Source organism: Massilia pseudoviolaceinigra, assembly GCF_030846505.1.
Classification (GTDB): Bacteria; Pseudomonadota; Gammaproteobacteria; order Burkholderiales; family Burkholderiaceae_D; genus Telluria_A; species Telluria_A violaceinigra.
The window spans coordinates 1-114156 of sequence record NZ_JAVCWL010000006.1; the positions used below are offsets into that span (position 1 = coordinate 1).

Annotated in this window: 104 protein-coding genes and 2 tRNA genes (1 of these 106 only partly in view); 41 read left to right on the forward strand and 65 right to left on the reverse strand. The window is 62.5% G+C overall.

All coding sequences use genetic code 11. The features are described 5' to 3' along the window. The coding region (locus RBA40_RS07265) for a DUF2326 domain-containing protein (protein WP_306647147.1) at nucleotides 1–963 on the forward strand (963 nt) is incomplete at its 5' end. Between the two features lie 116 nt (nucleotides 964–1079). Next, the gene (locus RBA40_RS07270; protein ID WP_306647149.1) at nucleotides 1080–2084 is read left to right on the forward strand and encodes a restriction endonuclease; all 1005 of its coding nucleotides are present in this window, start codon (nucleotides 1080–1082) and stop codon (nucleotides 2082–2084) included. A gap of 192 nt (nucleotides 2085–2276) precedes the next feature. Here the strand turns inward: RBA40_RS07270 and RBA40_RS07275 are convergent, their stop codons facing one another. Then, nucleotides 2277–3125 (reverse strand): hypothetical protein, encoded by an 849-nt coding sequence (locus RBA40_RS07275; protein WP_306647151.1) that lies wholly within the window; start codon nucleotides 3123–3125, stop codon nucleotides 2277–2279. Nucleotides 3126–3176: 51 nt separating this feature from the next. On the opposite strand from RBA40_RS07275, the gene RBA40_RS07280 reads away from it, so the two are divergent. From RBA40_RS07280 to RBA40_RS07290, 3 genes are all read left to right on the forward strand, one after another. Then, the gene (locus tag RBA40_RS07280; RefSeq protein ID WP_306647153.1) at nucleotides 3177–4145 is read left to right on the forward strand and encodes a TonB-dependent receptor domain-containing protein; all 969 of its coding nucleotides are present in this window, start codon (nucleotides 3177–3179) and stop codon (nucleotides 4143–4145) included. 161 nt (nucleotides 4146–4306) lie between these two features. Beyond that, complete coding sequence (locus tag RBA40_RS07285; RefSeq protein ID WP_306647155.1) at nucleotides 4307–4765, forward strand: hypothetical protein; 459 nt, start codon at nucleotides 4307–4309, stop codon at nucleotides 4763–4765. A gap of 66 nt (nucleotides 4766–4831) precedes the next feature. Next, a complete protein-coding gene (locus RBA40_RS07290) occupies nucleotides 4832–6328 on the forward strand; it encodes a Dyp-type peroxidase (protein ID WP_306647157.1) in 1497 nt (498 codons plus the stop codon). Between the two features lie 20 nt (nucleotides 6329–6348). Here the strand turns inward: RBA40_RS07290 and RBA40_RS07295 are convergent, their stop codons facing one another. From RBA40_RS07295 to RBA40_RS07330, 8 genes are all read right to left on the reverse strand, one after another. Beyond that, nucleotides 6349–8820: a TonB-dependent siderophore receptor gene (locus tag RBA40_RS07295; protein ID WP_306647159.1), complete on the reverse strand. Its 2472-nt coding sequence runs from the start codon at nucleotides 8818–8820 to the stop codon at nucleotides 6349–6351. A gap of 112 nt (nucleotides 8821–8932) precedes the next feature. Beyond that, complete coding sequence (locus RBA40_RS07300; protein WP_306647461.1) at nucleotides 8933–9871, reverse strand: FecR domain-containing protein; 939 nt, start codon at nucleotides 9869–9871, stop codon at nucleotides 8933–8935. A 57-nt stretch (nucleotides 9872–9928) separates the two neighbouring features. Next, nucleotides 9929–10441 (reverse strand): sigma-70 family RNA polymerase sigma factor, encoded by a 513-nt coding sequence (locus RBA40_RS07305; RefSeq protein WP_306647161.1) that lies wholly within the window; start codon nucleotides 10439–10441, stop codon nucleotides 9929–9931. A 94-nt stretch (nucleotides 10442–10535) separates the two neighbouring features. After that, nucleotides 10536–11273 carry a M949_RS01915 family surface polysaccharide biosynthesis protein gene (locus tag RBA40_RS07310; RefSeq protein WP_306647163.1) on the reverse strand — a complete coding sequence of 246 codons (738 nt, stop codon included), beginning with the start codon at nucleotides 11271–11273 and terminating at the stop codon, nucleotides 10536–10538. Beyond that, nucleotides 11266–12177: a PAS domain-containing protein gene (locus RBA40_RS07315; RefSeq protein WP_306647164.1), complete on the reverse strand. Its 912-nt coding sequence runs from the start codon at nucleotides 12175–12177 to the stop codon at nucleotides 11266–11268. The genes RBA40_RS07310 and RBA40_RS07315 overlap by 8 nt, the downstream gene beginning before the upstream one ends. Then, a complete protein-coding gene (locus RBA40_RS07320; RefSeq protein WP_306647166.1) occupies nucleotides 12174–15686 on the reverse strand; it encodes a chemotaxis protein CheB in 3513 nt (1170 codons plus the stop codon). The genes RBA40_RS07315 and RBA40_RS07320 overlap by 4 nt, the downstream gene beginning before the upstream one ends. 160 nt (nucleotides 15687–15846) lie before the next feature. Further along, nucleotides 15847–16503 carry a M949_RS01915 family surface polysaccharide biosynthesis protein gene (locus RBA40_RS07325; protein WP_374710464.1) on the reverse strand — a complete coding sequence of 219 codons (657 nt, stop codon included), beginning with the start codon at nucleotides 16501–16503 and terminating at the stop codon, nucleotides 15847–15849. An 81-nt stretch (nucleotides 16504–16584) separates the two neighbouring features. Beyond that, nucleotides 16585–17511, reverse strand: a complete 927-nt coding sequence (locus RBA40_RS07330) for a LysR family transcriptional regulator (RefSeq protein WP_306647170.1) — start codon at nucleotides 17509–17511, stop codon at nucleotides 16585–16587. A 300-nt stretch (nucleotides 17512–17811) separates the two neighbouring features. Between RBA40_RS07330 and RBA40_RS07335 the strand changes: the two genes are divergently transcribed. Beyond that, the gene (locus RBA40_RS07335; RefSeq protein ID WP_306647463.1) at nucleotides 17812–18336 is read left to right on the forward strand and encodes an oxidoreductase; all 525 of its coding nucleotides are present in this window, start codon (nucleotides 17812–17814) and stop codon (nucleotides 18334–18336) included. Here the strand turns inward: RBA40_RS07335 and RBA40_RS07340 are convergent. The 4 genes from RBA40_RS07340 to RBA40_RS07355 all read right to left on the reverse strand — a co-directional run bounded on the left by RBA40_RS07340 (nucleotide 18324) and on the right by RBA40_RS07355 (nucleotide 21570). Then, nucleotides 18324–19142, reverse strand: coding sequence for a hypothetical protein (locus tag RBA40_RS07340; RefSeq protein WP_306647172.1), 819 nt, complete (start codon nucleotides 19140–19142; stop codon nucleotides 18324–18326). The two genes, RBA40_RS07335 and RBA40_RS07340, sit on opposite strands and share 13 nt — an antisense overlap. Before the next feature lie 365 nt (nucleotides 19143–19507). Beyond that, nucleotides 19508–20689: a serine hydrolase domain-containing protein gene (locus RBA40_RS07345; protein ID WP_306647174.1), complete on the reverse strand. Its 1182-nt coding sequence runs from the start codon at nucleotides 20687–20689 to the stop codon at nucleotides 19508–19510. Continuing rightward, entirely contained in the window at nucleotides 20682–21110 is a 429-nt protein-coding gene (locus RBA40_RS07350) for a hypothetical protein (protein ID WP_306647176.1), read from the reverse strand. Before RBA40_RS07350 ends, RBA40_RS07345 begins: the two co-directional genes overlap by 8 nt. 58 nt (nucleotides 21111–21168) lie before the next feature. Then, the gene (locus RBA40_RS07355) at nucleotides 21169–21570 is read right to left on the reverse strand and encodes a hypothetical protein (RefSeq protein ID WP_306647178.1); all 402 of its coding nucleotides are present in this window, start codon (nucleotides 21568–21570) and stop codon (nucleotides 21169–21171) included. 305 nt (nucleotides 21571–21875) lie between these two features. On the opposite strand from RBA40_RS07355, the gene RBA40_RS07360 reads away from it, so the two are divergent. Further along, nucleotides 21876–22727, forward strand: a complete 852-nt coding sequence (locus tag RBA40_RS07360; protein WP_306647180.1) for a metallophosphoesterase — start codon at nucleotides 21876–21878, stop codon at nucleotides 22725–22727. Between the two features lie 230 nt (nucleotides 22728–22957). Here the strand turns inward: RBA40_RS07360 and RBA40_RS07365 are convergent. The 6 genes from RBA40_RS07365 to RBA40_RS07390 all read right to left on the reverse strand — a co-directional run bounded on the left by RBA40_RS07365 (nucleotide 22958) and on the right by RBA40_RS07390 (nucleotide 28403). Beyond that, nucleotides 22958–23034, reverse strand: a tRNA-Arg gene (locus RBA40_RS07365). A gap of 70 nt (nucleotides 23035–23104) precedes the next feature. Next, nucleotides 23105–23181, reverse strand: a tRNA-Pro gene (locus tag RBA40_RS07370). A gap of 159 nt (nucleotides 23182–23340) precedes the next feature. Beyond that, the gene (glmM, locus tag RBA40_RS07375; protein ID WP_306647181.1) at nucleotides 23341–24678 is read right to left on the reverse strand and encodes a phosphoglucosamine mutase; all 1338 of its coding nucleotides are present in this window, start codon (nucleotides 24676–24678) and stop codon (nucleotides 23341–23343) included. A gap of 22 nt (nucleotides 24679–24700) precedes the next feature. Further along, nucleotides 24701–25537, reverse strand: a complete 837-nt coding sequence (folP, locus tag RBA40_RS07380) for a dihydropteroate synthase (protein WP_306647183.1) — start codon at nucleotides 25535–25537, stop codon at nucleotides 24701–24703. Nucleotides 25538–25634: 97 nt separating this feature from the next. Next, a complete protein-coding gene (ftsH, locus tag RBA40_RS07385) occupies nucleotides 25635–27524 on the reverse strand; it encodes an ATP-dependent zinc metalloprotease FtsH (RefSeq protein WP_306647185.1) in 1890 nt (629 codons plus the stop codon). Nucleotides 27525–27716: 192 nt separating this feature from the next. Beyond that, nucleotides 27717–28403 carry an RlmE family RNA methyltransferase gene (locus tag RBA40_RS07390; protein WP_099880503.1) on the reverse strand — a complete coding sequence of 229 codons (687 nt, stop codon included), beginning with the start codon at nucleotides 28401–28403 and terminating at the stop codon, nucleotides 27717–27719. 41 nt (nucleotides 28404–28444) lie between these two features. Between RBA40_RS07390 and RBA40_RS07395 the strand changes: the two genes are divergently transcribed. Beyond that, a complete protein-coding gene (locus RBA40_RS07395) occupies nucleotides 28445–28915 on the forward strand; it encodes a YhbY family RNA-binding protein (protein ID WP_306628352.1) in 471 nt (156 codons plus the stop codon). A gap of 67 nt (nucleotides 28916–28982) precedes the next feature. Here RBA40_RS07395 and RBA40_RS07400 read toward each other — a convergent pair whose 3' ends face one another. The 4 genes from RBA40_RS07400 to carA form a co-directional block, all read right to left on the reverse strand. Continuing rightward, entirely contained in the window at nucleotides 28983–29432 is a 450-nt protein-coding gene (locus RBA40_RS07400) for a DUF4149 domain-containing protein (protein ID WP_306647187.1), read from the reverse strand. Continuing rightward, a complete protein-coding gene (gene greA, locus RBA40_RS07405; protein ID WP_099880509.1) occupies nucleotides 29432–29911 on the reverse strand; it encodes a transcription elongation factor GreA in 480 nt (159 codons plus the stop codon). Before greA ends, RBA40_RS07400 begins: the two co-directional genes overlap by 1 nt. A 98-nt stretch (nucleotides 29912–30009) precedes the next feature. Beyond that, on the reverse strand, nucleotides 30010–33240 hold the full coding sequence (carB, locus tag RBA40_RS07410) for a carbamoyl-phosphate synthase large subunit (RefSeq protein ID WP_306647189.1): 3231 nt from the start codon (nucleotides 33238–33240) through the stop codon (nucleotides 30010–30012). A 10-nt stretch (nucleotides 33241–33250) separates the two neighbouring features. Continuing rightward, the gene (gene carA, locus RBA40_RS07415) at nucleotides 33251–34420 is read right to left on the reverse strand and encodes a glutamine-hydrolyzing carbamoyl-phosphate synthase small subunit (RefSeq protein WP_306647190.1); all 1170 of its coding nucleotides are present in this window, start codon (nucleotides 34418–34420) and stop codon (nucleotides 33251–33253) included. A 319-nt stretch (nucleotides 34421–34739) separates the two neighbouring features. Between carA and RBA40_RS07420 the strand changes: the two genes are divergently transcribed. After that, nucleotides 34740–35126, forward strand: a complete 387-nt coding sequence (locus RBA40_RS07420) for a hypothetical protein (RefSeq protein WP_306647192.1) — start codon at nucleotides 34740–34742, stop codon at nucleotides 35124–35126. A 36-nt stretch (nucleotides 35127–35162) separates the two neighbouring features. Here RBA40_RS07420 and RBA40_RS07425 read toward each other — a convergent pair whose 3' ends face one another. Continuing rightward, entirely contained in the window at nucleotides 35163–35639 is a 477-nt protein-coding gene (locus RBA40_RS07425; protein WP_306647194.1) for a nuclear transport factor 2 family protein, read from the reverse strand. Between the two features lie 320 nt (nucleotides 35640–35959). On the opposite strand from RBA40_RS07425, the gene RBA40_RS07430 reads away from it, so the two are divergent. Both RBA40_RS07430 and RBA40_RS07435 read left to right on the forward strand, forming a co-directional pair. Next, nucleotides 35960–36652, forward strand: a complete 693-nt coding sequence (locus RBA40_RS07430) for a hypothetical protein (RefSeq protein ID WP_306647196.1) — start codon at nucleotides 35960–35962, stop codon at nucleotides 36650–36652. A gap of 30 nt (nucleotides 36653–36682) precedes the next feature. Continuing rightward, on the forward strand, nucleotides 36683–37624 hold the full coding sequence (locus RBA40_RS07435; RefSeq protein WP_306647198.1) for a hypothetical protein: 942 nt from the start codon (nucleotides 36683–36685) through the stop codon (nucleotides 37622–37624). Between the two features lie 50 nt (nucleotides 37625–37674). On the opposite strand, the gene RBA40_RS07440 is transcribed toward RBA40_RS07435, so the two are convergent. The 10 genes from RBA40_RS07440 to pstS all read right to left on the reverse strand — a co-directional run bounded on the left by RBA40_RS07440 (nucleotide 37675) and on the right by pstS (nucleotide 47322). Continuing rightward, nucleotides 37675–38079, reverse strand: a complete 405-nt coding sequence (locus RBA40_RS07440) for a heme-binding protein (protein WP_306647199.1) — start codon at nucleotides 38077–38079, stop codon at nucleotides 37675–37677. Between the two features lie 77 nt (nucleotides 38080–38156). Continuing rightward, nucleotides 38157–39071 (reverse strand): patatin-like phospholipase family protein, encoded by a 915-nt coding sequence (locus tag RBA40_RS07445; protein ID WP_099880520.1) that lies wholly within the window; start codon nucleotides 39069–39071, stop codon nucleotides 38157–38159. Between the two features lie 390 nt (nucleotides 39072–39461). Then, nucleotides 39462–40238: a hypothetical protein gene (locus RBA40_RS07450; RefSeq protein ID WP_306647201.1), complete on the reverse strand. Its 777-nt coding sequence runs from the start codon at nucleotides 40236–40238 to the stop codon at nucleotides 39462–39464. Between the two features lie 230 nt (nucleotides 40239–40468). Further along, nucleotides 40469–41749 carry a phosphate regulon sensor histidine kinase PhoR gene (phoR, locus tag RBA40_RS07455; protein WP_306647203.1) on the reverse strand — a complete coding sequence of 427 codons (1281 nt, stop codon included), beginning with the start codon at nucleotides 41747–41749 and terminating at the stop codon, nucleotides 40469–40471. Nucleotides 41750–42015: 266 nt separating this feature from the next. Next, nucleotides 42016–42705 (reverse strand): response regulator, encoded by a 690-nt coding sequence (locus RBA40_RS07460; protein ID WP_099880526.1) that lies wholly within the window; start codon nucleotides 42703–42705, stop codon nucleotides 42016–42018. Between the two features lie 5 nt (nucleotides 42706–42710). Continuing rightward, the gene (phoU, locus tag RBA40_RS07465) at nucleotides 42711–43418 is read right to left on the reverse strand and encodes a phosphate signaling complex protein PhoU (RefSeq protein ID WP_054267437.1); all 708 of its coding nucleotides are present in this window, start codon (nucleotides 43416–43418) and stop codon (nucleotides 42711–42713) included. A gap of 31 nt (nucleotides 43419–43449) precedes the next feature. Beyond that, nucleotides 43450–44235: a phosphate ABC transporter ATP-binding protein PstB gene (gene pstB / locus RBA40_RS07470; RefSeq protein WP_099880528.1), complete on the reverse strand. Its 786-nt coding sequence runs from the start codon at nucleotides 44233–44235 to the stop codon at nucleotides 43450–43452. Nucleotides 44236–44260: 25 nt separating this feature from the next. Then, entirely contained in the window at nucleotides 44261–45121 is an 861-nt protein-coding gene (gene pstA, locus RBA40_RS07475; RefSeq protein ID WP_099880530.1) for a phosphate ABC transporter permease PstA, read from the reverse strand. Continuing rightward, nucleotides 45118–46107: a phosphate ABC transporter permease subunit PstC gene (pstC, locus tag RBA40_RS07480; protein ID WP_306647465.1), complete on the reverse strand. Its 990-nt coding sequence runs from the start codon at nucleotides 46105–46107 to the stop codon at nucleotides 45118–45120. The genes pstA and pstC overlap by 4 nt, the downstream gene beginning before the upstream one ends. Nucleotides 46108–46278: 171 nt before the next feature. Beyond that, nucleotides 46279–47322: a phosphate ABC transporter substrate-binding protein PstS gene (gene pstS, locus RBA40_RS07485; RefSeq protein WP_306647205.1), complete on the reverse strand. Its 1044-nt coding sequence runs from the start codon at nucleotides 47320–47322 to the stop codon at nucleotides 46279–46281. Between the two features lie 231 nt (nucleotides 47323–47553). On the opposite strand from pstS, the gene ppk1 reads away from it, so the two are divergent. The 3 genes from ppk1 to RBA40_RS07500 all read left to right on the forward strand — a co-directional run bounded on the left by ppk1 (nucleotide 47554) and on the right by RBA40_RS07500 (nucleotide 50342). Then, nucleotides 47554–49656 carry a polyphosphate kinase 1 gene (gene ppk1 / locus RBA40_RS07490; RefSeq protein WP_306647207.1) on the forward strand — a complete coding sequence of 701 codons (2103 nt, stop codon included), beginning with the start codon at nucleotides 47554–47556 and terminating at the stop codon, nucleotides 49654–49656. A 12-nt stretch (nucleotides 49657–49668) separates the two neighbouring features. Next, nucleotides 49669–50136, forward strand: coding sequence for a phosphohistidine phosphatase SixA (sixA, locus tag RBA40_RS07495; RefSeq protein ID WP_306647209.1), 468 nt, complete (start codon nucleotides 49669–49671; stop codon nucleotides 50134–50136). 83 nt (nucleotides 50137–50219) lie between these two features. Further along, nucleotides 50220–50342: a hypothetical protein gene (locus RBA40_RS07500; protein WP_306647211.1), complete on the forward strand. Its 123-nt coding sequence runs from the start codon at nucleotides 50220–50222 to the stop codon at nucleotides 50340–50342. 345 nt (nucleotides 50343–50687) lie between these two features. Here the strand turns inward: RBA40_RS07500 and RBA40_RS07505 are convergent, their stop codons facing one another. After that, the gene (locus tag RBA40_RS07505) at nucleotides 50688–51827 is read right to left on the reverse strand and encodes a polyamine ABC transporter substrate-binding protein (RefSeq protein WP_306647213.1); all 1140 of its coding nucleotides are present in this window, start codon (nucleotides 51825–51827) and stop codon (nucleotides 50688–50690) included. Nucleotides 51828–51993: 166 nt separating this feature from the next. Here RBA40_RS07505 and RBA40_RS07510 point away from each other — a divergent pair, with 166 nt between their 5' ends. Further along, complete coding sequence (locus RBA40_RS07510; RefSeq protein ID WP_306647215.1) at nucleotides 51994–52692, forward strand: FadR/GntR family transcriptional regulator; 699 nt, start codon at nucleotides 51994–51996, stop codon at nucleotides 52690–52692. A gap of 7 nt (nucleotides 52693–52699) precedes the next feature. After that, nucleotides 52700–53200 carry a type II secretion system protein gene (locus RBA40_RS07515; RefSeq protein ID WP_306647217.1) on the forward strand — a complete coding sequence of 167 codons (501 nt, stop codon included), beginning with the start codon at nucleotides 52700–52702 and terminating at the stop codon, nucleotides 53198–53200. A 90-nt stretch (nucleotides 53201–53290) separates the two neighbouring features. On the opposite strand, the gene RBA40_RS07520 is transcribed toward RBA40_RS07515, so the two are convergent. From RBA40_RS07520 to RBA40_RS07570, 11 genes are all read right to left on the reverse strand, one after another. Beyond that, a complete protein-coding gene (locus RBA40_RS07520) occupies nucleotides 53291–54103 on the reverse strand; it encodes a pectate lyase (RefSeq protein WP_306647219.1) in 813 nt (270 codons plus the stop codon). A 63-nt stretch (nucleotides 54104–54166) separates the two neighbouring features. Next, complete coding sequence (locus RBA40_RS07525; RefSeq protein WP_306647221.1) at nucleotides 54167–55222, reverse strand: pectate lyase family protein; 1056 nt, start codon at nucleotides 55220–55222, stop codon at nucleotides 54167–54169. A gap of 607 nt (nucleotides 55223–55829) precedes the next feature. Next, the gene (locus tag RBA40_RS07530; protein WP_306647222.1) at nucleotides 55830–56213 is read right to left on the reverse strand and encodes a prepilin-type N-terminal cleavage/methylation domain-containing protein; all 384 of its coding nucleotides are present in this window, start codon (nucleotides 56211–56213) and stop codon (nucleotides 55830–55832) included. Next, nucleotides 56188–56652 carry a type II secretion system protein gene (locus tag RBA40_RS07535; RefSeq protein WP_306647224.1) on the reverse strand — a complete coding sequence of 155 codons (465 nt, stop codon included), beginning with the start codon at nucleotides 56650–56652 and terminating at the stop codon, nucleotides 56188–56190. The genes RBA40_RS07530 and RBA40_RS07535 overlap by 26 nt, the downstream gene beginning before the upstream one ends. A gap of 7 nt (nucleotides 56653–56659) precedes the next feature. After that, entirely contained in the window at nucleotides 56660–58534 is a 1875-nt protein-coding gene (locus RBA40_RS07540) for a secretin GspD/PilQ domain-containing protein (RefSeq protein ID WP_306647226.1), read from the reverse strand. Continuing rightward, nucleotides 58531–59013, reverse strand: coding sequence for a hypothetical protein (locus tag RBA40_RS07545; RefSeq protein ID WP_306647228.1), 483 nt, complete (start codon nucleotides 59011–59013; stop codon nucleotides 58531–58533). The genes RBA40_RS07540 and RBA40_RS07545 overlap by 4 nt, the downstream gene beginning before the upstream one ends. Continuing rightward, nucleotides 59013–59558 (reverse strand): type II secretion system protein GspM, encoded by a 546-nt coding sequence (locus tag RBA40_RS07550; protein WP_306647230.1) that lies wholly within the window; start codon nucleotides 59556–59558, stop codon nucleotides 59013–59015. The genes RBA40_RS07545 and RBA40_RS07550 overlap by 1 nt, the downstream gene beginning before the upstream one ends. Beyond that, nucleotides 59555–60124, reverse strand: a complete 570-nt coding sequence (locus tag RBA40_RS07555; RefSeq protein WP_306647232.1) for a PilN family protein — start codon at nucleotides 60122–60124, stop codon at nucleotides 59555–59557. The genes RBA40_RS07550 and RBA40_RS07555 overlap by 4 nt, the downstream gene beginning before the upstream one ends. Next, nucleotides 60121–60777 (reverse strand): hypothetical protein, encoded by a 657-nt coding sequence (locus tag RBA40_RS07560; RefSeq protein ID WP_306647233.1) that lies wholly within the window; start codon nucleotides 60775–60777, stop codon nucleotides 60121–60123. The genes RBA40_RS07555 and RBA40_RS07560 overlap by 4 nt, the downstream gene beginning before the upstream one ends. Continuing rightward, nucleotides 60758–62410 (reverse strand): GspE/PulE family protein, encoded by a 1653-nt coding sequence (locus tag RBA40_RS07565; RefSeq protein ID WP_374710465.1) that lies wholly within the window; start codon nucleotides 62408–62410, stop codon nucleotides 60758–60760. The genes RBA40_RS07560 and RBA40_RS07565 overlap by 20 nt, the downstream gene beginning before the upstream one ends. A 20-nt stretch (nucleotides 62411–62430) precedes the next feature. Then, nucleotides 62431–63612, reverse strand: coding sequence for a type II secretion system F family protein (locus RBA40_RS07570; RefSeq protein WP_306647235.1), 1182 nt, complete (start codon nucleotides 63610–63612; stop codon nucleotides 62431–62433). 390 nt (nucleotides 63613–64002) lie between these two features. Here RBA40_RS07570 and RBA40_RS07575 point away from each other — a divergent pair, with 390 nt between their 5' ends. The 3 genes from RBA40_RS07575 to RBA40_RS07585 are packed head-to-tail and all read left to right on the forward strand — an operon-like array spanning nucleotide 64003 to nucleotide 65366. Further along, a complete protein-coding gene (locus RBA40_RS07575) occupies nucleotides 64003–64329 on the forward strand; it encodes an ArsR/SmtB family transcription factor (protein WP_306647237.1) in 327 nt (108 codons plus the stop codon). Beyond that, entirely contained in the window at nucleotides 64326–64736 is a 411-nt protein-coding gene (locus RBA40_RS07580) for an SRPBCC family protein (protein ID WP_306647239.1), read from the forward strand. The genes RBA40_RS07575 and RBA40_RS07580 overlap by 4 nt, the downstream gene beginning before the upstream one ends. A 30-nt stretch (nucleotides 64737–64766) precedes the next feature. Continuing rightward, the gene (locus RBA40_RS07585) at nucleotides 64767–65366 is read left to right on the forward strand and encodes a YdeI/OmpD-associated family protein (RefSeq protein ID WP_306647241.1); all 600 of its coding nucleotides are present in this window, start codon (nucleotides 64767–64769) and stop codon (nucleotides 65364–65366) included. Nucleotides 65367–65580: 214 nt separating this feature from the next. On the opposite strand, the gene RBA40_RS07590 is transcribed toward RBA40_RS07585, so the two are convergent. The 5 genes from RBA40_RS07590 to alr all read right to left on the reverse strand — a co-directional run bounded on the left by RBA40_RS07590 (nucleotide 65581) and on the right by alr (nucleotide 71320). Further along, nucleotides 65581–66951 carry a glutamine synthetase family protein gene (locus RBA40_RS07590; protein ID WP_306647243.1) on the reverse strand — a complete coding sequence of 457 codons (1371 nt, stop codon included), beginning with the start codon at nucleotides 66949–66951 and terminating at the stop codon, nucleotides 65581–65583. 11 nt (nucleotides 66952–66962) lie between these two features. Beyond that, a complete protein-coding gene (fliD, locus tag RBA40_RS07595) occupies nucleotides 66963–68330 on the reverse strand; it encodes a flagellar filament capping protein FliD (protein WP_306647244.1) in 1368 nt (455 codons plus the stop codon). Nucleotides 68331–68463: 133 nt separating this feature from the next. Then, nucleotides 68464–68784 (reverse strand): PilZ domain-containing protein, encoded by a 321-nt coding sequence (locus RBA40_RS07600; protein ID WP_306647246.1) that lies wholly within the window; start codon nucleotides 68782–68784, stop codon nucleotides 68464–68466. A 60-nt stretch (nucleotides 68785–68844) separates the two neighbouring features. Further along, nucleotides 68845–70221 carry a DNA repair protein RadA gene (gene radA, locus RBA40_RS07605; protein WP_306647248.1) on the reverse strand — a complete coding sequence of 459 codons (1377 nt, stop codon included), beginning with the start codon at nucleotides 70219–70221 and terminating at the stop codon, nucleotides 68845–68847. Then, nucleotides 70214–71320, reverse strand: a complete 1107-nt coding sequence (gene alr / locus RBA40_RS07610; RefSeq protein ID WP_306647468.1) for an alanine racemase — start codon at nucleotides 71318–71320, stop codon at nucleotides 70214–70216. Before alr ends, radA begins: the two co-directional genes overlap by 8 nt. 127 nt (nucleotides 71321–71447) lie before the next feature. Between alr and lplT the strand changes: the two genes are divergently transcribed. Further along, nucleotides 71448–72710 carry a lysophospholipid transporter LplT gene (lplT, locus tag RBA40_RS07615; protein WP_099880581.1) on the forward strand — a complete coding sequence of 421 codons (1263 nt, stop codon included), beginning with the start codon at nucleotides 71448–71450 and terminating at the stop codon, nucleotides 72708–72710. On the opposite strand, the gene RBA40_RS07620 is transcribed toward lplT, so the two are convergent. Genes RBA40_RS07620 through tsaB form a run of 4 tightly spaced genes read right to left on the reverse strand, consistent with a single transcriptional unit; the run spans nucleotide 72711 to nucleotide 75760 of the window. Continuing rightward, nucleotides 72711–73670 (reverse strand): DUF1853 family protein, encoded by a 960-nt coding sequence (locus RBA40_RS07620; protein WP_306647250.1) that lies wholly within the window; start codon nucleotides 73668–73670, stop codon nucleotides 72711–72713. Continuing rightward, nucleotides 73654–74580 carry a uracil-DNA glycosylase gene (locus RBA40_RS07625; protein WP_306647252.1) on the reverse strand — a complete coding sequence of 309 codons (927 nt, stop codon included), beginning with the start codon at nucleotides 74578–74580 and terminating at the stop codon, nucleotides 73654–73656. Before RBA40_RS07625 ends, RBA40_RS07620 begins: the two co-directional genes overlap by 17 nt. Further along, on the reverse strand, nucleotides 74577–75047 hold the full coding sequence (gene rimI, locus RBA40_RS07630) for a ribosomal protein S18-alanine N-acetyltransferase (protein ID WP_306647254.1): 471 nt from the start codon (nucleotides 75045–75047) through the stop codon (nucleotides 74577–74579). The genes RBA40_RS07625 and rimI overlap by 4 nt, the downstream gene beginning before the upstream one ends. Continuing rightward, nucleotides 75044–75760: a tRNA (adenosine(37)-N6)-threonylcarbamoyltransferase complex dimerization subunit type 1 TsaB gene (tsaB, locus tag RBA40_RS07635; RefSeq protein ID WP_306647256.1), complete on the reverse strand. Its 717-nt coding sequence runs from the start codon at nucleotides 75758–75760 to the stop codon at nucleotides 75044–75046. Before tsaB ends, rimI begins: the two co-directional genes overlap by 4 nt. 78 nt (nucleotides 75761–75838) lie before the next feature. Here tsaB and RBA40_RS07640 point away from each other — a divergent pair, with 78 nt between their 5' ends. The 10 genes from RBA40_RS07640 (at nucleotide 75839) to RBA40_RS07685 (ending at nucleotide 85156) form a co-directional block, all read left to right on the forward strand. After that, a complete protein-coding gene (locus tag RBA40_RS07640; protein WP_306647258.1) occupies nucleotides 75839–76261 on the forward strand; it encodes a thioredoxin family protein in 423 nt (140 codons plus the stop codon). A 117-nt stretch (nucleotides 76262–76378) separates the two neighbouring features. Then, a complete protein-coding gene (locus tag RBA40_RS07645; protein WP_306647260.1) occupies nucleotides 76379–76630 on the forward strand; it encodes a hypothetical protein in 252 nt (83 codons plus the stop codon). Between the two features lie 253 nt (nucleotides 76631–76883). After that, nucleotides 76884–77660 carry a hypothetical protein gene (locus RBA40_RS07650; RefSeq protein WP_306647262.1) on the forward strand — a complete coding sequence of 259 codons (777 nt, stop codon included), beginning with the start codon at nucleotides 76884–76886 and terminating at the stop codon, nucleotides 77658–77660. Nucleotides 77661–77690: 30 nt separating this feature from the next. Continuing rightward, nucleotides 77691–78755, forward strand: a complete 1065-nt coding sequence (locus RBA40_RS07655; RefSeq protein WP_306647264.1) for a tetratricopeptide repeat protein — start codon at nucleotides 77691–77693, stop codon at nucleotides 78753–78755. A 40-nt stretch (nucleotides 78756–78795) separates the two neighbouring features. Continuing rightward, complete coding sequence (locus RBA40_RS07660) at nucleotides 78796–79950, forward strand: tetratricopeptide repeat protein (protein ID WP_306647266.1); 1155 nt, start codon at nucleotides 78796–78798, stop codon at nucleotides 79948–79950. A gap of 168 nt (nucleotides 79951–80118) precedes the next feature. Further along, nucleotides 80119–81180, forward strand: a complete 1062-nt coding sequence (locus RBA40_RS07665; protein ID WP_306647268.1) for a magnesium transporter CorA family protein — start codon at nucleotides 80119–80121, stop codon at nucleotides 81178–81180. 26 nt (nucleotides 81181–81206) lie between these two features. Beyond that, nucleotides 81207–82064: a DUF2059 domain-containing protein gene (locus RBA40_RS07670; protein ID WP_306647270.1), complete on the forward strand. Its 858-nt coding sequence runs from the start codon at nucleotides 81207–81209 to the stop codon at nucleotides 82062–82064. 71 nt (nucleotides 82065–82135) lie between these two features. Next, entirely contained in the window at nucleotides 82136–83095 is a 960-nt protein-coding gene (locus RBA40_RS07675; protein WP_306647272.1) for a DUF2059 domain-containing protein, read from the forward strand. Nucleotides 83096–83138: 43 nt separating this feature from the next. Continuing rightward, nucleotides 83139–84164, forward strand: coding sequence for a DUF2059 domain-containing protein (locus RBA40_RS07680; RefSeq protein WP_306647273.1), 1026 nt, complete (start codon nucleotides 83139–83141; stop codon nucleotides 84162–84164). Then, a complete protein-coding gene (locus tag RBA40_RS07685) occupies nucleotides 84161–85156 on the forward strand; it encodes a DUF2059 domain-containing protein (protein WP_306647274.1) in 996 nt (331 codons plus the stop codon). The genes RBA40_RS07680 and RBA40_RS07685 overlap by 4 nt, the downstream gene beginning before the upstream one ends. A gap of 24 nt (nucleotides 85157–85180) precedes the next feature. Here the strand turns inward: RBA40_RS07685 and RBA40_RS07690 are convergent, their stop codons facing one another. Then, complete coding sequence (locus RBA40_RS07690; protein ID WP_306647276.1) at nucleotides 85181–87463, reverse strand: xanthine dehydrogenase family protein molybdopterin-binding subunit; 2283 nt, start codon at nucleotides 87461–87463, stop codon at nucleotides 85181–85183. A gap of 68 nt (nucleotides 87464–87531) precedes the next feature. Then, nucleotides 87532–90660, reverse strand: a complete 3129-nt coding sequence (locus tag RBA40_RS07695) for a bifunctional diguanylate cyclase/phosphodiesterase (RefSeq protein ID WP_306647277.1) — start codon at nucleotides 90658–90660, stop codon at nucleotides 87532–87534. Nucleotides 90661–90977: 317 nt separating this feature from the next. On the opposite strand from RBA40_RS07695, the gene RBA40_RS07700 reads away from it, so the two are divergent. Next, a complete protein-coding gene (locus tag RBA40_RS07700) occupies nucleotides 90978–91484 on the forward strand; it encodes a DUF1993 domain-containing protein (protein WP_306647279.1) in 507 nt (168 codons plus the stop codon). Between the two features lie 70 nt (nucleotides 91485–91554). Here RBA40_RS07700 and RBA40_RS07705 read toward each other — a convergent pair whose 3' ends face one another. From RBA40_RS07705 to RBA40_RS07720, 4 genes are all read right to left on the reverse strand, one after another. Then, nucleotides 91555–92703, reverse strand: coding sequence for a sensor histidine kinase (locus RBA40_RS07705; protein WP_306647281.1), 1149 nt, complete (start codon nucleotides 92701–92703; stop codon nucleotides 91555–91557). Nucleotides 92704–92709: 6 nt separating this feature from the next. Beyond that, nucleotides 92710–93093: a response regulator gene (locus RBA40_RS07710; RefSeq protein ID WP_306647283.1), complete on the reverse strand. Its 384-nt coding sequence runs from the start codon at nucleotides 93091–93093 to the stop codon at nucleotides 92710–92712. Between the two features lie 183 nt (nucleotides 93094–93276). Next, complete coding sequence (locus tag RBA40_RS07715) at nucleotides 93277–93462, reverse strand: DUF1289 domain-containing protein (RefSeq protein ID WP_229423505.1); 186 nt, start codon at nucleotides 93460–93462, stop codon at nucleotides 93277–93279. Between the two features lie 7 nt (nucleotides 93463–93469). Further along, entirely contained in the window at nucleotides 93470–94039 is a 570-nt protein-coding gene (locus tag RBA40_RS07720; RefSeq protein ID WP_306647284.1) for a DUF1415 domain-containing protein, read from the reverse strand. Nucleotides 94040–94522: 483 nt separating this feature from the next. On the opposite strand from RBA40_RS07720, the gene RBA40_RS07725 reads away from it, so the two are divergent. The 6 genes from RBA40_RS07725 (at nucleotide 94523) to RBA40_RS07750 (ending at nucleotide 105217) form a co-directional block, all read left to right on the forward strand. Further along, nucleotides 94523–95890: a transglycosylase SLT domain-containing protein gene (locus RBA40_RS07725; RefSeq protein WP_306647285.1), complete on the forward strand. Its 1368-nt coding sequence runs from the start codon at nucleotides 94523–94525 to the stop codon at nucleotides 95888–95890. Between the two features lie 415 nt (nucleotides 95891–96305). Continuing rightward, nucleotides 96306–97712 (forward strand): DEAD/DEAH box helicase, encoded by a 1407-nt coding sequence (locus RBA40_RS07730; RefSeq protein ID WP_099880628.1) that lies wholly within the window; start codon nucleotides 96306–96308, stop codon nucleotides 97710–97712. Nucleotides 97713–98226: 514 nt separating this feature from the next. Continuing rightward, nucleotides 98227–101568 (forward strand): hybrid sensor histidine kinase/response regulator, encoded by a 3342-nt coding sequence (locus tag RBA40_RS07735; RefSeq protein WP_306647287.1) that lies wholly within the window; start codon nucleotides 98227–98229, stop codon nucleotides 101566–101568. 12 nt (nucleotides 101569–101580) lie between these two features. Then, on the forward strand, nucleotides 101581–101958 hold the full coding sequence (locus RBA40_RS07740) for a response regulator (protein WP_306647288.1): 378 nt from the start codon (nucleotides 101581–101583) through the stop codon (nucleotides 101956–101958). Beyond that, a complete protein-coding gene (locus tag RBA40_RS07745; protein WP_306647290.1) occupies nucleotides 101955–104465 on the forward strand; it encodes an EAL domain-containing protein in 2511 nt (836 codons plus the stop codon). The genes RBA40_RS07740 and RBA40_RS07745 overlap by 4 nt, the downstream gene beginning before the upstream one ends. Before the next feature lie 203 nt (nucleotides 104466–104668). Continuing rightward, nucleotides 104669–105217, forward strand: coding sequence for a DUF2867 domain-containing protein (locus RBA40_RS07750; protein ID WP_306647292.1), 549 nt, complete (start codon nucleotides 104669–104671; stop codon nucleotides 105215–105217). On the opposite strand, the gene senA is transcribed toward RBA40_RS07750, so the two are convergent. Next, nucleotides 105211–106407 (reverse strand): selenoneine synthase SenA, encoded by a 1197-nt coding sequence (senA, locus tag RBA40_RS07755; protein ID WP_306647293.1) that lies wholly within the window; start codon nucleotides 106405–106407, stop codon nucleotides 105211–105213. The genes RBA40_RS07750 and senA overlap by 7 nt on opposite strands. Before the next feature lie 36 nt (nucleotides 106408–106443). Here senA and senB point away from each other — a divergent pair, with 36 nt between their 5' ends. Both senB and selD read left to right on the forward strand, forming a co-directional pair. Continuing rightward, the gene (gene senB, locus RBA40_RS07760; RefSeq protein WP_306647295.1) at nucleotides 106444–107406 is read left to right on the forward strand and encodes a selenoneine biosynthesis selenosugar synthase SenB; all 963 of its coding nucleotides are present in this window, start codon (nucleotides 106444–106446) and stop codon (nucleotides 107404–107406) included. A 29-nt stretch (nucleotides 107407–107435) separates the two neighbouring features. Further along, nucleotides 107436–108494, forward strand: a complete 1059-nt coding sequence (gene selD / locus RBA40_RS07765) for a selenide, water dikinase SelD (protein WP_306647296.1) — start codon at nucleotides 107436–107438, stop codon at nucleotides 108492–108494. A gap of 48 nt (nucleotides 108495–108542) precedes the next feature. Here the strand turns inward: selD and RBA40_RS07770 are convergent, their stop codons facing one another. Beyond that, entirely contained in the window at nucleotides 108543–109250 is a 708-nt protein-coding gene (locus RBA40_RS07770) for a PEP-CTERM sorting domain-containing protein (protein WP_306647297.1), read from the reverse strand. A gap of 327 nt (nucleotides 109251–109577) precedes the next feature. Between RBA40_RS07770 and RBA40_RS07775 the strand changes: the two genes are divergently transcribed. Further along, nucleotides 109578–109940: a DUF1428 domain-containing protein gene (locus tag RBA40_RS07775; protein WP_306627880.1), complete on the forward strand. Its 363-nt coding sequence runs from the start codon at nucleotides 109578–109580 to the stop codon at nucleotides 109938–109940. Between the two features lie 386 nt (nucleotides 109941–110326). Next, nucleotides 110327–112018, forward strand: coding sequence for a 2-isopropylmalate synthase (gene leuA, locus RBA40_RS07780; RefSeq protein ID WP_306647299.1), 1692 nt, complete (start codon nucleotides 110327–110329; stop codon nucleotides 112016–112018). An 81-nt stretch (nucleotides 112019–112099) separates the two neighbouring features. Here the strand turns inward: leuA and RBA40_RS07785 are convergent, their stop codons facing one another. Then, entirely contained in the window at nucleotides 112100–113326 is a 1227-nt protein-coding gene (locus RBA40_RS07785; protein ID WP_306647301.1) for an ATP-binding protein, read from the reverse strand. Nucleotides 113327–113331: 5 nt separating this feature from the next. Then, nucleotides 113332–114156, reverse strand: the 3' portion of a protein-coding gene (locus tag RBA40_RS07790) for a tetratricopeptide repeat protein (protein ID WP_306647303.1). The gene runs 69 nt beyond the window's last position; the window shows 825 of its 894 coding nt (coding positions 70–894); its start codon lies off the right edge, out of view — the gene reads right to left on this strand; it ends in the stop codon at nucleotides 113332–113334.

Sequence of the window (114156 nt, forward strand, 5' to 3'; positions counted from 1 at the left end):
ATTAAGAGCGATTTGGCAAAATATGCGCTGAACATTAGAGCGCTGGTCGATAAAAATTTGCTCGAGTTGAAGCAAAGTAAAGATATGCTTTTGGACGAGCGGTTGAGAGTGGACGAAAGGCTTGCACGGGTTCATCGAAATCTGGCTCTAAATAGACATATCCGAAGTGAGCAGTTGGACTCTTTAGTTGAATTTTTCCCCAACGTAAATGTTGACCGTATTGCCGAAATTGAGGAATTTCATAGCGAGGTAGCTGCTTTTTTGAAGAAAGAATTGGTTGAGTCTGAGAGTTCTCTCAAGAGTCAACGGCAACAAATTGAAATTGCGCTACAAGAGATCGATGCGCAGATAACCTGTCAGCTTTCAGATTATGATAATCCGACCGTACTGGTTGATAGAGTCTACGGACTTTCACAACAATGGAATAAACTAAAAAAAGAAAATTCCGTCTATTTGATGCAGGAAAGAATTGAGGTTGAGTATAAAAATTCAAAGGAGAATTTGACTTCAATAAAGCTAGCGCTAGTTAAAGAAATTGAGAAAATTGTAAATCAAGAGATATTAGAGATAGTTTCTAAAGTGTATGGAAGTAATTCGCGAGCGCCTAGCCTAGTATTAACCGAAAATTCCTATAAGTACGAGGTTTTCGAGGATACAGGTACGGGAAAGGCATTTGCCGGATTGGTTATTTTCGACCTAGCGATTTTCTCGCTAACTGACCTTCCAATTTTGATTCACGATTCGCCACTTTACAAGAATGTTGAAAATCAGGCGGTGGCCAAATTTGTAAAAGAATACTCGGCTTATCAGAAACAATCATTTGTAGCACTTGATGAAATAGATAAGTACGGATCTGAAGCGGTCACCACGCTTCGCTCTAATTGTGTTGTCGAACTGTCCGATGCGAAGGTGCTCTACATCGTCGACTGGCGGCAAAAAAGCGGCGACCGACCTGTGTCCTAAGAAACCTCATGCGCCTGCAACTCTGGCAGCGCGCCGAGCGCAGCCTTCCGATCATTCAGCTTTGTAGGCGGATTGTTGGGTGCCGAGTTTGTCCGTAGTTTTATGGAAGTCATGAAATGGAAGCACTCGACGAAGGACAGCATATGCCAGCAGATGGTGCAAGACTCATTCAGGAAGCGCTGGCAAAGCTGGGTTGGCCTTCTAACCCGACGGAAGTGGCCGATGAGGTTCGCCGTCTGGATATTGGCCTACCTCTGGAGGACGAGTTTTCAGTGATATGTGCTTGGCTCGGGAAATGTCACCTTCTGCATAAGCTCGACCAGCAACAAGTCCCAATCTCGTCGCGACAAGAGTTCCAAGTGCCGGACCTCCTCGCCAAGTTCTCGACCCAGAATACGAAGTCGCCTCTGTTGATCGAGGTAAAGTCAAAAAAAGACAAGCGCCTGTCGTTCACGCCTGACTACATGCGCCGCCTCCAAAATTACGCGGATCTCGTGGGAATGCCCTTGCTGATTGCCTGGAAATTCCACAGTTTTTGGACGCTGTTTGAAGCCAAACACATGAAGAAGGCTACCAAGAACTTTAATATCACCTTGGATACTGCTGCTCAAGAGAACCTTTTGGGCATGCTAGCAGGCGACGTTGGCTACATGATCGGCCCGACTGCTGGGGTCCATCTGCGATTTCGCAAAGATAAGTTGGTCGAAACGGACGAGACAGAGGGCGGCCGCACTGAACAATGGAGTGGAGTCATCGATACCGTAACTTTCACGGACTATGAGGGTAACCATCGGACGGATCTAACGAGCGAGGTCCAGTCGCTGTTCACCGCATGGGACTTGGAGACTAAGGAGGTGCATACTGACACCCATATCCAATTACGCTTCGTCGCTGGCAATGAGGGGATGCAATTTGCCCACAGTTCGCTTGTCCGCCTACTTAACTGGGAATCGCCTAATGACACGCGACCGCATTGGCGCGGTTTGCTTCGAAAGGATCAAGTTACCGCGAGTATCTCCAATTTCTCTGCCGCTCTACAACTCGCCTACCGTCAGAAGGTTGTCTCCCATATCTTCTATCTGGAACCACACACTAGGCCCGCTTTTCTGCCGACACGCTGACCCAGAAAAACGGATGGGTAACTTTTTTCGTCGCCCGCTGCTGGTCCACAATTACCCATCCGATCTGCACAAGCTGCAGCCTGCACGTGCACTCATTCGCCAAGCATGAGGGATCGTTTGTCGTTTTGATAGCGGCGGCCACGTTCGATGTAAGTTATTCTGACCGAACACATCGACCAAAGCTTACGTCACCTATTTAAAGGCCCGTTCGGCAGCAATCCTCAGTATTGCCCAAACCAAAGGAATCAATTCGTTATCGATCCGTAGCAAGAACTGGTGCACTTCAAGGCTTGAGGGCAGCCATTTACCGTCGAGCTTGGCGAACACTGCCCGACCTTCATGGAAAAAAATGGGAATTAAATGCTTATGCTTAGCGCAATTGACGAGGTCTTGAAGCTTGATGAACAAGTCATTTTTAGAAAACTCCTTTAACCGAGTCGATAGATTTTCTTCGCCGGTCTCTCTTGCAGCGTCCTCTAAAAGGTTCAACGTGATCTTGTTCCAACCTATTTTCCGGTAGGAGAAATCGTGAACCCGGAAATACAAGTTTAGTATGTAGGGAAGCGAGTCGCACAAAGCATGAACATTTTGTAGAAATGCTATGACCTCGGCGTTATAGGCGGGGGTGTTCACATATCCGTCACCGCCGAGCTTACTCACAATCCTTGCCGCGGTCAGCCCAGTCTTTTCCACTGCCATCCAGTTGTTGTAATGGTAGTGCACCATTGCTAGGCGGCGATTTAGACTAGGTGCAATAGGGCCGAGCAGCGAAATTGCTTCAGCTATGAGCTTGATTTTACGATCACGGTCCCTAGCTTCCTTACGCAAACGTGCGCTTTCCAAACCTGCGGCACGCCTAGCGCAAATATCTCCCTTTTCTCTCAGGATGCAAAATGAGGATGCGCGCTCAAGTAACAAGTCGCGCTCCGCACTTAACTTCGTTTTCTCAACAAGCAAACGAGGGGTCAGGACGATTTCAATATTTGATGTATCTGTCATCAGGCAAGTGTACGGAAAGTCGAGGCTGAAGCGCGGCATCATCCTACCATGCAACCTGACTTGAACAGCATAGAGTCGTAGGATATCCGCTCGTTGGCGCTGTACGCGCAGGATGAATGGACCGTGTCGCTGCAATGGTCGGTGTATCTCGGCGCGCGCTGGGAAGGCATCGGCACGCGCAGCGGCGGCAGCGGCCTGGCCAACGTGCGCAACGACAGCAGCGTAGTCAGTCCGATCCTGCACACGCTGTACAAACTGCCCGGCGGCAGTGGCGACCAGGTGCGCATGGCGTTGACGCGGACCTTCAAGACGCCCGATGCGGCCAGGCTGATTGCGCGCCCTACCCTGACCATCAATAACAGCGCCTCCAATCCGGACAGCACCGGCAATCCGAACCTGCGCCCGGAACTGGCGCTCGGGATCGATGCCGCGTACGAGCATCACTGGGCCAAGGGCGCGCTGTTGTCGGTGTCCGCCGCGGCGCGCCGCATCGAGGACTGCACCGTGCAGGCGCTGAACCAGACGGACGGGCGCTGGGTGCTACGCCCGGAAAATGGCGGGCAATGCGACGTGCGCACGCTGGAAGTGGAAACGCGCTTCCCGCTGCAATCGGTCGCACCAGGCGCGCCGCCGCTCGATCTGCGCCTGTCGGTCAGCCGCAACTGGTCTGCCGTGGACCAGGTACCGGGCCCGGACAACCGGCTGGCCGAGCAAGTGCCCTTGTCGGCCACGGCGGGGATCGATTACAAGCTTGGCGCGCTGACCACCGGAGCCTCGTTTGTGTACAGCAGCGGTGGCCACGCGCGGCTCTCGCAGGATCAATTTACATTTGCTTCTGCGCGGCGCGATCTGGAAATGTATGGCTTGTGGAAACTGGACAGCAAGCTTCAGTTGAGAGTGAGCATCGCCAATGCGCTCCGGCATGACTGGATCAGCGACCGCAGCTATGCGGGTGCAGCTGGCACCTATGGCACGCGCTCCCACGCAGCCGGGCAAGACCTGGGTGCGCGCGATGCTGGAGGCGGGGTTCTGAGACAGTTGCCGCGTCGATCCGGCCATTGACGTGTGCCTGGCGCAAGGTCCTGTTGATTTAAGCTGAATCAAGCTGCCCCCCCGCCCTGCCGGGCTTGCCAGCGCAGGGATTCTCTTATCATTTGCTGACACAGGGCGCGGCTGCCAACCTGCCGGCCGCGCATCCTGGGTTTTCATGAAAGAGGCTTATCATGACCCGTCCCCTTACTTTACTGTCGCCGGTACTTCCGGGCACAAGCGCCGCCACCGTCGTTGCCAAGCTGGCCCTCCTGCTGCCGCAAATCAATGCTGCGCTGGAATCGATAGGCACTGTCCACTTTGCCCGTCTCATCCTGCTCGACCGGTCGCAACCGAACCTGCAGCCAGACCTGCTTTCGATTCTGCCTTCGGACAACTTGGTAATTGGAATAATCACCTCCTTTGATGGGGATTTTCAGAAGTATATCCATGACTTCGTGGCCCAATTAAGCACCGAGTTCGACGCGCTGCTGTCGCTGACCGTTGGCGGCGCAGCGTTGACGCCGGTCGTCGATCATGTGGCGGAGTTTGAAGCCTTTATCGCGGAAAACAATGTCTCGGAACATATTCCGAACACCTATTTCTACGCCGCCTACCAGCACACCGTGCAGGACATTCTCGCCGCGATCTGATTAGCCGCGCGCACCGGGCTGGCGTCCCGGTGCGCGCCTTGAACGCCTGAGCGACGGGAGAGCCTGATGAGTGATGCCGCCATTGATCTGGACGACGTGCAGGGCACGATTCTGCGCGGCTATCGCGTGAATCTGGCGCGGCATTTCGTGCTCACGATTACGGACGCTGCCGCGACGGGCAAACTGATCGCGGCGCTGGTGCATGGCGACAACGGCCTGCCCGCCATCACGACGGCCACGCGCATCGTTCCCAAACCGGCCGTCTTCATCAACATGTGCTTCAGCGCCTACGGATTGGCAGCGCTCGGGATCAGCGCACAACAGCTGGCCAGCTTCGACGCGGCGTTCCAGCGCGGCGCGACCGATCCGGCCAGCGCCGCGACGGTGGGCGACGTGGGACCGAGCGCGCCGCAGCACTGGATTGGCGGCTTGCACCACGGCGCCCAGGTGCATATCCTGCTCAGCGTGTGGGCGACCGAGTCCAGCGCGGCGCTGGAGAGCGTCTCTGCCCGGCTACGCGCGGCGTTCGTGGGCAGCGTGACGCAGTTGTACACGCAGGATGGGGCGGAATTGCCGGACAGCACCGTGCACTTTGGCTATCGCCACGGCATCGCCCAGCCGACAATCATCGGAGCGCCGCCGCGCAAACGCGATGCGCCCGATGCCCAGGCACCCGTGCCGGCCGGTGAATTTCTGCTGGGCTACCGGAATGCAGCGGGCGGCACCTACCGTGTGCTGCCGGCGGAACTGTCGACCAACAGCAGCTATGCCGTTTTCCGCATCCTGGAACAGGATGTTGCCGGGTTCGAGGCCATGCTGGCGCGTTATGCGGCCGAGACGGGCATCGATACCGAGTTGCTGGCCGCAAAAATTCTCGGGCGCTGGCGCAACGGCAACCCGCTGACGCTGGCGCCGACGGCGCAGGGCACGCGGCTGCCGGACGCGGAACTGAACAACTTCGACTTCGTCAGCCCGGACGCGGCCACGGACGACACGCTGGGTTTGAAGTGTCCGATCGGCGCTCATATCCGGCGCAACAATCCGCGCGATGCCGCCGTGATCGGCACCGACAGCACGCATCACCGCATACTGCGGCGCTCGATGCCTTACGGTCCGCAGTATGATCCGGCCCGGCCAGACAGCCACGCACGCGGGCTGATCGGCTACTTCATCAATGCGAGCATCCGCAACCAGTTCGAGTTCCTGAGCAGCGAATGGAACCTGGCGCCGGACTTTGTGAAATCCGCCACGGGTCCGGAAGGGTCGGCCGCCGGCAATGCCGTGTACAACATCAGCGGCGAGGATGTTCTTGTGGGCGTGAACGATCCGGCGTCAAGCTCGTTCACCCTGGCCGGCAAGGGGCCGAAAGGCAGCGCCAACCGGACCCTGCGTGGGTTTTCGCGGCTGGTGACCACGCGCGGCGGGGTGTACTGCTTTTTCCCGAGCATCAAGGGCTTGCTGTATCTGGCGCAATTGGCGGCAGCCGGCGGTGCGCAAAATGCCGCCGGCGACGCCGCATCCGGCCCGGCGCCAGTGGCGTCCAGCGACCGGTCACCGGAGTAGCACCGCGCCGGCCCGATGCCTTACCAGCGGTAGCTTGCCGTGACGATGATCTTGCGCGCTTCGCCATAGAAACAGCCGTAGGTGCAACTGCCAATATAGGTCTTGTCCGCCAGGTTAGTGACGTTGAGCGCGAGTTTCCAGGGCCCCGTGCTGTAGCTGGCCATGGCGTCGATCAGCGTGACGGACGGCACGATCACCGGCGTGCCATGCGCCGCTCCGCGCGTGCTGCCCACGTAGCGTGCTCCCGTGCCGATCCGCAAACCGGGTAAGCCGGCGGCGGCGAAGCCCTCGTCGCCCCAGAGGGAGAGCTGGTTGTACGGCACGCTGTCGACGCGCTGGCCTTCGCGGTCGGGATACAGGGCGCTGGCTTTGGTCGTGCGGGCGTCGGTATAGGCGCAGGCGGCGATCAGCTTAGCCGTGCGGCCAATACGGGTGCGCACTTCCAGTTCCAGTCCGCGCGAACGCACTTCGCCTGCCTGCACGGCAAAGTTGGCATCCTGCGGGTCTTCCACCTGCACGTTCTGCCGCGTCAGCTGGTAGAGCGCGGCCGACAGCAGCACGTCGGCGCCCTTGGGCTGGTAGCGCAGCCCGGCTTCGAACTGCTTGCCCTCGGAGGGCTTGAAGCGCGCGCCGGTCCGGTCGATGCCGCTGGTCGGCTCGAACGATTCGCTGTAGCTCGCAAACGGTGCCAGGCCGTTATCGGCGAGGTAGACCAGCCCTGCCCTGCCGGTGAAGGCATGGCTTTTTTCGTTGTCCGCCCGCACACCACCGAAATATCCGGCTTCGCTGTAACGCAGCATGTCGTAACGGCCACCCAGCGAGGCAACCCATTTGTCGCCCACCTTGAGCTGGTCCTGCGCGTAGACGCCCAAGCGCTTGCCATCGGCCCTGTAGGCGAAGGTATTCGGGACCCGCTCCGTGCCGACGCGGCTGCCGTACGCCGGTGCGAACAGGTCGAGATTGGCCAGCGAGCGCGTGTAGCGTTCGGTTTCTTCGTGTCCGCGCGAGTAGTCGATGCCTGCCAGAATGGTATGCCTGACGGCCCCCTCGCCCAGCTGGTATTGCAGCGATGTGTCGGAAACCAGCGACGAGGAACGGTCGGCGCGGTCGCTTGCCCATCGCCAAGCCGTTGCGCGCTGGGTGGCATCGACGCCGCCCCACACCTCGACATAGTCGAAGGCGTTGCTCGCATGTGCATAACGCAGACTGTTTTTGAGCTTGAGCCGATCGCTGAACGCGTGCTCGAACAGGTATCCGGCAGAATACCGTTCCAGCGCGAACTGGTCGAAGCCCGGCTCGCCCACAAAGCGGTGGCGCGCAATCTGGCCGTTGACGTTGGGCAGAACCGTGCCTTCGGCGGGCAAGCCATAGACATTCACTGTGCGGTCTTGTTGATAGTCTCCCAGAAAAGTGAGCGAGGTCGCCGCGCCCGGTTTCCATGTGAATGCGGGCGCCACGAAGCGGCGATTGTCCGGTACGTAATCGATGAAGGTGTCGCTGTCGCGCCAGAGCGCGGTAAGGCGGTACGACCAGACGCCGTCGTCCGTGAGCGGGCCACCAATATCTGCCGATACCTGTTTGCGGCTCAATGAGCCTCCTTCCACATTGATCTCGTGCACCGGCTCTGCCGTGGGACGCTTGCTGACCGTGTTGATGATGCCGCCAGGGCCGCCCGCCCCGAACAGGACCGAGGCCGCACCCTTCACTACTTCGACCCGCTCCAGGCCATAGAGTTCCTGACGGCCGTCATAGCGGGTGACGCCGTAGCGGGTGCCGTCGCGATAGTGGTTGCCAAGGTCCGAGGTGGCCTGGAAGCCGCGCAGGAAGAACTGGTCGGTGGTGCGGTCGGCCGCTTCGTTACGGGCCACGCCGGCCACGTACGCGAGCACATCTTGCAGGCTTTGCGACTTGAGGGTGTCGATCTCTTCCGCTCCGACCACGCTGAGGGACTGTGGCGTTTCCACGATGGGCGTGTCGGTTTTGGTGGCCGTGGCGCTGCGCCTGGCGACGTAGCCGCGGATGGGACCGGCCGCATTCTCGGGCTCGACGCTGTCGACAACGGTGATCATCGGCAGCACGGCTGCTTCGGGACGGGCGGCCGGGCGCTCGGCCAGCTTGCCCAGGGTGTAGCTGCCGTTGGCCTGGCGCAGCGCTTGCAGGCCATGTCCGCGCAGCACTTCGTCGAAGCCGGCCTGCACGGTGGTGGTGGCGTTCAGGCCGGCGCTGGTCTTGCCGTTCAGTAGCGTTGCGTCGACGGAAAGTTCGATACCGGCGGCGCTGGCGAAGCTGTTCAGGGTGCGGTTTAGCGGGCCGGGGGCGATCTGGTAGCTGCGCGCCGCGGCGTCCAGCGCCTGCGCCTGGGCCGGCGTCGCCAGGCCCAGCGCCAGCCCGGCCAGCAAAACCGTGCGCACGGCGGCCGCCCCGCAGCTGAGGGTGAAGGCCGGTTCACGCGGCGAAGGTGCGAGGGAGGAATGTGGGTGCTGATGAGTCATGGTCTGGTCCTGAAGTTCGGAAGATTGCGGGAGTGCTTACTTGTATTCCGAACGAGAACCAGAAACCCTCAAGGAGATAAGACGATTTCCGCAAAAAAATGCCAAGTGGCGTTCAGCGCGCGCGCACGGTGACCCAGTAGCGGGTGCGGTACGACACGGCGACCGGCAGGGCCAGCGCCAGATTGCGCAGCGCGCGGTCGGTGTCGCGCAGCGAAAACACGCCGGTGACGCGCATCCCGGCAATATCGGGGTCACAACGCAGCAGGCCGGGCCGGTAACGTGCGAGTTCGGCGACAAAGTCGGCCACGCGCATGTCCTCGGCCACCAGCAAGCCGCCCGGCCATGCGGCGGCGCTGGCCTGTACCGGCCCGGCCTGTTCGATCCGTTCCTGGGAGAGTGCCGCGCTCTGGCCGGCGCCGATCCGGACGGCATCTTGAACATGGTTGCGCGTGCGCAGCTCGACAGCACCTTCCAGCACGCCAACGCGCGTAACGCCAGCATGCTGGCGCACAAGAAAGCGGGTGCCGAGGGCGTGAACCGTGCCATCGCGCGTCTGGACCCTGAACGGGCGCTGCACGGCCATCGGATCGGGCGCGGTGCCGACCAGGATTTCACCGGCGCGCACGATGACAAGGCGCTCGTGGCTGTCAAAGCGCAGGTCGATCGCCGAGGCGCTTGCCAGCACCACCTGGGTACCGTCCGGCAAGGTGACATCCCGCGTTTCGCCGGTACCGGTGCTGTGATCGGATGCGATGCTGTCCCAGACTTGAGTGCCGCGCATCGACCAGGCGGCGCTTGCCGTCACGCCCAGGCCCAGCAGCTGCAGCGCACGGCGGCGCGTGACGTAGGCGGCGGCAGCGGGCTCGCGCAAGGTGTGCTGGGCAATCTCGCGCGGAACGCTCATCAGCTTGTCTTCGACGGCTTGCAGGCGGTTCCAGGCGCGTTCATGGTCCGGTTGGGCCGCGCGCCATGCGGCGCAGGCAGCCTGGTCGGCGGCGCTGGCCTCGCCCGACCACAGGCGCGCCATCCAGGCGGCGGCCTGGCTGACGATGGCGGGATCGAGCGGATCCGGGAAAGTGGCGCCGGCGGGCCTGGCTGGGCGCGCCGCTTACGGCGCCGGGGCGTGCAGTGCGCTGGCGCAGACCTGCAGCGCCGTGGCGATGTACTTTTCCACCGACGAGACCGACACATGGAGGCGCTCGGGGATGTCGCGGTAACTCATTCCTTCCAGCTTGCACAGCAATAGCGCCGAACGGGCCTTGGCCGACACGCAGTGCAGCAGCGCATCGATCTCGACCAGGGCTTCGAGCGTGATGGCACGCGTTTCTTCGGACGGAACGTGCGCTGCCGGCAGCAGCGCAATGGCCTCAAGGTAGGCGAGCTCGATCTGGCGGCGCCGGTACAGGTCGACCACGAGGCCGTTGGCGATCCGGGTCAAATGGCGCCGCGACTGGTCGGGCGGCGGCACGCGGCCGCTGGTGATGATGCGCAGATAGGTGTCATGCGCCAGGTCGGCCGCATCGCAAGCGTTGCCCAGCCGTTTGCGCAGCCAGCCGCGCAACCAGCCGTGATGGTCGGTGTACAGCGTTTCAAGCGCGAGCGGAGTATGGGAACTGCACATGCAAACGGCCACTTAAGAATGAGAATTATTCTCAATTGTAATGCTTGCAGGGTGAGCGGGCAATTTAATTGCGCGAACCATGGCGCCGGGGCACTTAGTCTTCCACGTAGACCTTGTCCCGGACCAGCTTCAGATGGGCCTTGAAGGCAGCGTTTTCCTTGAGCGACAGGGCCGGGTCGAACCTCATCTCGCCGCCGTAGGCCGCACTGACCCTGGTGTTCCTGAGGGTGGTGCCGCGCAGCGCCAGCTTTTGCTCGCCCTGGCGCAGGATGACCTTCAGCTCGTTCGCGTCCACCCCGCCCCCGCAGGACATTGTGTACGGGACGGTGACTTCAGCCATCCCGTTCTTGTCCAGGTCGGTGACCGTGATGTAATCGGGGAAAAATTTCGCGCTTGAATCGAGGCCCGGGCAATCGACGTGATCCTCGATGATCCAGGTCTGCGGCCAGGCCTTGTCCTTGCGGGTATAGAGCACGGCAAACAGCTCGAACCGCTCTGCCGCGCCGGGGGTTGCCTTGGCCGCGGTCGACGGTCCGGAATCGAGCGTGACGACGAGCAGATGTTCGCCGGCACGGTCGACGATCCGTTCAGCCTTGACCAGCGTTCCTCTCGGCGGGATCTGCCCGGATGCCAGAAAGCCGGACGCGACCGGGAAGCTTTGCACCGGCCCGGCTGCGCGCGCGGCTTGCGGCGCGGCAGCGCCGGCCAGCGACAGGCACAGCGCAAGGCACAAGGATCCGGTCGTTGCCGGTCGCTTGATTGCGCTCTGGCCCGTCCCCGCCTTGCGCCCTGCCGGGCTGGATGACAATGTCAGTCGCGGCCGTTCAATCATGGCGCGCGAAGCGCGTAACGCAGGTCTGCGCCCCGCTGCTGTCGGGCAAAGTGCTGATGTGCGCCATTGTCCTGTACACGTTGCCGTCGCGGTGCCGATGCCATATCTCGCCGCTCCAGCTGCCATGGATGGCGAGGGAGTGCGAGATGTCCTCGTCCAGCCCGGGCGCCCGGCTCTCGCAGCGCAGGGTGCGTTGATGCTGGCCCACCACCTGGTCAAGCGCAAACCCGGTAAGCGCGGTCAACGCGTGGTTAATGTCGGCGATGACGCCATTGTGGTCGCTAATGAACATAGCTTCGGGCGCCAGGGCGAATGCATCGGCCAGGCGCTGCGTCTGGCGCTCCCGCGCGCTGCGTTCGCTCACGTCAACCAGGACGGCGCGGCAGCTTTCCCCATCGTTGGCCAGCGTGGTGCGCATCTCCACCGTGCGGCGGGTGCCGTCCCTGGCGACGAGCGTCACTTCGCACTGGGCGTCGCACTGGGTGGCATACAGCGACTTCAGGCATGCCGCCACCCGGGACCGATCGGACTCGGCCACGAAGGTGCCGATCCGCTTGTCGATCACGCGGGCCCGCTCGCTACCCAGCAGGCGCGCGCCTGCCAGATTGATCTCGGTAATCGTACCGGTGCGCTTGAGCGTCAAGTAAGGCACGGGAGCAAAATCGTACAGTTCGGTGTAGCTGGCCAGGGCCGCCTCGATCCACGCACGGGCCGCTTCCAGCTGCTCGTTCTGCAGCTCCAGTTCGACCTGATACACCTGCAGTTCGTGCAGCAACCGCTGCGGATTGTCGACGTGCTGCATCGGCTGCGGCCCTCGCCCCTGTTCGTTCTGGCGTTCGCGTTCCCGCATGCGCAGTTCGGCGTCTTCCCGCAATTCGTTCTGGAACGGTTGTTCACGACTCATGATTGTTTTTCCTGATTGTTGCCGGCATCTGAAATCGCCTTGCCCGGCCGGCTGGTGTGCTTTGCCATACCACTTTCCAGCAACACATGCGCATCCTGCAATACCTTTTCCAACGCCGTGGCCGCGTCGGCTTGCGAGGGCGCGATCGCGGTGCGGCGCTGCAGCACGGATAGGGTCTGGCGCAGCGTTTCCTCCATCCGCTTGCGCTCGGTGATATCTTCCTTGACCGAGACGAAGAACCCGGGCTCGGGCGAATACAGCGCGCAACTGATCCATTGCGCGCCGTCCCTGGCCGATACTTCCAGCTGCTCCGGCTTGCCCGTGGTGGCCACCCGCGCGCAGGCGGAAAACAGATCCGCATTGAAGGGATGGATGCTGCTGGCCAGTTCCGACTGGCGCTTGCCCTCGACGTCATGCAGTCCGGTCAGTTCCTTGAACCTGGGATTGACTTCAAGAACAAGAAAATCGCGCGGGACGCCGTCGTCCAGGATCACCTGATGGCAGGCGACCGCGTTCAGCGAATGCTCCAGCAACTGCCGGAAACGCGACTCGGAGCGCTTTTGCTCCGTGATTTCCCACGCCATGCCGGAGACGCCGACAACGGTGCCGGTATGGTCGCGCGCCGGTTCGGCAAAAAAATCGTAGTAATGCATGGTGCCGTGCAGGTGCGCCGTGATTTCGCTGTGCACGCTGATGCCTTGTTCGAGCGCCTGGCGTTTGAGCTGGGTCAGGCGCGCGGCATCCTCGGGCGGCAACAGGTCGGCGTCGGTCTTGCCGATGGCGTCGCCCGAGCGCAGTTGCGGCTGCAGATTGTGCACCCAGGTGTAGCGCAGTTCATGATCCTGGCTGAACACCGTCAGCGGCGCGTGTTCGATGGCGATCCGGAAGCGCTCGTCGCTCAGGCGCAAGGCGCGTTCCAGCGTTTTCGAGGAACTGACGTCGATAAAGGTGATCACCACCCCATCGATGCGGTTGTCCTGGGTGCGGTACGGCATGATGCGCACGGTGAACCAGCGCCCGTCGAGCGCGCTGACCTGGACCTCGCGAAACACCAGCGAGCGCAGCACTTCGCGGGCATCCTCGGCCAGCGACGGATAGTTCAGCGTGCTGACCAGATCGGTGATCGGACGGCCGGCGTCCCCGGGGATGAGCTTGATGATGCCGGTGATCCGATTGGTGAAACGCCGGATGCACATCTGTTCATCGAGAAAAAGCGTGGCGATGTCGGTGCTGTTGAGCAGGTTTTTCATGTCGTCGCTGGCCAGCGACAATTCGTCGAGCTTGATCGATAGCTCATGATTGACCGTCTGCAACTCCTCGTTCATCGATTGCATTTCCTCCTTGGAGGTCGTCAATTCCTCGTTGGTGCTTTGCAATTCCTCATTCGTGCTTTGCAGCTCTTCATTGGCCGATTTCAATTCTTCCTGCGAGGTCTGCATCTCTTCGCGGGCACGCTGCAACTCTTCGCGCGATTGCTGCATTTCCTGCACCATCGCGTCCATGCGCTCGGCCTCGGCGCCGGCCAGCTGGCCCTTGCGCGGCGCTTTAGCGCGCGCCGCCGGCTGGTCGGAAAACACGATCAGGATCATGCCGCGCAGCGGTGCCGGCTCTTGCAGGCTGTGCACCTCGACATTGACCAGCAGCGCGCCGCCATCGCCACCCACACGCAGATCCTTGAGCACGTGGCTGCCCTGCTCGCGCACGACCTTGGCGAACACTTCGTTCAGGGCCCCGGCCAGCCCCTCGCGCGCCATGGCGAAGATATTCAGGTTGGCCTTGCCCACGGCCGGTTCCAGGTATTTCCCGGTCTTGCCGCTGATATAGATGATGTCGCCCTTGTCGGTCGTGAGCACCGCGGCCGGCGAAAAACGTTGCTGCAGCAAGGAATCGATCAAGGTTTGCACGTTGGAGCTCCCTGTCGGGGCCGCGCTGGCGGCGGGAATCGGCACGGCCAGTCCTCTGCGGGACCGGCCATAAATGGATGCAGGAAAATCGACCGGCTCCGTGCGCGGGCTGCTTTCGCGGCGCTGGTAAATGCGTGTCTTGCCTGGCCAGGCGGAAAACAGGTCGCTGGCCGCGCCGACCGTTTCGGCGCTTCCGAGCACCAGGATACCGCCCGGCCGCAGACTGTAGTGAAACAGGGGCAGCAATTTTTTCTGCAGGTCCGCTTCGAGGTAGATCAGCAGGTTGCGGCAGGTGAGCAAGTCGAGCTTGGTAAAAGGCGGGTCCATCACCAGGTTTTGCGGCGCGAAGGTGACCATTTCGCGAATTTCCTTGGACACGCGAAAGCCCCCGTTGTGCTGGACAAAATAGCGGCGCAGGCGTGCCTCGTTCACATCGCTAGCGATCGTGCCGGGAAACTCGCCGGTGCGGGCGCGGACAATCGCGTCGCTGTCGAGATCGGTGGCGAAGATTTGCAGGGTGTAGCGGGCCTCCGGCCGGAGGCGCTCGAGCGTGTCGCGAAAAGCCATGGCCAGCGAATAGGCTTCTTCGCCGGTCGAACAGGCTGGCGTCCAGGCGCGCAGGATGGCGCCTTGCGGATGGGCCGCCAGCAGGGCTGGAAAGACGTCAGCCTCGATCTGGTCCCACACCGGCTGGTCGCGGAAGAAGCTGGTAACGCCGATCAGCAATTCCTTGAACAGCAGCTGCGCTTCGTGCGTGTTGTCGCGCACATAGCGCACGTAGTCGGCGATGCTGGCCAGATGGTGCAGACCCATGCGCCGCTCGATGCGACGGTAGATGGTGCTTTTCTTGTAGAACGAAAAATCGTGCCCGCTCTGGGCGCGCAGGATGACGACGATTTTTTCGAGTGCGCTACCGTCGGCATCGGACAAGCTCAGGTCGGACGGGGTGACCAGCAATGGCGCATGGCCCCGGTAGCCGAGAATGCGGCTGACCAGCTCGTTGGCGGGCGCAATCACGTCGGCCAGACCGGCGTCGATGGCGCTGCGCGGCATGCCGTCGAACTTGGCCGATTCCGGGTCCTGGACAAACACTGCGCCTGCGCTTTCCTTGATCGCCCGTAAACCCAGCGAGCCATCCGAACCCATGCCCGAGAGAATCACGGCGACGCTGTTGGCTTGCTGGTCGACGGCCAGCGAGCGCAGGAAATAATCGATCGGCAAGCGCAGCCCGCGCGGCGCGGCCGGTTCCAGCAGGTGCAAGACGCCATGCAGGATCGACAAATCGCGGTTGGGCGGAATGACATACATATGGTTCGGCGCGACCCGCAGGCGGTCGCTGATTTGCAGCACGGGCATGCTGGTGCAGCGCTGCAATAGCTCGACCATGATGTCCTTGTGCAGGGGATCGAGGTGCTGCACGACGACAAACGCCAGGCCGCTGTCGGCGGGAATACCCGACAAGAACTGTTCAAGCGCTTCCAGGCCGCCAGCGGAGGCGCCGATGCCCACAATGGCGAACGGCGCTGGCTGCGTTGCGAACGCGTGGGCAGGCGCCGTGGCGGACTGGCTGGCCTGCTTGCGCGGTGTCGTGCTGGTTTTTTTCATGGCAGGTCGAAGGTGCTTCGTAGGGAGTTGAACCGCATCGCAAGCGGCGGCAAGCGCAGGGCCGTACTATAACATTGGGGCGCTCGGGGCCAGGTCGGCGCATGCGCCGTCGGCGGCGCGCGCTTTGCTGGCCCCCGCATGGCCTTGTTCGCGCAGCGTATCAATTTTCGATGTAGACCTTGTCGCGGATGAATTTCAAATGCGCTTTGAAGACGGCGTTTTCTTTCAGCGACAGCGATTTATCGAACACCATTTCTCCACCGTATGGAGAACCGCCCTCGGTACCGGTCAGCGTGCGTCCGCGCATGGCGAATTTTTGGACGCCCTGCCGCATGATGACCTTCAAATCGCTGGAATCGACGCCGCCGCTGCAAAACATCGTGTACGGGACGGTCACTTCGGCGACGCCGTTGTTGTCGAGATCGGTGATGGTGATGTACTTGGGGAAAAAACTGGCCGATGAATCGATGACGGGGCAGTCGTTGGCGTCTTCGATCAGCCATGTGCGGGCCCAGCGATTGGCCTTGCGGGTGTAGAGGGATGAGAACAGTTCGTACAGCTCGTCGCGGCCGGGCTCTGCGTTGAAGGCGCTCGATGGTCCGGTCCGCATGCTGACGACGAGAATGTGCTCGCCCGCGCTGTCGACAAGGCGCGCGGCCTTGACCAGCTTTCCGGGCACGGTGATGTGTTCGGATTTCAGGACGGCGCTTGTGAGCGGGGTGTGCGCCACCTCGGCGGCAAATGCGGACGGGGATGCTGCCGAGGTGAGCGTCAAAAGGAACATTACGATTGCGGGAACTGCGGATTTTATCGACATTCTTCTACGCCTTCACTATTTTGTAATTTCCGCAAGATCAACGGTGCCATAGGAGCGTCATTGCTCAGATACGCTGGTAATTCAAGACGTTGTCGTTCTATTTGCAGCGCGCATGAAATCAACGAATGCGCGCAGCTTTCCTGGCATGTGCTTGCGATGCGGATAGTAGAGATGAAAAGCGTCGTCCCATCCGCTATGCTGCCTCAGGATCCGGCGCAGCATGCCGGTTGCCAACTCTTGTTTCGCAAAATCTTCCAGGATGAAAGCGATGCCGTGGCCTTGTATTGCAGCATCAAGGACAGATCGCATTTCGTCAAAAATAACGCGCCCATGAACATCGATTTGAACCAGTTGGCCCCGATCTTCGAACTTCCAGTCGTACAATCTGCCGCCAACGCAATAGCGCTGGCGAATGCAGTTGTGCTTGAGCAGTTCATCAATCGTTTCTGGTTCGTCCCGCTCGAGGAAATAATCCGGGGCTGCCACCACGATTCTTTTTTGGACCGCCCCTAACTGCACTGCGACCATGTCGTTCTGTACATTTTTTCCCATCCGTATGCCGATATCAAAACCGGCGTTGACGATATCGCCAAGCTGATTATCCAGCGATATCTCGACATTTATCATCGGGAAGTTCTCAAAGAACGAAGCCAGATGCGGTTCAATCAGGATACGGTATGCGACGTAGGAAGAATTGACGCGCACTGTGCCCGAAGGTTGATCAGTCGCGAGCAATGCCTGCGACAAGGAGTCCTTGATCAGGGCAAGCGCAGGTGTCAATGCTGCGTTCAATGAGGCGCCAGCCTCGGTCAAACTGACACTACGTGTCGTGCGGTTGAAGAGTCGGACATTCAGTTGGGCTTCTACATTTTTGATCGTGCGTGATACGGCAGTTGGCGTGACGCCCATTTCTGCGGCAGCGCGAGCGAAGTTCAAATGCCTGGCGGCAGCCTCGAATGTGAAAAGACCGGGAAGATGCACCGGTGGCGGAGGGGGTACGCCTTCCATGGCTTCAGCGCGATTCGGGCCTTCTATTATGACGTTTGCTCATACTGTATCTCGCCTTGTGACTATTTACGTCATTATCGCCGATCTCCATCCTGGTTACTTCCAGTGACGTGATCATGATCACGACAGCGAAACATTGTTTCTTCAATCCGTCTACCAGAACCCTCTTTCAAGAACCGAACCATGAGCAAAATTTTTGAACCCCCGACCCTGCGCGGCGTCACGCTGCGCAACCGCTTCGCCCTTGGTCCGATGTGCCAGTACACGGCAACAGATGGTCATGCCAGCGATTAGCACGCCATCCACTATGGACGTTTCGCTCTCGGCGGATTCGGCCCGCTGATGGTCGAGGCTACGGCGGTCTCGCCCGAAGGATGGATCTCGCATGGCGATCTGGGCCTGTGGGATGACGCCCATATACAGGGCCTGTCGCGCATCGCTGCTTTTGCCAATGCCTATGGTGCAACGCCCGGAATCCAGATTGCTCATGCCGGGCCTAAGGCCAGCATCCGGAGAGCCTTTGAAGGGAACGGTCCTCTGGACGAAGGCGATGCAGCACGCGGCGAACACCGTTGGGCAGTGGTGTCACCGAGTGCGCGCCCGGTCGCACAGGGCTGGCTGGTACCTGGCGCCCGTGGTCAGCAAGATTTATCACACCCACGTCGCGCCCTGACCTATCGATCGAGGCAGACTTGCAGCCGAACCGCCGTCGCCCGTGGATGGCACGCTGCGCAGCGCCGGTGGCGGGCGCTTTTGATGCGGCACAGATGCGCCCCCGCGTGCCGCTTTCCGGGCGCGCGGGAGCGCGGTGACTACGGCTTCTGAATCGTGTAGCGCACATTTTCTTTCAGAATAGCCAGCTGCGCGCCGGGTGTGCGCACCCAGACATGATCGCTCTCTTCCTTGATCAGCGAGCCCCACTGTGATGTTTCAAAGCGTGGCGTGACAAAAGGCGAGACCAGGTGAATCGTATCTTCGCTTGCGCGTTGCTCCGCACTGTCTGCCTTCACGCGTGCGATCAGTTGGGCATAAGCACTCTCCATGGAAGCCCGGATCTGGCTGGTCTGGGCGTCGTCGAGCGCGGCCAGCTGGTCTACCGTATATTTGCCCGGAAGCTGGTAGAGATACTTGCCCCGCCACACCGACGGCGCCTCACCGTGATCAATCAACATGCCGGCCGCCAGGGTCAGTACTTTGTCGTCGATTTTGGTGATCAGCAAGTAGGGATTAACACGGCCCGGGCTGCCCTTTCCCGGCTCGACCAGCACGAACGCCGTCTCCCTGGCCGCCTGTGCGAACAGATCACGGGGCTTGATGTTGATTTTGTTACCCATTTTTCCGGCATCGGATTTGGTCGTCTCCGTGACCATGGCTGCGTTCGCCAGTGCGCCTATCGGGCCAAGCAACACGCCAACAGCGACACCGCCACCGCCGAAATTTTGCGTGTACAGCTGAGTTTTCGCATCGTCCAGGAAGGCTGTGTTGCCGTCCGTCGTGGTAAAGACCGAGGTGGGGAGAATGGTATGGGTCTGCGCCGCCGTGCGTGCCTGCATGGGCGGGGCAAGCTGTGGGCCAGCACACCCGGTAAGGAAGACGGCCAGCAGCACAAGTGATTTTTTGAAAGGTGACATCGGATTCCCGGTTGGTGATGATCGACTGCGACTATACGTACACAAGGCGGGATTGTGGTCCCGGCGATTCGCGATTGCAACTTTAGTTTTTTGATAAGCACTCTGACCGCTCAGCCACCACGCGTGCGAGAGCGACAGCGCCGCGCGATTGCCTTGGCAGGCTATGCCCCCCTCCACAGGTGCGTTTGGCAACGCGCTTGGCTCTAGCATGACAGACGCGATGCAAGACAACGCTTCCGCTACTGCGCGGAAAAACATGGAGGATCCTTTCGATCCCCCCCGAGGGACGCGCCATTCTGGCTCGTACTGCAAGTCAACGTGCCGACGCCCCAATGAGTGTCAAGGCGCTTACCCACGTGCGACTACTAGAGCGTTTGGCCGAACATGGGCGCGACCGCGCGCACGATGTTGCGGGCGTTCGCATGCTGCTCACTCAGGTTGGTAAACACGATGATGGTCAGCTTCTGATCCGGGTAGCGCATGAAGTCGGTGACGTATCCGGGCATGCCGCCGGAGTGGTACACCCAGCGCTTCCCGTTCTGGGTGCGCAGCTGCCAGCCCAACCCGTAGTAGATGCCGGTATTGTCGGCATTTGCCGCCTGCACCAGCACGTTATTGGTCCACATCAGGGCCAGGGTCGATTGCTTGAGGATCTTGTCGGTGTACAGCGCAGCATCCCACTTCGCCATGTCCATGGCACTGAGCTCGATCCCGCTCGCTGCCATGCCCAGGTAGACCGACATCGCGTCGGTAGTGACAAACGGGACATGTTTCCCGTCTTTGAGCTCGTACCCGATGGCGCTGTCCGCGCGCGCCGGTTTTGGCGCGACCAGACGCGCGCTGTGCATGCCCAGCGGCGTGAACACCCGCTCTTTCAAGAAATCGAAATAGCCCTTGCCGGTGACCCTGCGCACGACGATACCGAGAATATCGTAGCCGACATTGCAGTACCGGTACTTGGTGCCCGGCTCCCAGCTCAGGGAATACGCCCTGAACCTGGCCAGCATGTCGTCTTCTCCCAGGATCTTGTTGGCGAAAATGTCCGCAAAGGTCGGATCGTCCGGGTATTCGGGCAGGCCGGAAGAGTGGTTCAGCAGGTGCCGAATGGTGATGCCGCTCCATTGCGGCGGCACCGCCCCGATGAATTTGTCGAGCTTGTCGTCGAGCGATATTTTGCCCTCCTCTACCAGCAGCATGATGGCGGTGGCGGCGAACGACTTGCTGATCGAGCCGATTTCGAAGCGGTCCTCCGGTTTCACCGGGCGCGCCGTCTCCCGGTCCGCGTAGCCATAGCCCTTGCTGTAGACAACGGTGCCGTCCCGGACCACCACCAGCGTCATGCCGGGAATGCGCTGCTCGATCAGTTGCCCCTGCATGTACTGGTCCACTTCGGGCTGCGCCGTTTGCGTGACGCCCGCGGCCAGCGTGGTCACCGGCGCCAGCACGACATCGCCGGCTGGCGGCGCAGCACCGCCCCCACCGCCGCCCCCGCAGGCGGCCAACAGGGTCGTGGCCAGCGCCGCGATGAACAGGGCGCGCCTATTCATACATGGTTCCGATCGCGACCGGATTCACGGGCGTAAGCACGACGCCGTCGTGTGGCCAATCGGCAAAACGGTAGATGACAACCTTGTAGATACCCAAAGTCTGGTCCTCGAATGCGTGTCCGTCGGTGACGGGGATGGTGAGTGGAGCGGCGCCGGCCATGTCGCGAAACATGACACCGGGCGCCTGCATGGAAGCGTCGTACACAAACTTGATGGCCGTGCAGTTCTTGCGCAACAGGCGCAAGCGCGCCTCAGCGTCGCGCTGCACGCTGATCAACTGCTCGCAGGCGGCGCGCAACTGGTCGGCTGCATACACGCCGTCGTCGCGCCCGCGGATGGAAAAGCGTCCACTGAAGCAGTACAGCACCTTGCCGCGATGGAGGCGCAGCACCGCATCGTCCTTGTACAACTGGTCGGACACTTTCCCGGTTCTAATTCGTTGTCCATGCTTTTCTATTCGTGAGTGCGATGTCAAACCATCATAGCATCTGCAAAAACACGCCGAAGCCTTTCTTTCGAGATTTCAAGATAAGGATCGAGGCATTCGTTTGTGCGGCTGCTGTCAGCTGCGGCATGCGGTGTTTGAAACGGTTCGGCGTGCGCTGGAAGGCGTCACCATGCGATCCCGGAATATCGTTTCCTATTCCGTGCTGATCCTGGTCTGCAGCGTGCTCTATCCATTGCTGGCATTGACAGGGATGACGGACCGCTTCTGCCGTTTGCTTGCCCGGATAAATGATCAGTTTCCGCGTTCCCGCCTCGACTGCGTCGGTAATGGCGTCGGACTCTTCACCCTTTGCGGGCGTGAAACTGATCGCCAGATGAAGACCGTGCTCGCCACGCCGCAGCGCTGGCGTTACGGTCGGAGAGACTTGACTCACGAACGTATTGCAAGCGTCGCGAACGGGAACTGACCGGGGTGGTGCAGGTTGCAATAAAAGAAGCGCTGCACCGATGCCTGCCAATGCGCAGGATTAAACCTGCGCGACGCACCAAGGAAAAGGAATTCAAGGCATCTCATCTGGTTGTCGGGGGATCACTCACGCTACAAGCGAGAAGCATGATATCAAAATTAGTCGCTCTTTAAACCAGTAGATATCGCGCCCGCCGGCCACATTCTTTGGCTGGACGCACAGCGTAAAGCCGCCATGTAGTACAGTGCCCGGTCCAGCATTCGGAATCCCATATGTCAGATTTTCCCCAGAAGCGCCATCGCCCTATTCGCAACATCGTCGAACGGATATTCAGCGTCATGCTCCTGGGCGGCAAGGTGGCAGCGTGGAGTTATCGTTGCGGCCTACATGGCAAACTCACAGTCGTGCGTTATGAGATGAACGTGAACAGGGAAAAACCATTGCCTGCTCCGCTGCGGGTTGGGTTTGTCTCGGACCTGCACGCCGGACCGACAACGCATGCGGGTCTGTTCGATCTATTACGCGATCAGTTGCTGTTGCTGCGCCCGGACGTGTTACTGCTCGGCGGCGATTATGTCTCGTTTGATGCCCGGTACGTCGACCGGTTGCGCGATGTTCTGACAGCGTACACACCCGCGCTAGGAACCTATGCGGTGATCGGCAATCACGACATCCGTAACGGGCGCGAATCGATCGAAACGGCATTGCGGAATATGGGGGCGCAGGTCCTAGTCAATCGCAACATGGCTTTGCCAGCGCCATTCGACATGGTCAGCGTCTGCGGCATTGACGATCCCTGGACCGGTAACGCGGACGCGGCCCGAACGTTCTCGGAATCCCGACAGGTCAAGCTATTCCTGACGCATTCTCCGGATGGGCTCATGCATCTGGACAAAGAAGTCTTTGACGTTGCCTTTGCTGGACACACACACGGCGGGCAGGTCGCGCGCCGTAACGGGGCGCCCGTGTTGCAGCCGACTGGGCCGCTGTCGCGTCAATACTGCTACGGCGAATTTGCGGTGCCCGGCAACGGGACGATGATCGTCAGCCGCGGGTTTGGATGCACGTTGATACCGTTGCGTATCAATGCGGATCCGGAACTGGCGATCTGCACCTTGCGTTAGCGGCGAGTTCGAGCCGCTGGGCCAGCAGTGTCAATTCGGCATGCACCCTGTCGATGAAGACATCAGGCGTCTTCCCAGATATCTCATACCGAATCGCACAAACTGTAAGCGTTCGACCGAGTATTCGCGATATGGTTCGCGCAAACAAGCAGAATCAGATTTTGTGGAGCATCACGTACTTTTGTGGAGCAAAGTGCGGAAGCAAAAAGCCCTGAAACCCGCATGAATTCTGGCCTGCCCAACAGGAATCGAACCTGTGACCCTCAGCTTAGAAGGCTGATGCTCTATCCAACTGAGCTATGGGCAGTCTGTCGCGGGGAGGAAACCTCGCGGAAATGAAAACGGGCCGTCAAATGAATGACAGCCCGTCTTTAACTTGGTCGGAGTACAAGGATTCGAACCTTGGACCCCCTGGTCCCAAACCAGGTGCGCTACCGGACTGCGCCACACTCCGAAGACGTTATTATACGTCGGGGGACTCGCAAACGTCAACGGCACATCGTGAAGTTTTCTGTGAAATGTTGAAACCCAGAAAACTCTATCTTCATGCCATCAACTTGCCTGCCTGCGCGCCGTCCACACGGCCGCGCCCTCCCCCTTCGCTGCTGCCTGCTTACGCCGGAACCTTGTTGGCAATCCGGCGCGCGGTCGATTCCGCGACCTGCGCACTCTTCGCTTCCACCATCACGCGGATCAGCGGCTCGGTACCGGATGCACGGATCAGCACGCGGCCCGTATCGCCCAGTTCCGCTTCCACGGCTTCCTTCTCGGCCACCATGTCCGGATGCTTGGTCCAGTCGAAGCCGGCCGGCACGCGCACGTTGATCAGCGTTTGTGGATACAAGGTCAGTTCCTTGCAGCACTTGTCCAGACTCTTGCCGCTGCGCTTGAGCGCCGACAGCACCTGCAGCGCGGACACGATGCCGTCGCCGGTGGTGTGCTTGTCCAGTGCCAGCAAGTGGCCCGAACCTTCGCCGCCGAACAGCCAGCCGTTTTCCTTCATCACTTCCAGCACGTAGCGGTCGCCCACCTTGGCGCGCGCAAAACCAATGCCGAGTTCCTTGAACGCCACTTCCAGCGCCATGTTCGTCATCAGGGTACCCACCGCGCCGGCCACCGGGCCGGTCATCATGCGGTCGCGCACCATCACATACAGCAGTTCGTCGCCGTTGTAGATGCGGCCAGCGCCGTCGCACATGACCAGGCGGTCGGCGTCGCCGTCGAGCGCGATGCCCAGGTCGGCGCGGTGTTCGAGCACGGCCGCGGCCATGGCTTTCGGTGCGGTCGCGCCGAAGCCGTCGTTGATGTTAAAGCCGTTCGGCTTGTTGCCGATGGCGATGACTTCCGCGCCCAGTTCGTGGAACACGTGCGGTGCGATGTGGTACGCCGCACCGTGCGCGCAGTCGAGCACGATGCGCAGGCCGCGCAGGTCGAGCTCGTTCGGGAAGGTACTCTTGCAAAACTCGATGTAGCGGCCCTTGGCATCTTCCAGGCGCTTGGCACGGCCCAGCTTTTCGGCCGACACGCATTCCATCGGCTGGTCGATCATGGTTTCGATTTCGTGCTCGACCGCATCCGGCAGCTTGGTGCCGTGTTCGGAGAAGAACTTGATGCCATTGTCCTGGAACGGGTTGTGCGACGCCGAAATGACCACACCGGCCGACAGGCGCAGCGCGCGCGTCAGGTAGGCCACGGCCGGGGTCGGCATCGGGCCGGCCAGCATCACGTCCACGCCGGCGGCATTGAAGCCCGCTTCCAGCGCCGATTCAAGCATGTAACCGGAAATACGGGTGTCCTTGCCGATCAGGACCGTCGGGCGGCCGGAAGCGGCGTTGGTTTTCGCCAGGACTTTACCCGCGGCATAGCCGAGGCGCATCACGAAATCAGGGGTGATTGGCGCCACGCCAACCAGCCCGCGCACACCGTCCGTACCGAAATATTTACGTGCCATGTTTTCTCTTTTATTGAATAAATTAATGAATGGTGGCAGCTTGCCACACTGTGAGTGCATCTACCGTTTCAATTACATCATGGACGCGCACGATGCGCGCGCCCTGGGCCACCGCAGCCAGTGCGCCCGCAAGGCTGCCGGCCAGGCGCTGCTCGACCGGTTTGCCGGTCACGGCGCCGATCATCGATTTGCGCGACACGCCCGCCAGCGCGGGCAGCCCCAGTTCCCGCTGCATGTTGCCGATATTGCGCAACAAGGCATAGTTGTGTTCCACCGTCTTGCCGAATCCAAAACCCGGATCGATGCAGATGCGCTGGCGTTCGATGCCGATGGCCAGCATGGCCTCGACCCGTTCGCGCAGAAAATCCGTGACCTCGCGCACCACGTCGCCGTAGACGGGTTCCTGCTGCATGGTTTGCGGCGTACTTTGCATGTGCATCACGCACAGCGCGCAGTCGCTGCCCGCCACCGCTTCCAGCGCACCGGGCGCCCGAAACGCATTGATGTCGTTGATCATGTCGACCCCGGCCAGGATCGCCTCGCGCATCACCTCCGGCTTGTAGGTATCGATCGACAAAGGCTTGCCAAGGTCGCGCAGCGCGTACAGCACCGGCATCACCCGGCGCAGTTCTTCGTCGAGCGCCAGGCCGGGCGCGCCCGGACGGCTCGATTCACCGCCGATATCGATCAGGTCGACACCTTCGCTCACCATTTCTTCGGCGCGCGAGAGCGCAAACTCAAGCGATTGGAAACGTCCGCCATCGGAAAACGAGTCAGGCGTGACGTTGAGGATGCCCATGACCAGCGGTTTGGCCGCCAGGTCGAAGCCAAAGCGGCCGCATTGAAAATATTGTCGCATTCCGTCTACATCGTGTTGTTAATTGATCGACCATAAAAAATGCCGTTCAGTCTTGTCTGAACGGCATTATATACAACCTTGCAAGAACCGGAGAGATTTACGCCGGTGCTGTCGCGTTCGGTGACACCCCGCCCGAACCGCTGTCGCCCGGAGGCGGCGTGCGCTTGGTCAGGACTCCCGACTTCGGCTCGCGCGGCTCGTGCCCGGCCATGATGTCGTTGATCTGGTCGGCGTCGATGGTTTCCCAGTCGAGCAGCGCGCGGGTCATTTTTTCGACCTTGTCGCGGTTCTCTTCCAGCAGGCGGCGTGACAGCGCGTACTGCGTGTCGAGAATCGAACGGATTTCCGCATCGACCTTTTGCTGGGTCGCCTCGGAAATGGTCTTGGTGGCGCCGCCGAAGAAACCTTCGTTCTCGCTATCCTCGTAGACCATCACGCCCATGCTGTCGCTCATGCCGAAACGCGTCACCATCGAGCGCGCCAGTTTGGTGGCACGCGAGAAGTCGTTCGACGCGCCGGTCGACATCTGACCGACGAACAGTTCTTCGGCGATACGGCCACCGAACAGGATCGAGATTTCTTCCAGCATCTTGTCCTTGTAGCCGGACAGGACATCGTGTTCAGGCAGCTGCCAGGTCAGGCCCAGGGCATAACCGCGCGGCATGATCGTGACCTTGTGCACCGGATCGGCCTTCGGCAGCAGCTTGGCGATGACGGCGTGGCCGGACTCGTGGTACGCGGTGTTGCGGCGTTCTTCTTCGCGCATGACCATCGATTTACGCTCGGGACCCATGTAGATCTTGTCCTTGGCATCTTCGAAGTCGCTCATTTCCACCAGGCGCTTGCTGCGGCGCGCGGCGAACAGGGCTGCTTCATTGACCAGGTTGGCCAGGTCGGCGCCCGAGAAGCCAGGCGTACCGCGTGCCAGGATGTCGGCCTTGACGTCGGCGCCGATAGGCACCTTGCGCATGTGCACATTGAGAATCTGTTCGCGGCCGCGGATGTCCGGCAGGCCAACCATGACCTGGCGGTCGAAACGGCCCGGACGCAGCAGCGCCTTGTCGAGCACGTCGGCGCGGTTGGTGGCGGCCACGACGATCACGCCGGAGCTCGCTTCAAAACCGTCCATCTCGACCAGCAGCTGGTTCAAGGTCTGTTCGCGCTCGTCGTTACCGCCGCCCATGCCGGCGCCGCGATGACGGCCGACCGCGTCGATCTCGTCGATGAAGATGATGCAAGGCGAGTGTTTCTTGGCGTTCTCGAACATGTCGCGCACGCGGCTCGCACCGACGCCGACGAACATTTCAACGAAGTCCGAACCGGAAATCGAAAAGAACGGCACCTTGGCTTCGCCGGCAATGGCGCGCGCCAGCAGGGTTTTACCGGTGCCCGGAGGACCGACCATCAGCACGCCGCGCGGAATGCGTCCGCCCAGCTTCTGGAACTTGGTCGGGTCCTTGAGGAAGTCGACGATTTCGTTGACTTCTTCTTTCGCTTCGTCGCAACCGGCGACGTCAGCAAAAGTAACGGTGTTGTTGGTTTCATCCATCATGCGTGCTTTGGACTTGCCGAAGGAGAAAGCGCCGCCCTTGCCGCCGCCCTGCATCTGGCGCATGAAGAAGACCCAGACGCCGATCAGCAACAGGAACGGGAACCAGGAAATGAACACGGTCGTCAGGAACGATGGATCTTCAGGCGGTTTGATGTCGAAATGCACATTCGCTTCGCGCAGATCCGATACCAGGCCGCGGTCGAGCATCGACGCGGTGGCACGCACCTTGGTGTCATCCGAGCGCGTGGCGGTGATGTTCTGACCTTCAATGACCACATCCTTGATGCGACGGGCCTTGACCTCATCGAGCAGTTCGGAATAAGGGATGGCCTTGCTGCCGCCGGCAGCGCTGTGGTTGTCAAACTGTCTGAACAGCATGAACAACAGCAGGGCAACGACTACCCAGATGGCGGATTTTGAAAACATATTATTCACGAAAACTCCTTCGATGCAGGCGCATCTTTTTACCGATTTTAGAACGCCGATTTTACTCGCAATAAGCAGGCGGTGCCACGCACGCCCCGCTGCCGGGCTGAAAAACTACTGAAAAGCCATGAAGATTAGGCAATCCTTACCCAATTTCCATGCCTTTTGCGGCTTTCCTTGGCTGATGTGCGGCTAAACCCATCAAATATCAAGGGGAGATTCTTCTTCCAGCGCGGTATTCTTGTCGGTAGGATTTTTCAGCCCCTTGCCGACGAGGAAAATTTCGGACGATTTGTCGCGGCTGGCCTTCGGCTTGATCTGCTTGACCACCTTGAACTCGGCCCGGAATTTCTCCACGATCTGGCTGAAACCCATGTCTTTAAAGCATTTCACCACCAGGGCGCCGGAGGGTTTCATGTGGAATTGCGAAAATTCGATGGCCAGGTCGATCAGGTGCTCCATGCGGGCCGAATCGGCCGTGGGGATGCCCGACAGGTTCGGTGCCATGTCCGACAGCACCAGGTCGCACTTGCGCCCGGCCAGGATGGTGTCGAGCTGGCGCAGGATGCGCGCCTCGCGGAAGTCGCCCAGGATAAAGTGCATGTCGGCGATCGGCTCCATCGGCAGCATGTCGAGGCCGATGATGGTGCCGTTGATGCCGCCGCCATCCTTGCCGGCCAGCTTACGCCGGACGTACTGGCCCCAGCTGCCCGGGGTGCAGCCGAGGTCGACGATGACCTGGCCGGATTTGATCAGCTTCTCGCTCTCGTCGATTTCCTTGAGCTTGTAGGCGGCGCGTGCACGGTAACCCTCTTTCTGCGCCAACTTCACGTAGGGGTCGTTTATGTGGTCGTGCAACCAGTTTTTGTTTAATTTGTTCTTTGCCATTCGCGTAGAATACTGCTTTTAAAGGACTATCTAAAAATATTATGCAAAAACTTACCCCCGTCGAGCGCAGTGCACTGCGCGCTGAAGCGCATGCGCTCAAGCCTGTCGTCATCATCGGCGAAGCGGGCCTGACGCCAGCCGTGATCAAGGAGATCTCGGCCAGCCTCGACTCGCACGGCCTGATCAAGGTCCGCGTGTTCGGCGACGACCGCGCCATGCGCACAGAAATCTACGAGAACATTTGTACCGAACTCGATGCGGCTCCGGTACAACACATCGGCAAACTGCTGGTCATTTACCGTCCCAAAGTGGAAGTGGTAAAGGAACGCAGCGGCAAGTCGGGTAAAGGAATGCGCGAAGTTACCATTGTTAAAGCGAGCGCAAGCGGTACCAAGCGCCCGTCCGTGACCAAGGTCATGATCAAGGGCAATGAGCGTGTGACGGAAGGCGGCACCATCAAGCGCGCCAAACCGCGCCAGAGCAGCCCGAAGAAAGGCGCGCTGGGGAAATAATCCCAGCGTTGCATTACCGTCGTTCCCGCGCCAAGGCGGCACTCGGCGGGAACGACGGTGGTTGGGGTTACGGTCGTGGGTTCTTGAGCACCAGCACCCCCGCCAGCACGCTCTGAATCAGATACAACACCATCGACACCCCGTGCAGCATGCCGAACTGCTTGCGCGCGGCCGGCTCCATCATGCCGCCAGGCGCCGCTTCCTTCAGCGCCGCCATCATCGGCCCCAGTCCCAGCGTACTCACCGCCATCAGCGCCAGCATCCCGGCCACCACCAGCATCAGCAAGCGCTTGCGCTTCGCATCGACGCCCTGGTCCAGCGCCAGCAACACCAGCAAACCCACGCCGCAAACCAGCGACACGAGCGCCTCGCTCCTGAACATGCTGCCCGCAATGGTCCCGGCCAGCGCGCTGTCGGACAGGGTGCGGAACAGGGTCGGGGCCACTAGGTAACCCACCGTCCACAAACTGCCCGCCCACGCCGTCACCAGCAGCAAACGGGCCCGCGCCAGCAGCATCAGATGTACTTGACTTCGAGGATTTCGTATTCGCGCGGGCCCGATGGCGCCTGCACTTCGACCACATCACCGGCGTACTTGCCAATCAGCGCGCGCGCGATCGGCGACGTGACCGACACCTTATTGAGCTTGAGGTCCGCTTCGTCCAGGCCCACGATCTGGTAGGTCACCTTGGTGCCGTTGTCCAGGTCTTCCAGGTCGACGGTCGAGGCGAACACCACGCGCCCTTCGGCGTCCAGGGTGGCCGGATCGATGATCTGCGCGGCGCCCAATTTGCCTTCCAGCTCCGCAATGCGGCCTTCGACGAATGCCTGGCGCTCCTTGGCGGCGTCGTATTCGGCGTTCTCGGACAAATCGCCATGCGAGCGCGCCTCGGCGATCGCGTCGATCACAATGCGGCGCTCTTTGGTCTTGAGCTGATGCAGCTCTTCCTTGAGCAGTTCGGCGCCGTATTTGGTAAGTGGAACTGATGTGTTCATGTCGTATTCGCGTTTCTACTGAAAAGTGAAAACCACAGGGCACGCGCCGGAAAATGCTCCCGGCGCGCGCCCTGTGGTCAAGAGGTCTTGCGTGCTGCTTAGTTTAAGGTTTTATGCAGGCCTTGTAAATCGTACACGCGCAACTCGTCGAGATGACGCATGCCTTCGACCGCAGCCTCCGCACCCGCTATTGTAGTGTATGTCGTCACGCGCGCGGCCAAAGCCGAAATCCGGATCTGGCGCGAGTCGACAATCGCACTGCGTTTTTCTTCGACCGTGTTGATCACCAGCGCGATCTCGTGGTTCTTGATCATGTCGACCACGTGCGGACGGCCTTCGATCATCTTGTTCACGGCCTGGCACGGAATGCCCGCCGCCGTGATCACCGCCGCCGTGCCCTTGGTCGCGACGACCTGGAAGCCCATCGACTGCAGGTCGCGCGCCACTTTCACCGCGCGCGGCTTGTCCGAGCCCTTCACCGACAGGAATACCTTGCCCGATTCGGGCAGCTTGACGCCGGCACCCATCTGCGACTTGACGAATGCTTCGCCGAAGGTCATGCCCACGCCCATGACTTCACCGGTGGACTTCATCTCGGGTCCGAGAATGGTGTCCACGCCCGGGAATTTCACGAACGGGAACACCGCTTCCTTCACGCTGTAGAACGGCGGGATGACTTCCTTGGTGATGCCCTGCGATTCGAGCGACTGGCCGACCATGCAGCGCGCCGCGATCTTGGCCAGCTGCAGGCCCGTGGCCTTGGATACGAACGGCACCGTGCGCGAGGCGCGCGGGTTCACTTCCAGCACGAACACGGTGTCCGCCATCACGCCATCGACTTCGGTCTTCTGGATCGCGAACTGCACGTTCATCAGGCCGACCACGTTCAGGCCCTTGGCCATGAGCGAAGTCTGGCGCTTGAGTTCATCGATGGTCTCTTGCGAGAGCGAATACGGCGGCAGCGAACAGGCCGAATCGCCCGAGTGCACGCCAGCCTGCTCGATGTGCTCCATCACGCCGCCGATGAAGGTGGTTTCGCCGTCCGAGATGCAGTCGACGTCGACTTCGATGGCGTCGTTCAGGAAGCGGTCCAGCAGCACCGGCGAATCGTGCGATACCTTGACCGCTTCGCGCATGTAGCGTTCCAGGTCGCGCTGTTCGTGGACGATTTCCATCGCCCGGCCGCCCAGCACATACGATGGACGCACCACCAGCGGGTAACCGATTTCCTGCGCCAGCGCCAGTGCTTCGGCTTCCGTGCGCGCGGTGCGGTTAGGCGGCTGGCGCAGGCCCATTTTCTGCAGCATCTGCTGGAAGCGTTCGCGGTCTTCGGCCGCATCGATCATGTCGGGCGAGGTGCCGATGATCGGCACGCCGTTCGCTTCCAGGTCGAGCGCAAGCTTCAACGGCGTCTGGCCGCCGTACTGCACGATCACGCCGACCGGTTTTTCGATGGCGACGATTTCCAGTACGTCTTCGAGCGTCAGCGATTCGAAATACAGGCGGTCCGAGGTATCGTAGTCGGTCGACACGGTCTCGGGATTACAGTTGACCATGATGGTCTCGTAGCCGTCTTCGCGCATCGCCAGCGCCGCATGCACGCAACAGTAATCGAATTCGATACCCTGGCCGATGCGGTTCGGGCCACCGCCCAGCACCATGATCTTTTTCTTGTCGCTCGGGTTGGACTCGCACTCTTCATCGTAGGTCGAGTACATGTACGCGGTATCGGTCGAAAATTCGGCCGCGCAGGTGTCGACCCGCTTGTACACCGGACGGATGCCCATCGCGTGGCGCGTCTCGCGCACGACTTTGTCGGTCGTGTGCAGCAGGAAGGCCAGGCGGCGGTCCGAGAAACCTTTTTGCTTCAACTTGTACAGGGTCGGCTTGTCGATCGCTTCCAGGGTCTGGTTATCGAGCCACAGTTCGATGTCGACGATTTCCTTGATCTGCACCAGGAACCACGGATCGATGTGGGTCAGCTGATGCACTTCTTCCAGGGTGAAGCCCTGGGCAAAGGCGTCGCCCACGTACCAGATGCGGTCCGGACCCGGCTCGCCGAGTTCTTCTTCGATCTTTTCGCGGTCGCGCGTTTTTTCGTTCAGGCCATCGACGCCCACTTCCAGGCCGCGCAGGGCCTTCTGGAACGATTCCTGGAACGTGCGGCCGATCGCCATGACTTCACCGACGGATTTCATCTGGGTGGTCAGGTGATGGTCGGCGGCCGGGAATTTTTCGAACGTGAAGCGCGGGATCTTGACGACGACGTAGTCGATCGACGGCTCGAACGAGGCAGGCGTGGCGCCGCCGGTGATTTCGTTGCGCAGTTCGTCGAGCGTGAAGCCCACGGCCAGCTTGGCGGCGATCTTGGCGATCGGGAAACCGGTCGCTTTCGAGGCCAGCGCCGACGAACGCGACACGCGCGGATTCATTTCGATGACGATCATGCGCCCGTCTTGCGGGTTGATCGCGAACTGCACGTTCGAGCCGCCCGTGTCGACGCCGATCTCGCGCAGCACCGCGAGCGACGCGTTGCGCATGATCTGGTATTCCTTGTCGGTCAAGGTCTGCGCCGGCGCCACGGTGATCGAGTCGCCCGTGTGCACGCCCATGGCGTCCAGGTTTTCGATCGAGCAGATGATGATGCAGTTGTCCGCCTTGTCGCGCACCACTTCCATCTCGTACTCTTTCCAGCCGATGAGGGACTCTTCGATCAGCAGTTCCTTGGTCGGCGACGCTTCCAGGCCGCGCTTGCAGATGGTCTCGAATTCTTCTTCGTTGTAGGCGATGCCGCCACCGGTGCCGCCCATGGTGAACGATGGGCGGATGATGGTCGGGAAACCCATTTCGCGCTGCACCGCCCACGATTCGTCCATCGAATGGGCCACGCCGGAGCGCGCCGAACCGAGGCCGATCTTGGTCATCGCTTCCTTGAACTTGGAGCGGTCTTCGGCCTTGTCGATCGCTTCCGGCGAGGCGCCGATGAGCTCCACGTTGTACTGTTTGAGCACGCCGTTGTTGTGCAGGTCGAGCGCGCAATTGAGCGCGGTCTGGCCGCCCATGGTCGGCAGGATCGCGTCGGGACGCTCCTTGGCGATGATGCGCTCGACGACTTTCCAGGTGATCGGCTCGATGTAGGTCACGTCCGCCATTTCCGGGTCGGTCATGATGGTCGCCGGGTTGCTGTTGACGAGGATGACCTTGTAGCCCTCCTCGCGCAGCGCCTTGCACGCCTGGGCGCCGGAATAATCGAACTCGCAAGCCTGGCCGATGATGATCGGGCCTGCGCCAATAATCAGAATACTTTTAATGTCACTACGCTTTGGCATTGGGCTCTTTCTACAATTCGTTTTTCTCAGCGGCTTGCATCATGCTGATGAAGCGGTCAAACAGGTAAGCTACATCGTTCGGGCCCGGCGAGGCTTCAGGGTGCCCCTGGAAGCAGAAGGCCGGCTTGTCGGTGCGGGCAAAGCCCTGCAGCGAGCCGTCGAACAACGACACGTGGGTCACGCGGCAGTTGGCCGGCAGGGTTTGCGCGTCGACCGCGAAACCGTGGTTCTGCGAGGTGATCATCACCTTGCGCGAATCGAGATCCTGCACCGGATGGTTGGCGCCGTGGTGGCCGAACTTCATCTTGAGCGTGCGCGCGCCGGAAGCGAGCGCCATGATCTGGTGACCTAAGCAGATGCCGAAGGTCGGGATGCCGCGCTCGATCAGCTCGCGGCTGGCCGCGATCGCGTAGTCGCACGGTTCCGGGTCGCCCGGGCCGTTGGCCAGGAAAATCCCGTCCGGGTTCAGCGCCAGCGCGTCGGCGGCGCTGGCCTGGGCCGGCAGCACGGTCACTTTGCAGCCACGTTCGGTGAGCATGCGCAGGATGTTGCGCTTGACGCCGTAGTCGAAGGCCACAACGTGGAATTTCGGATCGGCGAGCTTGCCGTAGCCAACGCCGAGCTTCCATTCGGTTTCGAGAAACTCGTAGGCGCTAGTGGTCGAGACCACCTTGGCCAGGTCCATGCCGGCCAGGCCAGGGAACGAGCGCGCCAGTTCCAGTGCCTGCACCTGCGACGGCTCGTTGCCCTGCGTGCCGACCAAGATGGCGCCGCCCTGCGCGCCCTTTTCGCGCAACAGGCGCGTCAGCTTGCGGGTATCGATGCCGGAGATGGCGACGATGTTTTCGGCCTTGAGGTAATCGGACAGCGACTGGGTCGAACGGAAGTTCGATGCCAGCAGCGGCAGGTCACGGATGATCAGCCCTGCGGCGTGGACCTTGCTTGCCTCGACGTCTTCCGGATTGACGCCCGTATTGCCGATATGCGGATAGGTCAGCGTGACGAGCTGGCGCGAATAGCTTGGATCGGTCAGGATTTCCTGGTAACCGGTCATGGCCGTGTTGAACACGACTTCCCCGGTGGTATGGCCGGCGGCGCCAATGGAAAAACCTTTAAATATCGTTCCATCGGCGAGGGCCAGGATGGCTGGAACGGCGGGGCCAGAAAAAAATGGCGGCAAGGGCAACTCCTGATAAAGTTACCGTAGCTGCGCCACGTCAGACCGACGACCATGGTTTCCCGGTGCGCTTGCGCTCAGGGGGATGGTGTCATTTTGAATGAGGGATGGTGGGTAGTCGCTACGGTAGGTGTATGAATGGCTAAACCTCCAAATTATAGCGCAACGCGGCCTTCCCGGCAATCGCCGCCGGACCTGATTACGTCGCTTTTCGCGCTTTTACTGGACATGACCGGCCGTCCTCTATACATTTATTACAGCATCCTCAGGCAAACATTTACCAGGAAATGTGATTATGTCTACGTTTGGAAGAGATACGCCAATGGAGCGCCCCAACCCGGGCGGGCGGGCAGCGGTCTTCGTGCCCAAGGTGAGCGCGGAAGACGCGGTCAAGGACATGCTCAAGAACGGCTCGGGCATGGTTGGCTTCGGCAACAGCGATGGCTCGGTCACCGTTTACTTCGAGAACAACCGTTTCAACGACTCATCCCTGCACAAGTGGGAAAACAAGGTGTGGAAATCGTACGGGCGGATGGTCGAACTGTCGCCCACTGTTAACAAGCTGGTGTGCGACGCCAGCAACCTGACACAGGTCGGTTTCGTCCAGGGTCCGGAAATCGAGGTACGCGACATGCCGCTGCTGCTCGAATGGCTGGAACGCACCAATGCCGCCGATTCGGCGCCGGAAGGTCCGCTGATCCACTCCTGACCCGGCGGCGCCGGATCACGGAAACAAAAACAGCACTTACAGACCGAGTTCGCTCAGTCCCGGATGATCGTCCGGGCGGCGGCCGAGGGGCCAGTGAAACTTGCGCTCCTCTTCCCTGATGGGCAGGTCGTTGATGCTGGCATGGCGCAGCGCCATCAAGCCGTGCTCGTCGAACTCCCAATTCTCGTTGCCGTATGAGCGGAACCAGTTGCCGGCGTCGTCGCGCCACTCGTAGGCAAAGCGCACGGCGATGCGGTTGCCGCCGAAGGCCCACAACTCCTTGATCAACCGGTAATCGAGCTCGCGTACCCATTTGCGCGTCAGCAGGCCGGCGATGGCCTCGCGCCCGGTAACGAATTCGGCGCGGTTGCGCCAACGGCTGTCGGCGGTGTAGGCCAGCGCCACGCGCGCCGGGTCGCGCGAATTCCAGCCATCTTCGGCCAGGCGCACCTTGCGCGTGGCCGCGTCGTGCGTAAAGGGCGGCAATGGAGGACGGTTTTCAGTAGCGCTCATGGGCATTCTCTCGGATCAAAACGATAACATACGCGATCGCCGGCGTGATTACCCGCACCAGGCAGAACCGAAAAACCGGATCAGCGCCATAGCGGACACCGCGCGGTCATGCAAGGTGCCGAGGTGTAATCATCAGTAAAAAGTAATCAAAAACAACAATTCATAAATACAGTTCCATTTTGTAATTTAAGTTGACCTATAATATCAAACATGCATGTCCGACTGGCCGCATCCTGGCCGGGGCAACGCGTCAGCAGGCCCACATCACCATGGTGATGTGGGCCTGTTTTCATTTAACCGCTCTGAATAATAGGTCTTCCGTGAACTTACGTCTTTCTTCCGCCGCGCTGGCCGCCTGTTTCGCCCTCCTCACCGGCTGCATGACGCCGCCGCAAACGCCGGTGGCCCTGGCGCCGCAAGCCTTCGTCGCGCCGACCAACAACTACGGCGTCTATATGGCAGCACTGCCGGTGGTCGACACCCAGTTTCCGGGTGCGAATTGCCTGTTGTGCATGGCTGCGGCCTCGGTCATGAACTCGTCCCTGACCAGCCACGTCAAGACGCTGCCTTACGAAGAGCTGCCGCAATTGCCGGCCCAGGTTGCTACCGTCCTCAAACAGCGCGGCGCAAACGTCACCATGATCGAGAAACTCGATTTCTCCGCCCTGCCCGACAATGGCAAGGCTGCGCCGGGATTCTCGCGCAAGGACCTGTCCGGCCTGAAGGCCAGCCACAAGATCGACAAGCTGCTGGTAATTAGCCTGACCATGGTTGGCGTCGAGCGCCCCTTCGCATCGTACATTCCGACCAGCGATCCGAAAGCGAAGATCGCCGGTGCCGCCTACATCGTCAACCTGGCCGACAATTCGTACGAATGGTACGTGCCGCTGGACGTGCAGAAGGCTGCCGACGGCAAATGGGATGAACCGCCGACCTTCCCTGGCGTGTCCAATGCGTATTTCCAGGTACTGGAAATGACCAAGGACCAGATCGTCAAGCCATTGTCCAATTAAGCCATTCACTTTTCTGAAAGACCAGCCCCGATGATGCGTTTCGCCCGCCGCCTGCCACGCCCCCACCTCGTTTCCGCCTGCCTGGCGCTGTGCGCGGGGGTGGGCCTTTCCATGCCATGGCAGCCGGCGCATGCCACGGACGTGCCGGTCCAGGCCGGCGTGGCGGCGAGCGATGCGACGGCGCAGCGCGTCGGCCTGCGCCTTCCGGCCGCCGACAAGGTGGCGTTTCGTGGGGCGGTCAATTTCGACAAGGCTGGCGTTGCCGGCGGCGGTGCGGTGATGTACCCCGCGCCCGGCCTGGTCGGCCTGCTGGCCGCTGTCGCCACGCACGCCGTCGTGTCGGGCACAATGCGCGACCTTGAAAAGGAACGTATCCGCACCAAGGCGGACCAAGTCCTCGCCCCCTATCAGAGCGTCCTGGATGCGTATACACACCAGGAGCTCATGCAAGCCTCGCTGGCGCACATCAAGACTGGCAGCGCCAGGCAGATCATCGCGCAAGCGGCTTCGCCGGCCCCGGGCGACACCGTGATCGACAGCGTGCCCCTGTTTTACCTGACACAGGACCACCAGGCGCTCATTCTCGACAACGCCATTTCGATCAAAACGGCGGGCCGCGTCACGCCGTACGAGAACATCATCCGCATCGTGTCGCCGGAGCGCGGCGGCCAGGCTGGGCCGGATGTGTGGCTCGGCGACGACGCCGGCATGCTCAAGTGGGAAAGTGCGCGCATGTACGCGCAAGCGCTCGATATCGCGCTGGCGGACATGGCAACGGCCGGCGCGGCTGCGCTGCCGTTCAAAACAGTACGCTACAACGAAGGCGCGGTCGAGCGCATGGAGCGCGCGCAGTTGATCAGCGAAAGCTGCGACTACCTGGTCTTGCGCACCCTGCGCGGCAATCTGATGGCGGTGCCGCGCAAGGCGGAAGCGCAAGCGGGCTGCGGCGCTGCCGCCACGCCTGCCGGCTGAGCGGCAATCCCAGTTCCACGGTCCGCGCAAGCCAGCGCGGACCGGCCTGATCAGGCCAGGGCGGCGATGCCCGCCTTGGCGATCTGCGCATCCTGGTCCGACTTCACGCCCGACACGCCCACAGCGCCGATCACGTGACCGTCGACGATGACCGGCACGCCGCCCTCGAGCATCCCTTCCACGAACGGCACCGTCAGGAACGCCGTGCGGCCGTTATTGATGATGTCTTCATAGACCTTGCTCTCGCGCCGGCCCAGGGCCGCCGTCTTGGCCTTGGAGGGGGCGATGTGCGAGGACAGGGGCGCGGCGCCGTCCAGACGCTGCAGCGACAGCAGGTGGCCGCCGTCGTCGACGATGGCGATGGTGACCGCCCAGTTGTTGGCGATGGCTTCGGCTTGCGCGGCGGCGGCGATTTTGGTGACGTCGGCGAAGTTCAGGTACGGTTTCGATGGCATGTTGGATCCCAGGTGAATGAATGCGGCGGATTTTACGGCAAGCGCGGGCGCTGCCGATATCGGAACGGCTATAGCGCTTATGACTGCTGGCGCGCCTTGAGCTTGGCTTTGATCTGCGGCATCATCGCCGCGGCGGCCTGCTCTCCCGCCATGATGGCGCGGTTGCGGCCGGCAAAATCGTTGCTGCCCATCTTCGCCAGCGCTGGCGAGATGACGATGTCGGCATCCTTGAGCTCGTAGTGATTGAGGCGCTGGCCCATGATGGCGAAGGTTTGCATCAGCACTTCCAGCGAGCTGACGGCCGCCTGGGCGTCGGTCTGGCTCGAAATATTGACGGCGATAATGAAATCAGCGCCCATTTCGCGCACGAAGCGCACCGGCACCGGCGCCACCAGGCCGCCATCGACATACGAACGGTCGCCAATGCGCACCGGCTGGAACACGCTAGGCACGGACGAGGACGCGCGCACCGCCTGCCCCGTGTTACCGCGCCGGAACAGAATCGGCTGACCGTTGTTCAGGTCGGTTGCGACGGCGCCGAAGGGGATCTTGAGCTTTTCGATCGGCACGTTCTTGACGGCCTTGTTCACATAATTCTGCAAAGCTTCGCCCTTGAGCACGCCCGACGACTTGCCGAACAGCGGCATGGCCCAGTCCGAAATCTCGGCCTCATCCATTTCCATGGCGGTCTTTTGCAGGGCGAAGCCATCGTTGCCGGCGGCATACATGGCGCCGACCACGCTGCCGGCGCTGGTGCCGACCACGATTTCCGGGTAAATGCCCTGGGCTTCAAGCGCCTTGATCACGCCGATATGGGCGAAACCGCGGGCAGCGCCGCCACCGAGGGCCAGGCCGATGCGAATCTTCTTGGGCAGCGCGGCGGCCGCCGGTTGCAGCACGGCGGCCGGCTTGGCCGCCGGAGGGGTGGGGTTGCTGCCGCAGCCGGCGAGCAACACAGCGAGGGCGATCAGGGTACGGCGTTTGGTGAACATAGTGGTCGTCAAAGAAGCGAAGACCACGATTGTACCTGCTCGCGGGAACGCCGTAGCGTGCCAAGCTGCGCTGGTGGCGCGGATCTAAATGCCAGATGGAAAAATTTTCATCATCGTTTATACCAACAAGGAAAGCCGGCACTGATCAACAGCGACAGCTACCTCGCCCCCGTCAACAACCGGCAAGACAATGCGCGTGCGCCGTAAAACTATCTGCGCGCCCGTTTCGGGGTGGTGGAGTTCAGCGTGGAAGGGGGTGACGGAGATTTTCGCGGTGGAAGCGAAGTCGACTTGATGGAAATTGCTTGGGGAGAAAGGCAGTCAGCGCGCCGCGATTGCCTTGGGCCGTGCCGCGCACTGCCCAAGGCAACATCAGCGTCAAGCGTTGATTTAGAAGCTGATTGTCTCGCCGGTATTGCCCTTGATCATGCGAACTTCTTCAATGGCGACCGATCCTGCGCCGATAAACGCATTGGCACTGCCGAGCGACCCGTTCGTGCCGGTGGCCGAACCACTTGCGGAGGACCTTGCCAGCACCTCGATGGTAGTCACACCGGAGCTGACACCCGGCGCAACGAAATTAAATGCGTTGGCGTTGAGCGTCTTCAAGATGAGCTGTAGCTCCTCCGGGTCGGCGCAAGTCACCGCGCCGGTCGTTAAGTCCGCCTTACAGTTCAGGCCTGAAAACTTGGCTTTGAGCGTCTGCACACGATCGCAGAACACAATGCCATCGCCAGTCGTGTTGGTGGCATCCTGACCGGTCGAGGGCTGAGCGTAGCTGACCGCGCCAGAGGGAGCGGTAATCTTCACTTTCACGCGGACGGTCCCCCGCGCTTCCGCAGAATCCAGCGAACCATTGACGCTTTTTACCGTCGTATCGGTGACGATGCCGCATTGAAGTGAGGCATTGATAAACAGGTCTTTCTGATTCGCCGTCTTGAGCTGCTGCTTCAAAATACTCGTCCAGCCGTCGCTGCCATTGCCGGCACAGCCAGTAGCACTACCGCTACTGCAAGGTGGCAAAACGGTGAGCGACGTATAGGCAAAAGTCGCTTTGGACGATGGCAAGGACTGCGCGGAGGCACTCATGCCAGCCAGCGCAGCCAGCAGGCCAACACAGATTGATGCGGTTTTCAGTTGAATACGCTGTTTGCTTTGCTTATTCATTATCACTCCAATTTTCAAATTAAATTCAAAATGGAATGCACTCGCCAAAATGCATTTCATCAACACTGCCCGTCGAAAACTTTCTTTTCCGGCACGAACAGTTAGAGAACTTTATTTCTATTGGAGAGAATGAACTTTGATTTTTTATAAGATTTCATACATCGCAATAATTTGCATGAATGAATCATTTGCTGATCTCTACAGCAATGCGCAACGTGTTCCGGTCAGCGTCAGGCTGCCGGCAGCGACACGATAAAGCTGCTGCCCTTGCCCGCTTCCGACTTGATGGTCAGGCTGCCGCCATGGCGCAGCAACACGTGCTTGACGATCGCCAGCCCCAGCCCGGTACCCTGGGTTTCCCGCGAGCGGCTCTTGTCGACCCGGTAAAAGCGTTCGGTCAGGCGCGCGATGTGGATCTGGTCGATGCCGATGCCGGTATCGGTGGCCACGAACTGCGGGCCGTTGGGTCCCATCTGCCAGGCCAGGTGCACAGTGCCGCCGGGCGGCGTGTAGCGCACCGCGTTCGAAGCGAGGTTGCCGAAGGCGCTGCGCAGCTCTTCCGGATTGCCCGTGATGCCCGGCCCGTTAACGCTGGACGTGATCTGGTGCTTGCCGCCCGACAGCGCCCTCGCCTCCTGCACGATCTGCTCCATCAGCGCGGCAATGTCGACCGGCTCGCTGCGCAGCGGGTAATCCATCGATTCCAGGCGCGACAGGGTCAGCATGTCCTCGATCAGGCGCTGCATGCGGTGGCCCTGCTCGGTCATCAGTTTCAGGTGCGACATGCGTGTTTCCGCATCGAGGTTCATTTCGCTCGACGCGATTTCGAGGAAGCCGACGATCACCGTCAGCGGCGTGCGCAGCTCGTGCGAGGCGTTGGCGATGAAGTCGCGCCGCATTTCCTCGATGCGCTGGGTTTCGGTGGCGTCGTGCGTGACCAGAATCTGGCGCCGGTTCTCGAACGGGATGATCTGGCAGATCAGCTTGCGGTCGCGAAAGCTCAGCGTCAGCGGGTTGTCGTAGCGCCCGAGGATGATGTAGTCGATGAAATCGGGATGGCGGATCAGGTTGGTGACGCGCATGCCCTTGTCGCGCTCGAGCGTCAGGCCGAGGTGGCGTTCGGCGGCCGGATTGCACCATTCGAGGAACAGGACGTCGTCCATGATGGCCACGCCGTCGGGCAGCAGGTGCATGGCCTGGCGGAAACGGGCCAGCCATTCGGTCAGTTCGGCCTGGTTGCGTTCGTCGTCGCGGCGCAGGCGGTACAGGCGCGAGAAGATATTGGTCCAGGAACCCCAGCCGTCGGGGAGCTTGGCGGAGTGCGGGTCGTCCAGCCAGTCGCCGAGCTGGTGCAGGTAGGAGAGCTGGATGAACAGCAGGATGAAGACCGAGAGAAAGGCGACGGCCAGGCCGTAGACCAGGCCGAACAGCCACCAGAACACGCCCGCGCCAAGCAGGATGAAGCACATGCGCAGCAGCGCGGGGATCCAGAACAGCAGTTTCGGGTTCATGTTGCGGGGGGTGTCCTTATAAAGCTAAATACATACCTCGTCGATGCGGGGTTCCCATCTTCCGGCCAGCACCGTCGTTGCCGCTATCTGCGTCGCTCCCGCTAGCTCCGTCGTTTCCATTAGCTCCGTCGTTCCCGCGCAGGCGGGAACGACGGCTTAACAGGTGCGGCTGCTACGCGTTGCGGTAGCGATGCGTCACACGTGCGACGCCTAGCGCTTGCCGTTGCGCTTGCAATCGCAATTGCGCTACGGCGTCTCCACCAACATCACTTCTCCGACAGCATATACCCCACGCTGCGCACCGTCTTGATCAGCTTTTCCGATTCCTTGAGCGCCTTGCGCAGCCGGAGCACATGCACGTCGACCGTGCGTTCTTCGATCACCACATGGTCGCCCCATACCTTGTCGAGCAACTGGCTGCGCGAAAACACCCGTTCCGGATGCGCGAGCAAAAACTTCAGCAGCTTGAACTCGGCATGCCCCATGTCGATCTTCTGGCTGTCGATCGACACCGTGCAGCTGACCGGGTCCAGGGTCACCGGCCCGGCGCTCATGACCGCCTGGTCATGCTCCGGACTCTTGCGCCGCAGCAGCGCCTTGGCGCGCGCCAGCAGCTCGCGCGGCGAAAACGGCTTGGTCACATAATCGTCGGCGCCATTGTTCAAGCCGGCGATCTTGTCCTCTTCCATGCTCTTGGCCGTCAGCATGATCACCGGAATATCCTGGAAATTGCGGTCCGAACGCATGCGCGACAGCATCCTCAAACCCGTCTGGTCGGGCAGCATCCAGTCCAGCAAAATCAGGTGCGGAATGCGCTGCTGCATGAATTCCCAGGCGTCGGCCACATTCTGCACCGAACACACATTCCAGCCCGCCTCGCGCAGCGAGAACGTGACCAGTTCCACAATCGCCGGCTCGTCTTCTACAATCAATACAGTCGTTTTGTCAGATGCCATTGATATTACGGTAAGGGGTTGTCAGGGATCGAATGCGCCTGTTTGGAGTGCCGGATATCCTTGCCTTCAACGACGTAGATGACATATTCCGCGATGTTCTTGGCATGGTCGCCAATGCGCTCGATGGCCTTGGCCACCCACAAGGTGTCCAGCGCCGACGAGATCGTGCGCGGGTCTTCCATCATGAAAGTAATCAGGTTGCGCATGATCGAGCGGAATTCATGGTCGATCACCGCATCCTGGGCGATCAGCTGCAAGGCTTGCTTGCCGTCGAGGCGCGCAAAGGCGTCCAGCGCGTCATGCAGCATGTCGGACGTGGCGGTGGCGATCGTGCGCACCATTTCATAATGGTTCACGCCGACGGCGCCGCGCCCGTGCAGATTCTTGGAGGTGCGCGCAATCTTGGCCGCTTCGTCGCCGATGCGCTCCAGGTCGGTGATGACCTTGATCGTGGCCATGACCGTGCGCAGGTCGTTGGCGGTCGGCTGGCGCCGCACGATCAGGTGGCTGCAGGCGTCGTCGAGCGCCACTTCCAGCTGGTTGACTTCGTCGTCTTCCGCGATCACGCGGTCGGCGCGCTCCAGGTTGCCGATGCGAAAACACGTCATCGCGTCGAGGAACTGGGTCTCGACGATGCCGCCCATCAGCAACACCTTGGAGCGGATGGTTTCAAGTTCGTGGTCGTACTGCTTGGATGAATGCTCGCCTATCATTGCTGCTCTCCGTAATTAGAATTGTCGTGGCTCAGCCAAAGCGTCCGGTGATGTAATCCTGCGTTTCCTTGCGGGCGGGATTCATGAAGATCTGGTCGGTCTCGCCGAACTCGACCAGCTCGCCCAGGTACATATAGGCGGTGTAGTCCGAGCAACGCGCGGCTTGCTGCATGTTGTGAGTCACGATGGTGATCGTGTAATCCTGTTTGAGTTCGCTGATCAGCTCTTCCACTTTCGCGGTCGAGATCGGGTCCAGCGCCGAGGTCGGCTCGTCGAGCAGCAGCACGTCCGGTTTTACCGCCACGCCGCGTGCGATGCACAAGCGCTGCTGCTGGCCGCCCGACAGCGACAGGCCGCTTTTGGTCAACTTGTCCTTGACCTCGCCCCACAGCGCCGCTTTTTTCAGCGCCCATTCGACGCGCTCATCCATCTCGCCCTTGGACAGGTCTTCGTACAGGCGCACGCCGAAGGCGATGTTGTCGTAGATCGACATCGGAAACGGGGTCGGCTTCTGGAACACCATGCCGACCTTGGCGCGCAGCATGTTCACATCCTGGCCCGGATCAAGGATGTTCTTGCCGCGGTACATGATCGAGCCCTCGGCGCGCTGGCCGGGGTACAGGTCGTACATGCGGTTCAGGGTGCGCAGCAGGGTCGACTTGCCGCAGCCGGACGGGCCGATGAAGGCCGTGACCTGCTTTTCGAAAATGTCGAGGCTGACATTGGTCAGGCTTTGCGTTTTGCCGTAAAAGAAATTCAGGCCGGAAATCTCGATCGTCTTGTTCTTTGGCGTTACAGTAGGAATCGGTGTAGGCATAGGGCTCATAAGATGGATCGGTCGATTATTTCGTGGTTTTCTGGCTGAACATGGTACGCGACACAATGTTCAATAACAACACGCTGAAGGTCAGCAGCAGGGCCGCGGCCCAGGCCAGGTTGATCCAGTTGTCGGACGTGCTCATGGCGAACTGATTGATGACGACCGGCAAGTTGGCGATCGGCGCGTTCATGTCGGAACTGAAGAACTGGTTGTTCAGGGCCGTGTACAGCAGCGGCGCGGTTTCGCCGGTGATGCGGGCTACCGCCAGCAGCACGCCGGTGACCACGCCCGATTTCACGGCGCGCAGGCGCACCGTGGTGGCCACTTTCCAGCGCGGGGCGCCGAGGGCGAAGGCCGCTTCCAGCAAGCTTTGCGGCACCAGGCGCAGCATGTTGTCGGTGGTGCGCACAACCACCGGAATGGCGATCAGCGATAGCGCAATCGAGCCGGCATAGCCCGAATAATGCTTGGAGACGTCGACATACATGGTCCACACAAAAATGCCGAGCACGATCGACGGGGCCGACAGCATGATGTCGGTCACGAAGCGGGTGACCTGGGCGAAGCGGTTCTCTTCGCCGTATTCAGCCAGGTAGACGCCGGCCAGGATGCCGATCGGGGTGCTGATGAAGGTAGCCAGGCCGACGATCATCAGGCTGCCGACGATGGCGTTGCGCAAACCGCCGCCTTCGCTGCCGGGACCGGGCGTATCCTGGGTGAACAGGCCCAGCGACAGGCCGGCGAAACCCTTGCTCAGCAAGGTCCACAGGATCCACATCAGGAAGATCAGGCCGACCGACATGGCCATCACCGACAGCGCGATGCCGATGCGGTGCTTCCAGAGGCGCTTGCGGTAGACGGGATTGAGAATGGTCTGGCTCATTTGACGCCTTCCTTGCGCGACATTCCGGCCAGCATCAGCTTGGCGGCGGACAGGACGATGAATGTAATGATGAACAGGATCAGGGCCAGCGCCAGCAGCGACGACACGTGCAGCGCGGACTGGGCTTCGGCAAACTCGTTGGCCAGGGTCGAGGAGATGCTGTTACCGGCCGAGAAGATCGACCACGACAGTTTGTTGGCGTTACCGATGACAAAAGTCACCGCCATGGTTTCGCCGAGCGCGCGGCCCAGGCCCAGCATGACGCCGCCGACCACGCCGGTCTTGGTGTACGGCAGCACGATCTTGCGCACGACTTCCCATTTGGTGCAGCCCAGTCCGTATGCCGATTCCTTCAGCACGGCCGGGACGATCTCGAACACGTCGCGGATGACGGAGGCGATGAAGGGAATGATCATGATCGACAGCACCAGGCCGGCGGTCAGGATGCCGATACCCATCATCGGGCCGGTGAACAGATGGCCGATGATCGGCAAGTGGCCGAGGGTGTTTTTCAGCAGCGGCTGCACGTATTCGGCGAACAGTGGCGCAAACACGACCATGCCCCACATGCCGTAAATAATCGAGGGAATGCCCGCCAGCAGTTCGACGGCGGTGCCCAGCGGGCGGCGCAGCCAGACCGGGCAGATTTCAGTAAGGAACAGTGCAATGCCGAAGCTGACCGGAAACGCGATCAGCAGGGCGATCACCGAGGTGGCGAGCGTGCCGACGATGGCGATCATGGCGCCGTATTTGTCGTTGCCCTGGTCCCATTCGACGCTGGTGATGAAGCCGATGCCAAATTCCCTGAAGGCGGGCGCGGCGCCGACCACCAGCGAACCGATGATTCCGATCAGCACAATCAGGACCGATGCCGCGAACAGCAGGGTCACTTTGTGGAAGAAGAAATCCTGGATGCGCTGCTTGCGCATCGTTGAAAGCATGGCGACCTGCTCACGGTCAGGCGCCGCTGGTTTGCTCATGTCCATTGCGATAGTTGGGTTTGCGCTCATTGATTGACTTCGCTAGGTGTCCACATGGAGGTAGTTTCAAGGTGTTACTTTAATGCTGACCGGCAGGCATGCCCCATGGCTTGCCTGCCTTAACTTCGTTGCACGGCTACGCATGCGGGGCGGGCACCAGACCCACCCCGTGCCGTCTTACCAGATCGACTTGCCGGATGCGTCTTTCAGATTGGCTTTCCAGGAGTCGCTCACCAGCTTGGTGACGGTGTCCGGCAGCGGCACGTAGTCCAGTTCGACAGCCGACGCATTGCCATTCTTGAACGACCAGTCGAAGAACTTCAGTACTTCCTTGCCCTTGGCGGCATCGGCCTGGTTCTTGTGCATCAGGATGTACGACACGCCGGTGATCGGCCAGCTGTTCTTGCCAGCCTGGTCGGTCAGGACGATGCCGAAGCCTGGCGCCTTGGCCCAGTCGGCGGAAGCGGCGGCGGCCTTGAAATTCTCGTCGTCCGGCTGCAGGAAGGTGCCATCCTTGTTCTTGAGCTGGGTGTGAGCGATCTTGTTCTTCTTGGCGAACGCCCATTCCACGTAACCGATCGAGTGCTTGACCCGCTGCACGGTCGAGGCCACGCCTTCGTTGCCCTTGCCGCCCACGCCGGTTGCCCATTTCACGGCTGCATCGGCGCCGATCTTGGTCTTGAATTCCGGCGACACTTTCGACAGGTAATCGGTGAACAGGAAGGTGGTGCCGGAGCCGTCGGCGCGGTGCACCACGGTGATTTCTTCGGCTGGCAGCTTGACGCCCGGGTTCAGCGCGGCGATTTCAGGCGCGTTCCACTTGGTGATCTTGCCCAGATAGATGTCGGCGATGACCGGGCCGGTCAGTTTCAGTACGCCCGGAGCGACGCCGTCGATGTTGACCACGGTAACCACGCCGCCCATGATGGCCGGGAACTGCATCAGGCCCGCGGTGTTGAGCTCTTCCACGCCTAGCGGCTTGTCGGAAGCGCCGAAATCGACGGTTTTCGCCTTGATCTGTTTGATGCCCGCACCCGAACCGACGGACTGATAGTTCAAGCCGTTGCCGGTGGCCTTCTTGTACGATTCAGCCCATTTTGCATACACTGGGTAAGGAAACGTCGCACCCGCGCCGGTCATGTCAACCGCCAGGGCGGAGGTCGATGCCGCCAGTGCGCCGATGCCTACGATAATGGAAGCCAACAACTGTTTCATTCGCATATCAAGTCCTTGTGGGTTATACAACGTGGAATGCTGCGCAGTCTAACGCGCAAATATGACACGTTTATGACATGACCGAAATCCTGTAAGAATCCTTTTTCTGGCTGCATGATACGCTTGGCATGCCAATTCGCCATGTCACACAATTCGGGGCGTGTGTCACCGACCTGTAATATTTCTTTATTACACTGGCTGCGTTTACTATTATCTATCTGACTAGTTAAAGACATAATGAAAACTGCATCGACGTCGGACCCGGCGCGCGCCAACATCTTCCTCGACCGGGAACTGTCGCAATTGACGTTCAACCGCCGCGTGCTGGCCCAGGCCGAAGATCCTTCGCTGCCTCTGCTGGAACGGCTGCGCTACCTGTGCATTGTCAGTAACAACCTGGACGAGTTTTTCGAAGTGCGCGTGGCCAGCCTGCTGGCCCAGGGCAACCTGGCGGAAAATCCCGCGCTGGCGGCCAACCTGGCCCGCATCAGTAATGAATGTCACAATCTGGTCAAGGACCAGTACGCCGTTCTCAACACCGACGTGCTGCCCGAATTGCAGAAAAACGGTGTGCACCTGGTGCGCCACACCGACCGCAACGACGCGCAGCGGGCCTGGGTCAAGGAATATTTCGAGCGCGAAGTGCGTCCCCTGCTCACCCCGATCGGACTCGACCCGGCCCACCCGTTTCCGCAGGTGGTTAACAAAAGTCTCAACTTCATCATTTCACTGACCGGCAAGGATGCCTTCGGGCGCGGCACCGGGATTGCCATCGTCAAGGCGCCGCGGGTGCTGCCGCGCGTGATCCGCCTGCCGGACCACCTGTCGACCAACGGCGGCATGTCGTTCTGCCTGCTCTCCTCCATCATTCACTCGCACATCGAAGACCTGTTCACGGGGCGCGAAGTGATCGCCTATTCGCAATTCCGGGTCACCCGCGACAGCGACCTGTGGGTCGACGAAGAAGAGGTCAAGAACCTGCGCCAGGCACTCAAGGGCGAGCTGCAGGGACGCCAGTTCGGCACGTCGGTGCGGCTGGAAGTGGCCAAGAACTGCGCGCCGGAACTGGCCGACTTCCTGCTCGAACAGTTCGGGCTCGACAAGAGCCGCCTGTACGCGGTGGACGGCCCGGTGAATCTGGTGCGCCTGGCCGAGCTGATCGACCATGTGAAGAAGCCGAGCCTGCGCTTCGAGCCTTTTGTCCCCGGCACGCCGCAAAAGGTCGCGCATCACGACATCTTCGAGCAGCTCAAGAAGCACGACATTCTGCTGCACCACCCGTTCCAGTCGTTCCAGACCGTGGTCGACTTCATCCAGGTGGCCGCGCACGACCCGTCGGTGGTGGCGATCAAGCAAACCATTTACCGCACCGGCATGCACTCGGACCTGATGGAAGCGCTGATGGCGGCCGCCCGCGCCGGCAAGGAGGTGACGGTAATCCTGGAACTGATGGCGCGCTTCGACGAAGAAGCGAACATCAACTGGGCCGACAAGCTGGAGCAGGCCGGCGCCCAGGTGGTGTACGGCGTGGTCGGCCTGAAAACCCATGCCAAGGTCGCGCTGGTGATCCGGCGCGAGGAAGCCGACGCCGACGGCAGCCCGGGCGGCCTGCGGTTCTATGCCCACCTCGGCACCGGCAACTACCACCTGACCACCACCCGCCTGTACACCGACTTTGGCCTGTTGACCGCGCACGCGGAAATGGCGCAGGAAGTGAACGAAGTATTCATCCATCTGACCAGCCTGACCAAGCCGCACAAGCTGACCCATTTGTGGCTGGCGCCGTTCGCGCTGCAGAGCGAGATCATCAAGGCGATCCGCAATGAAGCCAAGATCGCCCGTTCGGGCCGGCCGGGGCGCATCATCGTCAAGATCAACGCGCTGGTGGACGAATCGGTGATCCGCGCGCTGTACGCGGCTTCGCACGACGGCGTGAAGATCGACCTGATCGTGCGCGGCGCGTGTACGCTCAAACCGGGCGTGCCGGGGCTGTCGGAAAACATCAAGGTGCGCTCGATCATCGGCCGCTTTCTGGAGCACAGCCGGATTTACTACTTCCGCAACGACCTGGCGCACGATGTGTACCTGGCCAGTGCCGACTGGATGAGCCGCAACCTGTTTCGCCGCATCGAAGTCGCCTTCCCCATCCTGGACAAGGCGCTCAAGCGGCGTGTGATTACCGAGGGTTTGAACCCTTACCTGAAAGACAACTCGAATGCATGGGAGCTCGATCCGAGCGGGCATTACCAGCGCCGCCGGGTGCGCGGCAAGCAGGTTGAATTTTCGGCGCAGCATCATCTGATGCAACTTTTGGGCCGGCCGCCGGTCGATAGCGAGTAAGGAGACGAGAGCATGGATCTGATTTTATGGCGGCATGCGGAGGCGTACGACGCCGAACCGGGTCAGGACGACATGGAACGCGCGCTCACGCCCAAGGGCCAGAAGCAGGCAAGGCGCATGGCCGACTGGCTGACCTCGCAGCTGCCCGACAGCTGCCGCATCCTGGTCAGCCCGGCGCTGCGCACACTGCAGACGGTGGAGCCGCTCAAGCGCAAGTTCAAGATCGTGCACGATCTGGCGCCGGGCGCCGATCTGGAAGATGTGCTGATGGCGGCCAACTGGCCCAACGGGCGCGAGCCGGTGCTGGTGGTCGGGCATCAGCCGACCCTGGGCCAGGTGGCAGCCTTGCTGCTGTCGGGCCAGCCGCAGGATTGGCAGATCAAGAAGGCCAATGCGTGGTGGCTGGTGCAGCGCGAGGCGCTCGATCCCTACAGTTTGTACTTGAAAGGCGTGATGGCGCCCGACCTGATTGTTAAATAAGTGCAGCGCAACCTTGAATTGCGACATCGATCTGCTAAAGTTTAGAGGTATCAACTAAGGGAGAAATCGCTCAACGGCGGTTCATGATCATGTTCAGCATGCTCGTCATGGCCTTTTTTGGAGGGATGGTTGGGTTGGTGCTGTATGAGCTGGTGGAAGAGGTTCACGGCAGCGCGCTCGACCTGCGCGATCGCTATCACGAATAGCACAGGGCCTGATAGGGCCGAAAAAAGCGGCAAGGCCTTTGAGGCGCTTGCCGCTTTTGCGTTTGTGCGGGAGAACCGCTACACTTTTCCAATGCCTCGCTTCGACGTTACCCCCTACCGCCGTCGCCCCCACGCAGGCGGGGGACCAAATTTGTATGCTCAGTCGCGGACTACTGAACGAACTTGGGCTCGGGCCCGCGCCGAGTTGCTTACCGAACAGCAGCGCCGTCATGGCCGCCGGCCAAGCCTGACTGTCGGCTCATGCAACGGATAACGCAGCAGATGGCATTGCACAAAGCATGCAAGCCATCCGCTCGCGCAGGCGACAATACGGGCGAACGCGAATCAGCGCCCCGTCTTGAACTTTGTGAACGTCCTGGTCATCACCCTGCGGATATCCTGCGGCACCGCTTCCGGCGGGATCATCTTCTTCAGATCCTCATCCGACAGGAACACGCTCTTGTTTTCCGCAATATCCTTGCGCACGAACTTGATGCTGGCCTTGTTCGGATTGGCGAAAAACACCTTGTTGGTCAGCCCGGCCTGCACGTCCGGACGCATGATGTAGTTAATCCACAGATGCGCATTGTTCGGATGCGGCGCATCGGCCGGAATGGCCATGGTATCGAACACCAGCGGCGCGCCGTTCTTCGGCACCAGCGCCTCGATCTTGACGCCCTTCTTCGCATCGATGGCGCGCTGGCGGGCGATATTGATATCGCCTGCCCAGCCGAAGGCCACGCAAATGGCGCCATTGGCCATGTCGTTGATGTACCCGGAAGAACTGAACAAGGTCACGCTCGGGCGCACCGCCTGCAGCATCTTGCCCGCTTCGGCATAATCGGCCGCGTTCTTCGAGTACGCCGGCTTGCCCATGTAATGCAGCGCCGCCGGAAACACTTCGGATGGCGAATCGAGGAACGACACGCCGCACGATTTCAGCTTGGACGTATACACCGGATTGAAAATGAGCTCCCACACATTAGCCGGCAGCGGGGTCGTGCCCAGGGCGGCCTTGACCTTGTCGACATTGATGCCGACCGTGGTGTACCCCCACATCCAGTCCACCAGATACTCGTTGCCCGGGTCTAAGGTGGCCAGCTTGGCCTGGATGCCCGGATCGAGATTCACCAGGTTCGGCAGCTTGGACTTGTCGAGTTTGCGCAGCAGCTTGCCGTCGATCTGCTGGCGTGCCCAAGGCGCCGTCGGCACCACGATGTCATACCCCGATTTTCCGGCCACCAGCTTGGCGTTCAACACTTCGTTACTGTCGAAGACGTCGTAACGCACCGTGATGCCGGTTTCCTTGGTGAAGTTCTTGATTGTGTCGTCGCCGATGTAATCGGACCAGTTATACACGTTCAGGACCTTTTCCTCCGGCGCCTGGGCCTGGGCCGGAGAGCCCGACCAGATCACCGCGGCCAGGGCGGCAAGACCGAGCCCGAGCCGACGTTGTGCGTGCGTATGCCGATTGACTGCCACCATTGATGCCTCCGTAAGTAGATGAAAGCCCCGCATATCGGGGCGCGCTGCCAGAATGATCGTGCATTGCGGCCCGGTTGGCAAGCGCCGCCGCACATGCCGAACTAGCTCACATCGCCCCTCTTGCGGTATCCTTTCCGCTTCTCCCCTTCCCGGACAGTTTCCGACGATGAAAACAACCCCTGCGGCGCCCGACGGGAACACCCCGGAACCACGTATGTACCGGGTGGTGGCCGACAGCATCGAGACCCTGATCGCCGCCGAGGGCATGCGGCCCGGCCAGCGCCTGCCGGCCGAACGCGACCTGTCGGCACGCCTGGGCGTGAGCCGCGCCTCATTGCGCGAAGCGCTCATCGCCCTCGAACTGGGTGGCGTGGTCGAGGTGCGCAGCGGCTCGGGGGTATATGTCAGCGCCCAGGCGGGCGACGCCAGCCAGGCGCCGGAAGTCGGCCCCGGACCGTTCGAGGTGCTGGCGGCGCGCCGCATGATCGAAACCGAGGTGGCCGGCATCGCCGCGAAAATGGCCACCGATTCGGCCATCGACGCCATCCTCACGGCAGTACTGGAAATGGAGCGCGACCACGAAGACCGCGCAAGCAACGAGCAGGCAGACCGCAACTTCCATCTGGCGCTGGCGCGCGCCACCGGCAACACGGCGCTGGTGGGCGCGGTCGACTACCTGTGGAACCAGCGCGGCACGCTCTGGCACAAGCTCAAGGAACATTTCCAGACGGAGGAACTGCGCAAGCAGACGCTGATCGACCACCGCAACATCCTGGGGGCGATCGCCGCGCACGATGTGGCCGGCGCGCGCCAGGCCATGCGCACCCACCTCGAACGCGTCACCCGAACCTTCTCCCGTGCATAAGCGGAGCATGGCGCCGCGTACCGGCGGCTTTACCTACGTGGGGCTGATGGTGTTGGTCGCTGTGATCGGCGTGGCGACGGCGGCCACCGTCTCGGTGGGCGACCTGGCGCGCCGGCGCGAAGCCGAAAACGAGCTTCTGTTCGTCGGCAAGCAGTACATCCGCGCCTTTCTCGAATACGAACTCAATACCCCGGAAGGCCACGCCAGCCATGCGCCATCGCGCCTGGAAGACTTGCTGCAGGACCCGCGCCAGCCGGGCATGAAGCGCTACCTGCGCCAGATCTATCCCGACCCGATCACCGGCAAGGCCGACTGGCAGCTGGTGCGCGCGCCGGGCGGCGGCGTGATGGGGGTGCGCAGCGCATCGTGCGCGCCAACGATACGGCGCAGTTTTCCCGACGGCGACTGGATGTACCTCGATGGCCAGAAGCGCTACTGCGACTGGCAGTTCGCGTATGTGATGGCGTGCGGCGGGAACTGCAAGGACACGCTCAAGCCCGAGGACTGAGGCTCCGGAACGAAAAAAAGCCACGCCCAAGGTTGCCCTTGCGCGTGGCCAAACCGGCCACGAGGGCCGCTACTTCACCTGATCGAAGAATTACTTGAATACGCAGGCACGCGCGATGTTGTCGGTGTTCTTTTCTTTGCCCGGCTCATTGCCTTTCGAGGTACCGATGAAGGCCGCGCAGCGCGCCGACGCTTTGTTCGACACGAAGTCGCTCATGGTCGCCACATCGTAGGCCTTGGCCAGCGCCGGCAGTTTCGAGGCATCGAAGCTGCTGTTCACGCCCACGCCCGCATTGACGTTATAAATCGTCACGCCGTTGATGGTGACGGTGCGCGCCGACTGGCTGGAGCAATTGCCGCACGAGCGATACAGCTTGCCGCCTTCTTCCGCGTAAAAATTGGTGATGACGATCTTGCTGTTTGCGCCGTTATTCTGGAACATCTTGTCGGCTGCCTTGTAAGCCGCGCCACCGGTCACGGTCATGGTGCCGGCGCCTTTGAGGGTGGCTGCATCTTCGCCCACATCGCCCCAGTACACGTTCTCGATCTTGCAGTTGCCGGCGCAATGAACGCCATCGGCGCCACCGGCGGTCAGGTTGCGGCCCGCGCCCTTGGCAGGATCGCCCAGCACCACGTTCTTGAGCGTGGCGCCAGCACCGAGGTTAAAGTGCGGTATCTGTTTTTCCGACTGGCTGCCATCCATCGTCTTGATATTACCGACCAGGCAAACCATCTTGCCGTACTTGACCAGGCCATCGAACACGGTGTTGGCCGGTACGTCGGTCGTTTTCGTGACCAGCACTTTGGTGCACGACGGGATGGCGCGCTTGCCGGGGGCGGCCGCTGCGCTGGTGACGGCAAACAGTCCGACGACTGCGAAAAGAAGGGCGTTGAATCGTTTCATGGTGACTCCTATGGATGAATGAAATAACCACCCCCGCCAGGAGATGGTTCGAACACAGCGAAATTACTGCGCCAGGCTGGTGCGCGCACCGGCGGTAGCGATGGCTTTCGCTTTCACGCCCGCAGCCGCGCTGGCGGTGTAGGCATAACCGGTGGGGCCATAGGCCTTGGTGGTTTTCCAGTCGGTGGCGTTGGCGTAAGGGCCGTCTTCCGGCGCGCCCCAGGTAATGCCGCTGCCGACGAAATTGCTGCGCAGGTCCCAGTAGCCGAGTTTGGCGCTGTCGCGCGAGGTGACCGGATTCCTGACGTTCTCGAAGTAGTTCGATTCGATCAGCGCCATCGCGCCCATGCGCACGTTGATGCCCGAGGTGTCCACATTGCCGAAGTAGTTGTTAAAAATGTGGGCTTTACCGTAGCGCAGCAGCGGCAGGCGCGCCTTCACGTTCTCGAAGCGGTTGTTGTGGTAGGTGGTCAGCGAGCCGGCGTTGAGCGTATCCTTGTCGCTGAAACCATTGAGCGCCACCTTCTGGTAGTTGTACACATAGTTGTACGACACCGTGATGTGGTTGGCGCCCTTCTTCATGTCGATGCCGCCGTCGAACGACGCATCGCCCGCGCCAGTGCACGACTTGATCGAAGCGAAGATGGTGTTGTGGTCGATCCAGATCTTGCTTGGCTTGCCGCTCGACGTGCCTTCGATCGAGATCGAGTCGGCCGCTTCGCCGCCCTGCAGCAGGCCGATGGTCATGTTCTGCACGATCACGTTGCTCGAATCGCCGACGATACGGATGCCGAAGTTGGCGGACGAATCGGCCGCGCCGCGGATCGTGATGTCGTTCTTGCCCTTGATTTCCAGCGTTTGCGCCGGCTTCTTCCACTGCGCGCAGACATCCTTGACGCTGGCGAAATCGAACTTGCCGGTGTAGTTCAGTACCAGGCCGCCGCTGCCCGAATACGCCTTGATCTTCGCGGCCATCTCGGCCAGCGAGGACACATTCACGGCAGCCTTGCTGCCACCGCCCGTGGTGGCGGCGCCGTAGCCCACCGGCCCGGCCACTGCCTGGGTAGCGGCCAGCACGGCGGCGGCGGCCAGGGTCAGTTTTAATGTCGATACGTTCATGCGGTTACTCCGTAAGTATTGGTATTTTTCAAAACGCCGGACCGGCCGGGATGATTTCCGCTGGCAGCGATGTAGACCGAACGGAGCGCCGCATTGTTGGCGTATTGCATCCCCTGAAAGCATGGGCGAATGCGTACTGCGGGTCGGCCGTCATGCAAATAAATCAACGTTCGCTAGGTCTGCTGCGAGGATGCTTGTTTTTATGTAGGCGTGTCAATATGGTGTTAAATGATTAAAAGCATTATTAAGATACCAATTTCCTCAAAGGGTGCTGACCAGCGAATCAGCAGATGTGAGATTGCAACAGTCAATGACTTTATTTTTCGTATAACATCTGAGTACATGCGCTCAACGTATATCAACGTCGCCAAGGTGCCGTGGGCGATGGAAAGTGGGCAAAACCAGCCTGTATTTCAAGATCGATAAGACCTGATGCTGATTAAAAATGTAAAATACAAGCCCAAAAAACAACATTTGGCATGACCAAAATATGATTTTGGTCGATCACTGATCGCAATGTGGTCAGTCCAAATTACAGTTTTCAACCGAATATGATGCGGTTAAGCCAGTTTTTGGCCTGACCAAAATAGAAAGATGAAGGGGTGATTCAGAGGCGGCTGAAAGGCATGCCGTCACGAGTGCTGCCCGGGGCGCCGCTGTAGAGGTTGTAGACGCCGGCGCCGCTGTCGGGCGCGACAAGAATCCAGGTCGAGGTACTTTCGGTGATAGGGTCGAGCGGCAGGGTGCGCAGGTACTTGCGCTCCACCAGCTCCCCAAGCGTCTGCGGATAGCGTCCGTTATCGCCGTAGAACTTGTCGATCACCCCGCGCGTGATGTGCAGGTTCTCCTTGAGGACCGTCTCTTTCGACTGGTCGATGCTGCGGAAAAAACGGGGCGCGGCGATCGTCAGCAGCAGCGCCAGGATCGCCAGCACCACCAGCAGTTCGATCAACGTGAAGCCGCGCTTACCAGCGCCGGTACGCAATACCATTCAGGCCCACCTGTTCAGAATTGGAGTGCACATCGTAGACATCCTCGCCCGGTTTGGGGTCGGCCGGGTCGCTCTGGTAGGAACGCAGGCGCCAGGTCTGCTCCGCCGGCACGGACGGATCGTCATGGAACGGATCGCGCGGCAGCGCGCGCAGAAAGAACACCTTGCGCGCCTTGGCGCTGCGCTGATCAGGCACGCCGTCCACCAGCGCTTGCAGGTTGGCCGGATAGCCGCTGCCATCGAGCAGGCTGGCGATGCGGCCCTCGCCGGCCGCGCGCTTGTACTCGTCGAGCGCGGTGCGGATGTCGCGCAAAGCCAGGCGCAGCTCCTGCTCCTTCTGGCGCTGCACCGCCACCTGCGCCAACGGCAAGGCAATGGTGGACAACAGCGCCACGATCGCCAGCGTCACCATCAGTTCGATGAGCGTAAAGCCGCGCATGCGCATGTCAGCCGCCGCTCCGTTCGGGCAGCAACGGGCTGGCCGGTGCTGGTGCCGGCACCGGCGGCGCAGGCTCCTGCGGCACCGGCTGGCCGGGCTGGCCCGCGTGGCCGCCCTGCCCGCGCAGGCTGCCATCCGTACCCGCATCGAACTCCACCTCGCCGTCGGCGCCACGCGCCTGGTTGCGCAGCACGCGCGGCGTGATCGACAGGACGATCTCGGTCTTGGTGCGCTCCCTGCCCTTACTGCCGAACAGGCGGTCGAGCATCGGCAGTTCGCCCAGGCCCGGAATGGCGCTCGACGAACGCTTGTCGTTATCGCTGATCAGCCCCGCCAGCACCTGGTTTTCGCCGTCGCGCAGGCGCAGCACCGTGCTGGCATTGCGCGCGCCGATGCGGTAGCCGTACGGCTGGTCGTTACTGTCGAGGATCGTGCCCAGGATGCTGCTCACTTCCAGACTGAGTTTGATCGACACCTCATCGTCCATATACACAATCGGCTCGGCTTCGAGCTTGAGGCCGACGTCGAGGTAATTGACCGACTGCGAGGTCACGCCGGTCGAGGTGACGTTGGCCGACACGCTCGGCACCCGCTCGCCGACCCGGATCAGCGCCTTTTCACGGCTCTTGATGCGGATGCGCGGATTGGCCAGCACGCTGACGTTATCGCGGTTCACCGATGCCGACAGCCGCATCGGGTCGACGCTGGCCAGCAGGCCGCGCGAGTTCAGGTTTTTCAGGTCGCTGAGGGTGAACGGGCTGGTGGTGATGCTGCCGTCGTACATCACCGTCGACGCGCCGAGCGGCGTCAGGCTGACGTTGCCCGGCCACTTCACGCCCAGCGATTCGAGGTCGCTGCGCTGTACTTCCAGAATCTCGACCTCCAGCATCACCTCCGGTTCGGCCACGTCGTGCAGCGCCACCAGCTTGGCCGCCATCAGGATGGTTTCGGGCGTATCGCGCAGCACCAGCATGTTGAGTTTTTCGTCCACCACCAGGTCGCGTGTCTTGAGCAAGGTGCGCAAGCTGTTGGCGACGGTTTTGGCTTCGGCATTGGCGATGCGGAAGCTGCGGATCGTCAGCTTCTGGTATTCGCGCTGCTTGGCCGAGTCGTTCGGGTACAGCAGCACGGTGTGCTCGTCGACGATGCGCCGTTCCATCTGCACGCTCATCAAGAGATTGCGCAGCGCCTGTTCGATAGTCGTGTCGTGCAGATTGAGCGTGACGCGCAGGTCGGCCGGCACATCCTTGTCGAGCGTGAAGCTGATGCCCGAGGTGCGCGACATCGATTCGAGCACCGCGCGCAGCGGCGCATCGTGAAAGCGCAGGCTCAGTCGCTTCTGGAACGCCTTGCCCAGGGCCGTGCTGGCCGGCGCGCTTTCCGCGCGCTCGCGCAGGGCCTGCAGCAGTTTTGCCGCGCGCTGGTTCTTGGGATATTTTCCCAGCAGCGCACGCAAGGCCTCTCCCGCTTCCTCGCGCTTGCCGGCGGCAAGCAACTGCTCCGCGCCGGCGAGTGCCTGCGCCTGCGCTTGCGCCGCGGCCAGGCTGCGCATGCCGATCATGAACTGGTCCACCGCGCCCAGGACGGCGGCGCGGCGGTATCCCTCCTGCGCCGCATCCCACGATCCGCGTGCCACGTCCTGCGCCGCCTGCGCCAGCACCTGGTTGGTCAGCTGGATGCGGGTATTGGCCAGCAGGACGCGCGCCTCGATGTGACCGGGAGCTGCGGCCAGCACCTGCTCCAGCCGCGACATGCCCTCTTCCAGCTTGCCTGCATCGAGCAAGGCGCGCACTTCCGGCGGCATGGGCTGCGGTCCGGTCGCGCACGCGGCCAGGCCGGCCAGGCTGCATACCAATGCCACATTGCGTGCGATTTTTCTCATTCTTCTGCCCCGAAACTGATCCGGTGTTCCTTGCCGGTTTGTTGATCCTGAATGCTCACCGATTCCTGGCGCAAGGCCAGCACGCGATAACGTTTTTCGAGCACGGTGCCGGCGCGCGCCAGCAGCACGGCGTCGTTGCGCAGCAGATAGGCTTCGCGCGCACCGTCTTCCACCTTGAAACCAAGCAGCACGAACGGCGCCACCGGCTTCCCGCTGGCGTCCGCCGCATCGGCCGCAGCACTCTCCGCGCCCTGCGCCGCCGGCTCCGCGGGGCCGCCTGCAAACAGGTCGGGCACCGGATCGGCCGGATCGGCGATGACGTTCGGCGCGCGCACCGGCATCACCACGGCCGGCGCCGTTTGCGGGCGGCGCGGACGTTCGCTCACGCCGACCACCTCGGGTACGGGCGCTCTGTCGAACAGCATCAGCAAGCCGACGCCCAGCATCACCGCCAGCATGATCTTCAGGCGGGTCGACATCACGACGCCCTTTCCGCCGGTGCTTGCGCCGTGAACCAGACCGAAAAAAGCAGGCGCGCCTCGATTCCGGCGCCGACAGGGGCGCGGTGGATGCCCAGTTCATCGAGCGACAGGCCGGGAATGGCCTGGGCCGCGCGCAGGAAGCGGCGCACCTGCGGATAGGTGCCGGTGGCCGGCATCTGCACCTGCCAGCGGCCGACGCGCCCCGTTTCCTGGCGCCGGTAGTCGGCCTGCGCGATCGTCAGTCCGTGTTCGGCGGCCAGGGCGAACAGGCGCTGCACCGCTGCATCGGCACGTGCCGCCGGTGGCAGTGCACTGTGCGGCGCGCCATGCGGTGCGCTGGCCTGGGCCGCCTGGGTGCGCGTGCTCAGTTGTTCGTTCGCCTGCATCGACAGGGCCTCGCGCAAGGCCGCTTCCTGCGACGGCAGCCACCAGCCCCATGCCAGCAGTGCGCCCAGCAGCAAGACTGCGCCGGGCAGCATCCACAGGCCGTGGCGCACCGCCAGTACCTCAAGGCGCCAGCGCATCGCGTTCAATTGCATCATGGCGCGCTCCGCGGCTCCGCGTCGGGCAGGCGGTATGGCGCCGCCAGCTGCGCTTCATAATCGAAGTTGATGCCGCCTTCGGCCGCCGCTGCGTGGCGCATCAGGCTCAGACGCGCAAAAACCGGGCTGCCCTGCAGCGAGCGCAGGTATTCCTGAAGCCCCGCGACGTCGGCCATGTTGGCCTGGACCTTCACGACACCGCGCGCCAGATCCGGCTCGAACGATTGCAGGCGCGCCTGCGGCACGCGTTCGAACGCGCGGAAAATCTCTTCCCAGGGCTGCGCGCGCTGCAGTATGGATTGGCGCAGCAGCTGCGCTTCTTCGGCCAGCGGCTGCAGGCGGCTGCGCTCGGAGCGCGCTTGCTGCTCGCTGGCGTCCTGGCGCGCGGCCTGCGCCACCCTCGCCTGCTCCATGTCGCGCCGCACCTGCAGCACGCGTTCGACGGTCAGGAAACCAAGGACGCCCGCCAGCAGCGTGAAAGCGATGCCCAGCTGGGTGCCGCGCATGCGCCAGTCCCAGCGCCACATGCTGCGCCGGTCGGCAAAATCGATCATCATCGGCTTCATGCGCCTGCCTCCAGCTGCATCCAGCCGGCCGGCATGGCGGGACCGGACCAGAAGCGCGCAGCCGGCAAGGCGACGCCGAGGCGCGCCAGTTCCAGCGCCAGCAAACCGTCGACGTCCTGGCCCGGCTGCTGGCGCACCAGTTGCAGCCGCGCCTTGTGCCAGAGCAGCAGATTGACCATGCCGTCGGCAGCGGCGCACCACACGCCGTCGGCGGGCAGCGCCGCGCAATGCCGGTTCCAGTCCTGCAGCAGTGCCGGCAGCACGCGGGCCAGCGAAAAGCCGGCCAGCGCCTGGCGCAGGCCGCGCGGAATCGCACAGGCCAGCATCGGCGCGTCAGCCTGCCAGTCGGCCTGCAGGAGCCAGTCGGCCGGCGCCTGGCCGTACAGGGTCTCGAAGCGGGCGTCGAGCAGCAGGCGGCAGTCGCGCAGGCCGGAAATGCCAGCCGGCGGTTCCAGCAAAAAGGTACGGCTCCAGCAATCGGCCACGCGCACCGACAGGCGCGCCCGCGCCGGCAGCAGTTGCGTCAGTTCCGCGCCCAGGGCGACCCAGTCGCCGCCATGCGCCTTGAGCGTGGTGCGTTGCGCGCCGCGCCGCAGCGCAATGGCGTGGGCGCCGATGTCGACGCCGATGTTTTCAACCTGCCAGCGTGACACGTTTCACCTCTTCCAATGTGGTTTCGCCGCTGGCCACCAGTGCCAGCGCATCGTCGAACAGGCTGCGCATGCCGCCGGCGCGGGCCAGTTCCTTGATCTGGCGCAGCGGCCGCCGTTCGATCACCAGTTCGGCCAGCGCATCGTCGAGAATCAGAATTTCAGCCACGGCGCGCCGTCCCTTGTAGCCGGTACCTCGGCACTCGCCGCAGCCAACGCCGCGCCGGAAGCTGTAGTGCGAGACAGCCGCGCGGGTCAGGCCGCTGCGCAGCAGTTCCTCGGCATCCGGCGTGTACGGCGCGCTGCACTGGCGGCACGACAGGCGCACCAGGCGCTGCGCGATCACGCCATTGAGGGCCGATACGAACGAGTACGGGTCGATCCCCATATGCGCAAAGCGGCCGAACACGTCGAACACATTGTTGGCGTGGACGGTGGAGAGCACCAGGTGGCCGGTGAGCGCCGACTGCACCGCGATCTCACCGGTTTCCTTGTCGCGGATCTCGCCGACCATGATGATGTCCGGGTCGTGCCGCAGGATCGAGCGCAGCCCGCGCGCGAACGACAGCCCCTTCTTGTCGTTGACGGGAATCTGCAAAATACCGGGCAGCTGGTACTCGACCGGGTCTTCGATAGTGATGATCTTTTCGTGGCCGCTGTTGATTTCGGTGATCGCCCCGTACAGGGTCGTGGTCTTGCCCGAGCCGGTCGGCCCGGTCACCAGCACCATGCCGTACGGTTCCGACACCAGGCGCCGCATGGTGGCCAGGTGATCGGATGCGAAACCGGACGAGTCGAGCGTCAGCGTGCCGTGCGCGCTGATCATCGACTGCTTGTCGAGAATGCGGATGACGGCATCTTCGCCATGCACGCTCGGCATGATCGAGACGCGCAGGTCGATCTCGCGCCCCTGCGCCTCGACCCGGAAGCTGCCATCCTGCGGCACGCGGCGTTCGGCGATATCGAGTTCGGCCAGCACCTTGATGCGCGAGATGGCTTGCTCGGCGAGCGCGCTGCCGGCCACCTGCGCGGCCTGATCGAGCACGCCGTCGATGCGGTATTTGGTCAGCATGCCACCCGGCGTGCTCTCGAAGTGAATGTCCGAGACGCCGGATTTGAGCGCATCATACAGGGTGGAGTTGACCAGCTTGACGGCGGGGCTGCCGGCGTCGCCGAGCGAAGCGTAGCTCAGGCTCTCCATCAGGCGCGCGGAATCGCCCTCGCCCGCCTCGCCGGTGACCAGCGAGTCGATCGAGCGCACCGATTCCTCCTGCTTGGACAGATAGGCATGCAGGTCGGCCGGCAGCGCCAGGCGCCAGCGCACCGGCGCGCCGGCCAGCGTTTCGGCCCACACTTGCAGGTCTTGCGCGTAGGGGTCGCACAGCACCGCGCACAGACCATGGACGTCGCGCAGCAGCACGCACTGGCGCTGCTGCGCGCGCGCCAGCGGCAAACGGTCAAAGGCCGGCGTGCAGGCCAGCATGCCGGCCATGTCGATGGCGGGCAGGTGAAACACATCGGCCGCCTGCGCCAGCAGCAGCCGCGGTTCGGACCGGGTCAGCGCTTCGAGTTCGGCGAAAAAGGCGCGGCCCGACTGGCGCGCATTGTGCTGCGCCGTGCGCAGGGACTCCATCATGGGCGCCATCTCCATCGGATTCATTGCAGGGTACCTGCCAGGTCGAAGATCGGCATGTACAGCAGCACCACGATGGCGCCGATGACGACGCCAATCGCCGCCATCAGCACCGGCTCGAAGGTCTTGCTGAATTTTTCGATCCACAGCGTGGTCTCGGCGTCGTAGAACAGCGCGGCGCGCGTAAGCATCAGCCCCAATTGGCCGGAACGCTCGCCCACCCGCAGCATGCGCAGCGCGATGGGGGTGCTCAAGCCGTTCGCTTCGAGCGACTCGGAAAAACTGCCGCCCTGCGCAATGGCGTGGCGCGCCGCCGCCAGCGCCGCGCGCCTTCCCGGCGATATGGCGCCGCTGACCATGTCCAACGCCGACACCACGGCGATGCCGCCTTCGAGCAGCATGCCGAGGGTGAGGTACAGGCGCGCCAGTTCCAGGATGTGCATGCGCTGCCTGACGCCGGGCAGGCGGGTGAACAGCTGCATCAGCTGGCCCGAGCGGTGCATGCGGCGCAGCCAGAAGAACAGGGCCGCACCGATGCCGCCCATGGTCAGCATGATCGCCATGCCATGGCCGGCGACGGCGGCACCCCACTTGATCAGCCACTGCGACAGCATCGGCAGTTCGCGCCCGCTGCCCTGGTAGACAGCGGAGAACCTGGGCACCACGTACCCGAGCAGGAACATGCTGACGGCACTGCCGACGGTGAGCAGGATCACCGGATAGATCGAGGCGCTGACCAGGCGGTTACGCACGCCATCGACGCGCACCTGGTATTCGATGTAGCGGGTCAGCGCCTGCGGCAGGTCGCTGGTGCGCTCGGCCGCCTTGACGATGCCGCCGAACAGCGGCGGGAACGATGCCGGTTCGGCCGCAATCGCCGCCGAAAAACGCAAGCCGTCGCGCATGCGCGCCAGCAGGCGGGCCAGCAGCGCGCCGGTATCGGTGTGGGATTCTTTTTCGCTGAGCGCTTCCAGGCTTTCGACCAGGCCCAGCCCCGCTTCGAGCAGCGCAAGCAGCTCCTGGGTGAACAGCACGAGGGAAAAGGTTTTGCCGCGGCGCTGGACGCTCACCGCCACTGGCCGCACGTCGAGGACAGTGAGGCGCCGTTCGACGGCGGCGCGCGACGCCGCGGTGGCATCGCTGGCATCGAGTTCCAGCATCTGGACCCGGTTATCGGGCCCTACAGCACGAATCGCGAAGCGCACGGGCGGATCAGCGCGTGACGCCGGCGAGAAGGCCGCGCAACTGCCGGCGTGGAAATGAATTCATGCTGCCCCTGGTCTCAAAAATTCCTGTTTGAACAAGCGGTGGTTTGCCACCCGGCGAAGGTGCTCGCCCACTTGTACATCATCGGTCATACCAGTTGTATTTCGGCCGGACCAATTCACATTCTACTACTGTTAATGTCATTTGGATATGTGAGTTTAATGACACGGCTTTCGCAATTTTTTATTGCAAAATCGTCTATTTTCGTGCCAGATGAACACTGCCAGAAGTCATGCGTCACTGCGTTACACCACGGAGCAGATGCGCTTGACTGATTCATAACCGGCTGGCTATAATTAAACACATAACCAACCAGTTATGGGTTTCGCATGCAAAACGACGTTAGTGAGGTGCTGTTCAGAACGCTTGCGGATCCAACCCGCCGAGCCCTCTTCGAGCGGCTGTGCCGGGACGGCGAGCTGACCGTCGGCGCGCTGACGGCGCAGGCCGGGATATCGCAGCCGGCCGTCTCGAAGCACCTGAAGAATCTAAAAGAAGCGGGCCTGGTGCGCGACCGGCACGAAGGGCGGCAAACGCACTTCAGTGCACAGCCGCGGGCACTTGCTCCCCTGTTGGACTGGACGACCCAGATGAACGCATTCTGGGAAAGCCGCTTCGACTCCCTGGAAGACCTCTTGAAAAGGATGGACCAATGAACGACGCCTCGCTTCACACCCGCACCGTTGTCGTTGAACGCGACTTTCCGCATCCAGCCGAGAAGATCTGGCGCGCGCTCACCCAGCCGCACCTGATCGAAGCCTGGCTGATGAAGAGCGATTTCGCACCCGTGCCCGGCCACCGCTTCAGTTTCAACGCCGACTGGGGCTCGGTGGCGTGCGAAGTCGTGGTGATCGAACCAAACAGTTCCCTGTCGTACACCTGGTCCGCGATGGGACTGGAGAGCGTGGTGACCTGGACGCTTTGCCCCACGAGCACCGGAACGCACCTGCGGATGGAACAGACCGGCTTTCGTCCGGAGCAGGAACAGGCCTATCTCGGTGCGCAATATGGCTGGACGACATTCATGGCGGAGCTGGAGAATGTACTGTCCAGGGAAAATTGATTAAGCGGAGAGATGAGGAGGAATTCGGCGATGAATCAAGTGACCAGCACCAATCCCAAGGTCGACGCAATGCTGCAACGCACGACGAGCTGGGGCGACGAGTTCGCGCTATTGCGATCGATCGCGCTCAACTGCGGCTTGACGGAAGAATTGAAGTGGGGCCAGCCCTGCTACTCGGACGACGGCAAGAACATCGTCCTCATTCATGGCTTCAAGGAGTACTGCGCCGTTTTGTTCTTCAAGGGCGCCTTGCTCAAGGATCCCAAGGGCATCCTGGTCATGCAAACCGAGAACGTACAGTCCGCGCGTCAGGTCAGGTTCACCAGTCTTGCGCAGATCAAGCGACTGCGTGCGGCCTTGAACGCCTACCTGCTGGAGGCAATCGAGGTGGAACGCGCGGGCCTGAAAGTCGCCTTCAGGGAGACGGCCGAGTTTCCCCTGCCGGAAGAGTTCCAGGCGAGGCTGGCACAGCTGCCCGCGCTCAGGAATGCCTTCGAGGCGTTGACACCCGGCCGGCAGCGCGCCTACCTGCTTCATTTTGCCGGCGCCAAGCAGTCGACAACCCGAGCGTCAAGGGTTGAAAACTGCCTACCGCTGATTCTCGATGGCATTGGGCTCAACGACCGGTAAGCGACGCGATCACCCCGGCCTGCGTGCCGACGAACTCTTCAGTGCATACTTCATGACGCCAAGCCGCTCACATACGCGGCGAGCGTAGCGAACTTACTTCAATAAAGACTCCCATCTATGACGGACGAACGGCTTGGGTGTATGTGGACGCGCGTGCATAGCGCGGTCCGCACATCGAATTCAGGCAGCCGTACACTTGCGCTCGGCTTCTGTCCTACACGTGCAACAACAAGTGCTCGCGTTCCCAGGGGCTGATCACCGTCATGAATTCGAGGTGTTCCTGGTCCTTGATGGCCGCATACACATCGACGAAGCGCTCACCCAGCACTTCGTGCAGCTTGTCCTCCGCGCGCAGCAGGCGCAGCGCTTGCGGCAAGCCCTGCGGCAACTCGAAATCGAGCGCATGCGCGCTGCCGGCCGTCATCGGGCTGGGCTCGATTTCCTCGATCATGCCGAGGTAGCCGCACGCCAGCGTGACGGCAAATGCCAGGTAAGGATTGGCATCGGCCCCGATCACCCGGTTTTCCACCTTGCGCTCCTGCGGGGTCGATTCCGGCACCCGGAACCCGACCGTGCGGTTATCCAGCCCCCATTGCACATTGATGGGCGCGGTGGTGTGGCGCACGATGCGCCGGTAGGAATTGACGTAGGGAGCGGCAAGCGCCATCGCCGCCGGCATGTAGCGCTGCAGCCCGCCGATGTAGTGATAAAAGGCGGGCGACGGCGCCCCTTCCGGCGTGCTGAACAGATTCAGGCCGGTGCGGCTGTCGGTCACGCCCTGGTGCACGTGCATCGCCGAGCCCGGTTCGTCGGCCAGCGGCTTGGCCATGAAGGTGGCATACATATTGTGCTTGAGCGCCGCCTCGCGCAGGGTGCGCTTGAAGAAAAACACATTGTCGGCCATGGTCAAGGGCTCGCATGAGAGCAGGTCGATGCCGAACTGGCCGGCACCGATCTCATGGATCAGGGTGTCGACATCGAGCTGCATGCGGTCGCAAAAATCGTAGATATCCTCGAACAGCGGGTCGAATTCGTTGACGGCATCGATGCTGTAGATCTGGCGGCTGGTTTCAGCCCGTCCGCTGCGGCCGATCGGCGAACGCAGCGGCAGATCCGGGTCGTTGTTGCGGGCAGTGAGGTAAAACTCCAGCTCCGGCCCCACGCTGGGCGACCAGCCCTTGTCCGCATACAGCTTGAGCACGCGCCGCAACACGCTGCGCGGGGCGAAATCGACCAGGCTGCCGTCGGAAAAGTAACAGTCGTGGATAACCTGGGCGGTGGGGTCCAGCGCCCACGGCACCACGGTGATGGTGGACGGGTCGGGCCGCAGTACCATGTCGCGGTCCGTTTGGGAAATGGCCCGGAAATACGCCACGTCGTTGGCGGGAAAATTGCCGGTGACGGTCATGCCGAGCACGGCTTCGGGCATGCGCATGCCGCGTTCGTTGGTAAATTTAGTTCGCGGAAGAATCTTGCCGCGCGCAACGCCGGTCAGGTCCGGCACCAGGCACTCGATTTCGGTGACCTGCCGCTGATTGAGCCACAGGTCCATATCGCTAAAAGTAAAGTTCTTGCGAACTACCATTCCACATCTCCTCAAGCCATGAAATCGAACAGCGACTTGGCGCCCCCTCCCGGCAGGCCGGGCAAGGCGCTGTTGGCGCCGCCACCCTGGCTGACTTCGGTGTAACGCGCGACCAGATTGGTCGCCTGCGCCGCCAGCGCGTTGGTCAGGGTGGTTTTTTGGCTCGCCAGGTTGGCGATGCCGCGGTCGATGGTCAGTTTTTCCTTGCTGATGCTGCTGCCGGCGCCGAGCAACTGGGCAAGTTGCGCATCAAGCTTGTCGGCAATGCCGTTGCCGCCATCGGTAAATAACTTGCTGACCGCGCCGGGATCGGCCAGCACCGCCGCTTCCAGCGCTTTGGCGTCGACCTTGAGCGAGCCGTTTTTATCGAGCGTGATGCCGGCTTTTTCCAGCGCGGCGCTGTTGCTGCGCATCATGCTGGTCAATTGGTCCTGCGCCTGGCGCAATGCCGGGTCGGATTTAAGACCGCCCTGCTGCAGGGTTTGCAAGGTCGACGACACCTTGTTGAAGCCATCGATAAAATTGCCGATGTTCTTGGTGATCGCGCCATTTTCCTGCGCTACGACCACTTTGGAGCCGCCCTTGCCGGTCAGCGCCAGCGCCGTGCCGCCGATCTGGCCGGTGATGACATTGCTCGAACTGGTGACCCGCTTGCCATCGATGTTGAGCACGGCGTCCTGGGCGCTACTACCCGCCGTCAGATTTTTGAGACCTGCCGGATTGTATGCGAGCAGTTTTTCGATGGCCGCATCGCCGCCGGCGCTGATGCGCATGCTGCCGGCCGCGCCTTCCGGCCCGGTGAGCTTGAGCGCGTAGCCGGCGCTGCTTTTGACGATGGTGGCGTCGATGCCCGCCGCCTTGAAAGCGTCGGCCATGCCTTGCAGGGTATGGTTGCTGCTGTCGATCGTGATCGAACGAACGCTGCCGTTAGGCGTGAACGCGTTGCCGGACTCGGTGCCGAATTCGACCTTGATGGCGGTCGCGGCGCCGCTGCCGATCAGCGTGTCTTTGTCTTTTTGCGGGCGCGCCAGCAAGGTTTGCGACTGAGCAAGTTGCTGCACGTCGATGGCGTAGCTGCCTATCTTGGCGCCGGTCATGGTCAGCGCGGTCAGCACATTGGGGCTGGAGGACGTGGCGCCCGTCTGCAAGCCGGCGCCGGACAGCGACTGGGCGAGCGACTGGAAACTTGCCAGGGCGCTTTGCAGCTGGCCGAGGCCGGACAGGCGGGTCTGGTCGCGCGTGAGCTGGCCGGTCAGTTTCTGGATGCTGGTGTTTTGCGCCAGCAAGGTCTTGCTGACGCGGCCGTACATCTCGGCGGAGGTGGCATTGCCCGCATTAAGCCCGTTCAGGACGTTGTTGGAAGTGATGGGCAGCGCCATGATGTGTACCTTTTTTTCACGTTTAACGTAAAGGTAACACACTCGCCTCCGGCACCACGTTCAAATTCTTGACGGGAACGTGAGGCAGATCAAGGGCGCTGGGAACGAAGCTTGTGTCGACTTAATACCGCCCTCAGCGCATGAACTTGGCCAGCTGCGTCATCCCCGACAAGCTCAGATTGAGGAAGTTGAACCCGACCTTGAAATCCCCATGGCTGAGAATGCAGTACGAGGCCCGCGAACGGACCTCGATCGCGGTCACATTGCCGTCAACCGACAGGTCGAAGCGCAACAGCGCATTGGCCCCCTCCTGGATCGGATCGGGCGAGACGATGCACATCCCGCTCGAACTGATATCCACCGTGCGCACGGCGACCGGCGCGAAGCCGTCCACCACCACATGGGCTCTGACCTTCAATACTTTTCTTTGCGACTGTCTTTGTTCGTTAAACACGTTGTACCCGTAGACGTAACTGATATTTACATTATAGTGCCAAATGGCAACATGTGTTAACTAATCGAGCTCGCGCAGTTTATTAAATGCCTCATCGATACGTTCTACCGCAACAATCGTCATGCCTTCGATTTTTTGCTTGGGCACATTCGCCTTCGGGATCATCGCAATCGAGAAACCCAGCTTGGCCGCTTCGCGCAAGCGCTCCTGGCCGCGCGGCGCCGGCCGGATTTCGCCAGCCAGCCCCACTTCGCCGAAGACCACCAGCCCGCGCGGCAGCGGCTTGCTGCGCATCGACGAATTAATCGCCAGCAACACCGCCAGGTCGGCCGCCGGTTCGGTGATCTTGACCCCGCCCACCGCATTGATAAAGACATCCTGGTCGAACGCGGCGATGCCCGCGTGGCGGTGCAGCACCGCCAGCAGCATCGCCAGCCGGTTCTGTTCCAGCCCCACCGACAGGCGTCGCGCATTGGGCAGGTGGCTGGTATCGACCAGCGCCTGGATTTCCACCAGCAATGGGCGCGTACCTTCCTGCGTCACCATCACGCACGAACCCGGCACCTGGTTGTCGTGCTGCGACAAAAACAGCGCCGACGGGTTCGATACCCCTTTCAGCCCTTTTTCGGTCATGGCGAACACGCCCAGCTCGTTCACCGCGCCAAACCGGTTCTTGATGGCGCGCACCAGCCGGAAGCTCGATTGGGTATCGCCCTCGAAATACAGCACCGTATCGACAATGTGTTCCAGCACACGCGGACCGGCCAGCGCGCCCTCTTTCGTCACGTGCCCGACCAGGATGATGGTCACGCCGGTTTGCTTGGCCACCCGCGTGAGCTGCGCGGCGCACTCGCGCACCTGCGCCACCGAACCGGGCGCCGAGGTAAGCGCGTCGGAATACACGGTCTGGATCGAATCGATCACCGCCACTTCAGGCTTCAGGTCGGCCAGTGTACCGAGAATCTTCTCAAGTTGGATCTCGGCCTGCAGCTTAAGTTCCTTGCCATCGACGCCGAGCCGGCGCGCGCGCAGGGCGATCTGGGCGCCCGACTCCTCGCCGCTTACATATAAAGTACTCTTTATATGTGAAATATTGGCCAGCGCCTGCAGCAGCAGGGTCGATTTGCCGATGCCGGGGTCGCCGCCGATCAGCACCACCCCGCCCGACACCAGCCCGCCGCCCAGCACGCGGTCAAATTCCTCGATCCCGGTGCCGAAACGCGGCACGTCGACCGCCTCGATGTCGGCCAGCGACAGCACCGGCGCGGTCTGCGCCAGGCTTTTGTGCTGGGTCTGCGACAGGCGGTTCACGCCGGGCGTGTCGACCACGGTCTCGACCATCGTGTTCCACTGATGGCAGGCAGTGCACTGCCCCGTCCATTTGCTGCTGATCGCGCCGCAGTCGCTGCAGGTGTATTGCGTTTTAGCTTTAGCCATTGAAATCCAGGTTGCTTTCCACGACGCGCACGCGGGGCGCCAGCGCGCACATTAATTCATAGCCGATGGTGCCGGCGGCGTTGGCCACGGTATCGATCGGCAGCCCGGCGCCCCACAAGACGACCTTGCTGCCGACGCCGGCGTGCGGCACATGGGTCAGGTCGACCGCCATCATGTCCATCGACACCCGGCCCACCAGCTTGGTGAGGATGCCATCGACCATGACCGGCGTGCCGTGCGGAGCGTGGCGCGGGTAGCCGTCGGCGTAGCCGCAGGCAACCATACCGACCGTCATCGGCCATTCGGCCTGGAAGCCGCTGCCGTAGCCGACCGAGTCGCCGGCGACCAGGTCTTGCACGCCGATGATTTCGCTGGCCAGGGTCATGGTCGGATGCAGGTCGAACGCGGCCGCGCTGCGGCCGCCGGGCGTGCCGCCGTACAGCATGATGCCGGGGCGTACCCAGTCGTTCGACAATTCGGCCGACAGGGATGCCTGGTGCAGCACACCGCCCGAGTTCGACAGGCTGCGCTGGCCCGGCAAGCCGCCCGCGCCCAGGCAGAAGCGGCGCACCTGTTCGAGCACGGTCAGGCGCGGGTGTTCGAGCTCGTCGGCATTGGCGAAGTGGGTCATCAGGGTGATCTCGCGCACTTTCGGGATGGCGCGCAGGCGCGCATGGGCGGCGCCAAACGCTTCCGGCCGGAAACCAAGCCGGTTCATGCCGGTATTCATCTTCAGATGCACATCGATCGGGCCGCTCAGCGTGGCTTGTTCCAGAATGACGATCTGTTCGACCGTATGCACCGTACTGTTGAGCTGGTGGCGCACCAGCAAGTCCACGTCGCTGGCGTCGAAAATCCCCTCCAGCAAGAGGATCGGGCGGGTCCAGCCCAGTTCGCGCAGGCGCACCGCGTTCTCGGTTTCGATCAGGGCCAGGCCGTCGGCGTCGGCGAAGCCGCGCATGCCGCGCTCGAGTCCATGGCCGTAGGCGTTGGCCTTGACGACCGCCCAGACTTTGGCGTGCGGTGCGCAGTCGCGCGCCCGCATCAGGTTATGCTGCATGGAATCAAGGTGAATCGTGGCGATAAGCGGGCGCGGCATGGTGCGAAATGGAGTGATTGGCAAGCTGCTATTTTACCGGACGCAGCCCGTCACGACATGCCGATTTCTTTGGCTTCCCAGCCATTCATGGTATAAAGCAACCCACACTAGCTTTTAGACTTCTCGAATGAATCGTGGTTTTTACACCATCATGGCGGCGCAGTTTTTCTCGTCGCTGGCGGACAACGCCCTGCTCTTCGTGGCGATTGACCTGCTGATCTCCATGAAGGCGCCAGCTTCCCTGACGCCTTTGCTCAAGCTGTCCTTCGTCCTTTTTTACGTGCTCCTTGCGCCATTTGTCGGCGCCTTCGCCGACTCCATGCCCAAGGGCAAGGTCATGTTCATCGCGAACCTGGTCAAGGTATTCGGCTGCGCCCTGATCTTCTTCCACGTCCATCCGCTGCTCGCTTACGCGGTGGTCGGCTTCGGCGCGGCGGTCTATTCGCCGGCCAAATACGGCATCCTGACTGAATTGTTGCCGCCAGAGAAACTGGTCGAGGCGAATGGCTGGATCGAGGGCCTGACCGTCATGTCGATCATCCTCGGCACCGTCATGGGCGGGGCGCTGGTCAGCGCCAAGGCATCGGCCTTCATGCTCGGCTTCGACGTGCCGCTGATCGAGACCGGCATCACCACCACCACCGAAGCGGCGCTGTGCGTGGTGGTGGCCGTGTATATCCTGGCCACCCTGTTCAACCTGCGCATTCCCGATACCCTGGCCAAATACGCCCACCAGGAGCGCAACCCGGCCAGGCTCATCGCCGACTTCGCCAACTGCTCTTCGCTGCTGTGGAAAGACAAGCTGGGCCAGATTTCATTGGCTGTGACAACCCTGTTCTGGGGCGCCGGCGCGACCTTGCAGTTCATCGTGCTCAAGTGGGCCGAGAAATCGCTGCACATGCCGCTCGACAAAGCCACCACCCTGATCGGCATCGTCGCGCTCGGCGTGGCCGTGGGCGCCGCCGCGTCGGCCAAGATGATTCCGCTGAAAAAGTCGCTGACCGTGATCCCGCTCGGCATCGCCATGGGCATCGTCGTGATGTGCATGACCATGGTCCATTCGGTCATGATCGCCTACCCGCTGCTGTTGCTGATCGGCGTGCTGTCGGGCTTCTTCGTGGTGCCGATGAATGCGCTGCTGCAACACCGCGGCCACGTGCTGATGAGCGCCGGCCACTCGATCGCCGTGCAGAATTTCAATGAGAACCTGTCGATCCTGACCATGCTGGCCATCTATGCCATGCTGATCACGCTCAATGTGGACTTGAACTTCGTGATCGTCGGCTTCGGCCTGTCGGTAGCGGGCATCATGTTCCTGATCATGAAAAAACATAAGATGAACCAGGCCGAGCACGATTCGCTCGCCCTGATCGGCGAGCACAAGCACTGATCAGGCAGGTTGCCCGATCATTTGCTGGCGGAAGGCGGCGCGCACGCGCCAGTCGTTGGGGACGATGAAACCGCGTCCCGTTTCCACCAGGCCGCCCGCGGCCGCGCGCACGCTGGCCACCAGCACCGGCATCGGCACCGTGCCGAATTTATCGGCCAGGGTGGCCTGCAAGTGTTCGCGGCTGAGCAAACCGGCACCGTCCAGAGAACGGAACGGCGCCAGCCATTGCAGGCGCGGCAAGACCACGAACGCATCCGGTTCCAGGGCGGCCACGTCGTCGAGCGCGCACCAGAAGCCGCGGCAGTGCTGGCCCGAGATGCCATCCATCGCCTGCCCCGCCCCGCCCGGATAAAACAGCCATCCCTTCACCAACGCCCGCGCCCGCGTCACGGGACGCGGCAGCACGGCCTGGGCCGCCGGATGGGTGCCCAGCGCCAGTTGCCTCTCAAAAATCTTGCGCATTTTGGCGCCCAGGCTGTCGGCCAGGTTGGGGCCGACAAAGGTGTCGAAGCGCGACGCCGCCTCCCCTTCGAGCAGATAGAATTTGGTGGCGAACTCGATGTGTTCGAGGCCGCCGTCACCATGGTCGAGCAGGAAGTCGAATTCGCCCACAGTATCGTTGCGGCTGGCGCGCACTTGCAGGCCGTGCGCCACCAGCAAGCCATGCTCCTGGAAATAGAAGGCCATCAGCTTTTCGGCATACAGGCCCAGGCGCGTGTAGTTGCGCGTGCCGAGCGCCTCCAGCAGGGGCGCGGGATTGCTGTCCAGGCGCAGCAGCCACTCGTCGACCGCCGCCGGCAGCTCGCCCAAGGTGGCGATCTTGCCTTCCCAGTGCGGGTCGGCCGGATCGAGCAGGTCGGGCGCATGCAGCAGCCAGGCCAGCGCGCGCACGTGCGGCTGCTCCAGCTGTCCCCAGCGGCGCTCGAAGCCGGCCTGGTAGTTCTCAGCCGTGCCGGCCATCGTGCGCGCGCGCCAGACACAGGTCGGCCCAGGCCAGCGCCTTGTCGGCGCCGCGCCGCAGCAGCTCGCCCGGATGCAGGGTGGCCACCAGCTTGACGCCGCCCACTTCGTGCACTTGTCCGCGCGAGCCGGCCAGCGTTTCCTGCAGCGGTTTACTCTGCAAGGCGTTGGCGGCGATCTGGCCGAGCGTGAGCACCAGCGGGGCGCCGGACAGCGCCAGTTCGCGGTCCAGGTAGGGACGGCAGGCCAGCGCTTCCTCGGCGCTCGGGGCGCGGTCGCCGCCGTTGGCGCTGGTGGGCCGGCATTTGATCAGGTTCGTTACATACACATTACTGTCGCGCGAGAGCTCGACCGCTGCCAGCATGTTGGCCAGCAGCTTGCCCGGCTCGCCCGAGACCGGCTGGCGTTCTTTTTCGTCGGAGGCGGTCGAGGCGCCGGCGGCCACGAACCAGCGCGCCTGCTGCGCGCCATTGCCGTAGACCGGCTTGCGCCCGCCCTTGCACAGGCCGCAGCGGGTGCAGTTGGCGATGGCGTTCTTGAGCTGGGCCCAGTCCATGGCGGCGATCTCTTCCTCGGTCGGCGGCGGGCCGGGCGGCTCCTCGCCCCAGGCCGAATCGGTGGCCGGACTCGCCGCCGGGGTGGCGGCGGGCGGCATGGCCCTGGCCACCACCGCAGGCGGCGCGGGCATGGTCACCGCGGTAGGCACGGCGGTAGGCACGGCGGTAGGCACCGCGGTAGGCACCGCGGCCGGCAAAGCGGCCGGCACGGGAGCAGCCTCGTAAGCAGCTTCCTGCGCGGGGGCCGCCAGCTCGTCGGACAGTGCCTCGTCCGGCATGGCATCGCGCAAGGTCCACAGCGGGCCGATGCCCATTTCCTGCAAAAACGCGTTATCGCGCGCGCTGGTACTCATAAGACGAACCTCATCACGATGGCATCCTCGCGCTTGCCGTCATGGGCGGGATAGTAGCCGCGGCGGCGGCCGATTTCGGTGTAGCCATACTTTTCATACACGGCCAGCGCGCGCAGATTGGATGGGCGCACTTCGAGCAGGATCGAGTCCATCGACAGGCCGCGCGCGCAGGCGGCGACTTTGTCGAGCAGGTAGCGTCCCAAGCCTTCTCCCTGGCGCCCGGCGGCCACGGCCACGTTGAGCAGATGCGCTTCGTCCACCACCGCCATCAGCAGATAGTAGCCAAGCAGCGCGCCGTCGCGGTCGCGCAGCACCCACGCGTTATAGCCGCTGCCGAGCGAGTCGGCGAAATTACCACGCGTCCAGGGATGCGGGTAGACCTGCTTTTCCAGCTCGAACACGTCGTCAATGTCGGCCACCACCATCGGCGCGTAGTGCAGATGGTCGTCGTCGCGCACCGCACTCATGCGGCAGCCTTGGCGGCGTTGATCACGCTGCGTTCCGCGCTGGTGTAGGCGATCTTGTTGCGCAGGTACAGCGGCTGGGCCTGGGCCGCGCCAACCGCCGCGCCGGCAGCCAGCGCACTGCGTCCGAGCAGCGCCATCTGGGCGGCGTGCGGCATGATCGCCGGATAGGCCCGGGCAAACGCCTGCGCGCCGAAGGCGTCCGGATAGGCCGCCAGGCCGTTGCCGCAGGCCGCCAGCGGACCGGCCACCGGCAGCGGCGCCACCGCATCTGGCGCGCACAGCGTTGGCGCGGCGAGCACGTCCCAGCGCGCCGCGCCATCGTCGTAATGGTACTGGGCCCAGTAAACTTCGCCCATGCGGGCGTCGAGCACGGCCACGACATCGGTGGCGCCATGCTGCTGGCGGCATGCCACGGCCATCGCTTCGAGCGTGATCAGGGGCAGCACCGGCAAGCCGGCGCCATAGGCCAGGCCCTGGGCGATGCCGCAGGCGGTGCGCACGCCGGTAAACGAACCGGGACCGGCGCCGAAGGCGATGGCGCTGCACTCCTTGAGCACGATGCCGGCTTCGGCCAGCAGTTCCTGCACCATCGGCAGGATCGATTGCGAGTGGGTGCGCACGCCGGACGATTCACGGAACAGGACGGTATCACCGCGCAGCAAGGCGCAGGACGCCATCTCGGAGGAGGTTTCAATAGCGAGAATAATAGACATGCAGTATTTTAACCTGACCGGGCCGCGCCTTGGAGCGTGACCAAGCAGGCCATCGTCGGGCGAGGTAGAATGCCGCTCATGCACAGCCACACACTCAACTCCGACAACCGCGACACCATCGCGCAAGCGCTCGGTGGCGACCGTTGGATCGTCGCCTGCCTGTGCGCCGCGTGGTGCGGCACCTGCGCGTCCTACCGCGCCGCCTTCGACGGCCTGGCCGCGCGCCACCCCGACAAGCACTTCGTCTGGATCGATATCGAAGACCAGGCCGAGGTAGTGGGCGACCTCGATGTCGACAACTTCCCTACCCTGCTGATCCAGCGCCATGACATGGTGACCTTCTTCGGCACCATGCTGCCCGATCCGGCCCTGGCCGAACGGCTGATTCAGGCCCAGGTGGCCCAATCGGACGAGGAACTGGCCTCCCAGGCGCGCAGCAGCGACGAGCGCCGCCTGTGGCAGCAGCAATGCAACCTGCGCGTGCTGCTTCGACGCGCCTGAAACTCGCCCCCTCAAAAATGCATTCGTTTGAGTCAAGTCAACAGCGCAGGAAGACGGATAGTCGACCATAGTATAGCTTGGTTGACAACATTTCTGAAGGCGCAGATGAGGGACCTCATGGAAGCCCGCATTGTCAAACTCGAGTCGATGACAGAAAAAATTCTTGCGCGTCTTGAGGCCGTTGAGCGCGATGTTGCCGTCATCCGCGCCAATTACGCCACCAAGGCAGACCTGGCGGCGGTGCAAGTATCGATAGCGGCACTTGAGGCAACCATGATCAAATGGTTCGTCGGAACTGCCATCGCGCTGGCTGGACTCTCCGTCACCCTGGCAGGCCTCGCCTTTGCCGCGGCCAAACTGATCAACTAGCCGGCCCGCCAGTCGAACCGCCCGGCCCATCCCCGCAAGCCGGGTTTTTTTTACGCCCGCAGGCTGCATTCGACATCATTGCCGCCCGTCTCACATTGTACTTGCGCGAATATTGTCCTTAGAGCACCATTTGCTGGTATTCTGTCGACCTCGTGTAATTATTGAAACTCTTCCAAAACGACATCGGGAACGACGCCGGCCTCAGCCCGCTGGCGCGCAACACCGCTGCCGGATTGGATCAATCCGCGCCCGAATGAATACTAAACGATTTCTCAGCCTGATCTTCCTCGCCGCCCTGGCCAGCCCCGCACTGGCGGCCGGCGCACCCGCGGCCGCCACGCCGGACGCCAAGGCCGAAGCCGACTTCGACGCCTACTTCGACACCCGCATGAAGGCGGCCCAGAAAGCGATGAGCGAGAAGCGCTACGCCAGCGTCAGGGAACAGGTGCTGGAGCTCGAAAAAGCCCTGAAACGGGTCGACCCGGACTACGGCGAAAAGTCGCAATGGGCCTATGTGCTCGACTTCAAGCGCTTCGCCCTGTACGAAATGGGCGAACAGGAAGCGGCGGTGGCCAGCTGCCGCCAGACCGTCAAGGTGCTCGCGCCCAACGACTGGCCCTACCTGGCCGAGTTCAACGTGGTGCGCGCCGCGCGCCGCGCCTGCCACAACATGCTGGCCTACGAGCAAAGCGCGGTAGCCACCACGGTCGCCCAGCACGAAGAAGCCATCGCCCAAATCGAACAATGCTTCGCTACCGTCTCGCCGATCGAAGACGCCTCGGTGCTCGACAATTTCTACGAAACGCGCGCCACGGTGTATCTCAAGGCCAACACTGTGACCAAAAACAAATACCAGGAGCAATTGTTCGATACGCTGGTACGCGCCGACGCACGCAAGCTGGCGCTCGACGAAGATCCGCAGTTCGCCAGCATCATGAAGACCCCCGCTTACCTGAATTTTAAGAAGGAATTCAAGAACGATCGCAAAAACGGTTCCAGGAAGACTACGGACAACCAAGAATCGACCTGAGCTTCATCCACCTGACTGCCCGCTGACACCATGCTCCTTTCCGCCCGCACCGCCATGATGAAAACCTCGATCGCCGCCGCCTGCCTGGCCTTGTCGCTGGCCGCCCACGGCGCGGCGCCCCAGGCGCCGGCCGATGACACCGTACGCGCCCAGATCGACAGCCTGGGCGACAGCACCATCGCCGCCCTGGTCCTCGAGCAGCGCTGGACCGAGGTGCTGCCGCTGGCGCGCGCCTGGACCCGCAGCAATCCGGGCTCGGCGCGCGCCTGGTACTACCTCGGCAAGGCCCTGCACCACCTCGACAAGACGGCCGAGGCCGAAACCGCGCTCAAGCGCGCCCTGGCCCTGGCGCCGGACGATGCCCAGACCCTCAACGAGCTGGGCATCATCGCCAACAGCCGCGACAGGCGCGAAGCGGCCATCGGCTACTACGAGCGCGCCCACAAGGCCGACCCGACCCTGCCGGCCGTGGCCGAAAACCTTGGCGCGGTGCTGGCCGCGTCCGGCAAATACCAGCAGGCCCGCACCGCCCTGCTGGGTGCCATCGAACTCGATCCGTCCAGCAGCTTCGCCTGGCACACGCTCGGCACGGTGCACGAAAAACTCGGCCTGATGCCTGAAGCCGAACAGGATTACCGCAAGGCGCTCGAACTGGCCCCGGCGCGCGACAACACCGCCGTCGCGCTCGCCTCGCTGCTGCATGCGCAAGGCAAGTACGCGTACGCGCTGCAGGTCTACCGCAACGCGGTGCGGCAGCGCGCCGACGACCCGGCCGTGTGGCACGGCATGAGCAACTCGATGGCCTCGATCGGACGCATCGACGACGCCGTCAACGCCAGCCGGCGCGCGATCCGGCTCGACCCGACCTACGCTGCCGCCTGGCACGGGCTGGGCGTGCGCTATCTGCAAAAACGCAATTTCGCCAAGGCGCTGATCGCCCTGAACAAGTCGGTCGCCCTCGATCCGGGTTCGGTCAACGCCTGGACCAGCCTGGTGGTGCTGCACAGCCTGCGCCAGGACCAGCCGGCACGGCGCAAGGCGCTCGACCGCCTGCGCAAGCTCGACCGCGCCGCCGCCGACAGTCTCAGCAAGTAAGCAAGTTACTCACTCTCATTCATCAGCAGACGCCCAATCCATGAACATCGCCCTCCGCCCCCTCCTCGCCAGCGTGGCTGTCGCCTTCTTTTTGTCCGGCTGCGCGAGCACGCCGGGCACGGACGCCGCCAAGGCCACGCCCCAGTACGGCGTGCTGGTCCAGAACGGCAAGCTGACCGAAGAAGGCGAACTGCGGCGCGACCTGGGGCTTGAACATTCGACCGCCGGGCGCCACGCCGCCGCCTACGCCCAATGGCTGCCGCTGGCCGAGCAGGGCCACAGCGCATCCCAGTTCAACCTGGGCCTGATGCTGCGCGACGGCCTCGGCGTGCCGGCCGACGCCGCCAAGTCGCTCGAATGGACGCGCAAAGCGGCGGCCGCCAACTATCCCGACGCCTACCTCGCGCTGGGCGTGCGCCATGCCAACGGCACCGGCGTGACCAAAGACCCGGCCGAAGCGCTGCGCTTGTGGCGCCAGGGCGCCGCGCTGGGCGACGCCAACAGCGCGTTCTACGCCGGCCAGGCCCTGTTCTTCGGCCTCGACGTGCCGCGCGACGGCCCCGGCGGCCTCAAGCTGCTGCTGCAGGCGGCCCAGGCCGACACGCCGAGCGTGCGCGCCCAGTCGATCCTCGGCATGATCTACCTGACCGGCGAGGATGGCGTGGCGCGCGACTACGCCAAGGCACGCCAGTGGCTGTCGCTGGCCGCGGCTGGCGAAGAAAGCCAGGCCCAGCACCACCTGGGCGTGATGTACCAGTTCGGGCGCGGCGGCCCGGCCGACGTGCGTAAAGCGGTGGCCTGGTACGAACGCGCCGCGCGCCAGGGCAATCCGGCTTCGCTCAACAACCTGGCCACCTTCTACAAGAACGGCAAGGTCTTGCCGAAGGACGTGAAAAAGGCGCGCGAGTATTTCGAGCGCGCCCACGAAGGCGGCAACCTGGACGCCACGGTGAACCTGGGCGACATGCTGTTCCTGGGCCGCGCCGCCGAGGCCGAGCGCGACAAGGCGGTAGCGCTGTACAAGCAGGCCGCCGAAGCGGCGCACGCACCCGGCCAGTGCCGCTATGCGCGCGCGCTGCGCCATGGCGAAGGCGTGGCCGCCAGCGCGGCCGAAGCGGCGCTGTGGGCCGGCAAGGCCAAGGCCGCGAAACAGGCGTGCGACACCAGGCTGCCGCTTGCGACGTTCCTGAAATAATCTTCCGCGCATCGGCAACCCGGCGCACGCGTGCGCCGATGGACCTGGCGCGCGGATGTGTGTACATTTTCATCATGGCCCGCCTTGCACCGTCACAGTGCGGGCAGCACCCTCGGGCACACCACCGGTTTCGATGCCGGCGCCCCCCAACCTCTCGACGAGAACGCCATGAACCCACAGTCTTCCCCAGACGCCGTACCCGCCGGCGGCTTCTTCACTGCCGCGGCCAACTATGGCGTTGCCGCGCCGCGCCCGCGCCTTCTGCTGGTGACGCTGATGCTCATCGCGCTGTGCATCTTGCTGATCACCGCAATCGACTTCGCCTTTCTGTCGGAGCGGGTGAACTTCACGCTCAGCATGACCGAGGTAAAGGCGACCACCTACGAAGCGCTGCGCGCCAACGAAATGAACACCATCCTGTTCGTCACGGCGGTGATGGGTGGCGTGCTGGCGCTGATCGCGTTCGGGCGCAGCTGGGCGCGCTGGGTCTGGCTGCTGGTATGCATGCTGGCCGGCAGCGCGCTGGCGCTGATCTGGGTTGCCCTGATGTTTCAGTACGCACCGGGCGCGGCCATGATCAAGTGCGCCGTGTACGTGATGCTTGTCGTGCTCAGCTGCCTGCTGTTCGCGCCGTCGAGCAATGCATGGTTCCGCCAGCTCAAGGAACTGCGCAACAATCCGCGCCGGCAGGCGGCAACGCCGGCGCCCTGGCAGGGCGCCGCCCCGGCCGATGGTAAGGCATACGATCCGTACGCGCCGCCGGGCGGCTTGTCCGGCGTGTCCGGCGCGGCCCTCGCTCCGGTGGTGCTCCCGCCGCGCCCCCTCACCGCCACGGCGGGCCTGGGGCTGTGCGTGCTGGCCTCGCTGGCCGGCATGATCATCTCGCTGATCTACATGCCCGACGTGCTGGCCGCCCAGAGCGTGGCGCTCGGCACCGGCATGATGAAAAACCTCGTGTACGGCAGCCTGGTCTTCGGCACCGTCATCGTGATGTTGCTGATGTACTTTATCGCGCGCGGCTCGAACGTGGCACGCTGGATCTGGCTGGTGCTGGCCATCATCGGCTTTTTCAATTCCATCAATGCCTTCAAGACGGCGTTCGTGGTGTCGACCCTGTACGGCTCGCTGGCGGTCATTACCCAGCTCATCGTGCTGGCCGGGACCATCCTGCTGTTCGTTCCGGCCTCCAACCAGTGGGTGCGCGATACGGCGCAGGCGCGCCGGCCGTAACTCCCCTAACCATCACTAAAAAAACCATGCACACTCCCCTATCGTCAGCAGTCCGCTTCGTCGCGCAGCTTGCCCTCGCCAGCCTGGTGCTGTGCCAGGCCGCCCAGGCTGCCCCCGCCACCGACGCGCGCATGCGCGAGTATTTCCAGGCCGTCGGCACCGAGCGTCACTTGAGCATTTCCAGCGAGGCGTTCAAGAAAGGCTACGAGGAAGACTGGAGCAAGGAACGCGATCCGGTACAAAAGGCAAGCAAGAAAATCGCCATGGACCACTTCAATGAGGTGGTCAGCACCAAACTGGTGTGGGAAAAGCTCGAGCCGCTCGCCATCGAGAGCTATCAGCAAGAGCTGAGCGACAGCGATGTGCAGGAAATGATCGCGCACGCCAACAGCCCGGCCGGGAAAGCTAGCAATCAGAAATTGATCCCGGCGTTGCTCGGGCAACTGCCGATGATCCAGCAGTACCTGATGGCGGCGCTGTCCGAGCTTACCAACAGAAAAGGGCCGTCCAAGCCTCTCCCTGCGATGCCGCCGCCAGGACCGAACGACGCGCTGCTGCAAAGCTTCCTGCGCGACATACCTGGCGAAAGAGAAGAGTTCGAGGGGCGCATCGCGCCGACGGTGGACATGATGGCCAGCGCCCTCACCAGGAACGAAAACGCCAAATCCCGGGCGCGGATCGCGCGCGCAGTCGCCAGCGTGAAGAAGCGCCTCTCGTTCGACAACGTCACCGCCCTCAAGGCACGCATGCTCGCCAATGCGCTGAGCGCCGAGGAAATCAACTTGCTGATCGCAGACAACCGGCGCCCGGAACGCCAGGCGCAGATACGCAAGGTGCGCAAGGCCGAGCAGGAATTCCAGGGGCGCATGATGGGCATCATGTAAGCGTCCGGCCCGTTACGGCGGCGGCATCGCCGCATATTTCGCATTTCTTCCACCTCTAACGAAAGCCCATCTTGCAACCAACGTTTACCAAAGTCGCGCGTTCGCTCGCGCAGGCATTCATCGTCACCCTGGCCCTGTCGCAGGCGGCACACGCCGAACCAGCCACCAGGGAAAGCCTGCAGCGCTACTTCGACGCCGCCAAGTCCGAGCGCATCGCCGACACGGCGGCCAAAGCCATGCTCAGGAACGAAGGGGGCGCATTGCAGGCGGAGAACGACCCCAAGGCAAAGGCAAAACTGGCCACCCGCTATGAGCGCCTGTACGGTAGCGTGCGCAAGCATGTCGTCTCGACCGTGTTCGGACCGAAGGCCATCGCCGACTATCAGCAATACTTGCAGGAATCGGAGGTGAAGGACATGATCGTCATGGCCCAAAGCCCGTTCGGCCGCAACTTCCTCGACAAGGTCAACCCGGTGCTGCAGATGCAACCGGCAGTGGTCGATGGCTATGTATCCAAGCGGATCGAGCAAATGAAGGCGCGCACGGACGACAGCGTGCCGCCTCCTGTCGCGCTGCCGAAGCCGGCGGCCGGCTCGAAGGAAGCACTGGCCCTGGCCATGATGCTCGAATGGCCAGGCGCGCGCGAGCAGTTCACCAAGGGCATGGCGCAGGTGGCGGAGAAGTCGCTGGAACAGGCGGCTTCGTTCGAGAGCCAGGGCAATACCGACCTGGCCAAACGCGTGCGGCGCTTCGCCACCGCGGTCCGGACCGAATTCAAGTTTGAGGAAGTGGCCGCTGTCCAGGCGCGCATGATCGCTGAGGAAATGAACGAGGCGGACATCGCCACGCTCACGGCGGAAAACAAGAATCCGGCGCGCTTCGCGCAGCGTCACAAGATCGAGCAGATCGAAGCGGAACTGATGGGCCGCGCGGGCGCCTCCCTGAAGTCGGAAGAGATGCAGAAACTGCTCGCCGGCGAACAAGCCGCGGCCAGGCCGGCCAAGGCAGGCAAGGCCACCAGCAAACAATAAGCATCCTCGTAGCGGCGGCCCCGCCGGCAGCAGGGGGCCGCCATTGAACAATACCAACCAGTACCGCCCCATGAAGAACGTCTTGCACACACCGCTCATCAACGCCGCGCGCGCGCTCGCGCAGGCATGCATTGTCACGCTGGCTTTGGCACACGGCGCCCACGCCGCGCCGGCCACCGAGGAAAGCCTGCGCCGCTACTTCGAGATTGCCAAATCGGAGCGCATGATCGATACCGCCATGGATGCGCTGCTGGAGATCGAGGCTCGGCAATGGCAGGACGAGAGCGATCCGAAGAAAAAGGCAAACCTCAAGGCCCGCTTCGAGCGCACCAGCGCCATTATTCGCAAGCAGATCGCCTGGAACAAGGTCGAACCGGTCGCCATCGAGAGCTACCAGAAGCACTTGCAGGAGTCCGATGTGCAGGAACTGCTCGTGCAGGCCCAAAGCCCGCTCGGCCAGATGATCATCAACAAGGTCACGCCGGCGCTGCTGAAACAGCCGCCCGTGGTGGCGGTCCATCTGGCCAGGCGCATTGAAGAACTCAGGGAACGCAAGGAGGGCAGCGTGCCGCCCCCTGTCGTGCTGCCGCAGCCGCCGGCCGGCTCGAAAGAAGCGCTGGCCCTGGCCCTGATGCTCGACTGGCCGGGCGCGCGCGATGAATTCAACAAGAACATGGCCGACATCGAAACGCGCGGACTGGAAATGGCAGCCGCCTTCGACGGCGAAGCGACCGCCGGTATCGGCGAGGAAGTGCGGCGCTTCTCCAAGGCGATCCGCAGCGAGATCAAGTTCGAAGAGATGGCCGCCATCGAAGCGCGCATGATCGCCGGCGAATTGAGCGAAACGGAAATGGCCGCGCTGATCGAGGAGCACAAGAATCCCGTGCGCGCCGCCCAACGGATCAAGATCGCGCAGGCCGACGCGGAACTGATGACGCGCATGAGCGCTGCGATGCAGTCGGGCGACGTGCTCAAACAGCTCGCCGACGCCGGCAGCGAGGAAGCGCCGGCCACGCCGGCCAGGCCACGCAAGCCGGCCAAGGCAGCCAAGGCGCCTGCAAAGAAATGAGGCCGCTGCCCATGCCCGCCATCGGCGCCGCGCGTTCGCTTGCGCAGGCCTGCCTCCTCGCCCTGGCCCTTTCTCAGCCGGCTTGGGCCGAACCGGCTACCAGGGAAAGCCTGGGTCGCTATTTTTCGATCTCGAAGACCGAGCGCCTGAGCGAGAGCATGGCTGCGGCGATCCTGGAGACCGCGGCGCCGCCATGGCCGGACGAAACCGATACCGGCAAACAGGCGGAAAGGAAAGCGACGTATGAGCTCATGAGCGCCATCCTGCGCGAACGCGCCGGCTGGAGCGTGATCGAACCGGGAGCCGTCGCGATCTACCAGCAGCACTTTCAGGAGTCCGAGGTGCAGGCCCTGATCGTTCAGGCGCAAAGCCCGTTCGGCCAGACCTTCATCGACAAGATCGCGCCGGCGATGCAGAAGCGGGCACCGGCCGTCCAGGCGCACATTGCCGAACGCACGGCGCAATTCATGACGCTCAACCCCGACAGCACCTTCACTGCCGTCCCGCTCCCGCTGCCGCGCGCCGGCTCGAAGGAAGCACTGGCCCTGGCCATGATGCTGGAGTGGCCCGGTGCGCGCGGGCGCTTCGACGCCAACATGGCCGGGCTGGAGACGATGGCGGTGCAAGTGACCGGCGCCGACGGCGTCGTGCAAAGCGCCGGGCAAAGCGAGCAATCGAGGCGCTTTGCCCGCATGCTCCGGGAGCAATTCAAGTTTGAAGAGATCGCCGCCGTCGAAGCGCGCGTGATGGCATCGGAACTGGACGAGCCGGACCTCGCCGCGCTCATCGAAAACAACCGGAACCCGGAGCGCGCCGCGCAACGCGTCAAGATCGAACTGGCCGAGACCGAGCTGGCGACCCACGTGCACGCGTACCTGCAATCGATCGATCTGCGGGGCCTGGCCACGATGGCGCAACGAAAAGAGCAAACGATCGAGCCCGCCACGCCAGAAATAGCGATCAAGGCGCACAAACCGGCGCGGACCAACTAAGGCCCGCGGGCCGAGGAGCGGCCGTCAGGCCAGGCGCAGCGGCAGGCTGCGCAAGCGCTGCCCGGTCAGTTTGAACACCGCGTTGGCCACGGCCGGCGCGATCGGCGGCGTGCCCGGCTCGCCCACTCCCTCGGGCGGCTGGGCACTCTTGATGATCACCGTCTCCACCTCGGGCGTGCTATCGATGCGCAGTACCGGATAGTCGCCAAAATTGCCTTGCTCGACGCGCCCGTTCTTGAGCGTGACCTCCCCCGCCAGCGCGGCCGAGAGGCCGAACACCACAGCCGACTCCATCTGCTGCGCGATGATGTTCGGATTGACCGCCAGGCCGCAATCGATCGCACACACGACGCGGTGCACGCGGATCTGCTTGTCCGTCACCGACACCTCGGCCACCTGCGCCACGATGCTGCCGAACGACTGGTGCAGCGCCACGCCATGCGCGCGGCCCGCCGGCGCGGCGCCAGCCCTGGCCAGCGCCGCGTCGAGCACCGCCAGGTGACGCGGATGGCGCGCCAGCAGCGCGCGTCGGAACGGCGCCCCATCCTGGCCGGCGGCATGCGCCAGTTCGTCGATGAAGCTCTCCTTGAAAAACGCATTGTGCGAGTGGCCGACCGAGCGCCAGTAGCCGAGCGGCACCTGGCTGTCGACGATGACGTGCACCACGCGCTGGTTGTCGATCTCGTACTGCATGTCGTACTCGCCTTCGGCCGTGGTCTTGTCCGGACCGACGCCGGGCAGGCCCAGGTTGCGCGGAAAGTACTGGTGCCCGATCGAGCCGCTGACCGACTTGTTGTCGTAGCTGACGATGCCGCCCTTGGCGTCCACGCTGCCGGAAAAGCGCGCCAGCGCGGCCGGACGGTACACATCGTGCGTCATGTCGTCCTCGCGCGACCAGACCAGCTGCACCGGCTTGCCGCCGGCCGCCATGGCCACCGCGACCGCCTGCGCCACCACGTCCACCTCCAGGCGGCGCCCGAAGCCGCCGCCCAGCAGCAGCACGTCGACCGACACGTCGGCGCGGTTCACGCCCGCCACCTTCGCCGCCACGTCGACGCACATGCTGGGCACCTGGGTCGAGGCCCACAGCATCACCTTGCCGCCCGCCACCTGCGCGGTGCAGTTCATCGGCTCCATGGTCGCATGCGCAAGGAAAGGCGCGCGGTATTCGGCGCGGATGGTCTTGACCGCGCCCGCGGCCAGGGCCACGTCGCCATTTTCGTAATAGGTAAAGCCCGATTCGGTATCGAGGGCGGCGGCGAACTGCTTGAAAATATCGGCGCTCGACAACCCGGCATTGGCACCCTCGTTCCACTTGACGGCCAGCGCACCCAGCGCCTGGCGTGCGCGCCAGTACGAGTCGGCGATCACCGCCACGCCCGCGCCGGCGCCGGTTTTGCCGGACAGCGAGGCCGACACGTCGACCACGTCCACCACGCCCGGCATCGCCTTGGCCTTGGCGGCATCGAACGACGCGACCGTGCCGCCCACCACCGGCGACATCGCCACCGCCGCATACAGCATGGCGGGCGGGCGCGCGTCGATCCCGAACATGGCGCTGCCATTGACCTTGGCCGGCGAATCGCGGCGCGCCTGGGGCGTGCCGATCAGGGTGAATTCGCCGGGCTGCTTGAGGCGCACGTCGGACGGGGAAATATCGAGGCCCGCCGCCGCCGCCCTGGCGGCCAGGCTGCCGTACGAGGCGCGCTTGCCGTCCGGGTGGACCACGAAGCCGCCCGCGCCCTTGCACTGCGCCGCTGGCACGCCCCATTCCTGCGCCGCGGCGGCGATCAGCATGGCGCGCGCCACGGCGCCCGCTTCGCGCATCGGCAGCCAGGCATCCTTGATGCTGCTCGACCCGCCCGTCATCATGATGCCCAGCTCGCGCGCGACTTTAGAGAGCATCCACTGCGCGCCTTCCTTGAGACTGCCGCGGTCATCGGGATGGAACGGCAGATTCTCGCGCAGTACTTCGAGATTGCTGAAGATCTTGTCGATCGGCGCCTGGGTGATGCGCACCTGCGACAGCGGCACGTCGAGCTCCTCGGCCAGCAGCATCGGCAGCGCGGTATTTACGCCCTGCCCCATTTCGCAGCGCGGCACCACCACCGACACCGTGCCGTCGGGCGCGATCGCCACCCAGCCGTTCAGGGCCACGGCGCCGCCGGTCACCGGCAAGGGTTGCGCGGTGTGCAGGCGCTGGCGCGGCGGCTGGATGCCCCAGCCGACGACCAGGGCGCCGCCGGCAGCGAGGCCGCCGAGCAGAAAACGGCGGCGGGTCTTGTTCTTCGGTGTGGACTGGCTCATTGCATTCTCATGGCGTGCGCGGGGATTCGCACTGTAGCACGCCACCGGTGCGGCGCGACAGACGGTGTTTACGCCGGCACGTGCGCCGGCCAGCGCGCCAGGATCGTCTCGGGCAGCTCGGGGCGGCTGTACAGGTAGCCCTGCGCCTGGTTGCAGCCGTGGCGCAGCAAAAAGGCGGCCTGCTCCTCGGTTTCGACACCCTCGGCGATTACCGACAGGTTCATGCTCTTGCCAAGCTGGATGATGGCGATCGCGATCGCCTCGTCGTTCACGTCGGTCGAGATATCCTTGATGAAGCTGCGGTCGATTTTCAGCGTCTGCACCGGCAACTGCTTGAGGTAGGCCAGCGACGAGTAGCCGGTGCCGAAATCGTCGATCGCCAGTCCCACGCCGATCGAATGCAGGTCGTTGATGAAGACCAGCGCGTCGCCGGTATTCATGATCACCGACTCGGTCACTTCCAGCTGCAGGCGCTGGGGCGCCAGGCCCGTCTCCTTGAGGATATCGGCCACCATGTTGACGATGCTGCCGCGCTCGAACTGCTTGACCGACAGGTTGACCGCGATTTTCGGCACGTGCAGGCCTGCCGCCTCCCAGCGGATCATCTGGCGGCAGGCTTCGTCCAGCACCCACTTGCCGAGCTGGTTGATGAAACCGGTGTCCTCGGCCAGCGGAATGAAGCGCACCGGCGGCACGTTGCCCAGTTCCGGATTATTCCAGCGCACCAGGGCCTCGACCCCGATCAGGCGGCCCGTATCGATTTCGACCTGCGGCTGGTAATTGAGGAAGATTTCGTTCTTGTCGATCGAGCGGCGCAGCATCGCTTCCAGGCGCAGGCGCTCGACGCCTTCGCCCGTCATCGACGGCGCGTAGAACTGGTAGCCGTTGCGGCCGCGCGCCTTGGCCTGGTACATCGCCACGTCGGCATTGCGGATCAACATATTCAGGTCGGCAGCATCATCCGGGAACATGCTGATGCCAACGCTGCCGGTGACGAACAACTCGTAGTCGGACACGATGAAGGGCTGCTCGAACATGGCCATCAGTTTTTCGGCCACCTGGCCGGCGCCGGACTGGCCGCTGACGTTTTCGAGCAGGACGATGAATTCGTCCCCGCCCAGGCGCGCCAGGGTGTCGCCTTCGCGCAGCTTGCCCTGCAGGGCCGACGCGACCTGCTTGAGCAGCTCGTCGCCGACGTGGTGGCCGAGCGTGTCGTTGACGTTCTTGAAGCGATCCAGATCGATGAACAGTACCGCCAGCTGCTGGCCGTCGCGCGCGGCGCGCTTGAGCGCGTGCAGCAGGCGGTCGTGGAACAGCAGCCGGTTGGGCAGCGCCGTGAGCGAATCGTGGTGCGCCATGTGATCGAGCTGCTCCTGCGATTCCTTGACCTTGGTGATGTCGCTGAACACGGCCACGTAGTGGGTGGTGACGCCATGGTTGTCGCGCACCGCCGACACGGTGAGCCACTGCAGGTAGGTTTCGCCGCTCTTGCGCGTGTCCCAGCGCTCGCCGCGCCAGAAACCGACTTCGCCCAGTTCGGCCCACATCTGCTGGTACATGGCCGGGTTTTCGGTGTGCGAGCGGGTCAGGCGCACATCCTTGCCGACCGCCTCGCTCTCGCTGAAGCCCGTGATCCGGGTGAAGGCCGGATTGACGGCAACGATACCCAGCTCGACGTCGATGACCATGACGGCATCGGCGATATGTTCGAGCACCGTGGCCGACAGGCGCAGCTTTTCCTCGGCCTCGCGCCGCTCGGTGACGTCGGCATAGACCCAGATGCTGCCGCCGTTGGGGCGCTCCGGGTCGAGCGCGCAGCCGCTCACGCGGCACCAGAAGACGGTGCCGTCCTCTTTCATGTACTGGCGCTCTTCGTTGTAGTCCTTGCCCTCGGCCAGGGCCGCGTATTGCTGCTCGCCGGCGCGCACGAATTCATCGTGATTCGGGTACATGATGTCGGCCAGCTTGCCGGTCATCTCGCCGCTGGCGTAGCCGAACAGGTCTTCGCAGCGGCGGTTGACCGACACGATGCGCCGTTCGCGCACGAACATCACGCCGAACATGACGTTGTCGAGGATCGCGCTTTGCTCGGTCAGCAGCGCCGCGATGCGCATCTCGTTGTGTTTGCGTTCGCTGATATCGGAAATGATCCCGTCGACCCACGATTTTTCGGGCACGGCCCCCGCCTGCGGCTGGCCGTTCTCGGAGACCCAGCGCTCGATGCCGCCGGCGTCGATGATGCGGTATTCGATTTCGTACGGGCGTCCGCTGGCCATCGCTTCGCGCACGGTGCGGCTTTGCATGCGCCGGTCTTCGGGGCAGATCAGGTCCGACCAGGCATCGGTCGTGCTGCGCATGAGCAGCGCGGCCGGGTAGCCGGAAATGTCTTCGATGGCGTCGCTGACGAAATCGATCGAGCCGCCCGGGCGCACGCGAAACACCGCGCCGGGAACCTGGGTGACGATGGTGCGAAAGCGCTCCTCGCGCCGGCCGATATCTTCGAACAGGTGCTTGATGGCGACCCGCATCTGCTCCATCTGCTTGGCCAGGCGGCCCAGTTCATCGCTGCCTTCGAGGTCGAGGCGCGTCTCGAAGTCGCCGTGCGAGAGGCGGTCGGAAAACTTCATCAGCTGGCGCAGCGGCACCAGCAGACGCTTGTTGAGGAACAGGACGATCAGCACCAGCGACACGGTCAGCTGGAACGCCAGCACGAAGGCGTAGCTGGACTGCTTGCCGCGCAATTCCTGCTGGCTGCGGGCGTCGTCCATCTCGACCACCACCACGCCGATGCGTTCGCCGCGCACCAGGATGTCGCGCTGGGCGCGGTAGATATGGCCCGCCCGGCGCTGGGCCGAGTGGATGTTGATGAACGGGGCGTCGGACTGGCCGATCACCTGGATGCGCAGCACCGACGGATCGCGCATCACCGATTCGACCAGCGACTGGGCCGACTCGGCGTTCATGTTCCAGAGCGACTCCTGCATGCCGAGGGCGAGAATGTCGACATTGCGGCGCAGCGACTCGTTCAGCACCGCCTTGGCCGCCGTCTGCTCCTGCACCCCGATCAGCACGTAGCTGCCGATCAGCGCGGGAATGACCAGCCCGCCGAAAACGACCAGCATCAGCGCGCCGTAAATCGACAGCCCGTACAGCCTGCTCAGCTTGGTACGGAAACGTTGGTAGGCCGTGCTAAGCATGCAGCAAGTCTGAAAGCATGGGGAAGATGCCTGAATGATAAGTTAGGCAAGAAAAGTTTTCTATACGGAATTATGCACGGAAGCTCTCGTCAAGTCACCAACGGCACGGGCGGATGAGGCGTTTTACAGACGGGGAAATGAAAACAGTTGACGTTATTGCTGACGCCAAGGCGGCCATGCAGCGGATCCCGGCATCTGCGTCAATGCCTCGGTCGATGGATGTCGTCTCATCCGTTGGCCAATGCAAATAGACAGCCGCTCAGCGCGAATCGCGCCGACTTGCTATCATCGCAGCACTTTTCTAAAAGGGATTCCCCATGACTTTTTCCATGTACGACGCCTCGGTACCCGTTTTCAAGCAAATCCTGACCAGCCTGTCGGCCGTCATCGACAAGGCCGAAGCCCACGCCACCGAAAAGAAGATCGAACCGGCCGCCCTGCTGCAGGCGCGCCTGTATCCGGACATGTTTCCCTTCCTGCGCCAGGTCCAGGTCGCGGCCGATTTCGCCAAGGGCTGCTGCGCCCGCCTGGCAGGCGTGGACGTGCCGCGCTATGAAGATACCGAGCAGACGTTCGCCGACCTGAAGGAGCGCATCGCCAAGACGCTGGCATTCATCAACGGCCTGCCGCAGGACGGCATCGAAGCGAGCGCCCAGCGCGACATCAGCACCAGCAGCGGCGCCAACGCCAAGCACTTCAAGGGCCAGGTCTATCTGGTGCATTACGCGCTGCCGCACTTCTATTTCCACGCCACGACCGCGTACGCGATCCTGCGCCATAACGGCGTGGAAGTGGGCAAGAAGGATTTCATCGGCTCGTTTTAAGCCGTATATATAGGTAGCGAGGGGAGCCGCGCGGCTCCTGCGCCGGCCGTCCTGCGCATGCGCAACCGGGCTAGCCCTCGCCATTCCTGCGGTGAGGCGTGAGGCGGGGAAGCCTGATCGTGAATGTCACCCCGGTTTCCTGGGTGGAAGTCACCGTAATCTGGCCTTCATGCGCCCTGACAATCTCTTTCACGACGTACAAGCCCAACCCCAGGTTTTGCACCCTTGACATGCTGCGCTCGCTGGGCGGGCGGATGGCAAAACTTTTTACCGGATCGAATAGCGTTCTCAATTTGGCCGTGGGAATCGCGTCGGCGTCGTTTTTCACCTCGAACACAACGTCTGGCTGGCATCCGTTCATCGCGATGTGGATGACGCCGCCCTCGTTGCCATGCTGGATGGCATTCGAGATCAGGTTGGCGAACGCCTGGGCCAGGCGCGGCCCATCCCAGGTACCAGTCAGATTGCCCTCGGAAACGAACTCGATCCGACGGTCGGGATGAAATGTCCGCGCTTCCTCAACCACATTGAGGCATATCTGTTCGAGATCGACGGTGTAGGGATCGATGGGAATTCCACCGCCAAGGTGGGACGTGGAAAAGTCCAGCAGATCGCGCACGATCTCGTCCACCCGTTTCGCACTGTTGAAAATCCTCAGGCCCACCTTGAGCACCTTCGACGGCAAGGTCTGGTCATGCAGCAGCACTTGGGCACCCATGCTCACCGCGCCAAGCGGCGAGCGCACATCGTGGCCGAGAATGGCCAGGAACAGGCTTTGGGCATCGCGCAGCAGCTTGGAATAGCGGGCCATCGATTCGCTTTGCGCCTGGTCTACCGCTTCATTGAAACGCACCATGTCCTGTATTTCGTCCGCAGTGGTGATGGTCACGCTGCGCGCCCACAAACGCAGCACGCTCGACCTGAGCGCCCTGAATTCGGCCATCACCTGATCGCTGTTCAAGCCGGACGACATGCGCGCGGCCGCGTGAATTTCGGCGGCGGTGTCGATTCCCGCGACGGGAGCGAGGCCCTGCGACTTGGCAATGCTTTCACTTTCGGCTTGCGGGGTGTCCAAATCGGTGGCGATGACTTTTAATACCTCGGTGGCGTGATCGCGCAGTTCGATCCGGTCGGCATCTTCGAGCGGCGCCAAGGTGGCCGCAAATTCTTCCCACTCCGCCAGGATGGGGTCAAGATTACCGAGGATAAATTCTGACAAGCGCATTCAGACCTTGCTGAAATCGTTGCGCACCGGGTTGACGCCCTTGAGCAGCTTGCGCACTTCGATCAGCAGGTTCTCCGCCAGGAACGGTTTGCGCAGGAAGGCATCGTAGGCCGTGCTTCTGGCGATATCGCATCGCAACGAGGCGCTCATCAGCAGTATGGGAAGGCGTGCCGTCGAGGGATCGGCTTTCAGATTCTCGCTTAACTCCACCCCGCTCATTTCAGGCATGGCACAGTCTGAAATGAGCAGCGTGTGCGGCGCGCCGCCGAGCTTGGAAAGCGCTTCGGCGCCGCTGGCCGCGATACTGACGTCGAACCCATGCGCCTCTAAGAACATGGAGCAGGTCTCCGCCATGCCCGCATCGTCGTCCACTATCAGTATCATTTGTGCTTCCCCCGCCGCCTTGCGTCCGCGCCGAGGCATCGGCGACGAGCCAAAATTGACTCGCCTCAAGTGTCGCTTCCTATAGGAAATATATCCGTTCGTTACCGAACATTGGGACGGCCAATCGAGCACCACAGACATATAGAGACAGGGGAAGCGCGCGGCTCCCCTGCGCGCCAGCGATCAGGTATTGCGGCGCGGGTAGCCTTGCGCAAGGATACGGACCCACACCACTTCCTTGTCGGCGTCGCTCATCGACACCCAATGCGCCACTTCCACCACGCTGCGCCCGCAGCCGCGGCAGATCTCGTCGAACGTAGTCGAGCAGACCGCGACACAGGGCGTGTCCGGCCGTTCAGGCGGCTTCATGGCGCCCTCACTTGGCGGGGCCGACATCGAGCGCATCCCAGCCGTCGTGGCCGAGCTTTTCCATGGTTTCAATATTCTTGTCGAAGATCTCGGACGCTTCCGGGAATGCCTCGACCGCCCGCTCGATGCTGTCTTCGCGCAGCAGGTGCAGGATGGGGTATGGCGCGCGGTTGGTAAAGTTGCCGATATCGTTGATATCGGTGTCCGCGAACTGGTATTGCGGATGGAAACTGGCTACCTGCAGTTCGCCGTCGAGCTGCATGTCTTCCAGGGCGGCATCGGCCACGTCGAGGAATTCGTTGTAGTCGAGGAAGTCGCCCAGCACGAAGGGGTGGATCAGCAGGGTGGTGTCGATCGCTTCCGGGTCGGTATCGGACAGCAGTTGCAGCTCATTCATCAGGGTTTCGAGCAAGACTTCCGGCGTGGTGGCGCTGGAAACGACGTAGCGCACCTGCTTTTTCACATGAACGGCCTTCGCGAACGGACATAGATTGAGTCCGATGACGGCTTTTTCCAGCCATTGTTGGGTAGCGACAATGATCTGCTCATCGTCGGCGTTCAGATTGGGGGTGCTCATGCTGATGCTTTCAGTAATAGAAGATGCGCGAGAAGCAAGCGTCCGCGCAAAACCCAAATTGTACGCACTCTTTGCGCCACCTCATAGGTGCGCCCGCGTGCGCGCGTAGTTTAGAGGCCGACGCCCGGTTCGCGGCCCGCACCGGCGACGCCCCGGTTTTGGTATTGTTCGCGGGGCCGCCGCATTCGCCCCCGCCGGCCCCGCGCAGCGCCCGCCCGCGCATCCTTGCCATAGGAGAACATCATGCATACCCCCTGGGAGTATCTCAAGCGACCCCGTCCATACACTGATAGCATCCTGGCACTTTTAAGGCATACTCCCGGCAATTGGTCTTTTCCGATGCAACAATATTGGTCGAAAGTGTTATCAAAATATTTGCCGCGCACACATATATTTGACTTGACTCAAACGATAAGTGGTACGTACACTCCGACCTTATCTATTCGTCTGTCCAGCAGTTTTCGGACCCAACAATGGAACGCTATGCAAAAAACGACACGCAATACCACTTCACTTGCAGTCCTCGTTCTGATGCTCGCGCCTGCGCTCAGCCACGCGGTCGACTCCGTCTCAACCAACGTTGCGCCGCTGGCCCCGACGGTCAAGCCCGCACCGGCTCCACTGCATCCCTTCCCCGCCGTCAAGGCAGATGAATACAAGGAAGCCGATGTCTGGGGCCGTATCCGTACCGGTTACGCCATTCCCGACATCGACAACGAGCTCGTTACCAAGCACGTCAAGTGGTACAGCACCCGTCCCGACTATATCGCCCGCACCTCGGCGCGCGCCTCGCGTTACCTGTTCCACGTGGTCCAGGAACTCGAGAAGCGCAACATGCCGACCGAGCTGGCATTGCTGCCGATTATCGAATCGGCCTTCAATCCGCAAGCCTATTCCAAGGCCAACGCCGCCGGCATGTGGCAGTTCGTGCCCGGCACCGGCAAGGATTTCAATCTCAAGCAAAACATGTTCAAGGACGAGCGCCGCGGCGTGCTGGCCTCGACCGATGCCGCGCTGAGCTACCTGCAGCGCCTGTACGGCATGTTCGGCGACTGGCCGCTGGCCCTGGCCGCCTATAACTGGGGCGAAGGCAATGTCCAGCGCGCCATCAAGAAGAACCAGGCGCTCGGCAAACCGACCGACTACGAAAGCCTGTACGAGCACATGCCGGCCGAAACGCGCGAATACGTGCCGAAACTGCAGGCGGTCAAGAACATCATCGCCAACCCGGCCCAGTACCACGTGTCGCTGCCGGTGATCGACAATACACCCTACTTCACCACGGTCGACAAGACCAGCGACATCGACCTGACCATCGCCGCCCAGCTGGCCGAACTGTCGGTCGAGGAATTCAAGGCGCTCAATCCGCAGTTCAACCGCCCGGTCATCACCGGCGGCGAGCAGACCAAGATTCTGTTGCCACAGGAAAATGCGGAGAAGTTCCACCTGAATCTGTCGCAATGGGGCCGTGCCCTGTCGACCTGGACCACGCACAAGATCACCGGCGCCAAGGACAGCATCGCGTCGCTGGCTTCGCGCTTCGGCACGACGCCGGAAGTGATCCGCCAGGCCAACAATATTCCGGCGGCAACCCGCCTGAAGGCGGGTTCCACCATCCTGGTGCCGAAAATCTCGACCTCGGTGCACAACGATATCGCCGAGCACGTCGTCGACAACGCGGTCATGGCGTTCGAAGCCGAACGCGCCGGCCGCCGCCCTGGCCGCGCCGAAAAGCAGACCAACGCCCAGCGCATCAAGGGCAAGGTCGCCGAGCTGAAAACGCGCGTCTCCGGGCGCAACGCCAAGACGGCAGCCAACGAAACGTCGCGCTACAAACGGCGCGGCGGCTGATCGCAGGTGGCGGGCGCATCCGGTGCGCCCGCCATGCCGCTTTATCTACCAAGACTTTCCCGGTAAATCCAGCTTTTTGATACACACTATTCGGATTTACCTATACAACTACAGTGAAACTACTGTATAGTGTTGTTTGTGCGCTGCAATACGTTTCTCGCAATCAGACTGAAGCGATGGCCTTTAGCAGTAACAAAGAAGTAAAACTAGCAGCTTCGCAAGCCTAGGCGTATCCCACGGATACCCTCAATAAAGCCCTCCCGCCTTGTGTGTCGCACCTGACACCGTCCCGGCGCAAAGCTTTTGTGCCGAAATTTCTTTCATCCTGAGTCATTTCGTTGTGTTGGTTGGCGTTGCTATTTTGCGCTCGGAGCATGTGCTCGGGCGCTGATCTATACCGAAAGAAAAGAACATAATGAGTTTTGAAGCATTAGGCCTCCACGCGTCTATCGTAAAAGCAGTAACCGATGCCGGTTACACCGTGCCGACCCCAGTTCAGGAGCAAGCTGTTCCTGCCGCCATCAGCGGCCGCGACCTGCTGGTATCGTCGCAGACCGGTTCCGGCAAGACCGCAGCATTCATGCTGCCAGCACTTCACAAATTCGCCGTTGCCGAGCAATCGCAGGCGTCCAAGAACGCAGCCCAGGAAGCGCAGAATGCGCGTGCCCGCGGCGAGCGTCCACGTTTCAAAGCTGCACAGCCTAAAATGCTGGTGCTGACCCCGACCCGCGAACTGGCACTGCAAGTGACCAGCGCGACCGAAAAATACGGCACCCAGATCCGCCGTATCAAGGCCGTGTCGATCCTGGGCGGCATGCCTTATCCTAAGCAGATGCAACTGCTGGCGCGCAACCCGGAAATCCTGGTCGCTACCCCTGGCCGTCTGATCGACCATATGGAATCGGGCAAGATCGATTTCTCGGAACTCGAAATCCTGGTGCTCGACGAAGCTGACCGCATGCTGGACATGGGTTTCATCGACGACATCGAAAAAATCATCGCCGCCACGCCGGCGAACCGCCAGACGATGCTGTTCTCGGCCACGCTCGACGGCATGGTCGGCAACATGGCCCGCCGCATCACGACCGACCCGATGATCATCCAGATCGCCGGTTCGGCATCGAAGCACGAAAACATCGTGCAGCGCGTGCACTTCGTCGACGACCTGTCGCACAAGAACCGCCTGCTCGACCATCTGCTGCGCGACGAAACGCTGGACCAGGCTGTTGTGTTCACCGCCACCAAGCGTGATGCCGACACCATCGCCGACCGCCTGAACATCGCCGGTTTCTCGGCAGCGGCACTGCATGGCGACATGCACCAGGGCGCGCGTAACCGTACCCTGGACGGCCTGCGCCGCGGCCAGGTCCGCGTGCTGGTCGCGACCGACGTTGCTGCCCGTGGTATCGATGTCCCGAACATCACCCACGTGTTCAACTACGACCTGCCTAAGTTCCCTGAAGACTATGTGCACCGTATCGGCCGTACCGGCCGTGCCGGCCGCAATGGCCTGGCGATCTCGCTGGTGAACCATGCCGAAGGCATGAACGTCAAGCGCATCGAGCGCTTCACCAAGCAGCTCATTCCGGTCAACGTGATCGAAGGCTTCGAGCCGAAGAAAACCGCGTCGGCGCCACGTTCGGCTGCCCGTCCAGGCACCTGGAAACCAGGCGACAACCGCGGCGGCGCCAAGCCAGGCCAGCGTACGTTCAGCAAACCGGGCGCAGCCCCACGCAAGGAAGGCGCAACCGGCGGCGGCTACAAGGGTTCGAACCCGCGTCCGGCTTCCGAGCGCACCCGCAGCTCGTACGGCGACCGTTAATCGTCGACCCGATCGGCGTGCCGCGCAAGCGCATGCCGTCCGCCCTGCCGGTGCAAGGAACTACCCGCCAGAAATGGCCGGGCGAGTGCCAGCCCAGCAGGAGCGACAGTAGCAAACGCAAGCCTCCCTCGCGGAGGCTTGCGTGTTTTCAGCAGCGTTTTTTTTCGTGTCGACTATCGAATTCGGCGGCGCGGGCGCCCAAGGCATCGCCGCCGCCCGCCTGCCGGCGCATCGGCCGGCGTGCCCCGGCGTCAGCGCCGGGCGCCGTACCCGCATGCGATCGCGCGCGGGTCGCACGGCCGCACATACCGCGCGCCAACCGGGCTTTTGTTGCTGCACGACTACGCTATTCCCGGTTGCAAAGCGTAGTAACTGCTATACTTTATTCGTATTTACATTTCTCGCCGCGTCGGCAACGTAGCTTTCTCAGCCTTTCGGCCAGCCTGTTCTGCAGTTGCGAGTGCGCCAATTTCGTGCCACAGACTGATCATAAGTCGTTCACGCGAAAGAGCACATGCATACGCCCGGGTTTGACATCGGCACGATCGAGCATAAATTAATTACAGACGGAAATATTGAATTCAAGCGCCAGGAAAGCTTGCTCAAGACGGGCGCTTTACAGGACGCGATTTTCAATAGCGCCTATTTCTCGAGCATCGCCACCGACGAAAAGGGAGTCATCCAGATTTTCAACGTCGGCGCCGAGCGCATGCTCGGCTATACCGCGCTGGACGTCGTCAACCGCATCACGCCTGCCGACATTTCAGATCCGCAGGAAATGATCGCGCGGGCAGCGGAACTGAGCCTGGAACTGGACACCACCATCACGCCCGGTTTCGAAGCCCTGGTCTTCAAGGCTTCGCGCGGCATTGAAGACATTTACGAGCTGAGCTATATCCGCAAGGATGGCAGCCGCTTCCCGGCGCTCGTGTCGGTTACCGCCTTGCGCGACGATCACAATGCGATCATCGGCTACCTGCTGATCGGCACCGACAACACGGCGCGCAAACGGGCCGAAGAGGCCCTGCTCAAGGCCGGCGCGCTGCAAAGCGCCATTTTCAACAGCGCCAATTTCTCCAGCATCGCCACCGACGCCAAGGGCGTTATCCAGATCTTCAACGTCGGGGCCGAACGCATGCTGTATACCGCGCTCGACGTGGTCAACAAGATCACGCCGGCCGACATTTCCGATCCGCTGGAAGTGATCGTGCGCGCCAAGGCCCTCAGCGTGGAACTCGACACGCCCATCACGCCGGGCTTCGAGGCGCTGGTGTTCAAGGCCTCGCGCGGCATCGAAGACATTTACGAGCTGACCTATTTCCGCAAGGATGGCAGCCGCTTTCCGGCGGTGGTCTCGGTGACCGCATTACGCGACGCGCAAAACGCCATCATTGGCTACCTGCTCATCGGCACCGACAATACCGCGCGCAAGCAGGCCGAAGAAGCCCTGCTCAAGGCCGGCGCGCTGCAGAGCGCCATTTTCAACAGCGCCAATTTTTCCAGCATCGCCACCGACGCCAAGGGCGTCATCCAGATCTTCAACGTCGGGGCCGAACGCATGCTCGGCTACACGGCGCTCGAAGTGATGAACACGATCACCCCGGCCGATATTTCCGATCCCCAGGAAGTGATCGCGCGCGCCAAGGCCCTCAGCCTGGAGCTGGAAACGCCGATCACGCCCGGCTTCGAAGCGCTGGTGTTCAAGGCCTCGCGCGGCATTGAGGATATTTACGAACTGACCTACGTGCGCAAGGATGGCAGCCGCTTTCCGGCCATCGTCTCGGTCACCGCCCTGCGCGACGCCCACGACGACATCATCGGCTACCTGCTGATCGGCACCGACAATACCGCCCGCAAGCAAGTCGAGGCTGCGCAGGCGCTGCTGGACCAGCGCCTGCGCGACCAGCAGTTCTACACCCGTTCGCTGATCGAGTCCAATCTCGACGCCCTGATGATGACCGACCCGCAAGGCATCATTTCGGATGTGAACCAGCAGATGGTCGCCCTCACCGGGCGCACCCGCGATGAACTGATCGGCGCCCCCAGCAAGAAATTCTTCACCGACCAGAGCCAGGCCGATGCGGCCATCAAGCGCGTGCTCCAGGAAAACAAGGTGACCGATTACGAACTGACGGTGCGGGCCCTCAACGGGATCGAAACCGTGGTGTCGTACAACGCCGCCACCTTCCACGACCGCGACCGCAAGCTGCAAGGCGTGTTCGCCGCCGCCCGCGACGTCACCGAGCGCAAGCGTTTCGAGCACACGCTGGAAGTGAAAAATATTGAACTGGAACGCGCCAGCCGCATGAAGTCGGAATTCCTGGCCACCATGTCGCACGAGTTGCGCACGCCCCTCAACGCCATCATCGGCTTTTCCGAGGCGCTCAAGGACGGTTTTCTGGGCCAGACCAGTGCACTGCAACACGAATGCGCCGGCGACATTTTCAGCAGCGGCCTGCACTTGCTATCGCTGATCAACGACATCCTGGATCTGTCGAAAGTCGAAGCCGGCATGATGGCGCTCGAACTCGATGCCGTCGACCTGCACAGCCTTCTGCCGAACAGCCTGACCATCGTGCGCGAAAAGGCGGCGGCCCAGAACATTGCGCTGAGCCTGGAGGTTGGCGACGACCTCGGCATGCCGCAACTGGACATCCGCAAGACCAAGCAAATTGTCTACAACCTGCTCTCGAACGCCGTCAAATTCAGCGCCAATGGCGATGCCGTCACCTTGCACGCGCGGCGGGTGCCGCGCCGCGCCGTCGGCCATCTTGCCGGACCCTGGCCGGTGCATGGCTTCCCCCTGGCCGACAACGAGTACAAGGATTTTCTGGAACTGTGCGTCAGCGACAGCGGCATCGGGATCTCGGAGCCGGACATGGCAACCCTGTTCCAGGCCTTCAGCCAGATCGACAGCAGCCTGGCGCGAAAATTCGAAGGCACCGGCCTCGGCCTGGCGATGGTCAGGCAGTTGGCCGAGCTGCAGGGCGGCACGGTGGCGGTCGCCAGCCGCGCGGGAGAGGGATCGCGCTTCGCCGTCTGGTTGCCGCTGCGCACGCTGGTGCCGGGGGCGCGCCCCGCGCTGCACGGCGCCGCAGCGCCGCCCGCGCCCGATACCATGGCCCCCGCGCGCCCCGGCCCGGCCGAGCGCATCGCACTCGTGGTGGAAGATAACGACCCGGCCGCGGCACTGGCGCGCCTGCTGCTCGAAGCCGAAGGCTTTACCGTGCTGCGCGCGGCGAGCGGCGAGCAGGCGCTGGAGATGGCGCCACGGCAGGCGCTGAGCCTGATTACGCTCGACATCCGCTTGCCGGGCATGGATGGCTGGCAGTTGCTCCAGCGCCTGCGCGAAAATCCGGCGCTGGCACGGGTGCCGGTGGTGGTCATTTCGGGCATCGCCGATGCCAACCTGGCCCTGTCCGGGGGCGCCGCCGCCATGCTGCAAAAGCCGATCACCCATGCCCAGTTGCAAGCCTCGCTGAGCGCCCTGGGCATGCAGCCATCGCTGGAACGCACGTGCACGGTGCTGGTGGTCGAGCACGACCCCAGGGCGGTCGAAGCCATCGCCGGCCTGCTGCCCAGCCCCGCGTATGCGGTGCTGCGCGCCTACACGGGAAGCGAGGCCATTTTCCTGGCCCAGCACATGCGCCCGGACCTGATCCTGCTCGACCTGATGCTGCCGGACCTGAACGGTATCGACGTGGCCGAGACGCTGCAGCGCAATCCGGCCACGGCGCGCATCCCGATCCTGGTCGGCGCGGCGGCGCAGGTGAGCGGCCCGCAGAACGCCGACAAGCGCGCCCTCGACCAGGCCCGCTTCGTCGCCGAAGTGCGGCGCGCCCTGCTCCCGCATTAGGGATGACCGGCCATGGCAAGGATCCTCATCATTGAAGACAACGCGGCCAACATGAAGCTGGCCTCGCTGCTGCTGCGCCATGCCGGGCATGCGGTATTGTGCGCCCCCGACGCCGAAAGCGGCTTGACCATGGCGCGTACCGACAAACCCGACCTGATCCTGATGGATATTCAGTTGCCCGGCATGGACGGGCTGGCGGCGACGGCGCTGCTGAAACAGGATGCCGGCACCGGCACCATCCCCGTGATCGCCCTGACCGCGATGGCGATGAAGGAAGACCGCGCAAAAAGCGAAAGCGCCGGCTGCGACGCCTATATCGCCAAGCCGCTGCGCCATCAGGAATTGTATGCGGCGATCAACGCCTTGCTGCCCCCGGGAGAAATACCATGACGCTGCGCGCACCCACCATCCTGATCGTCGACGACGAAGCCAAGAACCGGCGCCTGCTGGCGGTACTGTTGCAGCCCGAGGGCTACAGCACCTGCGGCGCGGCCAGCGGCGAGGAGGCGCTGGCATCCATCGGCGAGTCGGCCCCGGACCTGATCCTGCTCGACATTACCATGCCGGGCATGGATGGCTACCGGGTCGCCAGCATCCTGAAGGCCGATCCGGCCACCGCCAATATTCCCATCATCATGGTCACCGCGCACATGGAGCGCACCGCGCGCCTGGCCGGCCTGGACGCCGGGGCGGAAGATTTCCTGACCAAACCCGTCGACCGGGCGGAACTATGGTTGAGGGTGCGCAACCTGTTGCGCCTGAAAGCGTACGGCGACCTCCAGGACTACAGCGCCAAGCTCGAGAGCCAGGTGCTGGCGCGCACGGTCGACCTGCAGCGCTTTCGCACAGCGATGGACGCCACCGCCGATGCCATCATGCTGATCAGCCGCGCGAGCATGCGCTTTAGCGAGGTCAACGAGACAGCATGCCATTTGCTCGGCTACTCGCGCACGGACATGCTAAGCATGGGGCCGACCGAACTGGTCAAGACGAGCCGCGCTGCGCTGGAGTGCCAGTATGACGCACTCATTGTCGACGGCGCCCACCGCGACCAGCGGGAAATGATGATGACCTGCAAGGATGGCTCGACCGTGCAGGTGGAAGTGCACAGCCAGGCGCTGCGCTCCGGTAACGACTGGACCATTGTGGTGGTGGTGCGCGACATTACCGAGCGCAAGCAAGCGGAAATGCGCCTGACCCACCTGGCCCATCACGACGCCCTGACAGGTCTGCCCAACCGCACGCTGTTTTATGACACCTTGCAGCGCACCCTGACGCTGGCGCGCGGCAGCGGCGCGCTGGTCGCGGTCATGTTCCTCGACCTCGACAATTTCAAGAATATCAACGATACCCTGGGCCATGCGATTGGCGACGAGCTGCTGTTACAGTTCAGCAACCGCCTGATGCAGTGCGTGCGCGTGCGCGACACGGTCGGCCGCCTGGGGGGAGACGAATTTGCGCTGATCCTGATCATGCAGGATTGCCAGCAGGGCGCGGTGGTGATCGCCCAGAAGATCCGCGACGTCTTGCGCGCGCCATTCATCCTGAGCGGGCACGAAGTGACGATCACCGCCAGCATCGGCATCACCGTCCATCCGGACGACGCCTCCGATCCGGATACGCTGATCAAGTACGCCGATACGGCCATGTACCAGGCCAAGCACGCCGGGCGCGACACCTACCGCTTCTTCACCGCGCAGATGAACGCCGACGTGCTGGCCCGCCTGACGCTCGAAACCGCCTTGCGCAAGGCCATCGAAAACGAGGAATTCGTGCTGCATTATCAGCCCAAGGTGCACCTCAACAGCGGGCGCGTGGCCGGTCTGGAAGCGCTGCTGCGCTGGGACCGCCCCGGCCATGGCCTGGTCCCGCCGAATGCATTCATTCCGGTGCTGGAAGAGACGGGCATGATCGTGCAAGTCGGCAGCTGGGTCGTGGCGCAGGCGTGCCGCCAGATCGGCTTGTGGCTGCGTTCGCCGGTGGGTCCGATCCAGGTGGCGGTCAACGTCTCCGGGAGGCAATTTGCGGAAGGCGACCTGGATGGAGACATCATCAAGGGACTGGCGCAGCACGACATTCCGGCCGAGCTGCTCGATCTGGAGCTGACCGAGACGTCCTTAATGGCCAATACCGAGCGCACCACCGAGATCTTGCACAGGCTCAAGCAGCGCGGGGTGCAGATTTCCATCGACGATTTCGGCACCGGCTACTCCAGCCTGGCTTACCTGCGCCGTTTTCCTATCGATAAACTGAAGATCGACATCGCTTTCATCCGCGACGTCACCACCAGTCCCGATGACGCGGCCATCGTGCTGGCCATCATCAGCATGGCCCACAGTCTCAAGCTCGATGTGATTGCCGAAGGCGTCGAAACCGCCGCCCAGCTCAATTACCTGCGGCGCCACCATTGCGACCAGATCCAGGGCTACCACTTCAGCCGGCCCCTGCCCGTGGATCAGGTCACGCAGATGCTGCTGCAGGACCAGGGCCTGGCACCGCCAGCGGGCAGCGGGCAGTCGCGCAAGACCTTGCTGCTGATTGACGACGACCCATTCATGCTCGAGGTACTGGCCAATCTGTTCGGCCGCGACGGCTACCAGATCCTGTGCGCGCGCTCCGCGGCGGAAGGCTTCGACGTGCTGGCCTTGAACGAGGTGCAGGTGATCCTGTGCGACCAGTGCATGCCGTCCATGAGCGGAACGGAGTTCCTGGACAAGGTCAAGGAACTGTATCCGAAGACATTTCGTATCGTCCTATCCGGAAATACCGATCTGGAATCGATCATGAAGGCGGTCAACTGCGGGGCAATTCTTCGTTTTTATACCAAGCCGTGGGACAACAACCTGCTGCGCGATCACGTGCGCGATGCCTTCCGCCAGTTCATGGCGATCGCATGACAGCGCACAGACCATCCGGCTCACGCCATTGCTGGCCGTGGTATCGATGGTGCGCACGCCGCGCCAGCTTGGGCGAACGAGGCGCTGCGTGCGAGAAGGCGCGTGGCGGCACATTGCTCGAACAACGTTAACGAGGCATACTTGCGTGGATAAAACGTCAATCTGGATATATAGTTAACTCGCTCAACCACGGGAGTACCCGCATGCCGAATGAATTCACGCTCGCAACCGCCGTTGCGCTCCCCGCGCACTCCAGCGTCAACCAGGCCTTTGCATCGGTGAACCTGGCTGATGCATTTGCGATCCGGCTGCCGTCGGGCGCATCGGCCGACCCGGATGTGCTGGCCCGTTTCATCTTCGCGCACCAGCCCGCGTGGATCGGACACCTCCTGCGTGTGCGCGACATGATCGTCGTCGGCCTGGGCCTGAAAACGGCCGCGCAGCTGGCGAAAATCGCCAGTGAAACGGAGCCTTCCCGCGTTGGCATCTTCAAAGTCTACAGCACGAACGAGACCGAGATCGTGGTTGGGGAAGACGACAGGCACCTCGATTTCCGGATCTCGATTCTGTGCGCGGGCGGATCAGCGCCGGACAGCAGGCGCGAGCTGACCATGACAACGGTGGTTCACTGCCACAACCTGCTGGGACGAACCTACCTGCGCGTCATCGCGCCCTTTCACCGCGCCGTCGTCAAAGCCAGTTTGCGCAGCGCGGCGCGCGTCGGATGGCCCGACGCTGGCGCGCATCAATAGGCGCAGGTGCGAAATCCGCAGAAAATATCATCCCGCTCGGGCATGAAGAAATTGCGGAAGCGCGCCGAACCAAAGCGTGACGGCGTGGCAAACGACGCGCCGCGCAGCACTTGATGGGTCATGAACCACGGCTGCGAATACTCGCGGTAGCGGTCCGGCGCAAATCCCGGATACGGCTCGAACGGCGTGCCGGTCCACTCCCACAACTGGCCCCAGCGGAACCCCGCCTGCCCTGACAGCGCCGCGTACTCCCATTGCGCTTCGGTGGGCAAGCGCCGCTGCGCCCATGCGCAATACGCCTGGACCTCGAACAGGCACACATGGCGCACCGGTTCGGACGCCGACAGCGTCGACAAGCGCCCGAAGCGCATCGTGCGCCACTGGTCGCCGTCGCGCTGCCAGTAGCGCGGCGACGAGCGCTCCTGGCGCATCAGCCACGCGCTGCCGGCCGCGCTCCAGTACTGGCGGTTCTGGTAACCGCCATCGGCCACGAATTCGGCAAACTGCGCATTGGTCACCAGAGCCGCATCGATACGAAACGGCGCCACATAGACCGGGTGCGCCTGCTTCTCGTTGTCGAACACGAAGCCACCCTCCTTCCCTCCACCGAGCACGATGGTCGCGCCGGGATAGGCGATTTCCGCCCCTTGCGAATGGACCGCTTCATCACGCGTGAGCTGCGCGGGCGCCGGCACGCCCAGCGTCTGCATCGAATACAGACAGGCTTCGCCGTGCATATCCTCGTGCGCCAGCGCCAGCCGATACGGGTACAGGGCGTCGTCCGTGCCCGCCTCGCGCGAGAGCTTGTCGAGGGTACGATCGAGCACTTCATGGCAGTAGGTCTTCAACGCGCCGGGGCTGGGCAGGTCGAGCGTCCAGCGCGAGCGGTGCGGCACCAGGTTCGAATCGAACCAGTCGTCGCCGCGCGTGAGCAGCGAGCCGCGCTGGGCATCGGCCGGATGGCTGGACATGGCCTCGCGCAGGATGAACCATTCGGCGAACCACGCGGTGTGACCCAGTTCCCACAGCGGCGGATTGATCGTGGCAATATGCGGCACGCGCGACAGACTGTCGAAACCCGCGCCGGCAAAGCAGTCGAAGAGGCTGAGCGTATAATTGCGCGCACTCTGCAGCGCCTCGGCCAATTGCTGCGGCTTGGCGTGCCGGAAGGATGCGGGGATTGAACTCATAGCAGGCAATTGTAACGACTTTTTCAAGGAGTCGCCGTGCAGCGACCACGCGTGCTGATCGTCAGTCCCGCATCGAAGCGGGAGAACAACGGCAACTGGCAGACCGCCAGCCGCTGGGCGCATTTCCTGCGCGCGCGCTGCCGCGTGACGATCGCCCCCGGCTGGGACGCAGGCGCTGCCCCTCCCGACCTGATGATCGCGCTGCATGCGCGCCGCTCGGCGGCCCCGCTGGCCGCTTTTGCCGCCGCTTTCCCCGGCCGTGCGCGCGTGCTGGTATTGACCGGCACCGATCTGTATCGCGACATCGCCACCGACGCCGCAGCCCAGGCATCGCTCGCCCACGCCGACAAGCTGGTGCTGCTGCAGGCCGACGGGCTGGCCTTGCTGGCACCCGAACTGCGCCCCAGGGCCAGCGTGATCCACCAGTCCGCGCCGTCGCTCGTGCCCTTCCCCCATGGCGCGGCGCGCCGCTTCATCGACATCGTCATGATCGGCCATCTGCGCGAAGAAAAAGACCCGCGCACCTTCATGGCCGCGGCCACGCTGGTGTTGGTGCCCAAGGCGCGCCTGCTGCATATCGGCGGCGCGCTCGATCCGGCCTTGGGCGCGCTGGCCGAGACCACGCAGGCGGCCACGCCGCGTTACCGCTGGCTGGGCGCGATGGCGCACGCCGCCACGCGCCAGCGCCTGCGGCGCAGCCACGCCATGGTGATCGCCTCGCACATGGAAGGCGGCGCCAACGTCATCATCGAAGCGCTCACCTGCGGCGTGCCGGTGCTGGCCAGCGATATCAGCGGCAACCGCGGCATGCTGGGCGAGGACTACGCGGGCTACTTCGCGGCGGGCGACGCGCCCGCGCTGGCGCGCCTGATCGAGCGCTGCATCGGCGACCAGGCCTTCCATGCGCTGCTGCGGCGCCAGTGCGACGCGCGCGCCCCCTTGTTCGCGCCAGAGCACGAGCGCGCCAGTGTGCTCGACTTGGTGGATAATCTGGTCTGACCTGCCTTTTACCGAAACGGACACCGACCATGAGCAATGCCCCAGAAACGCCCATCAAACTCACCTCGTTTTCGCATGGCGGCGGCTGCGGCTGCAAAATCGCGCCCGGCGTGCTGTCCGAGATCCTGAAAAACTCGACCGGCTTCCCGGTCCCCAAGGAGCTGATGGTCGGTATCGAGACCGCCGACGACGCCGCCGTCTACAAGCTCAATGACGAACAGGCGCTGATCGCCACCACCGATTTCTTCATGCCGATCGTCGACGACCCGTTCGATTTCGGCCGCATCGCCGCCACCAACGCCATCTCCGACGTGTACGCGATGGGCGGCACGCCGATCATGGCGCTCGCGCTGGTGGGCATGCCGATCAATAAACTGCCGCTCGAAACCATCGGCCAGATCATCCGCGGCGGCGAAACCATGTGCGCCGAAGCGGGCATTCCCATCGCCGGCGGCCACACCATCGATTCGGTCGAGCCGATCTACGGACTGGTGGTGCTGGGGCTCGTGCATCCGTCCAGGGTCAAGCGCAACGCGGACGCGCGTGCGGGCGACGTGCTCATTCTGGGCAAACCGCTGGGCGTGGGCGTGCTCTCGGCGGCGCTCAAAAAAGACGTGCTCGGTCCCGAAGGCTACGCCGCCATGATCGCCAATACGACCAAACTGAATAAGCCGGGCAAGGCGCTGTCGGAAATGGAAGGGGTGCATGCGCTGACCGACGTTACCGGCTTCGGCCTGTTGGGCCACCTGCTGGAACTGGCGCGCGGCTCGCAATTGACGGCGCAGCTGACCATGTCGCAAATTCCGCTGCTGCCGGGCGTGGAACAGCTGGCGCACGATGGCTACTTCACCGGTGCGTCGGGACGCAACTGGGATGCCTACGGCAAGGACGTGACGCTCTCGCCGAGCATCAGCAGCGCGCAGCACATGCTGCTGACCGACCCGCAAACCTCGGGCGGGCTGCTGGTATCGTGCGACCCGGGCAGCGTGGACGAGATCCTGGCGCTGTTCGCGCGCGAAGGCTTCGAAAGCGCCGCCGTCATCGGCGAGATGACGGCCGGCACGCCGCGCGTGCAGGTCGCGGCATAAGGGCGGAAGGCCGCCCCGGGCACGGCCCGGGCCAGCCTCGGTGCCGCATCAAGCGGCTGAGGTGCCCGATGCCGACTTGCGGCGCTTGCGTGCCGCGAAGCCCAGCATGGCCAGGCCGGCGCCCAGCATGGCCCAGCTGCCAGGTTCCGGCACGGCGGCAACCGAGAACGACAGGTTGTCGGCATAGCCATCGTTGTAGCTGCCTTCGACACGGCGCATGTCGAGGACGATGTCGACCAGCGCGGTACCGACCGGAATCATGCCATAGTTGTCGCGGTATACCATGCTGGTATTGCCGCCACGGTCACCCGGGGTGACCGGTGCCAGGCTGGTGCTGAACAGGGTTTGGCCGGTGCTGTCGCGGAACACGGCGCTCAGGGTCGCATTGTCGCTCTGGGAAGCGTAGCCGCCCAGCCAGCCGGACAGGTTAAATTGCGACTGTCCGGCGTTGATGGCGCCGCTGAAAGCGCTCAGGTCGATGACCTGGATCGCGCGCGATGCCGCCGTATTGACGCCACCGCCAAAGAAATTCTTGCTGCGGTTTTGCGGGCCTGCATCGGTCGTCGAAGGGAAGCCACCGCCCGCGCCGTACCGGACAGCCGTCAAGCCACCCGTGACGTTCCAGCCGGAAACCTGCACCGTGCCGCCGTCGGTCGAGCCCACGCCCGCTTCAGCATCGCCATTGACGATCAGATTCTGGCCCACGGCGGCCGTGCCAGCGCTCGCCGGGGAGGCGCAAGCGAGCGCACTCGCCATCGATAAAGCCATTGCAACAGTTACAAAACGCATAAACATCCCTTGAGTGATTGACGTGCCGCCTGTGCCAGCCTGCGGCTCCGCGGCAGACGAACGGGACGCCGGTAAATATGATGCCATTTTACAAGGTTTCCACGCGTATGTATTCAAACAACAAGACATTTACTGCACTGGTGTCGGCAAAAAGGCAATGCGATTGGCGGGAAAGCCGCCGGCCAAGGGCAAAATGCAACGTTGATAATTTTATTCAGGGTACCGTGCGGGCATGCGAATACGGGACGGGTATGATCGGTTGTGCGGTTCCACCTTGTGCATCTCCAGGAGAACATGATGGCGTATGTCGACGGTTTCGTACTTCCCCTCCCCACCAGCAACATCGAAAGTTATCGCGCCATGGCGGCCACCTGCGGCGCCATCTGGCGCGAACATGGCGCGCTGCAGTACCGCGAATGCATTGCCGACGACGTCAAGCCCGGCAAGCTCACGTCGTTCCCCCAGAGCGTGAATCTGCAGCCCGGCGAGACCGTGGTCTTTTCCTGGATCGTGTACGAATCGCGCGCCCACCGCGATGAAGTCAACGACAAGGTCATGAAAGACCCGCGCATGGCCGACTTCATGAAAGGGACCGACATGCCCTTCGACGGCAAGCGCATGATTTACGGCGGCTTCGACATGTTTCTCGATTTGTAGGTTGCCCGCGGCTTGGCGAGGGCGCGGTTTGTCGGCGTGCACATCAGCGCTTGACAAGCCGGCGCGCCCTGACGTACAGTGAACTCATGTCTTCTTCCCTGCATCTGTCGTCTTCCCCCCTGCTCGCTGGCGCGCTATCGCTAGCGACGCTACTAGCTGCACGCGCGTAATCCACCCGCAGTGCGCCGCCCGGCTCCCCGCCGGCGAGTTGTAAGCCAGTAAAACCCCAGGAAAGTCCGACCCGATGTTTGCACCTGTCTCCATCACTTTGTTTCTACTGCTAAAGCTACCGATCGGTTGCCTGGCCTAGCGTATCCGTGGCCGCCCGGCAGCCCGTCGCCACACCGCCGCCCGGCCCTTATCCGCTTTAGTCTCAGGAGAACACCATGATGTTGCAGAACCCGTCGTCGAAATACCGCGCCTTCCCTCCAGTCAATTTGTCCGACCGCCAGTGGCCCGACCGTGCCATTACCCATCCGCCGATCTGGATGAGCACCGATCTGCGCGACGGCAACCAGGCTTTGATCGAGCCGATGAGCCCGGAGAAGAAGCTGCGCTTTTTCGAGATGCTGGTCCAGATTGGCCTCAAGGAAATCGAAGTCGGTTTTCCGTCCGCCTCGCAGACCGACTTCGATTTCGTGCGCAAGCTGATCGACGAAAACCGCATCCCCGAGGACGTCACCATCATCGTGCTGACCCAGTCGCGCGAGGAATTGATCCGCCGTACGGTCGACTCGTGCGTGGGTGCGCGGCGCGCCATCGTGCACCTGTACAACTCGGTTGCGCCTGTATTCCGCAAGGTGGTGTTCGGCATGACGCGCGAGCAGATCACCGAGATCGCGGTCAGCGGCACCAAACTGGTCAAGCATCTGGTCAAGCAGCATTCGCAAACCGAATGGGCGTTCGAATACACGCCGGAATCGTTCTCGACGACGGAACTCGATTTCTCCAAGCATATCTGCGACGCCGTCAGCGAGGTCTGGCAGCCGACGCCGCACAACAAGATGATCGTCAACCTGCCTTCCACGGTCGAATGCAGCACGCCGAATGTGTATGCCGACCAGATCGAGTGGATGTCGCGCAAGCTGGCACGGCGCGATTCGCTGATCATCAGCGTACACCCGCACAATGACCGCGGCACGGCGGTGGCCTCGGCCGAGCTGGCCATCATGGCGGGCGCCGACCGGGTTGAAGGCTGCCTGTTCGGCAACGGCGAGCGCACCGGCAATGTCGACCTCGTGACCCTGGCGATGAACCTGTACACCCAGGGCGTGCATCCGGGGCTCGATTTCTCGGACATCGATGCCGTACGACAGGTTGTGGAGGAATGCAACCAGTTGCCGGTGCATCCGCGTCATCCGTATGCGGGCGACCTGGTGTTTACGGCGTTTTCCGGTTCGCACCAGGATGCGATCAAAAAAGGATTTGCCCAGCAAAAGCCGAATGCCTTGTGGGAAGTGCCTTACTTGCCGATCGACCCGGCCGACCTGGGGCGCAGCTACGATGCGGTGATCCGCGTCAACAGCCAGTCCGGCAAGGGCGGGATGGCGTATCTGCTGGAACAGGAATTCGGCCTGAGTTTGCCGCGCCGCTTGCAGATCGAGTTCAGCCGCGCGGTGCAGGCGGTGGCCGACGCCAGCGGCCGCGAGATCGCCGCGAAGGAGATTCATGCAATTTTTTGCAGCGAATATTTCGACCAGACCAGCCCGTATGCGTATAGCGCGCACAAGATGGTGGAGGACAGCAGCAGCGATGAGCCGGTGCAGATTGACATCACTTTGGCCCACCGTCAGGCGAGTTTGAGCTTGCAAGGTGGCGGGAATGGACCGATCGATGCATTTGTGAATGCGCTGGGGCTTGATATCAAGCTGATGGATTACCACGAGCACGCGATCGGCTCGGGCGCGAATGCGAAAGCGGCGTGTTATGTGGAGTTGCGGCTGGCCAATGGCCCGACCATGTTTGGCGCGGGGATTGACAGCAATATTGTGACGGCGTCGTTCAAGGCGGTGCTCAGTGCGGTGAACCGGCAGCTGGTGAGGGCGGAGCAGGAAGTGGCGGTGGCGGTACCGGGCTAAACCGACGCATTCTTCACCGACGTCCCCGCAAACTTCCCGCCCCGTCGGTTCTGGCAGTGCCAGAACCGACGAGAGGCGGCATCAGATAAACTTGGTCTTCTTCAAATACTTCTCCACATCGCGATAACTGTCGTCGCTGCCGGCATAGCGCACCAGATTGCGCGCCGTTTTCAGCCACTCCACCGTCGATGGCTGCATCGTATCGAGCGCATACGCAATATCGCCCGGCCCGATCGGGCGCTCCGGATTCCCGGCCAGAATGTCATGAATCGCACTCTCCTTGGCCAAGTCGATCACGCCATCGATATCGGCCCCGGAAAAATGCGGCGTCGCAGCCACCAGCGCATCCACATCCACGCCTTCCACCGGCACATCGCGCAGCTTGATGTTGATGATGTGCTTGCGCGCTTCCGCATCCGGCGGTGGCACGAACAACTGGCGCGCGAAGCGCCCGGTGCGCTTCATGGCCTGGTCCACATCCCACGGCATATTGGTCGCCGCCAGAAACAGCACGTCGCGGTTGTCGCGCTCGAAGCCGTCGAGCTGCGACAGGAATTCGTTGACGATGGTTCGGCTGTGCTCGCTCTGCGCCTTGGAACGCGAAAACGCCAGCGCATCGAGCTCGTCGAAAAACAGCACGCAGGGCTTTTGCGCCCTCGCCTTCTCGAACAATTGCGCCAGGTTGCGCTCGCTTTCGCCCATCCACATATTCAACACTTCGCTGATGCCGACCGACACAAACGATGCGTTGCACTCGTTGGCAATGGCACGCGCGATCATGGTCTTGCCGCAGCCTGGCGGGCCGTACAGCAAAATGCCGCCGCCGCCCTGCTTCTTGAATTTGGCAAACAGCGAAGGCCGCAGGAAAGGCTCGATGATATGCAGGCGCAGCATTTTCTTCAGCTCTTCCATGCCGCCCACATCGGAAAACCGCACCAGGTCGGGCGCTTGCGGCTTGAGCGGCACCACATTGGCGCTCTGCCCCACCAGCGACAGCGCCGGGCCGGACGCCGGACGCGCACTTTGCTGCAACTGCTCCAGCGCCGGCACCGGCGCAAAGCCATCCTGCTGGCGCGCGCGGCCGTACGCGGCCAGCGCATCGCTGTTGCGCTCCAGCGCCAGCAGCGCCTGCGCCTTGCCGCTCGAGGCGGCAGCCCCGGGCGCCTGGCGTTCGGCCAGCTCGAACTGCACCAGCGCGGCGGCCGCATCGTTTTCATCGAGCAGCAGCCGGGCGTAGGCAAGCCGGGTGGCGGAGTTGAACGGGTCGCTTACCAGCGACGCTTCGTATTGTTCACGCGACATAGTCATGGTCATCAAATTCCTGCGCGGCGTTTCAGCCAGCGCTTGAGCAAAGGAGGGAAAATCCAGGAGTACGCACAGTAACCGATCAGGAAGATATTGAGCGGTCCGAGAATGTGCGGGGCAATCTTGCCGGCGGCATTGAACACGGCCACCGTCACCACCCACAAGACGACCGATGCCGCCCAGCCCCAGCGGTTGAACGGCCACAGCGGCAGCATGCTCCAGTGGCTCAGGGCGTCGAGTTCGACCACCAGTTCGAGGATCTCGCGCGAGCCTGGATTGAGTTTCAGCAGTTCGATGGCAATCCGCTTGGCGGCCCGGTATTTGCCACGGTGCACCAGATGAGTGATCAGCATGTGCGCCGTGCCCGCGCTTTCGGGATGGCGGCCCATCAAGGCGGCCAGGCGTTCCTGCTCGGCGCCCTTGCGGCCGTCGATCAGGTCGCCCATCATGCAGGCGATCAGGGCCAGTTCGTCGTCCGGATCGAGCCGCAGCGCTTCGTGCGCCAGCGCCTTGGCCTTCTCGAGGTGCATGGTGCGGTACATCAGCATGGCGTAGCGCGCGTAATGATGGCCGGACTCGGGATAGTCCCTGAGCAAGTCGATCAGCACAGTTTCGGCCGCCGGCAGTTCCCCGCTTTCCTGATACAGGGTGGCGAGCAGGGAACGTCCCGCGTAATGGTCGGGCTCGCGGCTGAGCACGCGCAGCAAGGCGTCGCGCGCGTCGTCCGGTTTGCCGGTCAAGTAATCGACCAGCGCCGCGCCGTACAGCAGGTCGCTGTCGTCGGGATACTGGGCCAGCGCCTCGCCCAGCTCGTCGCGCGCTTGCGCATAGCG

Excerpts from the sequence above, each read along its gene's own strand:
- RBA40_RS07620 (WP_306647250.1), bottom strand. The coding sequence starts at position 73,670 with ATGGCCGGCACGGCTGAGAACTACCAGGCCGGCTTCGAGCGCCGCTGG.
- RBA40_RS07785 (WP_306647301.1), bottom strand. The coding sequence starts at position 113,326 with ATGACTATGTCGCGTGAACAATACGAAGCGTCGCTGGTAAGCGACCCG.
- phoR (WP_306647203.1), bottom strand. The coding sequence starts at position 41,749 with ATGAACCCGAAACTGCTGTTCTGGATCCCCGCGCTGCTGCGCATGTGC.
- radA (WP_306647248.1), bottom strand. The coding sequence starts at position 70,221 with ATGGCTAAAGCTAAAACGCAATACACCTGCAGCGACTGCGGCGCGATC.
- RBA40_RS07735 (WP_306647287.1), top strand. The coding sequence starts at position 98,227 with ATGCATACGCCCGGGTTTGACATCGGCACGATCGAGCATAAATTAATT.
- pstA (WP_099880530.1), bottom strand. The coding sequence starts at position 45,121 with ATGAGCCAGACCATTCTCAATCCCGTCTACCGCAAGCGCCTCTGGAAG.
- RBA40_RS07340 (WP_306647172.1), bottom strand. The coding sequence starts at position 19,142 with ATGTCACCTTTCAAAAAATCACTTGTGCTGCTGGCCGTCTTCCTTACC.
- selD (WP_306647296.1), top strand. The coding sequence starts at position 107,436 with ATGAGCAATGCCCCAGAAACGCCCATCAAACTCACCTCGTTTTCGCAT.
- RBA40_RS07460 (WP_099880526.1), bottom strand. The coding sequence starts at position 42,705 with ATGGCATCTGACAAAACGACTGTATTGATTGTAGAAGACGAGCCGGCG.
- rimI (WP_306647254.1), bottom strand. The coding sequence starts at position 75,047 with ATGAGTGCGGTGCGCGACGACGACCATCTGCACTACGCGCCGATGGTG.
- RBA40_RS07700 (WP_306647279.1), top strand. The coding sequence starts at position 90,978 with ATGACTTTTTCCATGTACGACGCCTCGGTACCCGTTTTCAAGCAAATC.
- RBA40_RS07770 (WP_306647297.1), bottom strand. The coding sequence starts at position 109,250 with ATGGCGAGTGCGCTCGCTTGCGCCTCCCCGGCGAGCGCTGGCACGGCC.
- RBA40_RS07550 (WP_306647230.1), bottom strand. The coding sequence starts at position 59,558 with ATGATGCAATTGAACGCGATGCGCTGGCGCCTTGAGGTACTGGCGGTG.
- RBA40_RS07330 (WP_306647170.1), bottom strand. The coding sequence starts at position 17,511 with ATGGAAGGCGTACCCCCTCCGCCACCGGTGCATCTTCCCGGTCTTTTC.
- ppk1 (WP_306647207.1), top strand. The coding sequence starts at position 47,554 with ATGAAAACTGCATCGACGTCGGACCCGGCGCGCGCCAACATCTTCCTC.
- sixA (WP_306647209.1), top strand. The coding sequence starts at position 49,669 with ATGGATCTGATTTTATGGCGGCATGCGGAGGCGTACGACGCCGAACCG.
- leuA (WP_306647299.1), top strand. The coding sequence starts at position 110,327 with ATGATGTTGCAGAACCCGTCGTCGAAATACCGCGCCTTCCCTCCAGTC.
- RBA40_RS07710 (WP_306647283.1), bottom strand. The coding sequence starts at position 93,093 with ATGATACTGATAGTGGACGACGATGCGGGCATGGCGGAGACCTGCTCC.
- RBA40_RS07720 (WP_306647284.1), bottom strand. The coding sequence starts at position 94,039 with ATGAGCACCCCCAATCTGAACGCCGACGATGAGCAGATCATTGTCGCT.
- RBA40_RS07345 (WP_306647174.1), bottom strand. The coding sequence starts at position 20,689 with ATGAATAGGCGCGCCCTGTTCATCGCGGCGCTGGCCACGACCCTGTTG.
- lplT (WP_099880581.1), top strand. The coding sequence starts at position 71,448 with ATGAATCGTGGTTTTTACACCATCATGGCGGCGCAGTTTTTCTCGTCG.
- glmM (WP_306647181.1), bottom strand. The coding sequence starts at position 24,678 with ATGGCACGTAAATATTTCGGTACGGACGGTGTGCGCGGGCTGGTTGGC.
- RBA40_RS07745 (WP_306647290.1), top strand. The coding sequence starts at position 101,955 with ATGACGCTGCGCGCACCCACCATCCTGATCGTCGACGACGAAGCCAAG.
- RBA40_RS07580 (WP_306647239.1), top strand. The coding sequence starts at position 64,326 with ATGAACGACGCCTCGCTTCACACCCGCACCGTTGTCGTTGAACGCGAC.
- RBA40_RS07520 (WP_306647219.1), bottom strand. The coding sequence starts at position 54,103 with ATGAAACGATTCAACGCCCTTCTTTTCGCAGTCGTCGGACTGTTTGCC.
- RBA40_RS07510 (WP_306647215.1), top strand. The coding sequence starts at position 51,994 with ATGAAAACAACCCCTGCGGCGCCCGACGGGAACACCCCGGAACCACGT.
- RBA40_RS07505 (WP_306647213.1), bottom strand. The coding sequence starts at position 51,827 with ATGGTGGCAGTCAATCGGCATACGCACGCACAACGTCGGCTCGGGCTC.
- RBA40_RS07740 (WP_306647288.1), top strand. The coding sequence starts at position 101,581 with ATGGCAAGGATCCTCATCATTGAAGACAACGCGGCCAACATGAAGCTG.
- RBA40_RS07305 (WP_306647161.1), bottom strand. The coding sequence starts at position 10,441 with ATGTGCAGTTCCCATACTCCGCTCGCGCTTGAAACGCTGTACACCGAC.
- RBA40_RS07500 (WP_306647211.1), top strand. The coding sequence starts at position 50,220 with ATGATCATGTTCAGCATGCTCGTCATGGCCTTTTTTGGAGGGATGGTT.
- RBA40_RS07440 (WP_306647199.1), bottom strand. The coding sequence starts at position 38,079 with ATGCCATCGAAACCGTACCTGAACTTCGCCGACGTCACCAAAATCGCC.
- RBA40_RS07665 (WP_306647268.1), top strand. The coding sequence starts at position 80,119 with ATGAACCCACAGTCTTCCCCAGACGCCGTACCCGCCGGCGGCTTCTTC.
- RBA40_RS07425 (WP_306647194.1), bottom strand. The coding sequence starts at position 35,639 with ATGAGCGCTACTGAAAACCGTCCTCCATTGCCGCCCTTTACGCACGAC.
- RBA40_RS07555 (WP_306647232.1), bottom strand. The coding sequence starts at position 60,124 with ATGAAGCCGATGATGATCGATTTTGCCGACCGGCGCAGCATGTGGCGC.
- RBA40_RS07290 (WP_306647157.1), top strand. The coding sequence starts at position 4,832 with ATGAGTGATGCCGCCATTGATCTGGACGACGTGCAGGGCACGATTCTG.
- RBA40_RS07400 (WP_306647187.1), bottom strand. The coding sequence starts at position 29,432 with ATGCTGCTGGCGCGGGCCCGTTTGCTGCTGGTGACGGCGTGGGCGGGC.
- RBA40_RS07695 (WP_306647277.1), bottom strand. The coding sequence starts at position 90,660 with ATGCTTAGCACGGCCTACCAACGTTTCCGTACCAAGCTGAGCAGGCTG.
- RBA40_RS07295 (WP_306647159.1), bottom strand. The coding sequence starts at position 8,820 with ATGACTCATCAGCACCCACATTCCTCCCTCGCACCTTCGCCGCGTGAA.
- senA (WP_306647293.1), bottom strand. The coding sequence starts at position 106,407 with ATGAGTTCAATCCCCGCATCCTTCCGGCACGCCAAGCCGCAGCAATTG.
- RBA40_RS07650 (WP_306647262.1), top strand. The coding sequence starts at position 76,884 with ATGAATACTAAACGATTTCTCAGCCTGATCTTCCTCGCCGCCCTGGCC.
- RBA40_RS07565 (WP_374710465.1), bottom strand. The coding sequence starts at position 62,410 with ATGATGGAGTCCCTGCGCACGGCGCAGCACAATGCGCGCCAGTCGGGC.
- RBA40_RS07270 (WP_306647149.1), top strand. The coding sequence starts at position 1,080 with ATGGAAGCACTCGACGAAGGACAGCATATGCCAGCAGATGGTGCAAGA.
- RBA40_RS07690 (WP_306647276.1), bottom strand. The coding sequence starts at position 87,463 with ATGAGCCAGTCCACACCGAAGAACAAGACCCGCCGCCGTTTTCTGCTC.
- RBA40_RS07750 (WP_306647292.1), top strand. The coding sequence starts at position 104,669 with ATGCCGAATGAATTCACGCTCGCAACCGCCGTTGCGCTCCCCGCGCAC.
- RBA40_RS07660 (WP_306647266.1), top strand. The coding sequence starts at position 78,796 with ATGAACATCGCCCTCCGCCCCCTCCTCGCCAGCGTGGCTGTCGCCTTC.
- RBA40_RS07315 (WP_306647164.1), bottom strand. The coding sequence starts at position 12,177 with ATGAGTCGTGAACAACCGTTCCAGAACGAATTGCGGGAAGACGCCGAA.
- RBA40_RS07775 (WP_306627880.1), top strand. The coding sequence starts at position 109,578 with ATGATGGCGTATGTCGACGGTTTCGTACTTCCCCTCCCCACCAGCAAC.
- RBA40_RS07420 (WP_306647192.1), top strand. The coding sequence starts at position 34,740 with ATGGAGCGCCCCAACCCGGGCGGGCGGGCAGCGGTCTTCGTGCCCAAG.
- RBA40_RS07325 (WP_374710464.1), bottom strand. The coding sequence starts at position 16,503 with ATGTCGATAAAATCCGCAGTTCCCGCAATCGTAATGTTCCTTTTGACG.
- RBA40_RS07655 (WP_306647264.1), top strand. The coding sequence starts at position 77,691 with ATGCTCCTTTCCGCCCGCACCGCCATGATGAAAACCTCGATCGCCGCC.
- RBA40_RS07535 (WP_306647224.1), bottom strand. The coding sequence starts at position 56,652 with ATGCGCGGCTTTACGCTCATCGAACTGATGGTGACGCTGGCGATCGTG.
- pstC (WP_306647465.1), bottom strand. The coding sequence starts at position 46,107 with ATGGACATGAGCAAACCAGCGGCGCCTGACCGTGAGCAGGTCGCCATG.
- fliD (WP_306647244.1), bottom strand. The coding sequence starts at position 68,330 with ATGGCGCTGCCCATCACTTCCAACAACGTCCTGAACGGGCTTAATGCG.
- RBA40_RS07545 (WP_306647228.1), bottom strand. The coding sequence starts at position 59,013 with ATGTCGACCCGCCTGAAGATCATGCTGGCGGTGATGCTGGGCGTCGGC.
- RBA40_RS07730 (WP_099880628.1), top strand. The coding sequence starts at position 96,306 with ATGAGTTTTGAAGCATTAGGCCTCCACGCGTCTATCGTAAAAGCAGTA.
- RBA40_RS07395 (WP_306628352.1), top strand. The coding sequence starts at position 28,445 with ATGCAAAAACTTACCCCCGTCGAGCGCAGTGCACTGCGCGCTGAAGCG.
- RBA40_RS07515 (WP_306647217.1), top strand. The coding sequence starts at position 52,700 with ATGGCGCCGCGTACCGGCGGCTTTACCTACGTGGGGCTGATGGTGTTG.
- RBA40_RS07390 (WP_099880503.1), bottom strand. The coding sequence starts at position 28,403 with ATGGCAAAGAACAAATTAAACAAAAACTGGTTGCACGACCACATAAAC.
- RBA40_RS07575 (WP_306647237.1), top strand. The coding sequence starts at position 64,003 with ATGCAAAACGACGTTAGTGAGGTGCTGTTCAGAACGCTTGCGGATCCA.
- RBA40_RS07715 (WP_229423505.1), bottom strand. The coding sequence starts at position 93,462 with ATGAAGCCGCCTGAACGGCCGGACACGCCCTGTGTCGCGGTCTGCTCG.
- RBA40_RS07670 (WP_306647270.1), top strand. The coding sequence starts at position 81,207 with ATGCACACTCCCCTATCGTCAGCAGTCCGCTTCGTCGCGCAGCTTGCC.
- RBA40_RS07320 (WP_306647166.1), bottom strand. The coding sequence starts at position 15,686 with ATGAAAAAAACCAGCACGACACCGCGCAAGCAGGCCAGCCAGTCCGCC.
- RBA40_RS07435 (WP_306647198.1), top strand. The coding sequence starts at position 36,683 with ATGATGCGTTTCGCCCGCCGCCTGCCACGCCCCCACCTCGTTTCCGCC.
- phoU (WP_054267437.1), bottom strand. The coding sequence starts at position 43,418 with ATGATAGGCGAGCATTCATCCAAGCAGTACGACCACGAACTTGAAACC.
- folP (WP_306647183.1), bottom strand. The coding sequence starts at position 25,537 with ATGCGACAATATTTTCAATGCGGCCGCTTTGGCTTCGACCTGGCGGCC.
- tsaB (WP_306647256.1), bottom strand. The coding sequence starts at position 75,760 with ATGTCTATTATTCTCGCTATTGAAACCTCCTCCGAGATGGCGTCCTGC.
- RBA40_RS07525 (WP_306647221.1), bottom strand. The coding sequence starts at position 55,222 with ATGAACGTATCGACATTAAAACTGACCCTGGCCGCCGCCGCCGTGCTG.
- RBA40_RS07640 (WP_306647258.1), top strand. The coding sequence starts at position 75,839 with ATGCACAGCCACACACTCAACTCCGACAACCGCGACACCATCGCGCAA.
- RBA40_RS07585 (WP_306647241.1), top strand. The coding sequence starts at position 64,767 with ATGAATCAAGTGACCAGCACCAATCCCAAGGTCGACGCAATGCTGCAA.
- RBA40_RS07645 (WP_306647260.1), top strand. The coding sequence starts at position 76,379 with ATGGAAGCCCGCATTGTCAAACTCGAGTCGATGACAGAAAAAATTCTT.
- RBA40_RS07445 (WP_099880520.1), bottom strand. The coding sequence starts at position 39,071 with ATGTTCACCAAACGCCGTACCCTGATCGCCCTCGCTGTGTTGCTCGCC.
- RBA40_RS07285 (WP_306647155.1), top strand. The coding sequence starts at position 4,307 with ATGACCCGTCCCCTTACTTTACTGTCGCCGGTACTTCCGGGCACAAGC.
- RBA40_RS07725 (WP_306647285.1), top strand. The coding sequence starts at position 94,523 with ATGCAAAAAACGACACGCAATACCACTTCACTTGCAGTCCTCGTTCTG.
- RBA40_RS07685 (WP_306647274.1), top strand. The coding sequence starts at position 84,161 with ATGAGGCCGCTGCCCATGCCCGCCATCGGCGCCGCGCGTTCGCTTGCG.
- RBA40_RS07530 (WP_306647222.1), bottom strand. The coding sequence starts at position 56,213 with ATGGTATTGCGTACCGGCGCTGGTAAGCGCGGCTTCACGTTGATCGAA.
- pstS (WP_306647205.1), bottom strand. The coding sequence starts at position 47,322 with ATGCGAATGAAACAGTTGTTGGCTTCCATTATCGTAGGCATCGGCGCA.
- alr (WP_306647468.1), bottom strand. The coding sequence starts at position 71,320 with ATGCCGCGCCCGCTTATCGCCACGATTCACCTTGATTCCATGCAGCAT.
- RBA40_RS07275 (WP_306647151.1), bottom strand. The coding sequence starts at position 3,125 with ATGATGCCGCGCTTCAGCCTCGACTTTCCGTACACTTGCCTGATGACA.
- RBA40_RS07625 (WP_306647252.1), bottom strand. The coding sequence starts at position 74,580 with ATGAGTACCAGCGCGCGCGATAACGCGTTTTTGCAGGAAATGGGCATC.
- carB (WP_306647189.1), bottom strand. The coding sequence starts at position 33,240 with ATGCCAAAGCGTAGTGACATTAAAAGTATTCTGATTATTGGCGCAGGC.
- pstB (WP_099880528.1), bottom strand. The coding sequence starts at position 44,235 with ATGCCTACACCGATTCCTACTGTAACGCCAAAGAACAAGACGATCGAG.
- RBA40_RS07590 (WP_306647243.1), bottom strand. The coding sequence starts at position 66,951 with ATGGTAGTTCGCAAGAACTTTACTTTTAGCGATATGGACCTGTGGCTC.
- RBA40_RS07540 (WP_306647226.1), bottom strand. The coding sequence starts at position 58,534 with ATGAGAAAAATCGCACGCAATGTGGCATTGGTATGCAGCCTGGCCGGC.
- RBA40_RS07450 (WP_306647201.1), bottom strand. The coding sequence starts at position 40,238 with ATGAATAAGCAAAGCAAACAGCGTATTCAACTGAAAACCGCATCAATC.
- greA (WP_099880509.1), bottom strand. The coding sequence starts at position 29,911 with ATGAACACATCAGTTCCACTTACCAAATACGGCGCCGAACTGCTCAAG.
- RBA40_RS07310 (WP_306647163.1), bottom strand. The coding sequence starts at position 11,273 with ATGATTGAACGGCCGCGACTGACATTGTCATCCAGCCCGGCAGGGCGC.
- RBA40_RS07360 (WP_306647180.1), top strand. The coding sequence starts at position 21,876 with ATGTCAGATTTTCCCCAGAAGCGCCATCGCCCTATTCGCAACATCGTC.